The sequence below is a fragment of the Pseudomonas sp. IT-P2 genome, assembly GCF_949767575.1.
In the GTDB taxonomy this organism is placed as follows: domain Bacteria; phylum Pseudomonadota; class Gammaproteobacteria; order Pseudomonadales; family Pseudomonadaceae; genus Aquipseudomonas; species Aquipseudomonas pharyngis.
The window spans coordinates 286,620-400,019 of the sequence record NZ_CATKQA010000045.1; the positions used below are offsets into that span (position 1 = coordinate 286,620).

Below are 113,400 nucleotides of genomic sequence, written 5' to 3' on the forward strand. Positions count from 1 at the left end.
GCTGACTACGCCGCCACAACGATAGTTGGATGTGTTGGATCACTATTTATTCTTGTACTATTACAATTAATGGGAAGCCACATACCCTACATAATACCTCGAACTATATTTTTCATTATATGCACAAGCACTATTATCTTCTCAATCAGTTACTACAGCCTTACAAACCTCTATAGAAAATACTCCGCAGCATTCAAGATAGTCGCCACAATCACGGCGCTCGTTATAACGCTTATTGCCAATGCCATAGCTGACAACATAATTGTACAATACACGCATGTCGACCCTGCAAAATTCCCAACAACCCAAAAAATATTTATCCTAATTGTCGCTGTAGCACTTTGGATTTACTTGGCAATGTATGCCATATTTCCAGTGTTTATATTAGTACTTTTACACATCTTTAAGAACCAGCTGGCGGAGCGTTTTAAGCAACGAAAACGAAGCTATGCTGACTCATGCACCAACTTTAAAAAAAGTAGCGCAAGAGACTTCAACCTTGGACTTGCGTCCATAGTAGGCGTGGTTTATACAAGCCTAATCTTGCTCGGACTAATTAGCAATACAGATGCAAAGTTCGTTGATAAAACTCTCAAAAAAATATTAGTTTCGGCCTCATTCCACCTTTCTCCGGACGCATGTAAACTACAAACTTTCTATAGCGACTCTTACGCGGCTTTTATTAGCGAAGACAAAGTTCTTCTTGCAACCCCCGATCGAGAGTTCGGATACACATTTCAAGAAAAAAAATGCGACATCCAACCTATAAACAACATACGCAAACCAATACAGCCGATCCATCGACTAAAACACGACAATTATAATCTCAACTCATACAAGGCAATCCCTACCAAATTTTGTCCGATTCAATATTGTTCTGTACTGGACGGAAATTTTTGCATCTAGCGCCCGCTGTTAAATACCTCGAAGGCTTTCCACGATCAAGAATTCGAAACTACTCGAGAACCTCTGAGCCTTCTTCATAAATTTTTTGCTCCTAAGGAAAAACAAACTTGAACACTCCATCATGCACAGGCGACATCATATTATTCTCTCGCCCAAATAAAAGCATGAACATCATCGTTCAAACAGTACTAAGAAGAAAAAAAGCAAAACACCACCATGTAGCGATTGCTCTCTACAACCACAGTTTAATCCATGCAATGCCTAAATTAGGAATTCACCTACGTCCTTTGGTTGAATACCTAAACGAAAACAAAGAATTCGTTGTTTTTCGGCACATTGCCTCGTATGACGAGCAAAACTCTGAGCACCTTGAACGGTATCTAAGACATCATAACCTTCAAAACTATAGCTTGCTAAATACTATATACACCAGCCCACGCCACTCATTCTGTTCAGAACTTGCAGCCAAAGCTTATGAAAACTCAGAAATGAAACTAACCAATGGAGACAAGAAGCCAAAAAGCATACTTCCTTTCGATATTTACAACTACGTAAGCTCTAACCCTGAATGGATAGACATTACACATATTATAAGGACTTTTATTTCGACAACCCAGAACAAGACACTTTGAAATTCGGATCCGAAATCGAACAACGGCTTGTCGATCTTGCTCAACAGATGGGTTACAGCCAGCAGCTATTGGTAAACAGAATTAACTCAATCAATACAACACAGGGGCATAGCACTGCCCCATTGAAAGCACCTATGAGCTTTTGGACGAACCATCTGGCTGGACGCGTGACATTTCCACATCTTCTTTGGTACTGGAAGGGAATGCTAAGCAGCGTCATCCGGCACGTCGCTAAAAAAATAAAGATAAAATTGTTACCCAAAGATGCGCCACCTGATGAAAAGACCAACAAATCAGACGAGGTATAGCACGAAAAGGCTCGCGAAATAGAACATGCGTTATTTCCAACAATTAGCCTTCCCGGCACCACCACGATTGCGCATACGCGCAACCATCGATGTATTCAATTCCGCTAAGAACAAACCCCGTTACTGCCATGCCTGCAAGCGTCGCGTCGAGTAGTGGGGGTAACGGGTCAGGATCCAGCGGCATGCCTACTACCAAACGGGCGACGTTCGAAGCTCGCCCCAGCTCCTGACAGACCGAAGAGTTCACCATGACATTGCCCCTTATCGCTGGGTACTGACGCCGTGCTTTGGCGTCCAGGGGAATGCCGCGTGATCTCATTGGGGTTACCAATAAATGCATATGCGCACCTACTCATCACGATTGATGTCAAGCATCGACTCGACAGCGTAGGCCAGTGCCCCATCTGCCAACTCGAGCAAGTCGCCGAGTTCGCTGTTATCGATCCGATTGTCCTTATGTAAGGCAAAGGCCAAGGTCAGCAGTGCTTTGTGATGAGCACCTGGTTGGGCGAGCAGCGCGGTTTTGTCCGCAAGCATGACTTGCCAGTGGGAGAGATCCTTTCCCATGGTGGAGACAACTGTGATGGCGGGGGTGTTCATCGGGGTTATACCTCAACTCATATACTGTACATAAAACCAGTATATTCAGAGCTTTAGGATTACACCTACAGATGCCGACGAAATGCCCTACCCTCGCACAAGAACAGGCTGGTTGAATTATCATTTTTGACAGATTAATGAGGCAAAAAAAACCCGCATCAGCCGAAGCTGACGCGGGCTTTTCCCCACATCCACGACCGTTACTTCAGGTCGTCAAAGTGGTCTCGCAGGAACTCGTAAAAGCGAAACGCTTTCAACAATCTCCATACGAGGCTCAACGTACGTAACAAAAGCTTCATACGTTTTGGCCTCCAAGGTTGGGGGCCAAACCTCCAGCACACTTACCGGATCACGCATGCCTTCGGGAGTATACGCCAGCATACCCTCATGAGGTGGCCGGTTGGCGTCCCTCCGAGGCATCATCCGGCACGGGTGCAAAACCGTGTCAAAGGGGATGAAATCGGTATTCAACCGACCTAACCTCATTGCATCGCTGGCGTGTGAGCATCGGCATATTGACCTAGAATCACGACCTCGAAAGCAGGGAAAAGCCCTCCTACGAGTTTTCTATACGCAGGAGGCCACCGCTTTTGTAAATTGTTGTTTCTGTCAGACTTTAACAAGGAGCGCCGTGCACTGTAAGGCACTTATTTTGGGGCTCTCACGTCCTATAGATGAGAACAAAATGACGTTGCAAGCGGTGGCAAAGCTTTATAAGATGAGCCCACGCCAGTGTACTCTCGTGAGATGCACCGAGCGTTGGCCGCAAGCCGATGCTCAAAAAGAACCGCCCCGCAAAGGCGGTTTTTTTTCGTCTGTCGTTTGCTCCTTATGAACGTAGGCCGGCAATCTTCCGTGGTAACCCTGAATGGCGAGAAACCTAATCGAGGGTCGCTAATTACACGCCTAGCGCAGGGTCAATTTTTAGGCGTGCGCTTCACGATCAAGAACGTCGGCCACCCATTGGTTAATGCTTTTGCGGGCTAGCTGAGCCTTCACGGCGACCGTTGCATGGAGCGCCGGGGCCAACCGCAGGCTGAGATTCCCGGAGTACGGCTTCTGTGGTGTGCGCCCCAGCTTGGCGCAGGTTTCGAGGTAGTCAGTCACGGCTTCTTGAAATGCCCCACGCAGCTCCGCGACGGATTCGCCGTGGAAGCCAACGACATCCTTGATGCCTGCGATGTGGCCAACAAATAAGCCGTCCTCATCGCTGTATTCAATTCGAGCGGCATAACCGTTGTAGTTCATTACGTTCATGGAATTACTCCTGCTTGCTCCAGGAAAGCCCGAGCGTCACGCACTTGATAGGGCTTTGCTTCTTTATCCGGATGGGGTCGATGGAAGGTGGCGACCACACCATTTAATTCAAAACGTACTCGGGATCCGTTGCCTTCGATGGTCTGGGCGCCTGCTGCACCAAAAAGAGACTCGATTCGAACCCACTCCAGCGTGGTGGGCACAGGCCTTGAAAATACGGCTTTGAGCGTGCTGAGCTGTTTATTGTTCATGGTATTATATCATGATACCGCGCAAGGTTTGGATTCTGTGGCCAGAGTGCAAACGGCGGAGACAACCTCACTACGAAAAACGCTGCATTTCCGGTTAGGAATGCGGCGTTTTTTGCATCAAAGTGCACCGCTCGTTTGTCACGGTCTTCAGAATATCCGGGTGACTCTGGCCAAAGTTGTAGGCAAAATCTGCGTGTTGCGTAAGGAAGTGCGCTTATCGTGCTTTTCAGCAAGCTTCGGCTTGTTGGCGTTTCTTTCGGCGGGATATTCTCAAAACGTCACTGCATATCAGTGATCGGGCTTGGAAACCCGTCGAGTCACGCAACAGCGCCCCTTCACAAGCCCCAGCGTAATTTTGCCTGGACGTTTGTTTTATGGCGGCTGTGCGTGGGACGCCTTCGGGCGTGCCGGTCTCCTTGACTCCCGGTTTCCAACCTACGCATAGCTGCCACCCATTCGCTTGGAAACGAACGTGGCAGCTCCTAATGTCAAGGAGTTAGACCATGCATACCGTTAATCAGCTTGAAAACCGGCTTCACCCTTATAAATCCGCCTCTGTCTTCTGTCTGATCCCTTCCGTCAATGGAGGTGACCAATGATCGAAGAAGTCGAAGAAACAACCATCGGCTACACCCACTTCATCTACTGCGGTGAAAAACCGTTGTTCCAAGTCAGCGCTGGCGTCCCTGTCAAAGAGGCGCTGGAACAGGCTTCCGATCTGCTGAGTCTGGCTAAGGCCTTCGCCGAAGACGCTGCATTCATGAAAGAAACCGACCGATATGCTTGGGCCGCGCACTTTTTGACGGCGATGGGTAAAGCGGTGATCGATGATGTGGTGAAAGCCGTTTCTCCCCGACCCAAGAGAGTGATCCTGAAGGCTGCAACATAGCAGCTACGGCACTTTGCATTTTGGGAATTCATGGGCGGTTGGGCGTGCTGAGTGTGGGCGCCCTCCCCCATTGCCCAACAAAAAACCCGACACGGGGCCGGGTTCCTTCTTGTGTTTTCATTTCAATTAAATCGTTTACTTGATTGTCGGTATGTCTACGCCATCAGGCTGCACTCGTCAGCACGTTTGCAAAGTGCTGGATATATTCCCGATCCTGCTCAGACATCGCTCTATAACGTGTAAGAAGATTCCACTCTTCTTGTGTTAACTCGGACATTTCGCTGTGGGGCTTATCCATGCGCATGTTCTTTTTTTCATCTTGATCCAAATGCCCACTACTCCATTAAGTGCATTGCGGGGGCAACGTTACTCAGGAGCGCGAAAAATCAAAACTGAAATCCGTCGTAACGAATGTTCTAAATCTCGACGAGTTATTTCCTGACACTGGAAAGCTGAGTCACTTCAGCCATGGCACCGACGATGCGATGCACAGCTTTTTGGTCATAGTCGGACAGGCTGCGGAACTGCTGGAGCAGTTGGTTTTCGGCAGGATCCAGCGTGCTGGCAGGCTGTGGCAAACGCCCGCCCGTCAAGACGTAGAGCACGTCTACACCGGCCTTGGCCACGGCGGTGAGGTAGGCGGAATCGGGGTTTCGCTCGCCCTTTTCGTAGCTGCCCTGGGTGTTGCGGGTGATGCCGCCCCGCTGTGCAAAGGCATCCTGGTTGAGCCCTAAGCGCGTCCTTTCTTCGCGCAAACGCTCACCCACTCCAACGTCCAAGTCTTCATCAGATGCACAACTTTTCAAGCTTTCATCCTTTACAGGCCCAACTCTTTGGGCATAATGACGCCTAATCAACACGGATGCACACGAATGGACACTATGCCCGCCCCACTCACGCCCGAGCAAGCCCGAGCAGCGCTGGATCGACAGGGCATCAGCCTTGCCGAGTTCTGCCGCCGGCATGACCTCAATAGCAATCTGGTGAGCGACTTGCTCAACGGCCGCAAGAAAGGACGTCGCGGCAAGGCTCACCAAGCCGCCGTTTTGCTTGGCATCAAAGAAGGCACGATCAGCACCGGAAACTGAGATTCATCGTTCATTTAACGCAAGGATGCCGTCATTGAGCACTTACAAACTCGTTTGCCCTCACTGCCAGTCTCGGATGCGAATACGCACGAGCGAAGGCACTCACATATTTCTCCGCGTCGCTTATTTGCAATGCCTGAATGAAGCCTGCGGCTGGTCCGTTCGGGCGCAGTTCGAAATGACGCATGAGATGAGCCCCAGCGGCATGGCGAATCCTGCCGTGCGACTCCCTTTGGCGGATGCAGCACTACGTCGGTCCGCGATGAAACCGGCCGATGAGCAGTTGAAGCTGATCCCGATCCAGGGACTGGAGGCCAACCAATGAACACCACCCACTTTGCCCCGGACTACCGCACCTGCATGCAGGACGCCGCGTACGCCTATTTGTTGCGTCATCGAGCAGAGTACCTGGTGGACTCTGATCGACTGTTCATCAGTGCCGAACGTCATTTGATTGTGGCGCTGGAAGTGCCGGCCAGCCTCGCGGCGAAACTGGTGCATCTGGCCTGGACTGACATCCAGCAAGTCGAAGCGCTTTCCGCGTAACCCACCCTACCGCCCATCTCCATTTCTGGCATCCCCGTATTGCGGGGTGATGGGCATGCCATGCTTAAAAATCGAGGCTTTTATGGAAGATACTCTTTGCGTCACCCTCACACTGACCCGGATTGAAGCGTGCGGCTTGCTGGATAACGCACGTCTGCTGCAAGTCGCCCTATTTAAAAAGCATTGGGATGAGGAGCGTTTCAGCTCTATTCCTATTACCGAACGACGCTCAGCACTGCATGCGGCAATCCCTGCGATGGCGGCACAGCAGCAGCTGATCACCGCCCTCTCCACCTGCATTTGGGCGAAGACGCCTTGGTGAACAGCTTCACCAGCGCGCTGCATGCCGATGTATTGCAGCGCCTCGCGGATGATTACGGGCTCAAGCGTCGCTTGAGCACCGACTATCTGCGGGGCGGCAAATGCCCGGCTTGCGGCCAAAAGGAGTTATACGCCCGCTACTCTGAGCCGTGGCTGATCATCTGTGGTCGTGAGGGCAAGTGCGCTCAGCGCTGGCACCTCAAGGAGATCTACGAAGACCTGTTCGATGACTGGAGCAAGCGGGCGCCCTCCTCCGAGCAATTCCCCCAGGCGACAGCCCGGGCTTACCTCGAGTTTGCCCGGGGCTTTCGTCATGAACTGATTCAGGGTTGGTATACGCAGGACTCGTATTTTTCCGAGGAGCTGAATGCCGGCAGCGCGACGGTGCGTTTCGCGCTGGAAAAAGGCGGCTACTGGGAACGCCTGATCGATCGGCCGCACCGATTCGGCAAAATGAAAGCGCGGTTCAAACCCGGCGACAGCCCGCGTGGTGTTTGGTGGTGCCCACCGAGCATCGAGCTGCTTGAGGTCAAAGAGCTGTGGATTGTCGAGGGCATCTTCGACGCCATTGCTCTGGTGCATAACGGCATTGCGGCGGTGTCGGCGATGTCGTCCGGCGCCTATCCGGAGGAATCGTTGAAAGAGCTGTCGCGCCAGCGCGGCGGCAAGCTACCCAAACTGGTGTGGGCGCTGGACAACGAACCCGGCGCGCACAAGTACACCAAGCGTTGGGTTAGGCAGGCACGCACGCTGGGCTACGAATGCGGCGCCGCGCAGGTTCCGCAGCGAGATAGTCGCAAGATCGATTGGAACGATCTGCATCAACGCTGGGCGTTCATCGATGACAAAAACGAGCGCGCCGAGCAGGTCAAAAAGGACCTGGCCACCGCGCTTTACCATGGTTCACTGTTGATCGCCGAAAGCGCCTCAGAGAAAGGCGTACTGATGTACGACTGGCGCGAGCGCCATGAATTTCACTTCGGGTTCGACCACCGTTTGTACTGGTTCAAAATGGACCTGGAGAAGTTCAGCAAAGCGATGCACTCGCTGGAAACTTCCGATCGCCATGAAGACCAGCTTCTCACTGAAGAACAGCGCCGTCAGAAGGCTCTGCGCCAATGCGGTGGCATCGTCGAAATCGCCAACTGCTACCCGCAGGCGCTGTACTTCCAGCGCAACGAAGTCACCGACGAATCCTGGTACTACTTCCGCGTCGATTTTCCGCACGACAGCGGCAGCGTGAAAAACACTTTCACCGGTGGCCAGGTCGCCGCCGCCAGCGAGTTCAAGAAGCGTTTGCTCAGCATGGCCGCCGGCGCCGTGTTCACCGGCAGCGGGCAGCAGCTCGACAAGATCATGAAGGACCAGTTGTTCGGCCTGAAGACCGTCGAGACCATCGACTTCATCGGCTACAGCAAACTGCACAGTTGCTACGTGTTCGGCGACCTTGCCGTCCGTGGCGGCATCGTCAGCGTGGTGAACAAGGAGGACTTTTTCGAGTTCGGCAAGCTTCGGCTGAAGACGCTGCAGAAGTCGATCGCCATGCACATCCAGCGCGACGCCAAGCAGTACCGGACCGACTGGCTGCCGATGCTGTGGCTGTGCTTTGGCGCCAAGGGCATCGTCGCCCTGGCCTTCTGGTTTGGCTCGCTGTTCGCCGAGCAGATCCGCGCGCAGTACAAATCCTTCCCGTTCCTCGAGGTCACCGGTGAGGCCGGCGCCGGCAAGACCACGCTGCTGACTTTCCTGTGGAAATTGCTCGGCCGCGAGCATGAAGGTTTTGACCCGTCGAAATCGACCCGCGCCGGCCGTCAGCGCGCCATGGGCCAGGTCTCCAACATGCCCGTCGTGCTGATCGAGGGTGACCGCAACGAGCCGGACAAGGCGCACGCCAAGGGTTTCGACTGGGACGAGCTGAAGGACTTCTACGGCGGCGGCACGCTCGGCACCAAAGGCATGAAAACCAGTGGCAACGAGACTTACGAACCGCCGTTCCGGGGCGCAATTGCGATCAGCCAGAACGCCGATGTCAGCGCGTCTGAAGCGATCCTGACGCGGATTATCAAATCGCACTTTGCACGCCCGGAAGTCACCACCGAGAGCCGTGCAGCAGCGGACAACCTGAACCTGATCCCGGTCGAGCAACTGAGCCACTTCCTGCTGCTGGCCGTGCGTGCTGAAGCCCAGGTGATGGCGAAGTTTGCCGAGCGAGTACTCGTTCACGAACAGCATTTGCGCAAGCTCAAAGACATCCGCGTGGAACGGATCATCAAGAACCACAGCCAGCTGATGGCCCTGGTCGATTGCTTGCGTCTGGTTTGCCCGCTCGAGGATAACCACGTCGCCACGACGCAGCAGGCGCTGATGACCATGGCACTGGAACGGCAGGCCGCGATCAGCGCAGACCACCCACTGGTTGCCGAATTTTGGGAGGTTTTCGAATACCTCGAAAGCCTGGGCGAAGGCCCGCAGGTCAATCACAGCACCGACCCGAAACTCATCGCAATCAACCTCAACGAATTCGCCGAAAAGGCCAGTGAGCATCGGCAGAACCTCGCCGACCTGAAGACATTGCGCGGGCTGTTGGTGAATAGCCGTAGCCGTAAATGGGTGGAGACCAATAAGGCGGTTTACAGCGCGGTGCGTGCGTCGCGGGCCGTCATTAATGGCACGCCAAAAAGGAGCACCACGGTGCGCTGCTGGATTTTCCAGCAGGCGTAACGACGAGCAATGAAGGGATCACCCGGCGCCGTAGTGCCGGGATGTGTAAAGGAGAAACACGATGCAGATAGAGGTTCTAGAGCCCTTGGATGTGCCCTGCTCTGTTGGGCGAAATGTCAGCTTACACGTCGGGCGTTTCGGCTTTGGTCGGGGGGCGTTATGAAGAAAAGGAAAGCTTTCCCCTGGTGTCTGGATTTGAACGGGGTTTGCGATCAGTGCGGCAGGTCGCGGGCGCATGGGAATCATCGCAAATGCAGCAAGGCGCGGCAGGTGGCTGCGGATCGGCTCCGGGTTGAGGAGGTTCGGAATGGGGGGCCTCAGGCGCGGAAAAGAAGTGCTGGGTTGTTTTGGTTGTTGAGGCAGGAGTGAGCCGGACGCCACAACTGCACATTTGATGGAACACCGAGCGAAATTCGAACAGCACAGGAGGTGCATATGGCGCATGGGGTAGAAGCCCGAGGGAATTCGGTCCGGGTTTATTTCCGTTTCAACGGCAAGCGATATCGGGAGCTTATCCCCGGCGGCAACACTGCGGCCAATCGGGAGCAAGCAGAACGTTTGGTTAACATCATCGAATACGAGATTCAGGCCGGCACCTTCAACTACAGCCGGCACTTTCCAAACTCGGCCAATCTTGTCGAGAACACATTCGGCCACTATCTCGATCTATGGCTGAAGATCAAAAGTAACAGCGTGGCCGCTACGTCCTATCGAGGTTATGCCAACAAGGCCGAAGTGCATGTGCGGCCGCGCTGGGGCAAGGTTCAGATCGACCAAATTGACCATCTGGACCTACAGGAGTGGGTGCAGGACACATTGTCGACGCGGCTGAAGAACAAGACGATCCGAGACATTATCTGCAATGTCCGGCAGGTATTTCGGCTTTACCGGACTCGCAAGAAGGTTGCGCACGATCCGACTGAGGGGCTGTTTGTGCGATTGCCCGATCCAGAGGCACCGGATCCGTTTACCAGGGCGGAGATCAAGCAGATCCTTGAGACGCCGACGCATCGTGTGCAAGAGCTGCTGATGATTCAGTTCATGATTTGGGCGGGGCCACGGGTCTCGGAGACCATCGCGCTTGCTTGGGAGGATGTCGATCTGCAGCAAGGAACAGTGACGTTTCGCCGGTCAAAGGTGCGCGGAGCCTATCGCGTCACGAAAACCCGACGTTCGACGCGAAAGGTACGGCTGCTAGAGCCTGCATGGGATGCGCTACGTAAGATCGATGCGATGAATCAGGCCAAGAAGGCGCAGACAGTCGATATCGTTGAACGGGATAACAAGACCGTTCGGCAGCATAAGCTGCACTTTGTGTTTCTGAATACCAAGAGCGGTCTGCCGCATGTCAGTGACTTCGTTGTGCGGGATCGTTTTTTCAAAGCGCACTTGAACACGGCCGGGGTTCGTTATCGGGGGCCTGGGCAGTGTCGGCATACCTATGCCAGTCAGTTGCTGACTACGGGCGTGGCTTCGATTGATTGGATTGCCGAGCAGATGGGGCATACCAACGGGAACATGATTCGGCAGCACTATGGGACGTGGATTAATGAGGATGGGCCGGATGTCGTTGGGATTTTGCAAATTGCACTGAAGCTTTGAAGACAAGCCCCCAGACTCGCAAAAATCAAAGGGAGATCGAAAATCGCTATTGCGTGTAAGCATTATCCTACAAGAAGCATAAAGGCGTGATTTTTACGCAGATGCTTTGTAAGAGATTGACCATAGAGGCAAATCAATACACTGATCAAAAAACGTACAAACAGAATTATTTTTGCTTAACCAACCCCACAAGGCTGAATAAATTGGGGGATGCCGGCAATGGCGTGTATTTTATCCACAGGTTTATGCACAAAATATAAAGATATACACATGAAGAAAAAGCGAAAAAAACGCTTGATGTCTCCGATGGCCATCATTAGAGTGTCAACAAGCAGACAGAACCAGACGCAATGAGGCGATTAGTCAAATTTATGACTAACGCTTGTAAGAAATTGGCTTTTTTTGGCCTAAATGAAAAGTCCCGCGAAAGCGGGACTCAATCGGCCGTAAGGGGGAATGTTGTCGAGACGGTCCCCTTTACGGCTACCCAAGCGCAGAACCTGAGGAGCGAGATTCTATGCGTACGCGCATTGTTTGTACAGCGTACAACTTGTTGCGGCCGCAGCTTCGGGGTTCATGCGCATTTATCGCCTAAGGAGAATCCTCATGGCAAATGGCAAAACTCCCGGTTCCAATACCGGTAACAACGGCGGTATTTTTCAAGAACAAGGGCCACGCGGCGGTAAGCGTCCCAACTACGCCACCGTTCCTGACAATACCCGCCTACCACCAACCAGCCGTCCGGATTCTACCTGGGTACCTACCCACAGAACTCCAGATAGCACGCGTTAATCAGAAATAAAAAAGCCCCACCTGAGTATAGGTGGGGCTTTTTATCAGCTGCATTTTCTGTAACAGGCCCTACTCTTAGCCTAAAGCAGCCTCGCTCTCAGCCTTGGCGATCGCACGGTTCACCTCGTAGGCTAAATTCCCGCTAGCAATTCTGTAGTCAAGCAAAGCGTATTCAGCTTTTCTTTCAGCCACTTGAAAACCAGCCAGATCTTCGCTTTTGCGATCTTTACGTGCTCTCACCTCATCCAAAGCAGCTTCAAAAAACTGATACTTTGCCTGTGCAATCTCACTGAAGGGTTTGAGTAGATCGGTATCGATCATCGGCATATCGGAGACTCCTTTCCAATTAAAACTCGAATTACCAATCCTGCTTAACTCTGACTGCAACGCGATTATGCTTCCAACCTAGGATGTAAAGCGGCCAGGCGCTACCGTCCTCAGTAGTGCCAGGATTTGTGTCAATCAACACCCAACCAACCTTGATCATTTCGTTGACCATTCGGGGATCACGGACGTGCTGAATTTCTTTAACCTCTTCAAGTGACATCTTTACTGCTCCTTGCATGAATGATGGCCAATTGTAAGCAAAGTCCTTTCCGGGTGGGACTGTGTTTTTAACCACACCACCATCAAAACGCGGCAAAAAAAACCTTTAGTCCCATATCAGTCCCATATCGCCAATTTTCAGATGCCAAAAACCACAAACCCCCGACTTTCTCTAGGAAAATCAGGGGCTTGCGTTTACTGAATTTGGCGGTGAAGGAGAGATTCGAACTCTCGATACAGTTTCCTGTATACACACTTTCCAGGCGTGCTCCTTAAGCCACTCGGACACTTCACCGTATCTCTTCAAACATGTTCTGTCTGTCGAGGCGCGCTAATGTAGTCGAAAGCTTTTCTGATGGCAAACTTTTTTTCAGAATTTTCATGCGGTTAAGCGAAAAAGCCGCGACCGCCATCGAGAGTCCATGGCGATCCGGCCAATCTCGGGCAAACGCGGCCCTTCTAGATAGGCGCGCAGGCGTCAGGCACCGGGCGCGTTGCAGCGCATCGGCCAGTAAACAGTGACTGGCGGGTCAGTCACAGTGCTTTACCTGACCGACGACGGTGGGTAACGTCTGCCCATCTTTCTTATAAGGAATTGCGCCATGAGCGACCTGATTGCCTACCACCTCGAAGACGGTATCGCGACCCTGACCCTGAGCAACGGCAAGGTCAACGCCATTTCCCCGGACGTGATCGCGGCCTTCAACGCGGCGCTGGATCAGGCGGTGGCGGATCGTGCCGTTGTGATCATCACCGGCCAGCCGGGCATTCTCTCTGGCGGCTACGACCTGAAAGTAATGACCGCCGGCCCTAAAGAGGCGGTGTCGCTGGTGACTGCCGGTTCGACTCTGGCCCGTCGTCTGCTGTCGCATCCGTTCCCGGTGATCGTCGCTTGCCCGGGTCACGCCGTGGCCAAAGGTGCATTCATTCTGTTGTCCGCCGACTACCGCATAGGTGTCGACGGCCCGTTCAGCATCGGTCTGAATGAAGTGCAGATCGGCATGACCATGCACCATGCCGGTATCGAGCTGGCTCGTGATCGTCTGCGTCGCTCGGCCTTCCATCGCTCGGTGATCAACGGCGAGATGTTTGATCCGCAAAGCGCAGTGGATGCCGGCTTCCTCGACAAAGTGGTCGCGGCCGATGAACTGCAAGGCGCCGCCCTCGCCGCCGCACGTCAGTTGAAGAAAATCAACATGACCGCACACAAGAACACCAAGCTGAAAGTACGCAAGGCGCTACTGGAAGCCCTGGACAACGCGATCATCCAGGATCAAGAGCATCTGGGCTGATACCCGGCTCATTCCGATTCTGAAAAGCCCGACCGTCGTGTCGGGCTTTTTCTTACACGACCAGTTAAAAACTCTGCAGCAGCTCTAGGACGCCTCTGACCAACAAGTCGGAAACATGCGCTTAAACATCGCCCATCTCCGGACTCTATAGCGACAATTGCCGAAAACAGTGCACATCCGTACACTGCGCCACCTTTTGTCCCGATGGGCCTTAAAATGCTGTTCGTGTTTCGTATGTTGTTGATGGGCCTGCACTTTATTCTGGCGGGAATCCTCGGTGTGATCCTCGGGCTGTGCCGCCCATTCAATCCGGACAACAGTCGCCTGTGCGCCCGTCTCTATGCACTGCCGGCCATGTGCATTTTGCGTTTGCGAGTGAAAGCCGATGTCGGGCCGTTGATGAACAAGCCCGACAGCTGCGTGATCATCGCCAACCATCAGTCCAACTACGACCTGTTCGTGTTCGGCAATGTGGTACCGCGTCGTACCGTGTGCATCGGCAAAAAAAGCCTGAAGTGGGTGCCACTGTTCGGGCAGCTGTTCTGGCTGGCGGGCAACGTGTTGATCGATCGTGGGAACGCGCACAAGGCGCGCCAGTCGATGCTGACCACCACCGACACTTTGCAGCACAAAGACACCTCGATCTGGGTCTTCCCGGAAGGCACCCGCAACCTGGGTGAAGAACTGCTTCCATTCAAAAAAGGCGCGTTCCAGATGGCCATCGCCGCCGGGGTGCCGATCGTTCCGGTGTGTGTCAGCAGCTACATCAAGCACATGCGTCTGAACCGCTGGCACAGCGGGAAAGTTCTCATACGCTCGCTGCCGGCAATTCCTACCGCTGGCCTGACCATGGATGACATGCCCATGCTCATCAACCAATGCCGCGAGCAGATGCGCGAATGCATCGATGCGATGGACCGGCAGCTGCAAGCCGCATGAAAAAGAAGCCCGCCCCGTGCGGGTTTTCTTTTGCCCGGTGAACTGTGCAGATTTCACTGACTCTCAAGCAGCGACACGGCTAAGCTGAAGCCATGTCTCCCCTGCCATCTGCCAAGAAGAAGTGAATCAACACCATGGGTCGAGTTGTTGCTGCTGCGGTTTACAGCGCTGGTAAGAAAGTCACCAATATTTCCCTCGACGAAGGTGCGGCCTGGGCCGCCAAGACCGGCCACTTTGTCTGGATCGGACTCGAAGAGCCGAGTGCCCAGGAACTGTCCAACCTGCAACGCCAGTTCAACCTGCACGAACTGGCCATCGAAGACGCTCTGGAAAAACACAGCCGGCCAAAGCTGGAAACCTTTGGCGACGCGCTGTTCATCGTCACCTACTCGCCGGTGCGCGAGCACGGGATTCTGCAGTTCATCGAAACCCATATCTTCGCCGGCAAGGGCTACATCATCACTGCCCGCAATGGCCATTCGGCGTCCTACGCCCATGTCCGCCAGCGCTGTGAGGCGCGGCCGCTGTTGCTGGAACACGGGGAAGATTTCGTACTGTATGCGCTGCTGGATTTCGTGATCGAAAACTATCAGCCGGTGGGCGAAGCGATCCATGCAGAGATTGATGAGCTGGAACGCAACGTGCTGTGCAGTGCGCTCAATGAACACGACATCCAGAAACTCCATGGCCTGCGCCGAGACGTCTTGCGTTTGCGCCGTTACGCGGCGCCGATGGTGGAAATCGGCGAGGAGCTGCAGAAGCTGAGCTTCCCCTTCATCGACAAGAACATGCGCCCGTACTTCCGTGATGTGCAGATCCATGTGACGCGGCAGATGGAAGACCTGACCACCCTGGCCGACATTGCCAGCCAGACCATCGAAATCGGCGTGCTGCTGGAGGCGTCACGCCAGAGCGTGGTGCAGCGCAAATTCGCCGCGTGGGCGGCGATTCTGGCGTTCCCCACGGCAGTGGCGGGGATCTACGGGATGAACTTCCAGAACATGCCGGAGCTGAGCTGGCACTACGGCTATTTCGGCGTGCTGGGCTTTATTACGGTCGGCTGCTTGAGCCTGTGGGCAAGCTTCAAGAAATCGGGCTGGTTGTAAGTTAAAAAAACGCCCCCGTGCAAAGCACGAGGGCGTTCGAATTCAAGCGGCGGTCGGCTTGTGCGCCACGAAACGCATCATCCATTCCGCAACGGTGGTGCCGTGGTGCTGATGTTCCAGGCTGGCCACACCCTTGCTGTACACCTGCTCGCCCAGCGCATCCTGACGCAGATCCAGCAGCGCTCGCGAGTAGTCGTGGATAAATTCCGGATGCCCCTGGAAGCACAGCACCTGATCGTTGATGTGGTACGCGGCGAACGGGCAGAAATCGCTGGAAGCAATCACCGTGGCGTTCTCCGGCAACGCCGTGACCTGATCCTGGTGGCTGATCAACAGCGTCAGCTCTTCGCGCACCGGGCTCATCCACGGCGCCTTGGCCGCCAGTTTGTAGTTGTGAATGCCGACACCCCAGCCTTGAGTAGCACGCTCGCTCTTGCCGCCCAGCAACAGCGCCAGCAGCTGATGGCCGAAGCACACGCCGAGCAGTTTGTCGCCCCGCTCGTAGCGGGTCAGCAGGTATTGCTTTAGGGTCTGGATCCACGGGTCGGTGCCGAACGAGTCGGCCTTGCTGCCGGTGACCAGATACGCATCGAAAGTCAGGTCATCACTCGGATAGTCGCCCTGCATCACGTTGTACACCGTGAACTCGGCGGCGATCGGCTGTTGCGAGAACAGGCGCTGGAACATCTGCCCGTAACCCTGATATTGATCGACCAGTTCCGGACGCAGGATGTCGGTTTCCAGAATGCAGATGCGTAGCGACATAAAAAATACCTGACACGTGATGGGAATAATGCACACCCCAGAGCCTGCCTTGAAACCACCCGGCAAGGCAAGCCCCGAAATGCCTCCCCTCCCCGTTAGAACAACTCGCCTTTCGCGGCTTTTTCCAGCAGCAACGCAGGCGGTGCGAAACGCTCGCCGTACTGTTCCGCCAGGTACTGCGCCCGCGCGACGAAGTCCTTCACGCCATATTGATTGATGAACTGCAACGCGCCGCCCGTCCATGCCGCAAAACCGATGCCGAAGATCGAGCCGACATTGGCGTCCGCCGTCGACGTCAGCACGCCCTCCTCCACACAGCGCACGGTCTCGATGGCCTGCACGAACAGCAGTCGATCACGCACATCCTTGGGCGAAATCTGCCCGTCGGCTTTCTCGAAACGGGTTTTCAGCTCGGGCCACAAATGTTTCTGCCCACCCGCGGGGTACTCATAAAAACCGCCTCCCGCTGCCTTGCCCGGCCGCTTGTATTCGTTGAGCAGCAAGTCAATCACGGCGAACGCCGGGTGCTCAATCAGCGGTTTCCCTTCTGCCTGCAGGTCTTTGGCCGTTTGCTGACGGATATGGCTCATCAGGCTGAGGGAAACTTCGTCGGAGATCGCCAGCGGTCCGACAGGCATCCCGGCCTTGCGCGCTTCGGTCTCGATCATCGGCGCACTGACGCCCTCACCCAGCATGGCAATGCCTTCATTGGTAAAGGTGCCGAATACTCGAGAAGTAAAGAAACCGCGACTGTCGTTGACCACAATCGGGGTTTTCTTGATTTGCAGTACGAAATCGAACCCGCGTGCGAGGGTTTCGTCGCTGGTTTGCGCGCCTTTGATGATTTCCACCAGCGGCATCTTTTCCACCGGGCTGAAGAAGTGCAGGCCGATGAACTTGCTTTGATCCGGTACTGCGGTCGCCAACCCCGTGATGGGCAAGGTCGACGTGTTGGAAGCAATCACCGCGTCGGCGCCGACCACCTGCTGCGCTGCTGCCGAGACCTTGGCCTTGAGTTGACGATCCTCGAACACCGCCTCGATGATCAGATCGCAACCTGCCAGATCGGCGTCGCTTTCGGTCGGATGGATGCGCGCCAGCACCGCTTCACGCTGCTGCGCAGTCATCTGCCCGCGAGCGACTTTCTTGTCCAGCAATGCCGCCGAATGGGCTTTGCCCTTTTCCGCAGCCGCGAGGTTGATGTCTTTGAGCACCACGTCGATCCCGGCCGATGCGCTGACATAGGCGATCCCGGCGCCCATCATGCCCGCGCCGAGCACGCCCACGCGCTTCGTCACATAAGGCGCAAAACCCTGCGGCCGCGATCCGCCGGCGTTGATTTCATTGAGCTGGAACCAGAAGGTGCCAATCAGGTTTTTCGAGATCTGGCCGGTGGTCAGTTCGGTGAAATAACGGGTTTCGATCAGGTGCGCGGTGTCGAAATCCACCTGCGCGCCTTCCACCGCCGCACACAGAATCTTCTCCGGCGCCGGCAACGTGCCCTGGGTTTTGGTGCGCAGGATCGACGGCGCAATCGCCAGCATCTGCGCGACTTTCGGATTGGATGGCGTGCCGCCGGGAATCTGATAGCCCTTCACATCCCAACGCTGCACGGCCGCGGGATTGGCCAGAATCCAGGCCCGGGCCTTGGCCAGCAGCTCATCGCGATCCGCTGCCAGTTCATCAATCAGCCCCGCCTGCAACGCCTGCTGCGGACGGACTTTCTTGCCTTCAAGCAGATACGGCAAAGCCTTTTCGATGCCCAGCATGCGCACCATCCGCACCACGCCACCGCCGCCCGGCAACAGGCCGAGGGTCACTTCCGGCAAACCGAGCTGCACCGACGCATCGTCCAGTGCCACGCGGTGGTGGCAGGCCAGGCAGATTTCCCAGCCGCCGCCGAGCGCCGCGCCGTTGATCGCCGCGACCACCGGTTTGCCGAGGGTTTCCAGGGTGCGCAACTGGCCCTTGAGGGTCAGCACCATGTCATAGAAGGCCTTGGCTTCGGGCTTGCCGACCTTGATCAGTTCATTCAGGTCACCGCCGGCGAAGAAGGTTTTCTTGGCCGAGGTGATGATCACCCCGGCGATGTCATCTTTTTCCGCCTGCAAACGGGCGACGCTTTCGGCCATGGCTTCGCGGTACACCGCGTTCATGGTGTTGGCGCTCTGGCCCGGCATGTCGATGGTCAGGAGAACGATGCCGTCCTGGCCTTTTTCGTAACGAATGGCTTGGGTCATGACAGGATTCCTTGGGGTCAGAGGCGTTCGATGATGGTCGCGATGCCCATGCCGCCGCCGACGCACAGTGTCGCGAGGCCGTAGCGCAGGCGCCGGGCTTCCAGTTCATCGAGCAAGGTGCCGAGGATCGCGCAACCGGTGGCGCCCAGCGGGTGGCCCATGGCGATCGAGCCGCCATTGACGTTGACCTTGTCCGGGTCGACAGCCATGTCCTTGATGAACTTCAGCACCACCGAGGCGAACGCCTCGTTGACTTCAAACAAGTCGATGTCTTCCACCCGCAGCCCGGCCTTGGCCAACGCCTTGCGAGTGGCCGGCGCCGGGCCGGTGAGCATGATGGTCGGATCGGTGCTGGTGACCGCCGTGGCGACGATCCGCGCCCGGGGTTGCAGGCCCAACGCGCGGCCCTTGGCCTCGGAGCCGATCAACATCAGCGCCGCGCCGTCGACGATCCCCGAGCTGTTGCCCGGCGTGTGCACATGGTTAATCCGCTCGACATGGCTGTAGACCCGCAACGCCGTGGCGTCGAAGCCCATCTGGCCAATCATTTCGAAACTCGGCTTGAGCTTGCCCAGACCTTCAAGAGTCGACTCGGCGCGAATGAACTCATCGTGATCGAGCAGGATGATGCCGTTCTGGTCCTGCACCGGCACCAACGACTTGTTGAACGAACCGTCGGCCCGGGCACGGGCGGCTTTCTGTTGCGAATGCAGCGCGTAGGCATCGACGTCCTGGCGGCTGAAGCCTTCAAGGGTGGCGATCAGGTCGGCGCCAACGCCTTGTGGCGTGAAGTGGCTGTGCAGGTTGGTCTGCGGGTCCAGCGCCCAGGCGCCACCGTCGCTGCCCATCGGCACGCGGGACATGGACTCCACACCACCGACCACTACCAGATCCTCGAACCCGGAGCGCACTTTCATCGCCCCCAGGTTCACCGCTTCCAGCCCCGAGGCGCAGAAGCGGTTGATCTGCACACCCGCGACGCTGACGTCCCAATCGGCCACCTGCACGGCGGTCTTGGCGATGTCGGAGCCCTGATCGCCAATCGGCGTGACGCAACCGAGCACCACGTCATCGACCTGGCTGGTGTCCAGCGCGGTGCGCGCCTGCAAAGCGGTCAGCAGCCCGGCCACCAGGTTCACCGGTTTGACGCTGTGCAGCGAACCATCGGCCTTGCCCTTGCCACGGGGCGTGCGTAACGCGTCGAAAATCAAAGCTTGGGTCATGACGTCCTCGAACCTGTGCGGTGAGTGAAATTCGTGCTGTCACTGTTGTCTTCGCAGGCGACGGATTCAATGACCACAGCGCTCAATGACGTTGACGCGCACGCTCAGACGGACGGTCATCCATGGCTTGGTTAACCGGTTCAGGTGTGCGAGCTGTCTAGCAAACGGGCGGCAAAGAAGCTGGCAATGGGCCTCATGCCTTTTTAATCGCAACCGGTAGCAAGTACATACGAAATGGATCTAAGCGAAGCGTGACGCGGGCCCTAAGGTGAAGATGTACGTTGTTGTCGTCGGGTTTTGCCGAGGCAGACGTTCTTCAACAGGAAGTGCAGCGCTTGCCATCATGGATATGCAGGCAGGCATCAGGAAATAACAAAAAAGGCGGTCAAGCCATGTTCAAACAACCAAAAGTACGGCAAGCAGGGCTCATTCTTTTCGCCACGACGCTGTTGTTGATTCTGCCGAACCTGACCAAGGTCCTCGGCTGACTCAAGCGGCAGGTATTGTTTATCGCCACTGAAAATGTGACTGGCCCGCTATCCGGGCCAGCGTGGCTGTGCCAACCTTTGCGCACTTCCACGACACGGACGGCGATCATTTGAAAACGCTCATTCTGTTCGGGGCCATGCTGCTGAGCATGCCCCTGACTGCCGCGCAGCTGAACCTGGAGCTGGGCGCGAACAGCCGCACCTGGCAGACCGAGGAGTTGCTCAAGCATCCTCAGGTACAAACCCTCACGATCAAGAATGATGTGTCCTACAAGAAGGACATGACTTATCGGGCCGTGCCGATTGCCGCGCTGCTGACCGGCATCAAACCGGACGATCACCTGCAAGCCGTAGCGCTGGACGGTTTTGCCGCTGAGCTGTCTGCGGCTCCATTACTAAAAACCCAAGGCTCACGCGCCTGGCTGGCCATCGAAGATCCGGCGCAGCCCTGGCCGCCGCTGTCGGAAGGCAAGCACAGCGCCGGGCCGTTTTATCTGGTGTGGACCGATCCGCAGGCCGGCAATATCAGCCCGGAACAATGGCCATTCGAAGTGGCGAGCATCAAGCGCATGGCACCGGTGGCCGAACGCTTCCCTGCCCTGTTGCCGGCCCCTGCGTTGAAGGCCGATGACCCGGTGAATCAGGGTTTCGCGCTGTTCCAGAAGAATTGTCTGGCGTGCCATCGCCTGAATGGCGCGGGCGATGCGCAGTTTGGGCCGGATCTGAATATCCCGTACAACCCGACCGAGTACTTCGGCGCGGACTTCCTCAAGCGCTACATCCGCGATCCGCAGAGTCTGCGTCAGTGGCCGCAGGCGAAGATGCCGGGGTTTAACGCCGAGGTGTTGCCGGATGCGGATCTGCAGAAACTGATCGGGTATTTGCAGCACATGGCCGGGCGCAAGGTTGCGCCCGCCAAGTAAACCGACCACATCGTTTACTGCTGCTGCACCGAGATGATTGGCGCTGGTGTCGGCGACACCAGCACTTTCGCGTGCATCTGCTCTGACCCGCCGCCCCGGCGCATGCCGCGCACCGGACAGGCATCCAGATAATCCAGACCCACCGCCAGTTTCAGGTGCCGCTCCGGCCGCGCCAGTTCATTGGTCACGTCAAAGCTGTACCAGGCGTCATCGATCCAGGCTTCGGCCCAGGCGTGACTGGCCAGATGCTCGCAATCCTCGCTGTACAGATAACCCGACACATAACGTGACGGCACGCCAAGGCTGCGCGCGCAGGCCAGAAACGCATGGGCGTGATCCTGGCAAACACCCGCTCGCCCGGCAAACGCTTCGGCGGCGCTGGTGTCGACTTCGGTGGAACCCGGCTTGTAAGTCATGTGCTGGTTCAAACCGTGCATCAGATCGATCAATGCGTTGCGGTCACGTCGTTGCTTGCAGGACTTCTCGGCAAACGCCCGCAATGCCTCGTCAGCCTCGGTCAGCCGGGTGAACCGCAGGAACGGCAGCGCCGACTGACTCTCGTGCTCCGCCTCGCGCAATTCGTCGATATCAACCTGCCCCCGGGCGCCGATGATGATCGCTTCGTGGGGCTCGTCCATGGTCAGGACGTGCAGGATGTTGCCGAACGGATCGAGCTGGGCGCGCACCGGGCGCGGCAGGTCAAGCTGCCAGCTCAGCACGTGCTGACGCTCGCTGTCGTGGGGTGTCAGGCGCAGGTACTGGATGCTCGCGCGCACCTGATCTTCGTAGTGATAGGTGGTCTCGTGGCTGATGGAAAGTCTCATGCGGCCTCCAGGTAGGAACTGTGAATGGCGTTGCCCAACTGGCGCACCAGCGGGATGAATTCGGTGAGCCAGGCGTGCAACCCTTCCTCAAGGATTTCTTGAATACCGGTGTAGCGCAGACGCGCGTCCATTTCCGCCGCCAGTCGTTGCGCGGGACGACCGTTGGCCCCAGGCAACTGCGCCAGAATCTGGTCGATTTCTTCGGTGCAGGCCCGCAGCGAACGCGGCACATCCGCACGCAACAAAAGAAGCTCGGCCACATGCCGGGCGCCCGGCGCATCGCGATAGATCTCGGTATAGGCCTCGAACGATGACAAGGCCCGCAACAGCGCACTCCACTGGTAATAGGCGTGAGCGGTGCCGTCACTGACGGCTTCCGCCTGATCGCCTGCCATTTCGTAACGCGCATCGAGCAGACGCAACGTGTTGTCAGCGCGTTCGATAAACGTACCCAGGCGAATGAAACGAAACGCGTCGTTGCGCATGATGGTGCCGTAGGACGCGCCCCGAAACAGGTGCGAACGCTCCTTGATCCACTCGCAGAAACGGCTCATGCCGTAGCGACTGAGGCCCTGATTGGCGATCCCGCGGATCTCCAGCCAGGTGGCGTTGATGTTCTCCCACATGTCAGCGGTGATTCGTCCTCGCACCGCATGGGCGCTGGCCCGTGCCGCACCTAGGCAGCTGTAGATGCTTGCCGGGTTGGCCGCGTCGAGGGCGAAGAAGTGCAGCAGTCGCTCGGCATGCAACTCGCCGTGGCGTTCCAGGTAATCGTCCAGCGTGCCGGTGATCAACAGCGGCATCGCCAGTTCGTGCAGACCGTCGCCACGGCCGTCCTGCGGCATCAGCGACAGCGAATAGCTGACATCGAGCATCCGTGCGAGGTTTTCCGCCCGCTCCAGGTAACGCGACATCCAGTACAGATCCGAGGCAGTTCTACTTAACATGGCAGGCTTCCTTCAATCCTCGACCACCCAGGTGTCCTTGGTTCCGCCGCCCTGGGATGAATTCACCACCAGAGAGCCTTCACGCAGGGCGACACGGGTCAAACCGCCGGGCACGACCCGGGTTTCGCGGCCGGACAATACGAACGGGCGCAGGTCGATATGGCGCGGCGCAATGCCGTTTTCGACAAAGGTCGGACAGGTCGACAGTGACAGCGTCGGTTGCGCGATGTACGCGTGGGGCTTGGCCTTGATCCGCTCGCGGAACGCATCGATTTCCGCGTTCGTCGCCGCCGGCCCCACGAGCATTCCGTAACCGCCGGAGCCCTGGGTTTCCTTGACCACCAGATCCGCAAGATTGGCCAGTACATGGGAAAGCTCGGACGGGTTGCGGCATTGCCAGGTCGGCACGTTCTTCAGGATCGGTTCTTCGTCGAGGTAGAAACGGATCATCTCGGTAACGAACGGGTACACCGATTTGTCGTCCGCCACGCCGGTGCCGATGGCATTGGCAAGCACCACGTTGCCGGAGCGATACGACGACAGCAGTCCCGGCACGCCGAGCATCGAATCCGGGCGGAACGCCAGCGGGTCGAGGAACGCGTCGTCGAGCCGGCGGTAGATCACGTCCACCGCTTTCGGTCCGTCGGTGGTGCGCATGAAGACCTTGTCGTCGCGCACGAACAGGTCCGCGCCCTCCACCAGTTCCACGCCCATTTCCCGGGCGAGAAACGCATGCTCGAAAAACGCGCTGTTGAAGCGTCCCGGTGTCAGCACCACCACACTCGGGTCGTCGATGGGGCTTGAGCTTTTCAGGGTGTCGAGCAGCAGGTTCGGGTAATGATCGATGGGCGCGATGCGCTGGGCCGCGAACAGCTCGGGGAACAGGCGCATCATCATCTTGCGGTCTTCGAGCATGTAGCTCACGCCGCTCGGCGTGCGCAGGTTGTCCTCGAGCACGTAATACGTGCCGTCGCCGTCGCGCACCAGATCGACGCCGGAGATGTGCGAATAGATATCGCGGTGCAGATCCAGCCCCTGCATCGCCAACTGGTATTGCTCGTTGGCCAGCACCTGCTCGGCGGGAATGATCCCGGCCTTGATGATGCGTTGCTCGTGGTAAAGATCGGCGAGGAACATGTTCAACGCCTTGACCCGCTGGATGCAGCCGCGCTCGACGATCCGCCACTCGCTGGCAGGAATGCTGCGCGGAATGGTGTCGAAGGGAATCAGGCGTTCTGTCCCTTGCTCGTCCCCGTAGAGCGTGAAGGTGATCCCGGCGCGATGGAACAGCAGATCGGCCTCGCGTCGCCGCTGGGCCAGCAGCTCGTCAGGTGTCTCGGCCAGCCAGCGGGCAAACTCCCGGTAATGCGGGCGGATCTGGCCGCCGGCATCGTACATCTCATCAAAATAGGTGCGGATCATGCCGTACTCCTTGTCACTCCGGACATACAGGCCTTCGCAAGGCCCGTGCCATCGGCATAAACGCTTTGATTTCAATCGGTTGGATATTCACGCCACACGCGCCGCACCATTCCTGTGCGGCAAATGCTCCAACCTGATCGCCCCCGCTTCATTGCGACGCAATCCCGTCGCCTATCACCAGCATAGTCAGAGTTGATTTCACTGCCCGCAGGCCACTGCGGATAATCCGCGCATCCGCTGCAAAAACGTCGCTGACGAAGTACGCAGCCTCACTGATCCGGCTTGCCTCGGCAGCCCTCCCGGCCGTAACCCTGACCGGTTTCCTCTCCTTCCGGTCTTCCCTTTCAGCCACCTTTTCAGGTGGCTTTTTTTTTGCACCGGTTTCTTGTTTCAGGGTTTTGCCATGCGCTTTCGGGGCCGTAGAAACGACAACGGCCGACCCGAAGGTCAGCCGTAGCTCGACGTGTTGCGAGAGTGATCAGTTCAAACGATGCCGGTTGCGGATCTCCTGTTTCACGCCCCAGCCTTCGATGATGCCGCCCAAGGGCTCGACCACCGCCGAGAAGCCCTGCTCGAAATCGCCAATGTCGTCGTAGGTTGCGTACATCACCTTGCTCAATTCCAGAGACCAGGCGCCGTCGTCGCGCGCACTGACCTGGGCATTGATGGATTCACCGCGAAATTTGCCTGCCGCCCTGCGCGCCCGCTCCTCGTCCGGGAAAATGGCGTAGAACTCGATGGGATGGAATCGGGAAAAATCGAAACCGCCTTCTTTCATGCGGCGCAGCACGCTGCTGCTGATGTCTTCTTGATAGGCTGTGCTCATGAATCGTCCCCCTCGCATAGATGGATAGACTTTCCGTATTCCCTGCACTGGCCCACTGGGCCCGGGTGCTTACGGCAACCGCGTTGCCGGCGGGAAACAAGCATGTAGCTGACAAGACCAGACCTTAGCGATCCGTTCGCTGATCTCGCTTGCAGAGTAGCCCCAAGATAGAGCCGCTGCCAAGGCCTGGTACATGAAGAAAATGAAGATTCAGATTGGGGTGATGCTGCGGATTTCGATGCTGTTCTGGGTTTTCAGGCTTTTTACGCCGGCATCGGCGGTGCGTCCTTCCAGATCGTTCAGGTCAAGCTCGGCGGCGACTGGCAGGAATCGTTCCTTGATGAGGCGGGCTGCCCGTTCATGGCTGGGGCATTCCTCGCACTCGAAGACTTCGTCGATCGTTTCACCATGATCGTCCACGAAAGTGACTTTCCACTTTGACATCGGAGCCTCCTCGATCAAACCCGCAAATGGGCTTACACCTATCTCGACTTTTGTCAGGATTGATCGTTCAAAAGGTTTACACCGATGCAACATGAAAAAAGCCCAGGCCGGTGTGTTTTCGCACACCGGCCTCGGCTTTTTCTGACCCGCGAACGATCAGTCGTTGCTTGGCTTGTTCACCGCTTGCAGCACGTACTGCGGCAAGGCGAAAGCACCGATGTGGATTTCCGGGTTGTAGTAGCGGGTGACGATGCCGCTGCCGATGAAGCGCTGTTGCAGCACTTCGCGGGTCAGCTTGCGGTAGGCCGGGTTGGTCGAGCCCCAGGCGAAGGTCATCGAACCGCCGATGTAGGTCGGCACGGCCGCCTGATAGAAGTGCCAGTCCGGGAACAGGCTGCGCAGGCGCCCGGCAGTGGTTTTCACTTCTTCGATCTGCATGAACGGCGTGCCGTTCTGGGTCACGAGGATGCCGCCCTCGTTCAGGCAGCGGTGGCAGGCCTGGTAGAAGTTTTCCGAGAACAGTACTTCGCCCGGGCCGATCGGGTCGGTGGAGTCGGAAATGATCACGTCGAATTTTTCGGTGGTGGTGGCGACGAAGCGCATGCCGTCGTCGATCACCAGGTTCAGGCGTGGATCGTCGTAGGCGCCCTTGGAGTGGTTCGGTAGAAACTCTTTGCACATGTCGACCACGGTGCCGTCGATCTCGACCATGGTGATGTGCTCGACGCTGGCGTGTTTGGTCACTTCGCGCAGCATGCCGCCGTCGCCGCCGCCGATGATCAGCACACGCTTGGCGGTGCCGTGGGCGAGGATCGGCACGTGGGTGAGCATTTCGTGGTAGATGAACTCATCGGCTTCGGTGGTCTGGATCACGCCGTCCAGCGCCATCACCCGGCCCATGCGCGGGTTCTGGAAGATCACCAGGTGCTGGTGTTCGGTGCGCACTTCGTGCAGCAGTTTTTCCATGCGAAAACGCTGGCCGTAGCCTTCGTAGAGGGTTTCCAGGTATTCGCTGGTCTTGGTGACGGTCATGGTGAAGTGCTCCGATGAATGCGCGGGCGCCAATCGTCAGGTTCGATTGCCCGGGAAAGGCGCGCATTCTACGTTGCCGAAGATGACAGGTCGAACCTCAGTTCATCGGTCCGACCCGATCAGGGTGCGAACGGTCAGATCCGCACGTTGCCCCGCGGCCCGGCAATCGCCCAGATGATCAGGCCCAGCACCGGCAGGAGGATGATCAGCAGCACCCAGAGGATTTTCATCCCGGTCTCGGCGCCGCTTTTCAGCACATTGATGATCGCCCAGATGTCGAGCGCAAGAATGATCAGGCCGACCAGGCCGTTGAACGTGGAACCCATGGTGTCGCTCCAGAATAGTGGCATGCACTTTTAGGATAGACGGTCGCGCTCAGGGTTCCCTTTTATTGCGTTCAGACGTGAACGGCGACCTTCAAGGCTTCCAGCGACGGCGCGGCGGCGATGCCAACTTCGTCGCACAGTTCCAGCACACGCGACACATCGTTGCCGTAGACCAGCACCACTTGCAGCTCGTCGTCGAGCAACTGGCTGAAGTTCATCAACGTGTAACCGCCGTTTTCCTTGTTCAGGCTGCTCATCTGCACCTGGATGCGGTTGAGCGCGGTCAGGGCCTCGGTCTTGGCCAGTTGCTTGGGCTTGAGGTTGAACTCCACGCCCGGACCGAACGAGGCAACGATCTGCGCGAACAGGTCGGCGTAGGTGTCAGCCTGGAACAGCACGGTCTCCGGCAGGCTGCCGACCACGACCCACTCGCCCAGCGGAATCGGGAAAGTCTCGTCGTAGTTAATGTCCGGGTTGGCGGTCAGAAAAGCGTCGGCATCGGCGTAGGCCTGCGCCGCTTCGTCAGCGACCTTCAGGATCTCGTCTTCGCCCATGCAGCCGGAGCTGATTTTGCTGATGAGTTCGGCGAGTGCGGCTTTCATGGGGGCGGATCCTGTGGCGAAGGGAATTTTGAGGGCGCGAAGGATAGCGCATTCTCGCCTTCGCCACAGAGCGGGTTCCGGCCAGCGGCCTCAGCCCAGCAGTTTTTCCAGCTGCGCGGTGGTGTCCACGGCGCCCATGGTGCGGGCCGCGTCCAGCGCGGTGACACCATTGGCATCCTTGGCTTTCGGGTCGGCGCCCTGGTCGATCAAGTAGTCGACGATTTCAACCCGGTTGAACATCGCCGCCATCATCAGCGCCGTGCGGCCATCGAAGGAGGCGCCTTCAATCTGCGCCCCGCCCTCGACCAGGGCCTTGACCACGGCCAGATCACCCTTGAACGCCGCGCCGGCAATCGGGCTCTGGCCGTTGCCATTGCGTTGTTCCGGGTCGGCCTTGTGCTTTAGCAGCACTTGCACCGCGTCCACGTGACCGTAATAGCTGGCGAGCATCAGCAGGGTGTCGCCCTTGCTGTTGGTCAGGTTCACCGGCAGACCGGCAGTGATCAGGCGATCGAGCATCACCGCATCGCCCTCGCGCGCCTTGTTGAACACCTGTTCAGTGAATTCGGCTGCTTCCTCGGGGGTCATCTGGCGGCTTTGGTCAGACATGGTTCACTCCACTTTCGGTCAATCGGAAAGCCGACAGTTTCCCGAGCGCAGCGATAGCTGTCATCCCCTTTTTTCCAAGACCGCCGATAGCCAATATCAATAGCGGTACTTGCCTGCCCGGATGTCGGCAAGAATTTCATCCGTGACCTGCACGTAGGTTTCGCTCCCCGGCAGCCAGGCGTAAATCGGATCATCCGCCGTCAGGCCGGGGTCGAAGCCTTCGTTTTTCAGGCGGGTTTTCTGGTATTTGAAGGTGCCGGTGGTTTCCATCTTCACCTTGACCCGCAGGAACAGCGGCACCGCATAGGCCGGCATGCGCTGGCGGGCGAAGGCCAGCAATTCGGCAAAATCCAGGGTCGCCAGCGACTCGGCCGGGGTGATCGCCGCCATCCCGGCGCGACCGTTGGTATTGGGGATTTCCACACCATAGGCCACCGCTTCGGAAATATGCGGATGCTGGAGCAGCAGGTTTTCGACCTCGGTGGTCGAGACGTTCTCGCCCTTCCAGCGGTAGGTGTCGCCGAGACGGTCGACAAACTGTGCGTGGCCGAAACCGATGTTGCGCAGCAGATCGCCGGTGTTGAAGAAGCGATCGCCCTTGGTGAACACGTCCTGTAGCACGACTTTCGCGGTTTTCTGTGGATCGGTGTAGCCGTCCAGCGGCGCCTTGTCGTCGATCCGCGCCAGCAGCAGGCCCCGCTCGCCCCGACCGACCTTGCGCATGAATCCGTCATCGCCGCGAATCGGCTCGCCGCTGTCCTGGTCATAGGCGACCAGTTCCCAGGCCATCAGCGAGAAACCGATGGTGTTGTCGAAATTGAGGATGTTGGTGAAACCGATATTGCCGTCGCTGGCCGCGTACAGCTCGCAAATGTGATCCACGCCGAAACGGGTCTTGAACTCGGCCCACGCGCCGGGCCGCAGGCCGTTGCCGATCATCTTGCGCACATCATGACGACTGTCGTCGGCACTGAGCGGCTGATCCACCAGATACCGGCACAACTCACCGACGTAACCGATGGTGGTGGCGCGGTAGCGGCGCACATCGCTCCAGAACTGGCGGGCGCTGAACTTGCGGCGAATGGCGAAACCCGAGGCGCCATTGACCGCCGAACCCCAACACACGCAAAGCCCGGTGGCGTGGTACAGCGGCAAGGTGCAATAGACGATGTCGTCGGGGCGCATGTCGAGGGCGATCATGCCGAAGCTCGCCGAACTGCGCATCCAGCGTCCGTGCTTGAACACGCCGGCTTTCGGCAAACCGGTGGTGCCGGAGGTGTAGATATAGAAACAGGGGTCGTCGAAGAAAATCTGCCGGCTGCTGGCCGGGTTGTCGCCCGAGGCGTCGGCGCTGGCGCTGATCAGGTTGATGTAGCCCTCGGGCGCGATGCCCGGATGGCTGAAGGTATCCTGATCGGCGACGAACCAGGCGCGCACTGCCGGGATCGACACTTGCTCGCGTACCGCCGCAAACGCCGGCAACAACTCTTCACCGACGACAATCGCCGCCGGCATTACCAGATTGATGCTGTGGATCAGCGTATCGCGGGTCTGCGAGGTATTGAGCAGCGCACTGACGGCGCCCACTTTGGCCAGGGCCAGAATCGTCACCAGCAATTCCGGGCGGTTCTCGATGAACACCGCCACCACATCGCCTTTACCGATGCCCTGCCCGATCAGATAGTGGGCGATGCGGTTGGCCCACTGGTTGACCTGTGAATAACTCAGCACCACCTCACCCGACAGCAGCGCGGGGCCCTCGGGATTGCGCAGAGTCGCTTGCTCGAAAGTCCAGCCCAGGCCACAGGTTTGGGTCGGATCCTTGACGTTGGCCACCTTCATGCCTTTCACCACCCGAGGGATGGCTTTGGCAATCATCGGCAGCTTGCGGAGCATCATGCCCCAGGTAATCGTGTCGCTAGGCGCGTGGCGCATGGCAGCTCCCGTTCGACCTTGACGCGCAGGCCGGATTTTTATTGTCGGGCAATCGGGTGAGGCAACCGGCGCTTCTCGAGCGAGGGTCGAGGCCGAAAATACGTCAGGGCTTCTCAGGCTGTACACGCGGTTTTTGCAATGTTTTGTATCCGCCAGGGGCTGCAACGCACAGCGGGATTCCGGCCGGAGATATTGGTTCCATCGGATCGACAGTGATCCCGCAAAATGCAGGATGCACGATGGCCATTCATGCAGATTGCACGACAGACGAAACGACCTAATTTTATAACTTACTGATTTACAACGATTTTTATAAACAGAAATACTGGCACAATCGCTGCAACTCCCTATACATGCTTGCCATTCAAGTGCATACGGAGCTGAAAGACATGAACCTGATCCAAGAAAAATTTACCTCCCTGTTCTCCAACTTCGCCGTCACCACCCAGCCACGTCCCGATGGCGGGATTCTGCTGACGCTGAAGAGTGCCGACGGCAAAGTGTTCAAGCGTGCGCTCACCTATCAGCAATTGCATACCGGCGACCAACTGTCGTGGGCGATCAGCGCGATCCGTCGTGATCTGGCAGAACAAGCCAGCGAGCTGCCGCAGATCGGCATGCTGCAAAGCCAGCAGCGTTTCGCCCTGCCGACTTATCACTCGATGTAATTCGAACACCGTATAAACAGACAGGCCGTGGAGCTTTCGCTTCACGGCCTGTTTTTTTTGCGCGTCGATTGGGTGAACTCAGAACGCTTCCGGTTCGATCCCGGTAAAACTGTCGACGGTCACATGCCCTGCCAACTCCCCGCCTTCACGGGCCAGCCCGCAGGTTTGCAGGCCGGCGGCCTGGGCCGCATCGAGTTCCTGCACGATATCGGACAGGAACAGGATCTCCTGCGGTTCGACACCGATGGCCCGCTGGATATTGCTGTACGACTGCGCTTCGCGCTTCGGCCCAGAGGTCGTGTCGAAATAGCCGCTGAACAGCGGCGTCAGATCCCCTGCTTCCGAGCAGCCGAAAATCAGCTTCTGCGCCTGGATCGAACCGGATGAATACACAAACAGTTGATAACCGGCCTGATGCCAGCGCTGCAGCGCTTCAACGGCATCCGGATAAACATGGCCTTTCAACTGCCCGGCCTGATAGCCCTGTTCCCAGACCATGCCCTGCAACGCTTTCAGCGGCGTGGCCTTGCGGTCTTCGGCAATCCACGCCAGCAGAATTTCCACGACCCGCTCGACGTCAGCCTGCGGTTCGTTGCTGTCGCGGCGCACGGCGTCCAGTTGTTCGGCAACGTCGGCGCGCTGAGCGTTCTGGCGAACGAAGTCCGGCAGATGTTTCGCCGCATACGGGAACAGCACGTCGAACACAAAACTCACCGCGCTGGTGGTGCCTTCGATGTCGGTGAGAATGACCTTGATCGACATCGGCTCAGTCCTCCAGACGCGGGAAGCGGCCGGCGATGTCTTCGCCGGTGAAGTTGGCGACCCAGCCTTCAGGGTTGTTGAACAGGCGGATCGCCACGAAATGCGGGTTCTCGCCCATGTCAAACCAGTGTTTGGTGCCGGCCGGCACCGAAATCAGGTCGTTCTTCTCGCACAGCACGGCGTAGACGTAATCATCGATGTGCAGGGTAAACAGGCCACGGCCGGCGACGAAGAAGCGTACTTCGTCTTCGCCATGGCGATGTTCTTCGAGGAACTTGGCGCGCAATTCGGCTTTTTGCGGGTGGTCGCTGTTGAGGCTGATCACGTCGACCGTGATGTAACCGCGCTCGGTCATCAGTTTGTCGATCTGCTCTTTATAGGCACCGATCACTTCTTCCTGGCTGGCGCCGGGCTGGATCTTCGCGGCGGCTTGCCAGCGGTCGAAGCGCACGCCCTGCTCGGCCAGGGTCGAGGCGATGTCTTCGAAATGGGTCAGCACCTTGTTCGGAATCTCGGGGCTGGAAACGTGATAGACGGACAGGCTGCTCATGGGGCATTCCTCGGTTTCGGCCTTGCCGTCCGGTTCTTCGAGACCGGTCGGGCACTGCATTCATCAGGCAAATAGGCTGGTTCCGGTGAAGTCAGCCTTGGCGGTTCATGACGCTGCGGGTCTTCAACTCGCATTCAAACAGGAATTCAAAGGCCTCGATCTGGCGCAACGCGTCGCTCATCTGCGCGCCCCAGGTATAGAGGCCGTGACCGCGAATCAGATAACCCACGCAATCGGGATGGGCGTCGAGCCAAGGCTGCACCTTGGCGGCGAGGCGCGCAATGTCCTGATCGTTGTCGAAGATCGGCACGCGCACCCGGGACTCGTGGGTCGAAATGCCGCTGAAGGCTTTTTGCAGTTCGTAGTCTTCGAACTCGATGAAATCTTGCGGCGTCAGGCGCGACAGCACCGTGGCGTTCACCGAGTGGGTGTGCAGCACCGCGCCGATTTCCGGACGCCAGCTGTAGAGCTGGGTGTGCAGCAGGGTTTCGGCGGACGGTTTTTTGCCGGGCTCAAGACTGTTGCCGGACAGGTCGGTGGCGAGCACGTCGTCCAGGCCCAACTGGCCCTTGTGCTTGCCCGACACGGTCAGCAGCGCTTCGCTTGGCGACAGGCGCGTCGAGTAATTGCTGCTGGTGGCCGGCGACCAGCCGCGACCATAAAGAAAACGCCCGGCGTCGACAATTTGCTGGGCAAGCTGTTCACGGGTTAGGCTCATGGCCTGTCCTCTTGCATTCGAATGGCAATGATAACGGCAGCGGCGAGCGCTGCGAGACTGGCAATACTAAAGGTCAATGTCGCGCCGAGGGCATTCCAGCTGTAACCGGAATACAAAGCGCCGAGCGCACCGCCGGTGCCGGCCAGCGCGGCATACAACGCCTGGCCCTGCCCTTGCTGGCGCGCGCCGAAGCTACGTTGCACGAACGCGATGGCAGCCGCATGAAAGCTGCCGAACGTCGCCGCGTGCAGCACCTGGGCAAACAGCAAGACCCACAGGAACTCGGCGAACGAACCTAGCAGCAACCAGCGCAGCGCCGCCAGCAGAAAACTCGCCATCAGCACCCGCCGCAGGGAAAAACGCGCGAGGATCCGGCTCATGGCCATGAACATCAGCACTTCCGCCACCACGCCGACCGCCCAGAGCATGCCGATCACGCCACGGCTGTAGCCCAGTCGCTCGAGGTGCAGGGTCAAAAACGTGTAATACGGCCCGTGGCTCATCTGCATCAGCGCCACGCAACCGTAGAACGCCAACACCCCAGGATTGCGCAACTGCTTGAGAAAGCCCTCGCCTGTCGGCCGGTTGCCCTGAGGTGGCTGCGCATTCGGCACCCACAGGCTGCTGAGGACGATGCCGGCCATGATCAACACCAGCGCCGCCGGGTAGATATCGAGGCTGAGCCACTCGAACAGGCGACCGAGGGCGACCACGGTGATGATGAAACCGATCGAGCCCCACAGGCGAATCTGACTGTAGCGGGAGGTCTGGCCCTGCAAATGCGCGAGGGTGATGACTTCGAACTGCGGCAGCACCGCGTGCCAGAAGAACGCATGCAAGGCCATGACCATCGCCAGCCAGGCGTAGGTCTTGCTGACGAAAATCAATGAGAACGTCAGCAGCGTGCACACCGCGCCAAAGCGCACGATGGCCAGGCGCCTGCCGGTGTAATCGCCGAGCCAGCCCCAGATGTTCGGCGCCACGCAGCGCATCAGCATTGGGATCGCCACCAGCTCGCCGATCCGAGCGGCACTGAAACCGAGGTGATCGAAGTACAGCGCCAGAAACGGCGCCGTCGAACCGAGCAAGGCGAAATAGAACAGATAGAAACTGGACAGCCGCCAGTACGGGAGCGCCGCCACGCTCAGACCGCAGCGGCAGTGAGTTGACCCATCAGAGCTGGCCCAGCACCGGGGTGCTCACGCGCACATCGGCATTCTGGCCACGGTGACGCAGCAGGTGATCCATCAGCACGATGGCCATCATCGCCTCGGCAATCGGCGTGGCGCGGATGCCGACGCACGGATCGTGACGGCCCTTGGTGATCACGTCGACCGGATTGCCGTCGATGTCGATCGAACGGCCCGGGGTGGTGATGCTCGAAGTCGGCTTCAACGCCAGGTGCGCAACGATCGGCTGACCCGAGGAGATCCCGCCGAGAATGCCGCCGGCGTTGTTGCTGAGGAAGCCTTCCGGAGCCATTTCATCGCGGTGCTCGGTGCCACGCTGGGCGACGCAGGCGAAACCGGCGCCGATTTCCACACCTTTGACCGCGTTGATGCTCATCAGCGCATGGGCCAGTTCGGCGTCGAGACGGTCGAAGATCGGCTCGCCCAGGCCCGGCATCACGCCTTCGGCAACCACGGTGATCCTGGCGCCGACGGAGTCTTGATCGCGGCGCAACTGGTCCATGTAGGCTTCCAGCTCCGGCACTTTGTCGGGGTCCGGGCTGAAGAAGGCGTTCTGCTCGACCGATTCCCAGGTCTTGAACGGGATTTCGATCGGGCCGAGCTGGCTCATGTAGCCGCGAATGACGATGCCCTGGCTGGCCAGGTATTTCTTGGCGATGGCGCCGGCCGCCACGCGCATGGCGGTTTCCCGCGCGGAGCTGCGACCGCCGCCGCGGTAGTCGCGCTCGCCGTATTTGTGGTGGTAGGTGTAGTCGGCGTGGGCCGGGCGGAACAGGTCCTTGATCGCCGAGTAGTCCTTGGACTTCTGGTCGGTGTTGCGGATCAGCAGGCCGATGGAGCAACCGGTGGTGCGGCCCTCGAACACGCCGGAGAGGATTTCGACTTCGTCGGCTTCCTGGCGCTGGGTGGTGTGGCGGCTGGTGCCCGGCTTGCGACGGTCAAGGTCGCGTTGCAGGTCTTCAAGGGAAATCTCCAGGCCCGGCGGGCAGCCGTCGACAATGGCGACCAACGCCGGACCATGGCTTTCGCCCGCGGTGGTGACAGTGAACAGCTTGCCGTAGGTATTGCCGGACATGCAGGACGCTCCGTGAAATCGAACCCAGATTCGTGATGCGCGCCAGTATACGCAGGCTAACCGAGTAGTTCATCCTCGAACCTTAGCGGTGTGGGTGAGTCCAACCGGCACCTTGGCAAATGATGGCGTGATGATGCTGCGAGTTTTGATCTTGAGCCTTTCCCTGTTTACCGGCTTCGTCCAGGCGACTGTCCTGCAACGACCGGTCACGTTGACGACTGACAACGGCGAACTTTTCGGTTCGCTGTTGCTGCCGAAATCCGACAACCCCGTGCCGGTTGTCCTGATCCTTTCTGGCTCGGGTCCTACCGATCGTGACGGAAACAACCCCGACGGCGGACGCAATGACAGCCTCAAGCGACTGGCCTGGGTGCTGGCCAAGCACAATATCGCCAGTGTGCGCTTCGACAAGCGCGGTGTGGCCGCCAGCCTGGCGGCGACTCCGGACGAGCGAAACCTGTCGGTGGAAGCCTACGTGGCGGACGCCGTGGCCTGGGGTCAGAAGCTGAAAGCCGATCCGCGCTTCGGTCCATTGATTTTGCTGGGCCACAGCGAAGGTGCATTGATCGCCAGCCTGGCGGCGCCGAAGGTGGACGCCGCTGCGGTGATCTCTCTCTCTGGCACAGCCCGGCCCATTGATCAGGTGCTGCGCCGGCAACTGGCCCGCAGCCTCCCTCCTCCTTTGATGCTGCGCAGCAACGAATTGCTCGACAGCCTCAAGGCCGGGCGCACCGACGACAATGTGCCGGCGCCGTTGCAGGTGATTTTCCGTCCGAGTGTGCAGCCGTATCTGATTTCGCTGTTCCGTCAGGATCCGGCGGCGGCCTTCGCTCAACTGCAAATGCCGGCGCTGATCGTGCAAGGCAGCAACGATATTCAGGTCCAGGTCGATGATGCGAAATTGCTCAAGGCCGCCAAACCGGATGCGCAACTGGCGCTGATCGAAGGCATGAACCACGTGTTGCGCATCGTGCCCAATGACGTGAAGCGGCAACTGGCCTCCTACAAGGACCCGAATTTGCCCTTGGCGGCGGAACTGGGGACACGCGTGCTTGAGTTTATTGACGGACTTCGCACCCGTTGAGCTCTTTTACCCTCTAGTCCTGTAGAAAACGGCCGATAAGCCTTTGTCGCCAGCGTACTGGCTGGCGGCAAGCAGCTTGGACAGGATCTCGCCGTTATGACTGATACCCAGACTTCAACCGACACCACCGCTGAAAAAGACGCACCGCCAGCGGTCGAGCTGCCATGGGCGGATGTCCACGTCGAGCACCACAAGATGCTCCGCCTGGCGCCGTTGCAGACCGACCGCAATACCGGCGGGCGGCCACTGCGCTTCGTTGAATTCGGTTACGCCGAGCGCAACGGCAAAGAACACAGCCTGATGCGCATGGCGATCAAGTTGCCCGCTCAGCGCGTGCGTAAAGAACAGAATCACCTGGACGTGTGGGTCGATCACACGACCAAACGCGTGCACTTCGGCCCGGACAGCGGTTTGCAGATCGAACCTATGAACCGTGGCATCGGCCGTTTCATGGCTGCCCAGGGCATCAACTGGGCGAAAAAACGCTGGCCCACCTACACCGTCGACGGCATGGACTTGAACAACAAGGACGCGCTGAACGAAGACACTCGCCTGCGCCGCGATCACTTTCTGCGGGTGCACGGCTTTGATGTGGTTTACGCCGACGCCCAGCATTTGAAGGGCAGCGTCAAGGAAGTAAAGGTCGGTGACTTGCTGGGCGACTGGAACAGCGAAAAGCTGCAGATCGTCGAAATTCTCGAAGCTGCGCAAATGCTGCAGCAGGCCGAGCAGAATCTGGCCGAGCAGGAAGTGAAGCTGAAGAAGCAGGAAGACAAGGTCAGCAAGTTCAAACGTGAAGACGCCGGGTTGCGTTTCACCATTACCTGTCTGGTGGCGTTTGCGGTGTTTCAGGCCGGGTTGCTGATCTGGATTGCAACGCACCGCTAAGACCATGATCGTTCCCACCGAGGTGGGAACGATCGGTTCAGGTCAGACGCGGGAAGCGAACAGTGCCTGATGGGCGCGGCACTGTTCGGCGGTCAGCATGAACACGCCATGCCCGCCGCGCTCGAACTCCAGCCAGGCGAAATCGACTTCCGGGTACAGCGCCTCGACGTGGACCTGGCTGTTGCCCACCTCGACAATCAATAAACCCTTCTCGGTCAGGTGATCCGCCGCTTCGGCGAGCATCCGGCGCACCAGGTTCAAACCATCGTCGCCGCAAGCCAGACCGAGTTCCGGCTCGTGCTGATATTCGTCCGGCATGTCGGCGAAATCTTCCGCATCGACGTAGGGCGGGTTCGACACGATCAGGTCGAAACGTTGACCCGGCAGACCATCGAAACCATCGCCCTGCACCGTGAACACCCGCTCATCGACGCCATGACGCTCGATGTTCTGGTTCGCCACTTCCAGCGCTTCGAACGACAGATCCGCCAGCACCACTTCGGCGTTCTGGAACTCGTAGGCGCACGCGATGCCGATGCAACCGGAGCCGGTGCACAGGTCGAGAATGCGCGCAGGTTCGTCGCCGATCCATGGGGCAAAACGGTTTTCGATCAGTTCGCCAATCGGCGAGCGCGGGATCAGCACACGCTCATCGACGATGAACGACATGCCGCAGAACCAGGCTTCGCCCAGCAGGTAAGCGGTCGGAATGCGCTCTTCGATGCGGCGCTTGAGCAGGCGCTGAAGATTGACCAGCTCATCGTCCTCCAGCGCGCAATCCAGATAGCTGTCGGCGATTTCCCACGGCAGGTGCAAGGCACCGAGCACTAGCTGCCGGGCTTCGTCCCAGGCATTGTCGGTGCCATGGCCGAAAAACAGATCCTCCCCATGGAAGCGGCTGACGGCCCAACGAATGTGGTCGCGCAGGGTACGAAGTCGGGAAGTGATCACGGGGCAGAACTCCAGAAAAAACGACTGGCGATTCTAGCAGCCAAAACGCGCCGCGACGACGCAGGAAAGATTCCGGGGCGACGGTAGGACTCTTCCGATTTTCCCCTCGGCTATTGAACAGATCGTGTAACTTGACAAGGCTGCAGGCCAGCAACGACGGTGTCTACGATGGTAGCGATTCACAGAACCGCTCAGCCAGAGGACAATGTCGCAAAAGCCCCACCCGAAGGAGCCCCAGAATGTCCGTTCCAAAAACGATGTTTCAACTCAGCGGTCGCGGTTACGCAGCGGCCACGTTGAGCCATGCCACCGTGGTCATCATCGATGCCCAGAAAGAGTACCTCAGCGGCCCGCTGGCCCTGAGCGGCATGGACGCGGCTGTCGCGAACATCAAACAACTGGTTGCCGCCGCCCGCGCGGCCGGCCGGCCGATCGTGCACGTGCGCCACCTCGGCACCGTCGGCGGTCTGTTCGACCCGCAGGGCGAACGCGGCGAGTTCATCCCCGGCCTGGAACCCCAGGGCGATGAAACCATCATCGGCAAGTTGCTGCCGAGCGCCTTTCACGGCACCGAACTCTACGATCGTCTGCAAACCATCGGCTCGCTGGACTTGATCGTCTGCGGTTTCATGAGCCATTCCAGCGTCAGCACCACCGTGCGCGCGGCGAAGAACCTGGGTTTCCGCTGCACCCTCGTCGAAGATGCCTGTGCCACCCGCGATCTGCCATTCAAGGGCCGCGTGCTCAGCGCCGAACAGGTGCAGGAAGCGGAAATGGCGATCATGGCTGACAACTTCGCTACCCTCGCCCTGACCCAGGATCTGATCTGATCTTCCGTAAATGAGCGGCTCAGCCCGCCGCTCATCTGCAAAAACCTCGCATTTGCTTCAATTACCCTAGCCTCAGGAACAACCCGGTCAACTCCCGGTCGAAGGGCCGATACCCATTGAGGAAGGTCGGAATGAAGTTATCCGATGGATTTGACGCACGCCGCTTGCGGCCCAAAGGCCAAAGCAACTGGCGATTTCGATTCGGCGCGGCGATCGCGGCCATACTGGCGACGTTCGGCGTGCTGCTGGCGATGGCCGGGGCCGCCAGCCTGCTGGGGCGCCCACCGGCGCTCGGCGACCTGAACGCAACACCGCTCGGCTCGGCGATCATTCTCGCAGTCGGCCTGCTGTTCCTGTATTTCGGCGTGGCCCTGTGGCGTCGTTGCCGGCGTCGCGCACGGCAATCGCGGGAATTGAACATGTCCCCGCACCTGATGAAAAAACACGATTGATCGACGGCCTGGCTTTTTGCCGGGCCGTTTTGTGTCTGTTTGGGTAAACTGGCCGCCCTTCGCGGAGGCTGACATGCAAGACGACGATTTTTCCCTGTTCAAAAGTGCGATCCAAGGCGTCAAGCCGATCAAGCACGACCGCGCCGACACCGGCAAACCCAAGGCTGACCGAGACCGGATCGCCAAGCTGCGCCAGTCCGCCACCGTGCGCACCGACACCACCACCGTTGACGGCCTGTCCGATCAGTTCGTGATTGACGTAGGTCCCGAAGACGAGCTGATGTGGGCCCGCGACGGCGTGCAGGAAAGCCAGATGCGCAAGCTCAAGATCGGGCAGATCCCGTTCGAAGGCAGCCTCGACCTGCACGGCATGAGCGTAGAAAAAGCCCGCGAAACCCTCTGGGCGTTTCTCGCCGAAGCGACCAAATTCGAAATCCGCTGCGTGCGCGTTACTCACGGCAAGGCTGTGCGCCTGGACGGCAAGCGGCCGATGATCAAAAGCCACGTCAACACCTGGCTGCGCCAGCATGCGCAAGTGCTGGGTTTCTGCTCGTGCCAGGCTAAACATGGCGGCGCCGGCGCCGTGTATGTGATGCTCAAACGCACCATGATGGAAGGCCGCGACGAATAATCCCGTCACACCGAACTTGCAGGGTCGTGTCCGCCACCGTACCCTTGCCCTTTGCGAAAATCCCCACAGGTAGTTTCATGTCCCTGGAACAGAATTACACCGCGATTCTCGGCCAACTGGGCGAGGACGTCTCCCGCGAGGGCCTGCTCGACACGCCAAAGCGTGCCGCCAAAGCCATGCAGTACCTCTGCCGCGGTTATGAACAGACGCTCGAAGAGGTCACCAACGGTGCCCTGTTCAGCTCCGACAACAGCGAAATGGTGCTGGTCAAGGACATCGAGCTGTACTCGTTGTGCGAACACCACCTGCTGCCGTTCATCGGCAAGGCCCACGTCGCGTACATCCCGAGCGGCAAAGTGTTGGGCCTGTCGAAGGTCGCGCGGATCGTCGACATGTACGCCCGTCGCCTGCAGATTCAGGAAAACCTCAGCCGCCAGATCGCCGATGCGGTCCAGCAGGTCACCGGCGCGCTGGGCGTGGCCGTGGTGATCGAGGCCAAGCACATGTGCATGATGATGCGCGGTGTGGAGAAACAGAATTCGTCGATGATCACTTCGGTGATGCTCGGTGAGTTCCGTGAAAACGCGGCGACCCGCAGCGAGTTTCTCAGCCTGATCAAGTAATGCGTGACAGAAAAAACCGGCGTTGATCGCCGGTTTTTTTTCGTCCGTGAAAAATCGGGTAAGCTGCGCGCCTTCTTCAATGTCCCTGTGAGGCTTGTAACGTGTTCGTCAAAGCGCTTCGTGTCGGCCTCGGCCAACTGATCATCTTCGTGGACTTTCTGACCCGCCCGGGCAAGAAGCAGCGCCCCGCCGCTGCCCAGGCTCAGGTTGATGCCGCCGCCAGGAACCTGACCCTGTATCAGTTCCACGCCTGCCCGTTCTGCGTGAAGACCCGCCGCAGCCTGCGTCGCCTGAACGTTCCGGTGGCCCTGAAGGATGCGAAGAACAACGAGCAGGATCGCCAGACCCTGCTGGAACAGGGCGGCAAGATCAAAGTGCCGTGCCTGCGCATCGAAGAGAACGGCCAGACCACCTGGATGTATGAGTCCAACACGATCATCGAATATCTGAACCAGCGGTTCGCCGCGGTCTGAACCAAAAAAAAACCGGCCTGAGGCCGGTTTTTTTATGCCGCCTGCGCGGCCTGGGCCTGGCGCACCACCGCTGCCAGGCGTTTGAGCCCTTCGTCCAGGCGGGCCGGGTCGATGTGACTGAAGTTCAGGCGCAGATGCCCGGGATTGCGATCCGGCTCGGGGAAGAACGGCTCCCCGGGCATGAACGCCACATCGTTGGCCAGCGCGGTGTTCAGCAACGTGCGGGTGTCCAGCGGTTGCTTCAGAGTCAGCCAGAAAAACAGCCCGCCCTGCGGCGTGTTCCAGTCCGCCAGATCGGCGAAATGGGTTTCCAGCGCCGCTTGAAAGGCGTCGCGGCGCTGACGGTAGAAGCCGCGCAATTCACTCAAGTGCTGCTGATATTTCTCACTGCCGATCCACTGCAATGCCTGCCACTGTCCGATGCGGTTGGTGTGCAGATCCGCCGACTGCTTGAGTTTGAGCAGATGCGGGAACAGATCCGGGCTGGCGATCAGGTAGCCGACACGCAGGCCCGGCAACAGGGTTTTCGACACGGTGCCGGTGTAGATCCAGCTGGATTTCTTCAGGCGTCCGGCAATCGGCTGGGCGCTGCCGCCGTCGAAGGTCAGCTCGCGGTAGGGCTCGTCTTCGATCAGGGTCACGCCGAATTCGTCGAGCAATGCCGCAACGGCCGCGCGTTTGGCTTCGCTGTAGCGCACAGCGGACGGGTTCTGGAAGGTCGGAATCAAATAGATGAACGCCGGGCGGTGCTGCTCCACACGCTGACGCAATTGCGCAAGGTTCGGACCGTCAGCCTCCAGCGGCACGGTCAGGCAATCGGCGCCGAACAGCTGGAAAATCTGCAACGCCGCCAGATACGTTGGCGCTTCAAGCAGGATTTCGGTGCCCTTATCGATGTACAGCTTGGCCGCCAGGTCCAGAGTCTGCTGGGAACCACTGACCACCAGCACCTGGCTCGCCTCACACGGCAAACCCAGCGCCCTCGCCTCTGCTGCCAGCGCTTCGCGCAATGCCGGCTCGCCTTCGCTCATGCCGTACTGGCCGAGAGATAGCGGCATGTCGGCCCACTCTACCTTCGGCAGCATCGCTTCGGCAGGCAGCCCGCCGGCGAAAGACATGACCTCCGGGCGCTGGGCCGCGGCAAGGATTTCACGGATCAGAGAACTTTTGAGGCGCGAGACACGTTCGGAAAAAGCCATGGAAGTCACCGCTAGCGAGGCATGGGAAATATGAGTCAAACTTGTTGACTGAAATTACGACACCCTCCCTGGAAACGTCAATATGCTTGACCTTAAAAACTGCGCCAGCCAGCAACAAGCCATGGAAGCATTTTTCTTCGGTTACCAGGCGTTCACCGCCAAAGCCGATGAGATGCTCGAACGTCGGGGCTTGTCCCGAGTGCATCAACGCATTGTGTTTTTCATCGCCCGCTATCCGAACCTGAGCGTCAAGGAGTTGCTCGCGCTGCTCGGCGTCAGCAAGCAGGCGCTGAACATGCCGTTGCGGCAATTGCAGGAAATGCACCTGGTGAACAGCGTGGCGTCCGAGACCGATAAACGTAAACGCCTGCTGGAGCTGACCGTCGAAGGTGCGAAATTTGAACAGGCGCTGCGTCGTGAACAGGTGAAATTGCTCGAGCGCGTCTTTGCCGAAGCCGGCGAAACGGCGGTCAACGGCTGGCTGGCGGTCAATCTGGCGCTGGGAACCAATCGCCCAACCGAGTGATATAGCTCGATCACCAGTCTTTTCGTCTACAAAACCAAAAACAATATTTGCTTTATTTGTACACAAAAGCATAATCCACAGCGTGCGAGTTCCTGACCGCATGGTCAACAAATTCGCGTATGCCTCAAAGGGCCGCTGCCACCCCTCATGGGTCCGGTCCTGGAAATAACAATAAAACTCTTGAGGAGTACTCGCTGTGGAAAGCCGCAAATCCGAAGCATCGACGCTGGAACTCTCGCCGCCGTTACGCACTGGCCTGCTTGAGCGCATCTTCAAACTCAGCTTGCATGGCACCACGGTGAAGACCGAGCTGATTGCCGGTCTGACAACCTTCATCACCATGGCCTACATCATCTTCGTCAACCCGAACATCATGGCCGATGCCGGGATCGATCACGGTGCAGCCTTCGTCGCCACCTGTATCGCCGCCGCGCTGGGCTGCCTGCTGATGGGCCTCTACGCCAACTGGCCGGTGGGCCTGGCGCCAGGCATGGGCCTCAACGCGTTCTTCACCTACACCGTGGTCGGCACCATGGGCTACAACTGGGAAACCGCCCTCGGCGCGGTGTTCGTCTCGGGCGTGCTGTTCATGATCCTGACCTTTTCGCGGATCCGCGAATGGCTGCTCAACAGCATCCCGGTCAGCCTGCGCTATGCGATGGGCGCCGGTGTGGGTCTGTTCCTCGGGCTGATCGGCCTGAAAACCGCCGGCATCGTCGTCGATAGTCCGGCGACTCTGATCAAGCTCGGCTCGCTGCGTGAACCCGGCCCGCTGCTCGCCGCCATCTGCTTCCTGATGATCGCGATCCTCAGCTACCACAAAGTATTCGGCGCGATCCTCATCAGCATCATCACTGTGACCCTCGCGGGCTGGGGGATTGGTCTGGTGCACTACGAGGGCATCATGTCCGCCCCGCCAAGCCTGGCGCCAACCTTCATGGCCATGAACGTCGCCGGCGTCTTCAACGTCAGCATGATCAGCGTGGTACTGGCCTTCCTCTTCGTACACATGTTCGACACCGCCGGCACCCTGATGGGCGTCGCCCAGCGCGCCAATCTGGTGAACGCTGACGGGCGTATCGAAAACCTCTCCCGCGCGATGAAAGCCGACTCCGCCTCCAGCGTTTTCGGCGCGGTCGTCGGTGTTCCGCCGGTCACCAGCTACGTGGAAAGTGCCGCCGGTGTAGCGGCTGGTGGTCGGACTGGTCTTACCGCCGTCACCGTGGGTGTGCTATTTATAGCCGCGATGTTCTTTGCACCGCTGGCCGGCATGATTCCCGCCTATGCCACCGCCGGCGCACTGATTTACGTAGCGATGCTGATGATGGGCGGCATGGCGCACATCGAATGGGACGAAGCGACCGACAGCATTCCGGCCATCGTCACCGCGATCATGATGCCGCTGACCTTCTCGGTCGCCGACGGTATCGCGCTGGGCTTCATTACCTATGTCGCGCTGAAGGCCGGCACCGGTAAATACAAAGAGATCTCCGTCAGCCTGTGGGTGCTCTGCGCGATTTTCATCGCCAAGTTCATCTTCCTGTAAGCGCTACGCGGTTCACGCTTCAAAACAGCCTCACCCCACCGGGTGGGGCTTTTGCACATTCTTGATAACCATAAAAAGGAGCAAGTGATGAGTCTGGAAACCTGGCTGCTGTTCAGTGGCGCTGCGCTGGTGGTGATCCTGATTCCGGGGCCGCTGTCGTTGCTGATGATCAGCAACAGTCTGAATTACGGCCTGCGTCGTTCGTACCCGGCGTTCCTTGGCGGCGTGTTCGCCTCGATCTGCCTGCTCAGTGCCTCGGCGCTGGGGCTGGGCGCCCTGTTGCTGGCGTCCGAAAAACTGTTCAGCGCCCTGAAAATCATCGGCGCGATCTACCTGTTCTACCTCGCCTGGCAGAGCTGGCAGCAATCGCGCCAGCCGTCGGTGGGGGCCGAAGTGCCTCAGGCCGCACCGGTTCCGAAATTCCGCGCATTGTTCAGCCGGGCCTTCGTGCTGGGCGCGAGCAATCCGAAAGACATTTTGTTTTTCGCCGCATTTCTGCCGCAATTCCTCAGCGCTGAACAGCCGTTCCTGCCGCAACTGCTGGTGATGATCGCCACCTGGACGTTGCTCGACCTGCTGTGCAAATTGACCTACGGCCTCGGTGCCCATGGCGCCGCGCGTTATCTGCGCAGCGGCAAGGGGCAGAGCTGGTTCAATCGGGTCAGTGCCGGACTGTTCGGAGGCGCTGGAGCTGCTTCACTGTTGAGCGGGCACTGAATAACGTAGTGATCGATAATGCCATCCAGGACCATAAATTGAATTTCTGGATGGCAGCAAAGAACGACGGTTGATTCGAGTACAACAACTCAAGCCATCTGCAACACACCGCAATAGCCTGCGGATATACAAAATTGAATTTCTTTAACTACCATGGAGCAGCAAATACATAACCACGCAAGAACAAGGATGTTCTATGGCAACGCTAATACTCGACTCCACCATCAACCATAATTCAGTAGACATTTCGGACATTGAACTAACTTCCTACCCCAAACCCACCTCCACGATTGATTTTGAAGAACACCAAAGCAATACCGGGAAACCTTCTGAATCAAAACGCAAAACATCAGAGTTGAAAGTTGTCGACCAAGTATATGGTCCTCTTCGGATCGGCAACTTCTACATAACCCGAAGATCTCTCGACGCATTGGGTGCCACCCTTGACGGCCAAGTTCTGGATGGAAAAAACACTTTTTTCCGCACTCCAAGTAGAAAGTTCATCGATGGTTTGCAGTTTGATCCAGTTAAAATCAACGCTCGCATGAAAACGTCCGTCAGCGATGATGATTACTCGCTGACTGCGCTGCTGTTTGAAATTGCCAGCCGACGACCGCTGACGTCGCCCACCTTGCTGAATAACGATATCGATACCCACTCCGACACCGATGGTTATCTGACCAAGTTGAAGCAACTTCTAGTCTCGGCACAGAAACTGGACATTCGACATGCGCATATGTCCGAGCCCCTTCCTAAATGGGCAAACCGTACCGCAAGCCGCACCATGGCCGGCACCGGCATTGGCCTCCAGGCGTTTGGTATCTACAGTGGACTTTGCGGGCTCCAGGATGCAGTGAAAAACAAGGATTCCTACGGGATCATCTTCAACAGCGCTGCCTATACAGCAGATATCACTTCGATTGCAGTGGACCTGGCGGTCACTCACAAAGCCACCCAGATGCTCAAGGCCGGACAAAGCGCCTACAAGGGCTTCGCACACACCAGCTTTGCATTGAAACTGGGCCGGGGGGGCGGCTTGATCGGCGGAGCCTTGACCCTCCCTTTCGATATCATCAGCGCGGTGGATTCATTCAATGCAGCAGCCAAAGCCACGGGTAAAGAGGCTGTCAATCATTACGTAAACGCTGGCTTGAGTGTGACCAGCGCGGCGATGACCGTACTGCTGGGCACCGCGGCTCTGGCCGGTTTTTCCTCTGCCGGCCCTATAGGGCTGGTGGCTGGCCTGCTGCTGGTCGCCGGTTCGCGTATCTGGGCGGCCATCAACGTGGTCGATGACATCGACGATTACATCACCCTGACAACCGAAGAACGATTGCGCACAGGCTGGTTTGCATTCTGGGGAATCAGCCCGGATGAAAGCGTCGAAAATCGCCATATCATTGCCAGGGCCGCCGCTCAACATGCCCGGCAGCTGCAAGCCTCCGCCAGAAAATTGCTCGACGAAGATCTGAAAGACCATACCGAGGCTGTCATCAACGGCAGATTTCACGTCGAAGTCGAGTCGATTCAGATCCCCACCTACCACTCGACCCCGGAAAACCCGCAGTACAAAACCATCAAGCGCCCTAGAATCGTCGATGACAACGACACTATCGATGCACGTGCCGGCGTCACGGAAAAGACCAAAGGCTCCGTCCTCGGAGCGTCATCGGAACTCAAGAACATTCTTTGGTTTCTCGGTGGCGGTTTCGACACCGTGCAGGGAGTGACAAATAAACCCAACAACTTCTATTACAGGCTGGGTCCGAAGTTTCTGGACGGAGGCAAACAGGATGACGAATTCGTCTTTGAGGGGGCCGCCGATCTGCTGCAAACAAAAGACCATTCCGGCCTGATCGGCGAACTGGATGGAGGCGCGGGAAGCGACAGCCTGAAACTGACCGGAACGTTTCCTGCCGGACACGAAGAGCGCTTTGGCTACAAAATCGATCTGAAGCAAGGCGAGATGTTTGTAAAGGTCGAACCGGATAAAGCAGACGGACTGATTCTGCACAGCATGCTGCGCAATATCGAGAACATCGACACCCTTGCAGGATCGAACAACGAGGTGATCGGTACCGACGGGCCAAACATCATCAAGGCTCGTGGCAAGGATCATGTCGATGCCGGAGCCGGCGATGACCAGATCTACGTGCTCAGCCCCTTTGCATCAATTCGTGGCGGCCCCGGCAAAGACACTTATGCGCTTTCCCATTTACCCGGCAACGTAGTAATTCACGAGGAAGGTACAGACGAGAGTTTCATCGTGCTGGACTGGCGATCGGATCTGATTGAAAGCTGGGAAATCAAAAATGCAGACTTGATCGTCACTTCGGGGTTCGATCTCGATGACGACAAAAAAAGATACGTGCGCCTGACCAATCTTTACGACTGGACTGACAATCGAACACAAAAATTGAGGGGGGGAAAGCTGACGTTCATCACCAGGGATGGCTTCCGCTGGATACCTGAACTCCCGGAAATCATTATTGACTCGCAATACGCGCCTGCTTCACAGATTCAGGTTTCCATGTTGCAGCAAGGCACGCGCGAGCTCCCGGCCATCCTCCACTCCTCGGACATTACCGTCCCTCAGGATAAAAACACCCACTATTGGATTTCACGAAACAACCAGCACACCACTCTGACGGTCACAGAACAAAAGAACAGTTTTCTGACCACTGTGTACCTTGATTTCTCCAGCGTGGAACTTTCGAATGTCCTGGCGACTTACAACATCGAAGTCCTCGCGGAAGGTGAACTCAAAAACATCATGTACAGGAATTGCAACCTGAAGCTTTTTTTCGGTGAGAAAAGCCTGTCGATCAACAATCTTGCCAGCTCCTGGTGGCGCAGCCCTGGACGGATAAACAATGGCCTGACCCGCCCTCTCATGATGCTCAACCACTCATTCGTACTGATCCTGAACGATGGGGTTTCTTATCGCCTGCACGTGCCTCCCATCGCGGACGACCATCTATCGAATTACGGTATCGGTCATTCGCAAAGGGCGAAGGCGATAACCCTGACACCTCGCGAAGGAGAGCATCTCTATTTGCGTCCCCTCGACAATACCCCACACCCGCTGGGCGACCAGGCACGGTGTGTCAGGTTCTCGCTCCCGACCGCCCAGACCGCCATCGAAACGCTGAGCGGAAATGGATCGACCTATCTCGTTCACCTCAGCAATGACATGTCCTTGCGCCTGTCCACTCCCGGTGCCATGGCCTCGGCGACTGAACGGCTCGCCTTCTCCTCGACCTGGGAGCTGGACGCGACAGCTTTGGGTCACGTCGACATTGCGCTCTCCAACAATCAGTTACTGATCGGGAAATGCACCGTGCATCTGCCTGAATACGACAACAGCGAGGATCTGGTGGATCAGATACGTGTGATCACGGCTTCGGGGATTGTGCATGCAGTCGATCTGATCTTTGAGGCCATCTATATAGAATCGATCGATGCCAGGTTCTTCATCCCCCCCAACGATCCCGACACACCTCTGCCTGCCGAATGGTCCACCGCGACGAGCGCTCAACTCCCCGTGCGCAATATATCGATGAAAGACGGCACACCGGGAGCGCTCTCATATCACCTGAGTCAACGTCGCTGGGTATTGGATACCGATGTTTCCCGCCTTGTGGACGTCGACGACCTGAAGACGATCAACCACTGTACCCATCAGATGAATGTGTTCGAAGTGGTAGCAAAGATTGCCCTCGATTACTCCCCTCCGATCAGCGCCCAGGGTCTGCACACGCTTCGAGCGCAATGCGCGAAGCTGAGGGGAGATCTGTCCCTTGATGACGCGACAAGGCTGGAGCGAGCGAAGAACCTGGCCTGGCTTCTGGCCGGACAATCCAGCGTCAATTGAAGGCTTTGCCTCCATCAGTGTGCAGCGTTCATGACAGACCGGCCGGGGGGGCGCGACCTCCGGCCGTTTCGGGTCAGTCATTGGCGCTGACGTCACTGGAAAGATCCGGCATCACGAATGCGTGCGCATAGACATATGTATTACCCGGAACGGGTCTGGGCTGACGATCATTTCCCCTCAATGATCCGCACTGTCGGTCTTCCAATCGCCTCGTTCATTTCAAGAGCACATCCATCAATGAGCCCCAAACGCCCTATCCGCGCCAAAGACACAGCCTCCCACGACAGTCCTCCGACTTCACGCATTCCGGCACCGGATCTGCTTCCGGGACCCCGCATTCATGCGGACGGCCACAATGCACTGCCTTTGCCTGACCATCGCTCGGACCGCTCCGTGCACTTGCCGGAGCCTCAGCCACCTACGGTCGAGATCATTGACCTGCCCGGCGATACGCAGATAACGCGACTGAATGTAGAGCCCCCCATGTCCACCTATTTTCTGGCTCCCCGACTTGTCGACCGCCTGCCGCAGCCCGACGTACAAACCGGGCTGCGCTCATCCGGACGTTATCACTATGTTGACCTGATCGACGGTGCAACGGTTCTGGTCGGTACGGATACGCAGAACCGGATACGGGCACGCCTACCCAACGAACTCATCGCTTCCGGCCCGCTTCTGGAGCGTATCGAAGGCACTGTTCAGTGGCGCCAGGTCCAGGCGCAGAGCGGTACTGGTGCGGAACCCTCGCAACTGATCCTCACTCGCCATCTCCAGGATGAATCGCCTGCCATTCCGGAAAAACGGGCGCGCCGTGAAGAAGACATTGGACCAGAGAGCGAAGGAACGCCTGCCGTTGAAAAAGACGATGCAACGGCAACAGTTCCTCGTTCACCCGCGCCGCTACCCGATGCTCCAATCGACCACTGGGAGCAGTGGGCGATCGACGCACCGCCCGGAACAACCCACGATATACAGATCAATGGCAAACGATACATGGTGTTGCCTCAAGGGCCTGCAGAGGACACACCCATTGTTTACATCACCAACCCCACACACCTGATTCACAACTATTCATCACTGGAAAGGGTTCTCGCTTCGGACCTGTTGCAACAGCCTCGCGGTGCAATCCGCGTACCTCCCGCCGGTCACTGGGAGATCGATCCCACACTGCCCTTCCTGCAACCGCTTGCAGGTTATGTTGCCGTGCATTTTCCGGAGTTGTCGGCCACCTGCCTGCAGCAGGTGGCAAAGCGTCAGTTCGAACTTGCCAATGGCTCCGACAGGATAACCGGCACCGGACTGACTCTCTTGCGCCAAACCTTCAACGACTGGAAAGCCGGCAACACCTACCCGCGAGCCGAGCTTGCGGACCCGTTATTGATGCTGCCCTCGATGATCACCCTCGAGCCGGAAAACGCGCGCTTCATGGCGCTGCCGCTACCTGATGGAGAGGGGTCGCTGCAACGCCTCGATTTCGATCCCAATCGATTCAAACTGGAATGGAGTCACTTCATGCCCAGTCAATCGGGCCAGGACTTGAAACGTTTCACTGCGGCACTGCTGAAACGCAACGGCTACAACGTCTTCGACATCAGCCCTTCGACGTCATTTCCCGCCGTCGTATTCAATCGGCCAGGACATGATTTTCTGTTCTTTTTGAGCCTGCACCGCATCAGAGGTCAAAAGATCCATCTCCCCTTGAATCTCGACCCGAAGAGCTGGGGTGTCCCTCTGGGCGAACAGGTCGGCACATCGGCGGCACAGGCAGTCATTCAGGCAAATGCCGAAAAAAGGGTCGTCTGGCTCAGAGGAGGACCGCAAACGCTGGCGACTTATCCGCAAACTTTCGTGATTGTCAGGGACGAAAATTCCAGACTCTAAAATGAAACTTCGTCAGACCAAAGGCCAGCCTGCGGCGAATTTCAAGCAAAAAAAGCCCGCAGTGTGAGCGGGCGAAAGACCAAAGAAGCTATATGCGCAGTCGCTTCCCGGTGGGGGCAGCTGCTTGGGGGTCAGCTGCCCCGATAGGTGGAATAGCTGTAAGGCGAGATCAGCAACGGCACGTGGTAGTGATCCTGTTCGGCAGAGATGCCGAACCGCAGCACCACCACGTCCAGAAATGCCGGCTCCGGCAACTGGACGCCACGGGCGCGGTAGTAATCGCCGGCGTGGAACTGAACCTGATAGACACCGGTACGGTAGTCATCGCCTTGCAGCAGCGGCGCATCGACCCGGCCATCGCTGTTGGTAAGCGCACTGGCGACCAATTCCAGGTGCGAACCTTCAACGCGGTACAGCTCGACCTTGATCGAGCTGCCCGGGCAACCGTGTGCAGCGTCCAAAACGTGTGTTGTCAAACGTCCCATTGATTCTGCGCGCCTGCCTGCGTGGAGCAGTCAGACCTCGCGCCTCCCGAAGTCAGTTGAAAAGGAGACCGCACCGTTTCGGAGCACGAAAAGCTGCGGCGAGCGACTGATTAAGACACTTTTCAAAAAAATTGTACACAATAAAAACGACATTTTTCCTCCCGCCCCCAGCCTCCGCCGATTTTCCGCTGCTCAGCCCTCGAACCATGCATTCATTGAACCTCTGATCCATTAGCTGACTGATCAGGCAGATTTCTTGCAGGCTCTCACCGTTATCAGCAAAAGAGGACGGCCGGTGAAAAATGCGAAAATTCAGGCTTACAAATTGAGAATAAAGTTGTATACAATCAGCCCATCGCTGTGACGCCAGCTGCCATCCCATCTTCAAGGCGCCACACAATCTGTCAACGAATAAGAAGGAAGACTGCAGTGAGCGCTGACTACCCACGCGACCTGATCGGTTACGGCAGTAACCCTCCTCACCCACACTGGCCGGGCAATGCCCGGATCGCCCTGTCCTTCGTACTCAATTACGAAGAAGGTGGCGAGCGCAACATCCTGCATGGCGACAAAGAATCGGAAGCCTTCCTCTCGGAAATGGTCGCGGCCCAGCCTCTGCAAGGCGCGCGCAACATGAGCATGGAATCGCTTTACGAGTATGGCAGCCGTGCCGGCGTCTGGCGGATCCTGAAACTGTTCAAGGAATTCGACATTCCGCTGACCATCTTCGCCGTGGCCATGGCCGCCCAGCGTCACCCGGACGTGATCCGCGCGATGGTCGAGGCCGGTCACGAGATCTGCAGCCACGGCTACCGCTGGATCGACTACCAGTACATGGACGAGGCGCAGGAACGCGAGCACATGCTCGAAGCGATCCGCATCCTCACCGAACTCACCGGCGAGCGCCCGCTGGGCTGGTACACCGGTCGCACCGGCCCGAACACCCGCCGTCTGGTGATGGAAGAAGGCGGTTTCCTCTACGACTGCGACACCTACGACGACGACCTGCCCTATTGGGAACCGAACAACCCGACCGGCAAGCCGCACCTGGTGATCCCATACACCCTGGACACCAACGACATGCGCTTCACCCAGGTCCAGGGTTTCAACAAGGGCGACGATTTCTTCGAATACCTCAAAGATGCGTTCGACGTGCTTTATGCCGAAGGCGCCGAAGCGCCGAAGATGCTGTCGATCGGTCTGCACTGCCGTCTGATCGGCCGTCCGGCGCGTCTGGCTTCGCTCAAGCGCTTTATCGAATACGCTAAAAGTCATGAACAGGTGTGGTTCAGCCGCCGCGTCGACATCGCGCGTCACTGGCACGAAACCCACCCGTACCAAGGGGCTGCCAAATGAGCACCTTTCAAACCCTGAAACCGTCGACCCTGAGCCGCGACGCCTTCGTCAAAGCCTTCGCCGACATCTACGAACATTCGCCATGGGTGGCCGAGAAGGCCTTCGACCTGGGCCAGGACGCATCGATCGACCAGATCGAAACCCTGCACCAGCGCATGAGCGACATCCTGTTGAGCGCCGATCACGCCAGCCAGCTGGCACTGATCAACGCTCACCCGGACCTGGCCGGCAAAGCTGCCGTCCAGGGCGAGTTGACCGAAGCCAGCACCCATGAACAGGCTGGCGCCGGTATTCACCAATGCACGGCCGAAGAGTTCCAGCGCTTCACCGAGCTGAACGACGCCTACAAGGCCAAGTTCAAGTTTCCCTTCATCATGGCGGTAAAAGGCAGCAACCGGCATCAGATCCTCGCGGCGTTCGAAACGCGCATTCACAACCCGGTCGACACCGAGTTCAAATGCGCGCTGGCGGAGATCAACAAGATCGCCCTGTTCCGATTACTGACTCTCTAGCGAGCCTGGCCCGAGAAACCTCTAGAACGCTTGTGTTTCCCAGGGCCCTGCAAGCATCCCAAGCCACTTATTTAAAGGCAGACAAGAAGAATGAAAGCTTACGCCGTACCTTTCGAGAAGTTCGTCAACCTGGCCGATGCCCGCCTGGGCACCAAAATCATCTCGGTCACCGATGACTGGTTCGCAGACGCCAATCGTCTGTTTCAGCCGACCCCGGCCGTGTGGAAGGAGGGCGTGTTCGATGACAACGGCAAGTGGATGGACGGCTGGGAGTCGCGCCGCAAGCGCTTCGAAGGCTACGACAGCGCGGTGATCCGCCTGGGCGTACCGGGTTCGATCAAAGGCGTGGACATCGACACTTCATTCTTCACCGGAAACTTCCCGCCATCGGCCTCGCTGGAAGCCTGCTTCCTGGCGTCGGGCGAGCCTGACGAAAACACCCAGTGGACTGAAGTGCTGTCGGCCGTCGAACTGCAAGGCAACAGCCACCACTATCACGAAATCAGCAACGACAAGGCGTTCAGCCACCTGCGCTTCAACATCTACCCGGATGGCGGCGTGGCCCGTCTGCGCGTGTACGGCATTCCGTTCCGCGACTGGTCGGCTGTTGGCGACAACGAGCAAGTGGACCTGGCAGCAGCCCTCAACGGTGGCCGCGCCCTCGCCTGCTCCGACGAACACTTCGGCCGCATGAGCAACATCCTCAACCCGGGCCGTGGCATCAACATGGGCGACGGCTGGGAAACCGCACGTCGTCGTACCCCGGGCAATGACTGGGTGATCGTCGCGCTGGGCCACCCGGGCGAGATCGAAAAAATCATCGTCGACACCCTGCACTTCAAGGGCAACTACCCGGACACCTGCTCGATCCAGGGCGCGTTCGTCAAGGGCGGCACCGACAGCCAGATCGAAACCCAGTCGCTGTTCTGGCGCGAACTGCTGCCAAGCCAGAAGCTGGAGATGCACGCCGAACACACCTTCGTCGAGCAGATCAAGGCACTGGGCCCGATCACCCACATCCGTCTGAACGTGTTCCCGGATGGTGGTGTGAGCCGCCTGCGCGTTCTCGGCAAGGTCGCTAAATAACACCGCAATGATCGTTCCCACGCTCTGCGTGGGAATGCATCACTGGACGCTCTGCGTCCGCTTTGGATGTGACGCGGAGCGTCACGGGCTGCATTCCCACGCGGAGCGTGGGAACGATCACTCAACGAAAAGAAGAACAGCATGCGCATACTGACGATTGAACCGCTGACCAAAGAAGCCTTCGCCCCTTTCGGTGACGTGATCGAAACCGACGGCAGCGATCACTTCATGATCAACAACGGTTCGACCATGCGCTTCCACAAACTGGCGACGGTCGAAACCGCGACGCCTGAGGACAACGCGATCATCAGCATCTTCCGCGCCGACGCGCAGGACATGCCGCTGACCGTCAGCATGCTGGAACGCCATCCGCTGGGCAGCCAGGCTTTCATTCCGCTGCTCGGCAACCCCTTTCTGATCGTGGTCGCGCCACTTGGCGATGTACCTGTATCAGGCTTGGTCCGCGCCTTCGTCACCAACGGCAGGCAGGGCATCAATTACCATCGCGGCGTCTGGCACCACCCGGTGCTGACGATCGAAAAGCGGGATGACTTCCTGGTGGTTGATCGCAGTGGCACAGGCAACAACTGCGATGAGCATTTTTTCAAAGAGGATGAGCGTTTGATCCTCGCCCCCCACCAATAAGAGAAGGTCCGATCACTCGACAACAAGAGTGACGGGCGAGAGGTAAAGACTGTGGAAGCACATCTGTTGGAATGGCTGAACCTGAGCGTGCGCTGGGTTCACATGATCACTGGCGTGGCCTGGATCGGCGCGTCGTTCTACTTCGTCTGGCTGGAGAACAACCTCAACCGCGTCAACCCGAAAACCGGTCTTGCCGGTGATCTGTGGGCGATCCACGGCGGCGGTATCTATCACCTGGAAAAATACAAACTGGCCCCTCCGTCGATGCCGGAGAACCTGCACTGGTTCAAATGGGAAGCCTACTTCACCTGGATGTCGGGGATCGCGCTGCTGTGCGTGGTGTTCTACTCCAACCCCGTGCTCTACCTCGTGGCACCCGGCAGCGGCCTGACCGGCCCTGAAGGCGTGGCCATCGGCATCGGTTCGCTGATCGCCGGCTGGTTCATCTACGACTTCCTCTGCGACTCGCCTCTGGGCAAAAAACCTGCCCTGCTCGGCTTCATCCTGTTCGTGCTGATCATCGGCGCGGCGTATGGCTTCAGCAAGGTGTTCAGCGGTCGTGGTGCGTACCTGCACGTCGGCGCGATCATCGGCACCATCATGGTCGGCAACGTGTTCCGCATCATCATGCCGGCCCAGCGCGCCCTGGTCGCCGCGATCGCCGAGAACCGCACGCCGGATCCGGCCCTGCCGGCCAAAGGCCTGCTGCGTTCGCGTCACAACAACTACTTCACCCTGCCGGTGCTGTTCATCATGATCAGCAACCACTTCCCGAGCACCTACGGCAGCCAGTACAACTGGCTGATCCTGGCCGGGATTGCGGTGTTGGCGGTGTTGGTGCGTCACTACTTCAACACCCGTCACGACAGCCACAAGTTTGCCTGGACCCTGCCGGTTGCAGCGGTGGGCATGATCAGTCTGGCGTACGTCACCGGCCCGGCGCCGATGTCGACCGCTCCGGACGTGGCCAAGGCGCCTGCGAAAATCGAGTACCAGCCGCTGCCGGAAACGGCTTTGGGTGGTGGCGCGAAACCGGCTGAAGCTGCGCAACCGGCCGCCCCTGCTGCACCTGCCGCCGCTCCCGCTCAGGCGTCCAACGCCGGCCCTGCGTTCGACAAGGTGCACACGGTGATCCAGGAACGCTGCGCGGTCTGCCACTCGGCCAAACCGACCAGCCCGCTGTTCAGCGCTGCACCGGCCGGTGTGATGTTCGACACCCCCGAGCAGATCCGCCAGAACGCGGCGCGGATCCAGGCGCAAGCCATCACCACGCAGATCATGCCACTGGGCAACATCACGCAGATGACCCAGCAGGAACGTGACCTGATCGGTGCATGGATCGCCCAGGGAGCCCAGACCAACTAAGCAGTAAAAGCATCGCTGGCAAGCCAGCTCCCACAGGGTTTTGCACTGCCTGTGCGGGAGCTGGCTTGCCAGCGATTAGCCGCCACGCGGTTTACCTGATGCAAAGAAACAGCTGTGAGCAACCCGGCAGCTGTTCAATCACAAGAATAAAAAAGATCCGAGGTGTTGCATGTCCGAGCTGTCCAAAGCGCGCATCCCCGACGCACCCGCCATTCAGCGTTTGCCCCTTTTGCAACTGATCCTGGTCGGTTTGCAACATGTACTGCTGATGTACGGCGGCGCCATCGCGGTACCGCTGATCATCGGACAGGCCGCTGGCCTGAGTCGTGAAGAAATCGCCTTCCTGATCAACGCCGACCTGCTGGTCGCCGGCATCGCCACCATTGTGCAGTCCCTGGGGATCGGCCCGATGGGCATCCGCATGCCGGTGATGATGGGCGCCAGTTTCGCCGCCGTCGGTAGCATGGTCGCCATGGCCGGCATGCCCGGCATCGGTCTGCAGGGAATCTTCGGCGCGACCATCGCCGCCGGGTTCTTCGGCATGCTCATCGCGCCATTCATGTCCAGGGTCGTACGCTTCTTCCCTCCGCTGGTGACCGGCACGGTCATCACCTCGATCGGTCTGTCGCTGTTTCCCGTGGCCGTGAACTGGGCCGGTGGCGGCGCCGCCGCTGCGCAATTCGGTTCACCGATTTACCTGGCCATCGCCGCACTGGTGCTGGCCACCATTCTGTTGATCCACCGCTTCATGCGCGGTTTCTGGGTCAACATTTCCGTGCTGATCGGCATGTGCCTGGGCTACGTGCTCTGCGGCGCCATCGGCATGGTTGACCTGAGCGGCATGGCCAACGCGCCGTGGGTTCAGTTCGTCACCCCGCTGCATTTCGGCATGCCGAAGTTCGAACTGGCACCGATCCTGTCGATGTGTCTGGTGGTGGTGATCATCTTCGTCGAGTCCACCGGGATGTTCCTCGCGCTGGGCAAGATCACCGGTCAGGAAGTCTGCCCGCGCATGCTGCGTCGCGGCCTGCTGTGTGATGCCGGTGCGTCGTTCTTCGCCGGATTCTTCAACACCTTCACCCACTCCTCCTTCGCGCAGAACATCGGCCTGGTGCAGATGACCGGCGTGCGCTGCCGCTCGGTGACCATCGTCGCCGGCGGTCTGCTGATCGTCCTGAGCCTGCTGCCCAAAGCCGCGTTCCTGGTGGCGTCGATTCCACCAGCGGTACTGGGTGGCGCGGCGATTGCGATGTTCGGCATGGTCGCGGCCACCGGCATCAAGATTCTGCAAGAGGCCGACATCGGCGACCGGCGCAATCAATTGCTGGTGGCGGTGAGCATCGGCATGGGCCTGATCCCAGTGGTGCGTCCGGAATTCTTCGCCCACCTGCCATTGTGGATGAGCCCGATCACCCACAGCGGGATCGCCATGGCCACCCTCAGCGCGCTGACGCTGAACCTGTTGTTCAACATCCTCGGTGGCGCCGAACGCGCCGCGATCAACGACTGCCACGCACACCCGCACTGATCCGAAGAGTAAAAAAGGGGGCTCGCCCAAGCCTGCCCCCTCGCGACAGCTTTGCCTCAAACAATAAAAACAAGAGGGAGCAACAGATGATCCGGACTCAAACCAGCGTGTTGTTGGGCGGCGGCCTGCTGGCCGCCTCGCAAGCCATGGCCGGCGATTTACTGCTATGGCAGACCAACAGCCTGAGCTACCTGTACGGCAAGAATTTCGCGATCAACCCGTCAATCCAGCAGACGGTGACGTTCGAGCACGCTGACAAGTGGAAGTACGGCGACAACTTCCTGTTCATCGACAAGATTTTCTACAACGGCCAGGAAGACCGCAACAAAGGGCCCCATGCGTTCTACGGCGAATTCAGCCCGCGCCTGTCGTTCGGCAAGATCTTCGACAAAAAGCTGGAATTCGGCCCGATCAAGGACTTACTGCTGGCCATGACCTACGAGTACGGCGAAGGCGACAGCGAGGCCTACCTGATCGGCCCCGGCTTCGACCTCAAGGTGCCGGGCTTCAACTATTTCACCCTGAACTTCTACCGCCGCCAGACCGAAGGCCCGCGCCCCGGCGACGGCGTCTGGCAGATCACCCCCGGCTGGTCCTACAGCATTCCCGTGGGCAATTCCGACCTGTTGATCGACGGCTATCTGGACTGGGTGGTCGACAACGATCAGAACTCGCGCGGCACCTATCACGCCAACCTGCACATCAACCCGCAGATCAAATACGACCTGGGCAAAGCCCTCGGCTGGGGTGAAAAGCAGGTGTACGTCGGCACCGAATACAGCTACTGGAAAAACAAATACGGCGTCGAAAGCACCCACAGTTTCGACACCAACCAGAACACCGCCAGCCTGCTGGTCAAGGTGCACTTCTAAGATGGCCCGCAACCGTGCCCCCTACCTGTCGTCGGTGCTCTGTTGCGGGGCACTTGAGGCCTGGCCGTTGAGTCAGTATTCTCCGCGGCCTCCTGAATTCGGTCTAAAAAAAAGCCCGAATTTAATTCCTGACCGAAAAGCCAGCTTATCCAGGCTTCGGTCAGTACCGAGGCATCCCGAAAACACGCTCAATCGACTGTTTTTCAGCAGCCGACGGGCTTTTTTTTGCTTTTCGAAAAGCCTTGGCTCAGCTCTTGCTAACAGCATGAAAGCTGACCGGATGGATGACTTTTGCAGCAATGAAAAAAGGCGCCACACCAGAGCGCCGACTCAAAAAAATAAACGTGGAACACCTACTTTGGGAGCAACCGAATGAAACGTATGTGCACCAGCCTGATGCTTGCGGGATCGCTGCTGGCAGGGGGTCAGGCCATGGCCGACGGCCTGCTGCAATGGCAGAACAACAGTCTGACCTACCTCTATGGCAAGGACTTCCAGGTCAACCCGCGCATTCAGCAGACCGTCACCTTCGAGCACGCCGATGCCTGGAAGTACGGCGACAACTTCGTGTTCGTCGACAAGATCTTCTACAACGGCAAGGATGACGGCGGTGTGGGTTCGAACACCTACTACGGCGAAATCAGCCCGCGTCTGTCGTTCGGCAAGATCTTCGATCAGAAACTGGCTTTCGGTCCGGTCACCGACGTACTGCTGGCCATGACCTACGAATTCGGTGAAGGTGATACCGAGTCATACCTGATCGGTCCAGGCTTTGACCTGGCGATCCCGGGCTTCGACTACTTCCAGCTGAACTTCTACCAGCGCCACACCGAAGGCTCCCGCGCCGGTGACAACGTCTGGCAGATCACCCCGGTCTGGTCCTACACGATTCCGGTCGGCGACTCGAACATCCTGATTGACGGCTTCATGGACTGGGTGGTCGACAACGACTCCAACTCCAAAGGCGATTACCACGCCAACCTGCACTTCAACCCACAGGTCAAATACGACCTGGGCAAAGCGCTGAACATTGGCGAGAAGCAGTTGTATGTGGGTGTCGAGTACGACTACTGGTCGGACAAGTACGGGATCAAGGACAGCCAGTATTTCAAGACCGATCAGAGCACCACGAGCTTCCTGGTGAAGTTCCACTTCTGATCCGGCGGCGTCCTCACGGGCGCCTTCGCGAGCAGGCTCGCTCTCACATTGGCTCTGTGCACGACACAAATCCCTGTGGGAGCTGGCTTGCCAGCGATTGCTGCACAACAAAACTCAGGCCGGAACCAGCGACTCGCCAATCCCGAGAAACCGGCACAGTTCATCGCGCTTGGCCAAGGCATCGCGCCTGCCCAGATCGATCAATTCGCTGCAATACCCCGCCTCGAACAGCAAGTAACTCAACACCCCTGCCCCGCTCGTTTTGGTCGCCCCCGGCCCACGCAGAAACAGACGCAACGCCGCGGGCAATTCCTGGCGATGCCGCGCCGCAATTTCATCGATCGGCTGGCTGGGTGAAATCACCAGAACGTCCACCGGCGCCACACCCAACGCGCGGGTCGGCGTGCCTTCGGGCATCAGATGACTGAACTGGTTGAGACGCTGAAGCAGCTCGATATCGCTTTCCAGGCTATCAATGAAGGTGCTGTTGAGCATGTGCCCGCCGATCTGCGCCAGCGTCGGTTGCTGCCCGGTGTAAGCACGCTCCAGCGGTTGCGCCGGATCGAAACCGCGCGGGTTGCCGCTGACGCCCACCACCAGCACCCGGCTCGCGCCCAGGTGCAGCGCCGGGCTGATCGGTGCCGATTGCCGCACCGCGCCATCGCCGAAATATTCATCGCCGATCTTCACTGGCGCGAACAACAGCGGGATCGCCGAACTGGCCAGCAAGTGCTCCACCGATAACTGCGTCGGCACACCGATGCGCCGATGACGCAACCAGGAATCGATGGTCCCGCCGCCCTGATAGAAGGTCACGGCTTGCCCGGACTCGTAGCCGAACGCCGTCACTGCCACCGCGTGCAATTGCTTGCGCGCGATGGACTCGGCGATGCCGGGCAGGTGCAGTTTTTCGTTGAGAAGATGACGCAGCGGCGAGCTGTCGAGCAGCGCTACCGGCAGCTGCCGGCCCATGCCCAGCAGGCTGTGACTGACAAAACGACTGGCCTGACGGATCACCCCCGGCCAGTCGCTGCGCAACACGCGATGGCTGCGAAAGCCTTGCCAGAACAGCGTCAGGCGTTCGATGGCCGCGCGAAAATCCGTCGCACCGCTGGCCAGGCTGACCGCGTTGATCGCCCCGGCGGAGGTGCCGACGATCACCGGAAACGGATTGTCCGCCCCCAGCGGCAACAATTCAGCAATCGCCGCCAGCACCCCCACCTGATACGCCGCCCGAGCCCCGCCGCCGGAAAGAATCAAACCTGTGACCGGTTCAGCTGGGCTCATCGCAACGCTCCGTGGTGCTTGTGGGGATGGGTCGAATCAACCGCGTTTGGCGTACAGCTTCGGCTCGCCCGGTGGCCGGCTCTTGAAACGCCGGTGTGCCCACAGGTATTGCTCGGGGCACTCCCGCAACACGCCTTCGACCCACTGATTGATGCGGATGCAATCTTCTTCTTCGGTCTCGCCCGGGAAACCTTCCAGCGGCGGATGAATCACCAGACGATAACCGCTGCCGTCGACCAGACGCTCCTGAGTGAACGGCACCACCAGTGCCTTGCCCAGACGGGCGAACTTGCTGGTGGCAGTCACGGTGGCGGCCTGAATGCCGAACAACGGCACGAAGATGCTCTGCTTGGCGCCGTAGTCCTGATCCGGTGCGTACCAGATTGCCCGGCCTGCGCGCAGCAGCTTGAGCATGCCGCGCACGTCGTCACGCTCCACCGCCAGCGAATCAAGATTGTGCCGCTCGCGGCCCTGACGCTGGACGAAGTCGAACAGCGGGTTCTTGTGTTCGCGGTACATGCCGTCGATGGTGTGCTGCTGGCCGAGCAGCGCCGCGCCGATTTCCAGGGTGGTGAAATGCACCGCCATCAGAATCACGCCCTTGCCTTCGCGCTGGGCCTTTTGCAAATGCTCCAGGCCTTCGACGTGGGCCAGTTTCGCCAGACGCTGACGCGACCACCACCAGCTCATCGCCATCTCAAAAAAAGCGATGCCGGTGGAGGCGAAGTTTTCCTTGAGCAGACGCTTGCGCTCGGCGGCGGACTTTTCCGGGAAACAGAGTTCCAGATTGCGCTTGGCGATGCGCCGTCGGTCGCCGGCGAAGCGATACATCAGGGCACCGAGAAAACGACCGATGGCCAGCAATGCCGGATACGGCAGCTGCACGATCAGCCACAACAGCCCGAGGCCGCACCAGAGCGGCCAGAAGCGTGGGGCAAGAAATGCTTTTCGAAAACGCGGGCGATCCATTAAAGCTTCCGTAAATACAGTGGCCGCGCATTCTACATCGTTCGACCCGGCTTGCGGCCTGCGGGCGTTCTCGTTATAAGTCTCGGCACTTTTAGTGACAAGCCGTTGTATGCCGACATGAGCCAAACCGAACCGAAAGACCAAGATCCCGTGTTCCAGCTGAAGGGCAGCATGCTCGCCATTACAGTGCTGGAGCTGTCCCGCAACGACCTGGACAGCCTCGATCGGCAATTGGCCGCCAAAGTCGCCCAGGCACCGAATTTCTTCAGCAACGCGCCGCTGGTTCTGGCGCTGGACAAACTGCCGCCAAGCGAAGGCGCCGTCGATCTGCCGGGCCTGATGCGCGTGTGCCGTCAGCACGGCCTGCGCACCCTGGCGATCCGCGCCAGCCGCATCGAAGACATCGCTGCCGCCATCGCCATCGACATCCCGGTGCTGCCGCCGTCCGGCGCCCGCGAACGACCGCTGGAAGCAGCCGAACCCGTCGCCCCGAAGAAGCCGGAAAAGCCGTCGGAGCCGGCCGTCAAACCGACCCGCGTCATCACCACGCCAGTACGTGGTGGCCAACAGATATATGCGCAAGGTGGCGATCTGGTGGTGGTTTCCTCGGTCAGCCCGGGGGCGGAACTTCTCGCCGATGGCAACATCCATGTATACGGCCCGATGCGCGGTCGTGCGCTGGCCGGGGTCAAGGGCGACACCAAGGCGCGGATTTTCTGTCAGCAATTGAGCGCTGAACTGATCTCCATCGCAGGCCATTACAAGGTTTCCGAAGACCTGCGTCGCGATCCGATGTGGGGTTCGGGCGTACAGGTCAGCCTGTCGGGCGACGTGTTGAACATCATTCGGCTTTAACGGATACTGCCGCATTTTCCAAGCATCTCTAAAACGTAGCGAAAACGGCTCAAACGAAGTAGGAAAAAGGCCAAAAGCCGGATTCCAGCCAAGGCTGTCCGACTGCAGTAGTTTTCTAGAGATGTTTTTCAGGGGCTGAACAGTCCTTCTTCCTTAGGGGTGAAACACCTTGGCCAAGATTCTCGTGGTTACATCCGGCAAGGGTGGTGTGGGTAAGACCACCACCAGCGCCGCTATCGGTACCGGCCTCGCTCTGCGCGGCCACAAAACAGTGATCGTCGACTTCGACGTGGGCTTGCGTAACCTCGACCTGATCATGGGTTGCGAGCGCCGCGTGGTGTATGACTTCGTCAACGTCGTGAACGGCGAAGCCAACCTGCAACAGGCCCTGATCAAAGACAAACGCCTGGAAAACCTCTATGTACTGGCCGCCAGCCAGACCCGCGACAAAGACGCGCTGACCGTCGAAGGCGTGGAAAAAGTCCTGATGGAGCTCAAGGAACAATTCGACTTCGTCGTCTGCGACTCCCCGGCGGGTATTGAGAAAGGCGCGCACCTGGCCATGTACTTCGCTGACGAAGCGATCGTCGTGACCAACCCGGAAGTCTCCTCGGTACGTGACTCGGACCGCATGCTCGGCCTGCTGGCCAGCAAGTCCCGTCGCGCCGAACGCGGCGAAGAGCCGATCCAGGAACACCTGCTGATCACCCGCTATCACCCGGAGCGCGTCGAAAAAGGCGAAATGCTCGGCGTCGAAGACGTCAAGGAAATCCTCGCCGTACGCCTGCTGGGCGTCATCCCGGAATCCCAGGCCGTACTCAAGGCCTCCAACCAGGGCGTACCTGTGATCCTCGATGATCAAAGCGACGCCGGCCAGGCCTACAGCGATACCGTTGATCGCCTGCTGGGCAAGGAAAAAGAACACCGGTTCCTGAATGTCGAGAAGAAGGGATTCTTCGAGCGTCTGTTTGGAGGTAGGTAATGAACCTTTTTGACTTCTTTCGTGCCAACAAAAAGCCAAGTACCGCCTCGGTCGCGAAAGAGCGTCTACAGATCATCGTGGCGCATGAACGCGGCCAGCGCAGCACCCCGGACTACCTGCCCTCCTTGCAGAAGGAACTGGTGGAAGTGATCCGCAAGTACGTCAACATCGGCAACGACGACGTGCACGTGGCACTGGAGAGCCAGGGCAGCTGCTCGATTCTGGAACTCAACATCACCCTGCCAGACCGCTGAGTCGATCCGGCAGGAACGACGGCGGCTCAGGGCTCCTCCGACACCGGAGGGGCCCTGAGCCGCCGTTGGCATTTGTTACGAGGCTGTTTTAATGCCGTTGTCCAACGTCCAAATCATTCATCAGGACGCCGCCGTTCTGGTGGTGAACAAACCGACCCTGTTGCTCTCCGTCCCCGGCCGGGCCGATGACAACAAGGACTGCCTGATCACCCGTCTGCAGGAAAACGGCTACCCGGAAGCACGCATCGTCCATCGCCTGGACTGGGAAACCTCGGGGATCATTCTGCTGGCCCGCGACGCCGACACCCACCGCGAACTGTCGCGCCAGTTTCACGATCGTGAAACAGAGAAAGCCTACACTGCGCTCTGCTGGGGTCAGCCGGAACTGGACAGCGGCAGCATCGATCTGCCGTTGCGCTACGACCCGCCGACCAAACCGCGCCACGTGGTCGATCACGAACACGGCAAGCACGCCCTGACCTTCTGGCGTGTGCTGGAGCGCTGCGGCGACTGGTGCCGCGTCGAACTGACACCAATCACTGGTCGTTCGCACCAGTTGCGGGTGCACATGCTGTCGATCGGTCATCCGTTGCTCGGTGACGGCCTCTACGCCCACGAGCAAGCCCTGGCTGCCTGGCCACGCCTGTGCCTGCACGCGAGCATGCTCAGCTTCACCCATCCCCAGTCCGGCGAGCGCTTGCGCTTCGAATGCCCGGCACCGTTTTAAGCACTGTTGGACCGACAGCTGCCCGATTTATAGGATTTTGTTCCGGATGAGTTGTACTGATTCCCTTGCAACACCCGTCAAGAAGACCCGTCATCAACTGCTCTACCTGATTTACGGCAATCAGGATGTCTACCGGCGCGAAGCCAAGTTCAGCATCCTGACCGTCCTGTCCCAGGCCAAGAACGGCAAACGCCCGGCGATCAGGATTCTCACCGACCGGCCGCAAGACTACGAAGGCTGGCCAGTCGACACCGTACTGCTCGACGAAGCGACCCTGACCCGTTGGCAAGGACAGAACGGTTACCACCACCGGCGCAAGGCCTGCGCGATTGCCGCCGGTTTGCAACTGGCCGAGAAAACCCTGTTCGTCGACACCGACACACTGTTCACCAGCCACCCGAACAGCTTGTTCCAATACATCGATGCAAATCGGTCGGTGATGGATCGCTTCGAATACGACTGGAAAGACGTCTTCGAACGGCCGGACTACCTGAAGCTCGCTCGCGACCTCAGTGTCCACGGTGTTTCCCCACAGAACGGTTTCAAGCTCTACAACAGCGGCCTGTGCGGTATCACCGACCGCGACTCGGCATTGTTCGAAGAGTCGATCAGGCTGATCGACGAGTGGACGGCCGGCGGGTTCGAGATTCACACCATCGAGCAGATCGCGCTGTCCTACGCAATGCGCGAACGGTCGGTGGTGGAAGCGCGCAAACACATCTACCACTACTTCGCGGAAAAACGCTTCTTCCACGCGATGCAGGCGTTTTTCTTCGCCCAGCACGGCGAGAAATTCAGCCAGCGACTGGTGGACCTGTGTGCCGATGTGCCGCGCGTCAAACCCTTTCCGTCCGCCTGGCAGCGTCTGAAGATCAAGTGGAAGCTGCGCAACCAGAGCGGCGCCATGCGCAAGGTGGGTCGGGATCTGTTGTACGGCAGCGCCGCGCCGGATCACCCGTACTACAGCGCCTGTCGTCATGAGTGGTGGGAATGCGCCTCGCGGGAGATTCTGCGCTGGGACGAGAGCCGTCAGAAAAAGCTTCTGGAACAGAGTCGCTGGCCAAAGCAGCTGCCCCGTCCGGACAAGCCTGAAGACGAAAAAGTGATCATGAACTACCTGAAAAAACGCGTGGCCGCCGCTCGTTGACGCGAGCGGCACATGTCATGTCCCAAGCATCAGGCCGATGCGTTAAACTCCCGCCCATTGCTGTCTGGAGCTTCTTATGCGCGAAGAGTTGAACCAAGGCCTGATCGACTTCCTCAAGGCCTCCCCTACCCCGTTCCACGCCACCGCCAGCCTTGTTCAACGCCTTGAGGCCGCCGGTTATGTGCGCCTCGACGAGCGCGAAACCTGGCACACCGAAGCCAATGGTCGTTACTACGTCACCCGTAACGATTCCTCGATTGTCGCGATCAAGATGGGCCGCAACTCGCCGCTGCACGACGGCATCCGTCTGGTCGGCGCCCACACCGACAGCCCGTGCCTGCGGGTCAAGCCACAACCTGAATTGCAGCGCCAGGGCTTCTGGCAGCTCGGCGTCGAAGTCTACGGCGGCGCGCTGCTGGCGCCGTGGTTCGACCGCGACCTGTCACTGGCCGGCCGCGTCACCTTCCGCCGCGACGGCAAGGTTGAAAGCCAGCTGATCGACTTCAAGGCCCCGATCGCGATCATTCCCAACCTGGCCATTCACCTCAACCGTGAAGCCAATCAGGGCTGGGCCATCAACGCCCAGACCGAGCTGCCGCCGATTCTCGCGCAGTTCGCCGGTGACGAGCGCGTGGATTTCCGCGCGGTGCTCACCGATCAACTGGCTCGCGAACACGGCCTCAACGCCGACGTGGTACTGGATTACGAGCTGAGTTTCTACGACACCCAAAGCGCTGCGGTCATCGGCCTGCATGGCGACTTCATCGCCGGCGCGCGCCTGGACAACCTGCTGTCGTGTTACGCCGGCCTGCAAGCCCTGCTGACCGCCGACACCGAAGAAACCTGCGTGCTGGTGTGCAACGACCACGAAGAAGTCGGTTCCTGCTCGGCCTGCGGCGCCGACGGCCCGATGCTGGAACAGACCCTGCGCCGCCTGCTGCCGGAAGGTGACGAATTCGTACGCACCATCCAGAAATCCCTGCTGGTCTCGGCCGACAACGCCCACGGCGTACACCCGAACTACGCCGACAAGCACGACGCCAACCACGGCCCGAAACTCAACGCCGGCCCGGTGATCAAGGTCAACAGCAACCAGCGCTACGCCACCAACAGCGAAACCGCCGGGTTCTTCCGCCATCTGTGCATGGCCGAAGAAGTGCCGGTGCAAAGCTTCGTGGTGCGCAGCGACATGGGCTGCGGCTCGACCATCGGCCCGATCACCGCCAGCCACCTGGGCGTGCGCACCGTGGACATCGGCCTGCCGACGTTCGCCATGCACTCGATCCGCGAACTGTGCGGCAGCCACGACCTGGCACACCTGGTCAAAGTGCTGAGCGCGTTCTACGCCAGTCGCGAACTGCCATAGGAAACAGCCGGGATCGCAGCGTCGCGCTGCGATCCCCGGCCTTTAGAACCGGCTCATTTCTGATACACATCAGCACCGTCCATCGAAAACCCACCTAGACTTGAATCATCCCCTTCGACAAGGCTGTCGCCATGATCTCGATGTCTGCGTTTCACTCCATGCTCATTCCCATCCTCGGCGGAATGATTCTGCTGGCCATCGGTTTCAACTTCCGTGACAAGAACGCCGGTGTGTTCGCCATGTGGATCGGCATGCTGATGATCCTGGCCACCGTGGTCTACAAGATTCTCGCCAAACTCAACGAATAAATCCGCGCCCGGCTCGCATTGAATCTGGCGGGCTCGTACACTCGCCCGATCCGCCCCTTGCGAGGTTGACCGCCTAGTGTTTGCTCGTCTTTTTGCCCTGCCCTGCCTGTTTCTCGTTTGCCTGATGATCCTGGTGTCGCCGGCGCCTGCCGACGCCGCCGGTCTGCCGGGATTGCTCACGGGCGCCGGCAAGGCTCAGCCCGAAGCTCAGGAACCGCTCGGCCAGTCCCTGGACGAAGTCATCAAGTCGCTGGAAAACGACAAGCAACGTGCCCAGTTGCTGACCGACCTGAAAAAACTGCGCGACGCCACGAAAAAAGCCCAGGCCACCCCGGAAGAAGGGGTGCTGGGACTGATCGGCGGCACCCTCGCCACTTTCGAAAAACAGTTCTCCGGTGCCGACAGCCCACTCAATCGCTGGTCCGCCGAATTCGACATGGCCAAGGACGAGCTCAAAGGCCTGATGCTGCCGGCCAGCGAATGGCTGCCGATCATCTTCGCCTTCGCCGTGATCCTCGCGGTCTGGAGCCTGCTCGCCGCCGCGCTGATCTGGCTTGGTCATCGGGTACGCATGCGCTTCGGTCTGACCGAAGAACTGCCGCAACATCCCCGAGCCCTCGACATGCTGCGCTTCGCCCTGCGCAAGCTCGGGCCGTGGATGATCGCCCTGGTCATCACCGTGTACATGAGTTACGCGCTGCCATCGTCGCTGGGCAAAAGCCTGGCGATGGTGTTGGCCTATGCGCTGGTGGTCGGCACCTGCTTCTCGGCCATCTGCGTGATTGCCTTTTCCGTACTCGACGGCCCGCACCGCCACCGCGCGCTGTACATCCTGCGCCACCAGGCCTTCCGCCCGCTGTGGCTGATCGGCAGCTTCGCCGCGTTCGGGGAAGCCCTGAGCGATCCGCGACTGATAGCCGGCCTCGGCGTACACCTGGCCCACACCGCCGCCACCGTCGCCAACGTCCTCGCGGCGCTGTCGACCGGTCTGTTCATCCTGCGTTTCCGCCGGCCGATCGCCCACCTGATCCGCAACCAGCCACTGTCGCGCCGTCTGACCCGCCGCGCCCTCAGCGACACCATCGAAATCCTCGGCACCTTCTGGTACGTCCCGGCGCTGGTGCTGGTGGGCATTTCGCTGTTCGCCACCTTCGTCTCCGCCGGCGACACCAGCACCGCCCTGCGCCAGTCGCTCATCTGCACCGTGCTGCTGGTGTTGTGCATGGTCATCAACGGCCTCGTCCGCCGCCACGCCCTCAAACCCCAACGCGGGCCGAAGCGCCACGCGCTGTATTCCGAACGCCTGAAAAGCTTCTTCTACACCCTCGCCCATTTGCTGGTGTGGCTGGCCTTCATCGAACTGGGCCTGCGGGTCTGGGGCATGTCGCTGATCGGCTTCACCGAAGGCGAAGGCCACGACGTCAGCGTCAAACTGTTCAGCCTGATCGGCACGCTGATCTTCGCCTGGCTGATCTGGATCCTCAGCGACACCGCCGTGCACCACGCCCTCACCCGCTCACGCAAAGGCCTGGCCAACGCCCGCGCACAAACCATGATGCCGCTGATCCGCAACGTACTGTTCGTGGCGATCTTCATCATCGCCCTGATCGTCGCCCTGGCAAACATGGGCATGAACGTCACGCCCCTGCTGGCCGGTGCCGGCGTGATCGGCCTGGCCATCGGCTTCGGCGCCCAGTCGCTCGTGGCCGACCTCATCACCGGCCTGTTCATCATCATCGAAGACTCCCTGGCCATCGACGACTACGTCGACGTCGGCGGGCACCTGGGCACCGTCGAAGGCCTGACCATCCGCACCGTACGCCTGCGGGACATCGACGGCATCGTCCACACCATCCCGTTCAGCGAAATCAAAAGCATCAAAAACTACTCCCGCGAATTCGGCTACGCGATCTTCCGCGTGGCCGTGCCGTTCAACATGAGCATCGACGAAGCGATCAAACTGATGCGCGACGTCGGCCAGAAAATGCGCACCGACCCGCTGCAGCGGCGCAACATCTGGTCACCCCTGGAATTTCAGGGCGTGGAAAGCTTTGAATCCGGCAACGCAATACTACGTGCAAGGTTCAAGACCGCACCGATCAAACAGTGGGAAGTTTCACGGGCGTTCAATTTGTCGCTCAAACGACATCTGGATGAAGCCGGCCTGGACCTGGCGACGCCAAGGATGAATGTGCAAGTGATCACCGCAGGCGGTTGCGGCCAAACTCAAGAATAGACCCGAAGAATCGGGCCGACTTCAAAGCCCTCATCGCTGGCAAGCCAGCTCCCACAGAGAGCAAAAGCAACACATATGCCCTTCCACCACTCAACACAATGAGCGTTAGCTCGAGTACCGCTTTTGACGTGCCGGCCCCATCGGAAGGCTGAGTGGAGGGATTTATCCGGGGGTGGGAGCGCAGCGACCGTGCGGCGCAGCCGCATGCATCGAGAGGAGGTGCAGCGAAGCAAACCGTAGGCGATGCCCCCGGATGAATCCCGGAACGAAGGAACACCGAGCCTCAGCGAGGTGCCGAACGCAGGGGCCCAGCGTTTTGGTTACTTTGGGGCGTTTGCCAAAGTGACTCGCCGTAAGGGCGAAACCGTCAGCGGCAGCACCCGAAGCAACGGATATTCACCCAAAACAACCCAAAACCTGGTCGGCCCAGCGGCCGCCAAGGTCAAACAACATCAACCCCAACGTGAATCGCATCATGCCGCCAAAACTCCAGATCACAATCAATCAACCGCCCAAACTGATCATAATTAACCCGAGCAATCCTCAACCCCGGACTCCCCACCGACACCCGTAAAGCTGCCGCCGCATCGACCGATAAAGACGTAGGCACAATCTCGAACCGCACCCGCCCATAGTGCAAATCGTAATGCCGCGCATACAGCTCGGTAATCGACTGATTCAGATCAAACTCCAGAATCCCCGGAAAAAACTGCGGATTCAGATAATGCTCCACATACAACACCAGCCGCCCATCGATCCGCCGCGACCGGCAAATCTGGATCACGCTCGACAACGCCGGCAACTGCAACCACGCACAGACCGCCGCTGAAGCCGGCTGCAACCGCGCCGAAATCACCTCGGTCGACGGCACCCGCCCCTGCGCACTGACCATCGCGTGAAAGTGACTGCGCTGCATCAGGTTGTAAGCCAGACGCGGTGGCGACACGAACCAGCCACGCCGCTCCTCGCGATAAATCTGCCCTTGCGCCTCCAGCTGCAACAAGGCTTCGCGTACCGTAATTCGCGTCGTGCCGAACAGCTCACTGAGCTTGCGCTCGGCCGGCAACTTGCTCCCCGCCGCCAGCAACCCATGGTCGAGTTGCTCCTGAAGGATCTGGCCAATCGCTGTCACCGCTTTTGTTGCCTCATCGCGCATCAACGTTACCTATCTGGACTAGACCAGCACTGTTTCGGGGCAAAACCGCACAGCAATCGTGCCGTCCGGTCGTTTTGCAAGCCTAGGCAGTGCAGATGACCGAGAGATGACAAAACTACCGAACGGTCGCCCTGACAACTTGCAATACATCGGCCAAGTCCCTTGCCCACCGGGACTTGGCGGGTGGTCTACGCTTACCGGGCACTCGCCGATACCGGAGATAGAAAAGGCTGGGTGAGCCATCGCCGACATCAAAGTGTCATCGAGTCCCCTTAAATTGGCTCAGGTATTGCTGACCTAGACCAACACAAACCGCAATCGCAGCGTTGAACACGACCCAAGGAGCTTTGGAATGAAACAGTTTTTCCTGGCATCACTGTTAGGCTCGACCATTGCCATGTGCACCGCCGCCATGGCGGCTGACGATCTGAAAACCCTCGAAGCCGCTGCGAAAGCGGAAGGCGCCGTCAACAGTGTCGGCATGCCCGATGACTGGGCCAACTGGAAAGGCACCTGGGAAGACCTGGCCAGGAAATACGGCCTGAAACACATCGACACCGACATGAGCTCGGCCCAGGAAATCGCCAAGTTCGCTGCCGAGAAAGACAACGCCACCGCCGACATCGGCGACGTCGGCGCGGCCTTCGGCCCGATCGCGGTCAAGCAAGGCGTGGTGCAACCGTACAAGCCGAGCACCTGGGATCAAGTGCCGGACTGGGCCAAGGACAAGGACGGCAACTGGGCACTGGCCTACACCGGCACCATCGCCTTCATCGTCAACAAGAAGCTGCTGCACGGCTCCGAAGTGCCGACCAAATGGGCTGACCTCAAGGGCGGCAAATACAAGGTTTCCATCGGTGACGTGAGCACTGCCGCGCAAGCTGCCAACGGCGTACTCGCCGCTGCACTGGCCAACGGCGGCGACGAGAAGAACATCCAGCCGGCCCTGCTGCTGTTCGCGGACATCGCCAAGCAGGGGCGCCTGTCGATGGCCAACCCGACCATCGCCACCATGGAAAAAGGCGAGATTGAAGTCGGCGTGGTCTGGGACTTCAACGGTCTGAGCTACAAGGCCAAGATGGCCAACCCGGATGACTACGTGGTGCTGATCCCGTCCGATGGCTCGGTGATTTCCGGCTACACCACAATCATCAACAAATACGCGAAGAACCCGAACGCCGCCAAGCTGACCCGCGAATACATCTTCAGCGACGCCGGCCAGACCAACCTCGCCCGCGGCAACGCTCGCCCGATCCGCGCCGAGCACCTGCAACTGCCGGAAGACGTGAAGGCCAAGCTGCTGCCGAACGAGCAGTACAAAAAGGTCACGCCGATCAAGGACGCCGATGCCTGGGAAAAAACCTCCAAGGCCCTGCCGCAGAAGTGGAACGAAGAAGTCATCGTCGAGATGAAGTAAGCCAGCAGCTCACCTCTGTGTGATTTGTTGGAGATCCAATTGTGGGAGCGAGCCTGCTCGCGAATGCGCCGTCTCAGTCAACATCATCGTTGAGTGAACAACCGCCTTCGCGAGCAGGCTCGCTCCCACAGGGGATTGAGTTGATTTCGAGATATTTGAATTTCGCGGAGTTTTTGCCCCTATGAAGCACACCGTCATCCTTGTCGTGCTCGACGGCCTCAACTACGAGGTCGCGCGTCACGCCATGGGGCATCTGCAGGCTTACGTTGGCGCAGGACGCGCCGCGCTCTACCAGTTGGAGTGCGAGCTGCCGGCCCTGTCCCGACCACTTTACGAATGCATCCTCACCGGCGTGCCGCCGATCGACAGCGGCATCGTCCACAACAACGTCTCGCGCCTGTCCAACCAGCGCAGCATCTATCACTACGCCCGCGATGCCGGTCTGAAAACCGCCGCTGCGGCGTACCACTGGGTCAGTGAGCTGTACAACCGCTCGCCGTTCGTGGCGGCACGGGATCGGCATACCGATGACCCGACGCTACCGATCCAGCACGGCCACTTCTACTGGAACGATCACTACCCGGACTCGCACCTGTTCGCCGACGCGGAAAACCTGCGTCTGCGCCATGCACCGGACTTTCTGCTGATCCATCCGATGAACATCGACGACGCCGGGCACAAGCACGGCCTCGACACCCCGCAATACCGCAACAGCGCGCGCAGCGCCGACATCATCCTCGCCGACTACCTGCAAGGCTGGCTCGACGCCGGCTGCCAGGTGCTGGTGACCGCCGACCACGGCATGAACAACGACCGCTCGCACAACGGCCTGCTGCCGGAAGAGCGCCAGGTGCCGCTGTTCGTACTCGGTGATGCCTTCAGCCTGAACAGCGAAGCTGCACCCAAGCAGACCGACATCTGCGGCACCGTCTGCGAGCTGCTCGGCGTGCCCCACGACAAACCTGTGTGCCGGGAGTTGCTCAAGTGAACTCAATGACTCGCGGCAAATGGCTGGCCGCCCTGTGCCTGGTGCCTTTCGCACTGTTCTTTATCGTGTTCGAAATCGCCCCGCTGATCTGGGTGATGATCAACAGCCTGCAATCGGAAGAATTCGGTTGGGGCTTTGCCAACTTCAGCAAGATCTTCAATTCGAAGTTCTATCTGCAGGCGATCCAGTACAGCCTCGAAATCAGTTTCTGGTCGAGTGTGTTCGGCATCATCATCGCGGTGCTGGGCGCCTACTCCCTGCGCCGGGTCGACTCGAAACTGCGCAACTTCGTCAACGCCTTCGCCAACATGACCAGCAACTTTGCCGGCGTGCCCCTAGCCTTCGCGTTCATCATCCTGCTCGGCTTCAACGGCAGCATCACCATCATGCTGAAGCAGGCCGGGATCATCGAGGACTTCAACCTGTATTCGAAAACCGGGCTGATCATCCTCTACACCTACTTCCAGATTCCCCTCGGCGTCTTGCTGCTGTACCCGGCATTCGATGCCCTGCGTGAAGACTGGCGCGAATCCGCCGCACTGCTCGGCGCCGACAGCTGGCAGTTCTGGCGCCACATCGGCCTGCCGGTACTGACCCCGGCCCTGCTCGGCACCTTCGTGATCCTGCTGGCCAACGCCCTCGGCGCCTACGCCACGGTCTACGCGCTGACCACCGGCAACTTCAACGTATTGCCGATCCGGATTGCGGCGATGGTCTCCGGCGACATTTCCCTCGATCCGAACCTGGCCAGTGCCCTGGCCGTGGTGCTGGTGGCGCTGATGACCCTGGTGACCGTCGTGCATCAACTGCTGCTGAAGAGGAGCTACCATGTCTCGCGCTGAATCCGGACCGGCCGGCGTCTACCACCGCGTCGTGGTCTATCTGTTGTTCGCCATCCTGCTGCTGCCGCTGGTGGGCACGCTGATCTATTCGATCGCCAGCAGTTGGTCGGCCACCATCCTGCCCAGCGGTTTCACCTTCAAGTGGTACCTCCAGCTGTGGAGCGATCCGCGTTTTCTGCACGCCTTCGGCCAGTCGTTGCTGGTGTGCGTCGGCGCGCTGTTCCTGTCGGTGGTGCTGATCCTGCCGCTGCTGTTCGTGGTGCATTACCACTTCCCGAAACTCGATGCGCTGATGAACATCCTGATCCTGCTGCCCTTTGCGGTGCCGCCGGTGGTGTCGTCGGTGGGGCTGTTGCAGCTCTACGGTTCCGGGCCGTTCGCGATGGTCGGCACGCCGTGGATCCTGATCGGTTGCTACTTCACCGTGGCGCTGCCGTTCATGTACCGGGCGATCACCAACAACCTGCAAGCGATCAATCTGCGCGACCTGATGGACGCTGCCCAACTGCTCGGGGCCAGCACCTTTCAGGCAGCCTTCCTGGTGGTGCTGCCGAACCTGCGCAAAGGCCTGATGGTCGCGTTGCTGCTGTCGTTCTCGTTCCTGTTCGGTGAGTTCGTGTTCGCCAACATCCTGGTCGGCACCCGCTACGAGACCCTGCAGGTCTACCTCAACAACATGCGCAACAGCAGCGGCCACTTCACCAGCGCGCTGGTGATCTCCTACTTCTTTTTCGTGCTGGTCCTGACCTGGGTCGCCAACATCTTGAACAAGGACAAAAGCGAATGAGCTATGTCAGCGTCCAACACCTGCAAAAAAACTACGCCGGCACCACGGTGTTCAGCGACATCAACTGCGAAATCCAGAAGGGTGAATTCGTCACCCTGCTCGGCCCGTCCGGTTGCGGCAAATCCACCCTGCTGCGTTGCATCGCCGGCCTGACGCCGGTGGATGGCGGCAAGATTCTGCTCGATGGTGTCGACATCGTGCCGCTTACCCCGCAGAAACGCGGGATCGGCATGGTGTTCCAGAGCTACGCGCTGTTCCCCAACATGACCGTCGAACAAAACGTCGCCTTCGGCTTGCGCATGCAAAAGGTCAACACCGACGACAGCCACAAGCGAGTTGCCGAGGTGTTGAAACTGGTTGAACTCAACGATTTCGCCAGCCGCTATCCGCATCAGCTGTCCGGCGGTCAATGCCAACGTGTCGCCCTCGCCCGCTCGCTGGTGACCCGTCCGCGCCTTTTGCTGCTGGATGAACCGCTGTCGGCCCTTGATGCGCGGATTCGCAAACACCTGCGCGAACAGATCCGTCAGATCCAGCGCGAACTCGGCCTGACCACGATTTTCGTCACTCACGATCAGGAAGAAGCCCTGACCATGTCTGACCGGATTTTCCTGATGAATCAGGGAAAGATCGTACAAAGCGGCGATGCCGAAACCCTCTACACCGCGCCCGTCGACGTATTCGCCGCCGGCTTCATCGGCAACTACAACCTGCTGGATGCCGAGAGTGCGTCGAAGCTGTTGCAACGGCCGATCAACCACCGCATCGCGATTCGCCCGGAGGCCATCGAACTCAGCCTCAACGGGGAGCCCGACGCGCAAATCCGCAGCCACAGCCTGCTGGGCAACGTGATTCGCTACCGCGTCGAAGCCCGGGGCGTGGAACTGGTAGTGGATGTGCTCAACCGCTCGGCGGCGGATCTGCATCCCGACGGTCAGCGCCTGTCACTTTCCATCGATCCCACCGCCCTGTGTGAGGTAGCTTGAAAACAGCTGCAAGCTGCGAGCTACAAGCTTCAAGCTGTAGACTGCGGCATACCTGATTCCAATTCTTGCTGCTCGAAGCTTGTAGCTTGCAGCTGTTCTCGGAGAGAACCGATGGCTCTGGCAATTTTTGATCTGGACGACACCCTGATCCACGGCGACTGCGCCACCCTCTGGTGCGAGCAGATGGGGCGCCTGGGCTGGGTCGATCCTGAGTCGTTCATGCGCAGGAACAACGAGCTGATGGACGCCTACAGCCATGGCAAGTTGCGCATGGAAGACTATATGGACTTCAGCCTCGAACCGATGATCGGGCGTACCCCGGAGGAGGTCGAGCATCTGGTCGGGCCGTGGGTGGAAGACTTCATCGAGCCGATCATCTTCAGCGACGCCACCAAGACCATCGCCGCTCACCGTAAGGCCGGCGACCGGATCCTGGTGATCTCGGCCTCGGGCACGCACCTGGTCAAACCCATCGCCGAGCGACTGGGCATCGACGAGGTCCTGGCAATCGAGCTGGAAGTGGCGCACGGCGTATTCAGCGGCCACACCGTGGGCACCCTGACCTACCGCGAAGGCAAGATCACCCGTCTGCTGGAATGGCTGGATGCCGAAGAGGAAAACCTTGAGGGCGCGAGTTTCTATTCCGACTCACGCAATGATCTGCCGCTGCTGTTGAAAGTGGATTACCCACATGTGGTCAACCCGGATCCGGTACTGCTTGCAGAGGCCGAGAAGTCCGGCTGGCCGATCCACCTCTGGAAGTAAGCGATGGTCTTGTGGGAGCAGCCCTGCTCCCACAAGCATCGACGATCAGTTCAGGCTTTCGTCGATCACCAGCACCAACTTCCCTGCCACCGTGTTGCTCGCCAGCTCGGCGAAGGCAGCCTCGGCATCCTTGATCGGGAACGTCCTGGCCAGTTGCGGCTTCAGGCGACCTTCGGAAAACAGCGGCCACACGTGCTGGCTCAGATCGCTGAACAGATCCGCCTTGAACTGATCTTCACGGCTGCGCAGGGTCGAACCCAGCAGTTGCACGCGCTTGGCCAGCACCTGGGCCAGATCCAGTTTTGCCTCGCGGCCGCCCATCAGGCCGATCAGCACCCAGCGTCCGTCCTGCGCCATCAGCTTGAGATTCAATGCCGAATAGTTGCCGCCCACCGGATCCAGAATCACATCGAACGGCCCGAAATCCCGCAGGCTTTCCAGGTCGTCGGTGCGAACCACCCCGCCCTGGGCACCCAACGACTCGCAATAGACCAGCCGCTCAGCCGAACCGACGCTGACCCAGCACGGATTGCCGAAAGCCTTGCACAGTTGAATCGCGGCTGAGCCGATGCCACTGGCTCCGGCGTGCAGAAGAATTTTCTCACCCGGTTTGAGCGCCGCAAGTTGAAACACATTCAGCCAGACGGTCGCGTACACCTCGGGCAAGCCAGCGGCCTCGATCAGCGATACACCTTCCGGAACCGGCAGCACATGCCGTCCGTCGACGACCACTTCTTCGGCCATCCCGCCCCCGGCCAGCAAGGCGCAGACCCGGTCACCGACCTGCCAGGGCGATCCTGCACCGACCTCGCTTATCACCCCGGAACACTCAAGACCCAGCACCTGGCTGGCACCCGGAGGGGGTGGATAAAGTCCTGCTTTCTGTAATAAATCCGCGCGATTGAGGCCCGCTGCCGCCACCCGAATGCGAACTTGTCCTACATCGCATGTAGGACTCGGTTCATCAACCCATGCCACTTGACCTTCAACGCCTTGCAATGCCTTCACAGTGCCTCCATAGTGAGTCTGGACTGAGCCCGAAGCTGTAGCGCCGGGCTTTTTGCATTATGCGACCGGCCCTGGGGTCTGAACGAACGCTGAACAGCAGTTATCGTACAGAGCGTAGCGGTACCGGCGACTTCAAAGACGGCCTAATATGCGTTATCAATTGTCCCCGCGTCGAATCAGCATGAAGCATCTGCTCCCCAGCACCGCCCTCGCTCTTTTCATCGGTATCGGTCTGTTGCCGGTGTCGGGCACCACATTCGCAGCCAACAGCTGGGACAAGTTACAGCCTGATCGCGACGAAGTGATCGCCAGTCTGAACGTCGTCGAGTTGCTCAAGCGTCATCACTACAGCAAGCCGCCGCTCGACGATGCGCGCTCGGTGATCATCTACGACAGCTACATCAAGCTGCTCGACCCGTCGCGCAGCTATTTCATGGCCAGCGACATCGCCGAATTCGACAAGTGGAAGACCCAGTTCGACGACTTCCTCAAGAGCGGCGACCTCAACGCCGGGTTCACCATCTACAAGCGCTACCTGGACCGCGTGAAGGCGCGTCTGGACTTCGCCCTTGCCGAGCTGAACAAAGGCGTCGACAAGATGGACTTCACCACCAGGGAAACCTTGCTGATCGATCGCAAGGACGCTCCGTGGCTCAAGTCCACCGCCGAACTCGATGACCTGTGGCGCAAACGCGTCAAGGACGAAGTGCTGCGGCAGAAGATCGCCGGCAAAGAGCCGAAGCAGATCCAGGAAACCCTGACCAAGCGCTACAAGAATCAACTGGCGCGTCTGGACCAGACCCGCGCCGAAGACATCTTCCAGGCGTACATCAACACCTTCGCCATGTCTTACGATCCGCACACCAACTATCTGTCGCCGGATAACGCGGAGAACTTCGACATCAACATGAGCCTGTCCCTCGAGGGCATCGGCGCCGTGTTGCAGAGCGACAACGACCAGGTGAAAGTCGTGCGTCTGGTACCGGCAGGCCCGGCCGACAAGACCAAGCAGGTTGCTCCGGCCGACAAGATCATCGGCGTTGCCCAGGGCAACAAAGAGATGGTCGACGTGGTTGGCTGGCGTCTGGACGAAGTGGTCAAACTGATCCGTGGCCCGAAAGGCACCGTGGTGCGTCTGGAAGTCATCCCGGCCAGCAATGCGCCGAACGACCAGACCAGCAAGATCGTGCCGATCACCCGTGAAGCGGTGAAGCTAGAAGACCAGGCCGTGAAGAAGTCCGTGCTGAACCTGAAACAGGACGGCAAGGACTACAAGCTCGGCGTGATCGAGATTCCGGCGTTCTACCTCGACTTCAAGGCCTTCCGTGCCGGCGATCCGGACTACAAGAGCACCACGCGCGACGTCAAGAAGCTGCTGACCGAACTGCAGAAAGAGAAAGTCGACGGCGTGGTGATCGACCTGCGCAACAACGGCGGCGGCTCCCTGCAGGAAGCGACCGAGCTGACCAGCCTGTTCATCGACAAAGGCCCTACCGTGCTCGTGCGTAACGCCGATGGTCGGGTCGACGTACTTGAAGATGAAAACCCGGGCGCCTTCTACAAAGGCCCGATGGCGCTGCTGGTCAACCGCCTGTCCGCCTCGGCTTCGGAGATCTTCGCCGGCGCCATGCAGGACTATCACCGTGCGCTGATCATCGGTGGCCAGACCTTCGGCAAAGGCACCGTGCAGACCATTCAGCCGCTGAACCACGGCGAACTGAAACTGACCCTGGCCAAGTTCTACCGGGTTTCCGGCCAGAGCACCCAGCATCAAGGCGTACTGCCGGACATCGATTACCCGTCGATCATCGACACCAAGGAAATCGGCGAAAGCGCCCTGCCGGAAGCCATGCCGTGGGACACCATCCGCGCGGCGATCAAGCCGGCGAGCGATCCGTTCAAGCCGTACCTGGCCCAGCTGAAATCCGAGCATGACACCCGTTCCGCCAAGGACGCGGAGTTTGTGTTCATCCGTGACAAGCTGGCCCTGGCGCAGAAGCTGCTGGAAGAAAAAACCGTCAGCCTCAATGAAGCCGAACGCCGTGCCCAGCACGCCGACATCGACGCCAAGCAACTGGCGATGGAAAACATCCGTCGCAAGGCCAAAGGCGAAGAACCGCTCAAAGAGCTGAAGAAAGAAGACGAGGACGCCCTGGCGGCCGCCGAGCCGGACAAGGTCAAACCGGAAGACGACGCCTACCTGAGCGAGACCGGGCGCGTGTTGCTGGATTACCTGAAGCTGAGCAACCAGGTCGCAAAGAAGTAAGGTGATGGCAATTTAATGCTGACGATCCCCGGATCGTCATCAAACAGTCATCATTCTGTCGTGCAATAAAGGACTGGGAGCGGTTCTCTTCATCGAGAACGCTCCCAGTCCTTTTTTTATCGCCAGAGATTGCCATGACCACGACCGAACAGCTGAGTGCCTTGAGCTCGATCCTGACTCAAAGCGGATTACACAGCCTGTTCCAGCCGATCATTTGCCTCTCCGAACGGCGCATTCTCGGCTACGAAGCCCTGACCCGCGGCCCGTCCAACAGCCCGCTGCACTCCCCCATAGCCCTGTTCGCCGTGGCCCGCCAGGCCGGACGCTTGAGTGAACTGGAAATCGCCTGCCGCCAAAGTGCCTGTCGTCGTTTCAACGAACAGCAGTTGCCGGGCAAGCTGTTTCTCAACGTATCTCCGGAATCCCTACTCGAAGCGGCGCACCAACCGGGGCGTACGCTGCAATTGCTGCAGGACTTTGGCATCCCGCCGAGCCAGGTGGTCATCGAACTTACCGAACAGACGCCGATCGATGATTTCCAGTTGCTGCAGACCGCACTGCATCACTATCGGGCGATGGGGTTTTCGATTGCCCTCGATGATCTTGGCGCCGGTTATTCGAGCCTGCGTCTGTGGTCGGAGTTGCGGCCGGATTACGTGAAGATCGACCGGCACTTCATCGACGGCATTCATCAGGATGCATTGAAACGCGAGTTTGTCGGATCGATCCTGCAAATCGCCAAGGCCTCGCGGGCTCAGGTGATTGCAGAAGGCATTGAACTGCCAGAAGAACTGGCGGTGCTGACCGAAATGGGTGTGGATCTGGTACAGGGCTACCTGCTCGGGCGCCCTCAGGAACACCCGCCGCGCGATGCCCGCGCCTTGATGCCCAAGCACGACAGCAGCGCCGTGGCGTTGAATGACGAAGGCAGCGACCTCAGCGCCCTGCTCAACGATCAACCGGCCGTGAATCGTGACACACCGACCGCCACCGTACTGGAAGCCTTCCGCCGCCAGGCCAACCTGAACTCACTGGCGGTGCTCGACGAACAGGGTCAGCCGTGTGGCATTGTCCACCGTCACTCGTTGTCCGATGCGCTGCTCAAACCCTTTGCCACCGACCTGTTCGCCCGCAAACCGATCAGCCGCCTGATGAACGACGACTTCCTCGCCGTGGAAATGAGCCAGTCGCTGCAACAGGTCAGCCGCCTGATCACCAGCCGCGCCCGGCAACGCATCGAAGAAGACTTCATCATCACCCTCAACGGCAGCTACCTGGGCCTGGGCCGGGTGATTGACGTGCTCAAACTGATTACCGAACTGAAAATCCAGCAGGCCCGCTATGCCAACCCGCTGACCTTGCTGCCGGGGAATGTGCCGATTCAGCAATGTTTGACGAGGTTGCTGCAACAGGGGCGCGAGTCGGTCATTTGTTATGTCGACATCGACAGCTTCAAACCCTTTAACGATATCTATGGGTATGGGCGTGGGGATGAGGTATTGCTGTGTCTGGCGCAATGCCTCAACGAACGCGTCGACCCGTCCCGCGACTTTGTCGGGCATATTGGAGGGGACGATTTTCTGTTGGTGCTCGGCCCGGAGGATTGGCGCAAACGGCTCAACCAGTTGCTGGATGATTTCCAGAGCCAATGCCGACGTTTCTACCGCCCCGAACACCTGGAAGCTGGGTGTTTTGTTGCGCCGAATCGCCAAGGGATTCGTCAGGAGTTTCCGTTGCTGTCATTGTCCATAGGCGTGGTGCATTTGCATCCTGAAGCGTGTGCGCAGCTGGATGCGAGTCAGTTGGCGGAAATGGCTTCGCAGGCGAAGCATCATGCGAAGAATGTTCCGGGGTATAGCGTGCATTTGATTGATAGCCTTACGGTTCCTGAACTTCATTCACCGCAGGTCGTTGGCCAACGCTGACGCGCCAAACAACACAAATCCCAGTGGGAGAAAGCTTGGTCGCGAAGGGGGCTGCCCAATCAGCCTGAGCGTTATTATCTCCATCCTTCTCCCATCAAAGCCGAGGACCACCAAACAAACTCAGATCGAATCGTGCTCTGCAACTAAGATAGAACTCACCCTCAAGGCTAGTCTTATCATGACGAAAATCCATTATCTGCTTATAAAACGACTTTATGGCTGAATCATTCGAACTACTCATAGCATTAATCACCTCACACTTTTTATAAACCTGCTCCGCCACACTCATCACGTTCTCGAAATATTCCTCACGTTTTTCAATTCCGAGAAATCTCGAAAACTGAAAGGGCAAATCCTGCCCTGACCGAAAAACATCGCAAAGACTAAGCACCAAAAGCTCTGCAAAGTACAAGCGTTCTCTACAGCTTGGATTTGAGATCAACTCCAGCAACCCTGCGTCTCCACACTCGCCTAGAATATTTCGATCCACAGCATCGGGATCTTCACTGTACTGATCACCAAATAGTTCTGCGTTCGATTCGCCGCGACTCCACCGCTTAAAGTCGTTGAATGACCATCTCCCCTCAATGACCTCAATCATTCAGTATTTCACCCCTTGATATTTTCAAGCTGATATCTGACCAAACACTTCAGCAGAACCTGCATAAATCGGCGCTGATCCAAAATATCGTCGTCAAAATACGTCGTCATTCGCCCAAACACACGATCAAAACTGTCACCCTCTTTTAAAAAATGAGCGATGGTGTCTGTTAGAGAAGCCTGTTCGCGAGGGGTATAGTCCAAAAATTCAGGTTTCAAAAGAACATCAAACAACTCAGTTAGCTCTTCATCATTATTTACATCTCTGGAAACTATAACCCTCTCCCTCTCGTCACTTCTTAAATTCTCTATATCAAAAACAAAAAGCAGATTTTTTATATCGACAATCTCATATGAAACTTTCATCAATCAAAATCCGTATATGCTGTCTTTACACGCCCATTTGCATCAAGAATAACTACCGCCTTCGTTTGCCTTCCATACTCAAGGCTTCCTTTCTTGTATCCCTCACCAATCACCTTCCCCATATCAATCGGCCTCTTCGATATTTGTAGGTTTGTGTATCGAAGAATCAGCTGTGCTCTATAAATAGCATTTAACTGATCTCTATGACTCAAAAAATGCGTGGCCGCCGATGGGATCATAGGCTGCCCTTTCTTCTTCCCACTGCTATAAACCTCCACGATTCCTGTTGTCGGATTTTTAGCTGAGGTCACTCGTTCAAATTGAGAGTTCAAGGTAGTTTGGGCACCGTGTTTTTCCAGAAAATGCTCTCCATTCGTTGGATCCTCCATGTCATGTAAACGCCTATAAGCATTTTCCTCAGCTAACTCATCAATCCTCGCCCGCCGCTCCTGCGCCGTCATCTTCGGTAGCGCTGGCTCGCCCTCATCAACAACCGAACCACCCACCCCATCCGGCACCGGACAGCCCGGCTTGTTCGGCGGCGGACAATTGGACGTCAACCCCAACGGATCCACCCACCCCGTCGGATTCGGCACGTACCGGTACTGGTTCAGTCCACCCGCCAGCTTCACCGGATCCGGCGTCAGGTACCGACCCACGTCCGGGTCGTAATACCGGTGCCGGTTGTAATGCAGCCCGCTTTCGTCATCGAAGTACTGCCCCTGAAAGCGCAGCGGCTGGTTCAGGTAATCCTCGGTTGCCAGCTCCAGCGAGGTGACCTTGCCGTAGGCGCTGTATTTGGCCGACCAGACGATCTCGCCGCTGTAATCGGTCAGTTCCTGCGGGGTGCCGAGGTGGTCGAGTTGGTAGTAGAACGGGCAGGCGCGTTTCGGGCCTTTGCCGTCGAGCATCGCCAGCGGGCGGAAGGTGCCGGGTTCGTAGATGAAACTTCGGTGTTGTTCCTGGCTGCTTTCGGCGATCAGGTGGTCGCCTTGCCAGAAGAATTCGGTGGTCTGGCCGTCGACGGTCTTGCGGATGCGCCGGCCGAAGGCGTCGTACTGGTAGGTGGCGCTGGTGCCGTCGGGGCGGGTCAGGCCGATCAGGCGGTGTTGGCTGTCGTAGCGGTATTCGGTGACGAGGGTTTGCGCGCGGCCGCGGCGTTCGCGGATCAGGTTGCCGAAGGCGTCGTAGTCGTAGTGCCGGTCGCCCTGCATTTGCAGGCGATTGCCTTTGATCTGCGTCGGGCCGGGGCGGTCCTGCATCAGCAGGTTGCCGGCCGGGTCGTGGGCAAAGTTTTCCGGCGCATCGTCGCGGGTATGGCGCACGCGGATCAGCCGGTCGAGGGCGTCGTAGGTGTAGCTGCGCTGGCCGTGGCGGGTGTCGGCGATGTGTTCGAGGTTGCCGTTGGCGCTGTAGACAAAGTCGCGGCGGTACAGTGCACTGCGCTGATGGCCTACGGCGTGGGCGCGTAAGCGGCCCTGTTCGTCGTAGGCATATTCGCTGAGCAGCAAGCCTTGTTGACGTTGCTGTTCACGACCGTTCTGGTAGACGTGACGGGTGAGCAAAGCGCCGTTGAGGTCGATCGCGGTCAGCGCGCCGCCCTTGGCGTAGTGGTAGTCGAGCTTGCTGTTGTCCGGCAGACGCATGCGAGTCAGTTGGCCGCAGGCGTCGTAGGTGTAACGCAAGGTGCCCCAGCCCTGATGCTCGCGCACCAGCCGGTCCTGCAGGTCGTATTCGAAAGCCAGCGGGTGATCCTGGCCGTCATCCACGCCGACCAAACGGCCTAAACGGTCATAGCGGTAGCTGACCTCGACCCCGTCCGGCAGGGTCTTGAGCAGCAATCGCCCGGCGCTGTCGCGCTGGTAAGTGGTGACCAGCGTCGAGCCGTCGTCGCCGAACTCGGTCTTCTCCAGCAGATGACCGTTGCGGTCGTAGGCGTAGGCGGTGCGCCGGCCATCGAAGCCGGTTTCCTGTCGGATCAGTCCGGTGGGCGTGTAGTCCAGCCGATACTTTTCGCCGGACTCGTTCTCGATTTCCGTGAGCAGCAGCTGCGCATGGTCGTAGCGGTATTGCAGACGCGTGCCGTCGGGGTTGATCCGCCGGCTGACCAAATGCAGGTCGTCGTCATATTCGTAGCGGGTGATCCGCCCCAGTTCATCGCGTTCGGCGGTGATCTGGCCGTAGGCGCTGTAGCTGAAAGCCCGTGTCGCTCCGGTAGGCAGCGTTGTTTGGATCAGCCGGCCAACGGCATCCCACGCGTGGTGGGTGACCGCACCATGCTCATCCTGCGCAGTAATCCGTCGTCCCTGCAGGTCGTAGGAAAACTTCCGAACCCCGCCATCAGGCAAACTTTCCTCGACCAACTGACCCAGGTCGTTCCACACGAACACATGCCGACCCGAATCCGGATAACGGACCGACAGCAACCGCCCCTGCGGGTCGTAGTGGTAATGGGTGACATGGCCGTCCGGATCGACCGCCTCGGTGATATCCCCTTGGGCATTACGCCGGTAGGTCCACACCGCATCGCCACGTGAGCGGCTGTGCAGGAAACCGTTGCGGTACTCGTAGGACGTCGGCGCATCGTCCGGCGGAATCAGCGCGATCAGCCGTCCGGCATCGTCGTAGCGGTATTCGGTGACCGCCCCCAGCGCATCCTGCTCGGCGACCAATCGGCCCTGCGCGTCGTAGGCCTTGAGCTGTTCGCCACCATCGGCGGCGACCTGACGCACCAGCCGCGCCGTAACGTCGTGGACGTAGGTTTCTTCAGTGCCGTCGACGTACTGCACCGTGACACGGCCGGCGTCATCCCAGACGTAACGCGTATCCATCTGCGAAAACGACGCCCAGTGCCGCACGCAGCGCGCCGCTTTGCCGGCACGCTCCCATTCCCAGAAGAAACTCGCACCGCCGGCCAGCTGCCGTTGCAGGATGACGTGCTGGTCGTCGTAGTCGTAACGCTCAGTCTCGCCGACGGCGTTGGACGCCTCGATCAATCGATGGCGGGCATCAAAGCGGTAGCTGACCAGCGTCTGCTCGGTACGCCAGGCAGACTCCCGAAAAACCTGATAATCGACCGCGACCAGATGCGCCCGCTCATAGCGCAGCAACAGGGAACGACCGGCCCCGTTATCGAGGCGCTCAACGCGATCCAGACGATCCCGCGTAATACGCAACCGGTTACCGTACGCATCGCTGACCGCCGTCAGACGCCCAACCCGAAAGTGATAAAACCGCGCCGCGTCCCCCGCCAGCGCAACAATCAACTCCTCCGGCTCATCCCCGAGAAAGATCGCCGCCCGCGACAAGCTGTTGTGAATGGCCGGCCGCTCGACATTCGGCAGCGGAAACCGCGTCCGCCGGTTCTCATGGTCGACCCAGACCACCGAAGCGCCATCAATCTCCAGCCGATGCGCCAGCGAGTGACTCCAGCCAAACCCCAGCCCAACATCAATCTCGGCCGCGCTGCTGCGGTACAACCGGTTGAACTCGAATGGAAGCAGCCCATCGAGCACACCATCGGTCAGCGTCAACAGCTCTTCGCCGGTGACCATCGACACCGGACAGCCATTGGTGCAGGTCCTCGGCGCACAATCGGCGCTGTCACCGTTGGGGTTCTTCGCCTGATCTGGCGTGTCGTCGTGGTGCTCGTCTTTTTTCAGGGAAGCGTTGCGTCGTGCATCCCAGCGCAGTTGAATGCGGCCCTTTTTCACCCCGGCGGCGATGCCCCGAGCGGCGACGGACTTGTATTGGTTCACGTAGCCGATGAAGGTGCTGACAATGCCGAACATCGCCTTCACCAGGCGCGTCACCGCCGACAGCAACTGAGCGCCACGCTCCGCCAGACGCAAGGTCAGATACGCAATCCCCGCCCCGGCGCCAACAAAGGTCAGCACAACGCCGATCAACACATCGATCAGCAGTTGCACCACTACCATCGAAACGGCCTCGGCGGTTTTTCCGGCGACTTCACTGGGTGGCAGCATCTCCAGCCAGAGGCTGGCGGTACGCAGCAACAGACACAGCGCCGCCTCGTCACTGACGAGCAGTTGGAGCTGCTCCATCTTTTCGGGCATCGATACCGCGAACTCGGCCAACGCTGTCGCGCTGTCTCCCAGACGACCACCAAACTCGAGCGGATTCTTGAGAATCTCCGACAGCAACCCGATGCTGTCCCACACCCCCTCGATCGCCGCCCAGCTCCCGGCCAGCATGCCATTCCCGGCTGCTGTGGCCACCGACTGCGACCATTGCGGCTTGAAGCCCTGCCACTCGCTGCGCAGCCAGCCATCCAGCTGCCGGGTCAGGCCATCGTAGGATTCGAAAAGCGCATCAATCTGCTGCTCGCTGGCCTCGCTGTGTACCACCACCCGGTAGAACTTGCCCGCCTCACCGGTGAACACCCCCTTGCCCTGAGCATCAAGGGTGACGGACTTGACTGCGCCGTCCTCCACCGCCACCACATCGACAACAATGTCGCCCAATGGAATGTCGTACGCCGACTCGAACTTGCTCTCGATCTCCATCGGCCCGGATTCCGGGCATTGCACGATCGCAGAGGAGAAACGGTTGTCGTCAGTCGCAACCACCGTGCTGTGCTCGCCGAAACGGATGATCCGCTCCATCCCCATCAGCGAAGGCAGATCGGCCGCATGACTGACGCCGTCTGCCGAGCGACTGAGCCAGCGCTTGAGCTGTTCGCGATAGAGATCAAGGGTGCGGGGAAAGCTGTCGAGTTCTTGCTCGATGCGGGTGACGGCATCCATCAGCGCATTCCCATGCGCATGGCGAAACGAAAAACCGGGTCAAACATGTGCGTTCCCTCGCGCGAAAATCAGGCGAGGGACTTTGCGGGGGATCAATCAGAAAAGAAGTCAGGCGAGTAGGCAGAGGATGTAGGAGAAGTCTGTAACTGATTTTTATCGAATTGCAGACGCAAAAACGGGGCGGGAGGTTTCCCTCACGCCCCGTTCACGGAACAGATGATTTGCTTATTGAGAGGCGTCTCGACCGGCCAGCTCTTTCAACTTGAGCTCCGCCAACGGATGCCCGGCCCTGGCGGCCATGGTCCACCAGCGAGCGGCTTCCGAAGGATCCGGCGCTTTGCTCGGCGTACCTGCAAGACTGATGACACCGACTTGATACGCCGCCTTGCCATCCCCGGCCAGCGCCGCCAGTCGCAGCAACCGAACACCTTCCTCACGTGCGCCCAGGCCAACCCCGCGAAACGTCAGGATGTGCCCGTAAAAGCTTTGCGCGCCGACATCGCCCAGATTGGCCATGCGCGCAAACTGCCCTTCAAGCCAGCGCCAGCCCCGGGGCTGACGGACAAACCACGACCAGTGAAACAGCCTACGGGCCAGCCAGTAACTGGCCCGCGCCTTGAGTCGTAAAAACACTCAGGCCTCCGCCGATTCCGGGTACTCGTACTCAAAGACCCGCACCACTTCCGAGGCATGCCAGGAGGCAGCGGCAACACCATCGGACGGCCCGGAAAAACGTCCCAGACGCTCGACACACTCAAAGAAACCGGTGCGTGGCAGGCGACTTGCACCCTGGCTGATCACCAGCGAGCTGCGCAACGGTTGTTCGGCTTTCGCGTCCAGTGCGGCGAGATGCTCCAGTGCTGCAGTCAATGTCTGCATGGCCGGCGTGGGCAGTTGCAGACGTTCAAGCAAGGCTCGATAAGTCAAAAGATGGCGCTGCCTGCGCGCTTGATCCAGCTCCCCCAGCAATCCGTCCCAATGTTGACGACTGATGCGTACGCTCACGATTGTTCCCTCCACCCTGGCACCGTCAACTCCCAGGCCAGGCTGCGGCGAATCGCGGCGTCGGGCAGACGCTCGCCACTTTCAATCATGGCCAGGTAAGACGGGCTGATGCCTACCGTGCGGGCCAGCGCCTCGATGGCGATGCCCTTCCCTTCGCGCAAACTGCGTAACTGATCCAGACCTGGAAGAATCGGGTCCGGGGTTGCCGCAAGCGGCGCTGGAGCCGGTTGCGACGGTGCTTCATTGATGCCTGCTGCTTTCAGTAGAGCCTGATACTGAGCCCATGGCAGAACCGCATATTCGGGCTCGCCATCGCGTGCAATTATCTGAATATCCATGACTACCCCGTAGGACAACAACACTTAGCGAGTCGGCACTTTTCCCTAGAAGTGTAATCCTAACAGCGGCCAAGGTCGTGGGGGGTATCTATCTCTGTACGAGGCTGTCGCGATTCAGGACTTTTTCGGCCCCTGAAGCTGAAGTTGCTCGGGCGTATCGGGCAGACGCTCGACCACTCTGAGCTTTTCCGGCGCCTGGCGCTGACGCCACAGGCGGAAGGCGTTCAGTTCTTCGTCGAGGGTTTTCATTAGCCAGGCGAGAACGGCAATGTCATCGAGCATGCCGAACATGGGAATGAAATCCGGGATCGCATCCACTGGGCTGAGGAAGTACATCAGACCGGCCACCACCGAAACGATCGCCTTGGCGCTGATCGCGCGGTATTCGCCGCGCCAGTACGCCAGGCACAGCGCCTGCAACAGACGCAAATCGTCCTTGAGCTTGCCGAGGCGATTGCCTTGGGCGGCGCCTTTGCTGGCCACTGCGAACAACAAGGTCGGCAAGCGGCCTCGAGCCAGCAGTCGTCCGGCCAAAGGCAGGAATCGGGCGAAATTCCACGGCGCTTTCATTTATTTCTCCCGTTGAAATGTTATCCACACAAATTGTGGATAACCTTGTGAACAGAGCTGCATTTCAGCGCTGAGAGCCCCGTTTCATAAGGGCTGCGCTTAAATCGGGCGTTTTTTACTCACATAAAAAATCCCAATATTTCATTGACTTGGCGGCTCCGGGCGTCTAGCGCGAACAACCTTAAAGTCTAGGACTGCCATGACCGGCATCGGTTCGGTCTGTTTACGCCGACCATCGTCCAGATGCAACAACGCCCCGCATAAGCGAGGCGTTGTTGTTGAAACCGGTGCCGATGCTTATTGCTTGGCGGCAGCGGCGTCTTCTTTGGCTGGATCCTTGATACCCAGCAGTTCCAGGTCGAAGACCAGAACCGAGTTGGCCGGGATTGCCGGGCTTGGCGATTGTGCGCCGTAAGCCAGGTCGCTAGGGATGTACAGCTTGTACTTCTCGCCAACGTGCATCAGTTGCAGGCCTTCGACCCAACCCGGAATCACACCGCTGACCGGCAGATCGATCGGGCTGCCGCGCTCTACGGAGCTGTCGAAAACGGTGCCATTGGTCAGCTTGCCGGTGTAGTGAACGGTCACGACATCGGTAGGCTTGGGCTGTGGACCGTCGGCTTTCTTGACCACTTCGTACTGCAAGCCGGAAGCGGTGGTGGTCACGCCAGCCTTCTTGCCGTTTTCTTCGAGGAATTTCTTGCCGGCGGCTGCCGACTCTTCGCTCATCTTGGCCATACGCTCTTCGGCACGCTTTTGCAGCGCGGCGAAAGCTTCGACCAGTTCTTCATCTTTCAGCTTCTGTTCTTTCTTGCCGACGGCATCTTCGATGCCCTGGGCTACCGCTTTGGAGTCCAGATCATCCATGCCTTCCTGAGCAAGGCTCTTGCCCATGTTCAGGCCGATACCGTAGGAAGCTTTTTGCGCCGGGGTTTTCAGCTCTACGCTGGTCTGCGAATCACAACCCGCGAGTACCAGGCTAACCAGGGCAACCGCCGCCGCCAACCGATGCTGTTTCATGCTATTTCCTTGTTCATGCGCCGAAAGGGCAATCGAGTAAAGCCGCGAGCTTATCAGGCCGCCACGACCAATGGCTACCGGCATGAGAGCAGGAATCTTCCGATAAGTTCAGGGATTAAAACGCATTTGGCCAACGCCGTGATGAAGCTTCTGTCATCTGGCTCTGACGACAATTGATGTCACCTCCCACAACACTTGGCGTAATGGCCACTTGCCGCACACCACCCGCCTCAGGCATAACAGCGCAACAAATCGACAAGGATGTTCATCTTGCGCCTCTTATACCGTGTGCTGACGCTGATCGTGGTGCTGCTGGGACTGGTCCTGGCAGTGGTTCTTTACTATGTCGCCAATCCGAAATTGCCCTTCCCGACGCCCGCGAAACAGGTGCATTACCTGGATCAGTGGACTGAGCAAGAGCGCCAGACCTACTACTTCACCCCGCAGGGGACGCAGGTCAAGGGCCTGCGCTATGAGTGGTTCCAGGCGCTGGAGCTGCCGTTCTCGCAGCAACGCTTCGCTTCCCCGGAATACCTCGCGCGTTTCGGTTTTCTGATCGATCCGCAGCAGAAAGCCACGCCGGACAACCCGGGCAATCTGCCGGTGGGTTTCGCCCGTCACCGGAATCCCGGGAGCTCCGAGCAATATCTCGACATCACTTGCGCGGCCTGCCATACCGGCGAACTGCACTTCAATGGCCAGGCAGTGCGCATCGATGGCGGCTCGGCCCAGCACGTGTTGCCTTCCAGCGTTCCTACGTTGCGCGGCGGAAGTTTCGGACAGGCATTGGTCGCCAGTCTCACCTCGACTTACTACAACCCGTGGAAATTCGAACGTTTCGCCCGCCATGTGCTGGGTGACGACTACGACGCGCGCCACGAACAACTGCGCAAAGACTTCAAACGCTCACTGAACACCTTCATCAAAGTGGCCTGGAATGACACCCATCGCGGCCTCTACCCCACCGAAGAAGGCCCCGGCCGCACCGATGCCTTCGGGCGTATCGCCAACGCGACCTTCGGCGATGCGATCTCCCCGAGCAACTATCGCGTGGCCAACGCCCCGGTGGATTACCCGCAGCTATGGGACATGTGGACCTTCGACTGGGTGCAATGGAACGGCTCGGCACAGCAACCGATGGCACGCAATATCGGCGAGGCGCTGGGTGTCGGCGCCACCCTGAATTTCTTCGACGCCAACGGTCAGCCACTGCAGGGCGATGAGCGCTATGCCTCCAGCGTACGCGTGCGTGATCTGCACAAGATCGAAGAAACCCTGCAAAAACTGCGACCGCCGGCCTGGCCTGAAGAGGTGCTCGGCGTCGTCGACAAACCCTTGGCAGCCAAGGGCCGAGCCCTGTTCGCCGAGAACTGCGCCGGGTGCCATGTGCCGCGCCAGACCCAGGAAGGCGAACGCTGGGTGCAGCACCTGCACATGCTACCGGTGGACGTCATCGGCACCGACCCGAATGCGGCCAACAACATTGCCAATCACCGCTTCGACCTGACCGCTCTGCAATGGAACCCGGCGGAGTTGGAACAAATGGACGTGAAGTTGCACCCCAAACCCAAGGAACCGCTGGACCTCAGCCAGCTGTCGGTGGCCAAGGGACTGGCTTACGTCACCGCCTTCGTGGAGAACCGCGCGTACCGCGAAGCCGGCGTCACTGCTGCCGAGAAACCACAGCTCGACGGCTTCGGTCTGCCGATCGGCGTTCGCGAAAAAGTCGCCTACAAGGCCCGACCGCTGGCCGGCGTATGGGCCACGGCCCCATTTCTGCACAACGGCTCGGTGCCGAGCCTTTATCAGTTGCTGTCACCTCAGGACGAGCGCGCCACCACGTTCTATAAAGGCAACTTCGAATACGACCCGCGCCATCTGGGCTACCGCACCGAAGCCTTCACCAACGGCTTCCTGTTCGACACCCGCATCACCGGCAACCACAACAGCGGGCACGAATTTCGCGCTGGCGAGCGCGGCAACGGCGTCATCGGCCGACTGCTGCAGCCTGAAGAACGCTGGGCGTTGCTGGAATACCTGAAAGTGCTGGGCGGCCCGCTGGAGGCGCAACTGCCATGATCTTCAATTCCTTCAAAAGACCTTCGCTGCTCGCGCGTTTCTGGCTCTGGCTGGGACGGATACTGGGCAAAACCTTGGTGATCTTGCTGGTGATCGGCCTGATCGGCTGGGCCCTGGCGACCACCTGGTTCGCCTGGCAGCACCGTGGCCCGGTGTCGGCACTGGAACAGATTCCAGATGGCGAAGCCGCCATGACCCAGGACGTGATTCAGACCGCGGTGCGCATCGTCGATCAGCACCGCGAAAGCACCCGCTACCTGCGCGACGCCCATGCCAAAGCCCATGGCTGCGTGAAGGCCGATGTGCAGGTGTTGCCGGATCTGGCTCAGGAATTGCGCCAGGGCGTCTTCAGCGAACCGGGCAAGCTGTGGAAAGCGACGATGCGCCTGTCCAACGGCAACGCCTATCCGCAATTCGACAGCATCCGCGATGCCCGGGGCATGGCGCTCAAGCTGCTCGATGTGCCGGGCAAGCAGTTGCTGGGTGACCGTCAGGGGCTGCACGAGCAGGATTTCGTGATGTTCAGTCATCCGAACTTCTTTGTCAGCGATGTCGCCGAGTACCGTCAGAATGTGGCGGCGCAGGCTGACGGCAAGAAGGTCATGGCGTTTTTTCCGGGGTGGGATCCGCGCCAGTGGCAAATTCGGCACCTGTTCATTGCGCTGGCGACCCTTTCGCCACCACCAGAGAGCCCGACACGTACGACCTACTTTTCGGTATCGCCCTACAAGTTCGGCGAGGCCAATGCCAAGTTCCGGGTGATGCCGGATCCGGAGCGCTGCCCCGCATATACCTTGCCGAAACAGAACCGGGATCTGCCGAACTTCCTGCGCACCGCGTTGAATCAGCAGCTGTCGACCGACCGGATACCGGCGTGTTTCGTATTGCAGATCCAGCGCCAGGACGCGAACAAGTACATGCCGATCGAAGACACCAGCATCGAATGGCGCGAGCAGGACAGCCCATTCCAGACAGTGGCGAGGATCACCCTGCCCCCGCAGGACTTCGACACCCCGGCGCTGAACCTGCAATGCGACAACCTGTCGTTCAATCCCTGGTTCGGCATCGACGCTCATCGCCCGATTGGCGGGATCAACCGCCTGCGCAAAGCGGTGTATGAAGCGGTGAGTGATTACCGCCACAGCCGCAACTCGGCGCAATAGCAGCGCCAGAAACGAAAAAAGCGACCGTCAAAGGTCGCTTTCTCATGTTCAAGCCCTGCAAAAGCCAAATCCCGGACAGCAAAAAGCCCGCACCAGGCGGGCTTTCTGTGGTGATCTGGCGTTCAGTGTTCCAGATGACCGAATATGGCGCAGCGGACGGGACTCGAACCCGCGACCCCCGGCGTGACAGGCCGGTATTCTAACCGACTGAACTACCGCTGCGCGAAACGCTTGAAACGAAATGGTGGGTGATGACGGGATCGAACCGCCGACATTCTGCTTGTAAGGCAGACGCTCTCCCAGCTGAGCTAATCACCCTTCGCTTCGTTACGGGGCGCATTATGCCACAAGTTTTCGTAAAGTGTTGATTTAATTGAAGTTTTTTTCAAAAAAATCCGAAAACCGGTGAAACGATACATCCCGCACATACAACTCGAGGCAGAAAAAAACCCGCCTTGGCGGGTTTTTCCGTGGTGACCTGGCGTTCAGTGTTCCAGGTTACCGAATATGGCGCAGCGGACGGGACTCGAACCCGCGACCCCCGGCGTGACAGGCCGGTATTCTAACCGACTGAACTACCGCTGCGCTAAACACTTGAAACGAATGGTGGGTGATGACGGGATCGAACCGCCGACATTCTGCTTGTAAGGCAGACGCTCTCCCAGCTGAGCTAATCACCCTTCGCTTCGGTGTGGCGCGCATTCTACGGAGCGACCCAACCTCTGGCAAGCACTTTTTTAAATAATTTTCTCAGGCCTTCCAAAGGCTTAGAGAAGGGTTGGCCTATGACCCGGCGAAGACAATAATGCCCCCCTTTGTATAAAGGAGAGACTCACCCCATGTGGTTCAAGAACCTGCTTATCTATCGCCTGACCCAAGACCTGCCTGTCGATGCCGAGGCGCTGGAAACTGCACTGGCCACCAAACTGGCGCGTCCATGTGCAAGCCAGGAGTTGACCACCTACGGTTTCGTCGCGCCGTTCGGCAAGGGCGAAGATGCTCCACTGGTGCACGTCAGCGGTGACTTTCTGCTGATCTCCGCCCGTAAAGAAGAACGCATTCTGCCGGGCAGCGTCGTGCGCGATGCGGTCAAGGAAAAGGTCGAAGAGATCGAAGCCGAGCAGATGCGCAAGGTCTATAAGAAGGAACGCGATCAGATCAAGGATGAAATCATCCAGGCGTTCCTGCCGCGCGCGTTTATCCGCCGCTCGTCGACCTTCGCCGCCATCGCGCCGAAACAGGGCCTGATCCTGGTCAACTCGGCCAGCCCGAAACGCGCCGAAGACCTGCTCTCCACCCTGCGTGAAGTGATCGGCACCCTGCCGGTTCGTCCGCTGACAGTGAAAACCGCGCCGACCGCCGTGATGACCGAATGGGTCACCACCCAGCAAGCCGCCCCGGACTTCTTCGTCCTGGACGAGTGCGAACTGCGTGACACCCACGAAGACGGCGGCATCGTGCGTTGCAAGCGTCAGGACCTGACCAGCGAAGAAATCCAGCTGCACCTGAGCACCGGCAAGGTGGTGACGCAACTGTCGCTGGCCTGGCAGGACAAACTGTCGTTCATGCTCGACGACAAGATGACCGTCAAGCGCCTGAAATTCGAAGACCTGTTGCAGGATCAGGCGGAACAGGATGGCGGCGACGAAGCCCTCGGCCAACTCGACGCCAGCTTCACCCTGATGATGCTGACGTTCGGCGACTTCCTGCCGGCGCTGGTTGAAGCACTCGGTGGCGAAGAGACTCCGCAGGGCATCTAAGCCTCTGCGCAGTCTTTGGGTTATCTTCAAACGCCACCGCTTCGGTGGCGTTTTCACATAATAAGGAACAGGCCATGCGCGCACTGGCTGCACTGAGTCGTTTTGTTGGCAACACCTTCGCTTACTGGGTTCTGATTTTCGCGGTGATCGCGTTCTTGCAACCAGCCTGGTTCCTCGGCCTCAAAGGCGCGATCGTGCCGTTGCTCGGGCTGGTGATGTTCGGCATGGGCCTGACCCTAAAACTCGACGACTTCGCCGCCGTCGCCCGCCATCCGTGGCGTGTGGCACTGGGCGTGGTCGCGCATTTCGTGATCATGCCGGGGATGGCCTGGTTGCTGTGCCAGATCTTTCATCTGCCGCCGGAAATCGCCGTCGGCGTGATTCTGGTGGGGTGCTGCCCGAGCGGCACGTCCTCGAACGTCATGACCTGGCTGGCCCGTGGCGATCTGGCGCTGTCGGTGGCCATCGCCGCCGTCACCACCCTCCTCGCCCCGCTGCTGACGCCAGCGCTGATCTGGCTGCTGGCCTCGGCCTGGTTGCCGGTTTCGTTCATGGAATTGTTCTGGTCGATCCTGCAAGTGGTCCTGCTGCCGATCATCCTCGGCGTGGTCGCGCAACGTGTGCTTGGTGACAAGGTGCGCCACGCGGTGGAAGTGCTGCCGCTGGTGTCGGTGGTCAGCATCGTGATCATCGTTGCCGCCGTGGTTGCCGCCAGCCAGGCGAAAATCGCCGAATCCGGCCTGCTGATCATGGCCGTGGTGATGTTGCACAACAGCTTCGGCTATTTGCTGGGGTATTTCACCGGACGCCTGTTCGGCCTGCCGCTGCCGCAGCGCAAGTCCTTGGCGCTGGAAGTCGGCATGCAGAACTCGGGGCTGGGTGCCGCGCTGGCCAGTGCGCACTTTTCGCCACTGGCGGCGGTGCCAAGTGCATTGTTCAGTGTGTGGCACAACATTTCCGGGGCGCTGCTGTCGACCTGGTTCCGGCGGATGAGCGAAAAAGAAGACCGTGAGACGTTGGCACAACAGACGGCCGACTGATTCCGGATCGCGGTGCGGCGCACATTTTTAGGTAGTATGTGCGCCACGTGGGGACGACCCTGCGGCTCAATCGAGTTTTCAATCAGGGGACGGCCCCGTCAATCGATGGAGGTCTTCCATGTCCTGGATCATTCTGTTTTTCGCCGGCCTGTTCGAAGTCGGCTGGGCCGTCGGCCTGAAATACACCGACGGCTTCAGCCGTCCGCTGCCCACCGCTCTCACCGTCGCCGCCATGGCGATCAGCCTTGGCCTGCTGGGTCTGGCGATGAAGGAATTGCCGCTGGGCACGGCCTATGCAATCTGGACTGGCGTCGGTGCCGTGGGCACGGTGATTGCCGGGATCATCCTGTTTGGCGAATCGATGGCGTTGATTCGCCTGGCCAGTGTCGCGTTGATCGTCACCGGACTGATCGGGCTCAAGGTCAGCGCTTAAGCCACTGGCCTCATCACGGGCTTGCCCGCGATGAGGCCGGCACAGCCAATGATTATCTGACAGTCCCGCGCAATTCCCCGACCAACGCCTGCAGTTCCGCCGGTTGCGCTGATTCAACGGCTACCGGCGAACCCGCCACCAGCGTCACCCGCGACCACAAGCGCCGGAATACCCCCTTGTTCGGATCGCGACTGAAGAAACTTCCCCACAATCCCTGCAACGCCAGCGGAATCACCGGCACCGGCGTCTCTTCGAGAATCCGCGTCAGCCCGCCCTTGAACTCGTTGATCTCGCCATCGGCGGTCAATTTGCCTTCCGGAAAGATGCAGACCAGCTCACCTTCCTTCAGGTATTGGGCAATCCGGGTGAAGGCCTTTTCGTAGATCTGGATGTCTTCCTGGCGTCCGGCGATAGGAATGGTCCCCGCCGTGCGGAAGATAAAGTTCAGCACCGGCAGGTTGTAGATCTTGTAGTACATGACAAAGCGAATCGGCCGACGCACCGCGCCGCCAATCAGCAAGGCATCGACGAACGACACGTGGTTGCACACCAGCAACGCCGCGCCTTCATCCGGAATCGCGTCAAGGTTGCGATGCTCGACGCGGTACATGGAATGGCTGAGCAGCCAGATCATGAAACGCATGCTGAACTCGGGGACGATCTTGAAGATGTAGGCGTTGACGCCGATGTTCAGCAGCGACACCACCAGGAACAGCTGCGGAATCGACAGCTTGACCACGCTCAGCAACACGATGGTGACAATTGCCGAAATCACCATGAACAGCGCGTTGAGAATGTTGTTGGCGGCAATCACTCGCGCCCGCTCGTTCTCGGCGGTGCGCGACTGGATCAACGCGTACAGCGGCACGATGTAGAAACCGCCAAAGATCCCGAGGCCCAGCACATCGACCAACACCGCCCAGGCATGGCCGAAGCCCAGTACTTCAGTCCAACTGTGGCCGGCGGCGCTTTCTGGAATTCCACCGGAATGCCACCACAGCAACAACCCGAAAACCGTCAGGCCGAACGAGCCAAACGGCACCAGGCCAATCTCGACTTTGCGTCCGGACAGCTTCTCGCACAGCATCGAACCGAGGGCAATACCGACCGAAAACACCGTCAGAATCAGGGTGACCACGGTTTCGTCGCCGTGCATCCACTCCTTGGCGTAAGCCGGGATCTGCGTCAGATAAATCGCCCCGACGAACCAGAACCACGAGTTGCCGACAATCGAGCGCGACACCGCTGGCGTCTGCCCCAGGCCCAGTTTCAAGGTCGCCCAGGACTGACTGAAGATGTTCCAGTTCAGGCGCATCTCCGGGGTGGCCGCCGCGGCGCGGGGAATGCTGCGACTGGCCAGATAGCCCAGCACGGCGATACCGACAATCGCGGCGGAGACCACCGGCGCGTAATTGGCCGACGACATCATCACCCCGGCGCCGATGGTGCCGGCCAGGATCGCCAGGAACGTGCCCATTTCCACCAGCCCGTTGCCGCCGACCAGTTCGTCGTCCCGCAATGCCTGCGGCAGGATCGAATATTTCACCGGCCCGAACAGCGCCGAGTGCGTGCCCATGGCGAACAGCGCCACCAGCATCAGCGACAGGTGATCGAACAGGAAGCCGACGGATCCCACGGCCATAATGGCGATTTCTGCCAGTTTGATCAGACGGATCAACGCGTCCTTGGCGAATTTTTCCCCGAACTGCCCGGCCAGCGCCGAGAACAGAAAGAACGGCAGAATAAACAGCAGCGCACACAGGTTGACCCAGATGGAGCGGTCACCTTCGATGGTCAGCCGATAGAGGATGGCGAGGATCAGCGACTGCTTGAACACGTTGTCGTTGAACGCGCCCAGCGACTGGGTGATGAAGAACGGCAGGAAGCGCCGGGTGCGCAGCAGGTTGAACTGTGAGGGGTGACTCATCTTCCGTGTGACCCTGTTGTTTTTGGAAAGAGAAGGTAGCGAGTGGCCTGGCTACGCTTATAAGAATCTCGAACCGCGATCCAGGCCACACATTACCTAATCTTTGCAGGTTATTTCTTCAAACCTGCAATGCACGGTGAAACAAACAGCTCACCGCGCCACGCGCCTTGCAGCGTGCGTTTACCGACGATCAGCCACATCACCGCCAGCAACGTCACCAGTACACAACCGGCCACGCTGAAGAAAGTCAGGTGCAAGGTGCTGCCCAGTTTCAGGGTTGCCAGCGAATAAACGCCCAACGGGAAGGTGAAACCCCACCAGCCAAGGTTGAACGGGATGCCATCACGCAGGTAACGCACGGTGATCAGCAGCGCCATCAGCATCCACCACAGACCGAAGCCCCACAGCGTGATCCCGGCGATCAGGCCCAGGCCCGAAGCGATTTCACCGATGCCCGGCAGACCGTTGGCCGCGAAGATCGCCGGGGCATCGCCGCCCAGCAGCAACATGCCCAAGGCGCCGGTGCCGATCGGGCCGAGAGCCAGCCAGCTCGACGCCGCCATGTTTTCGTGGGGCAGTTTGTGCAAGGCCATGCGCAGCAACAGGATGGTCAGGATGCTGAACGCCACCGGCAGAGAAAAGGCCCAGAGCACGTAACTGGTCACCAGCACCACCAGTTGCGAGTGCGCATCGGCGAGATGCGGCGCCAGCAGTCCACCGCTGGCCGCCGCCACTTCCGCGGCCACCACCGGCAGCAGCCAGACGGCGGTCATCTGATCGATGCTGTGTTCCTGACGGGTAAACATCATGTAGGGAATCAGCACGCCGCAGGCCAGCGACATCGCCACGTCCAGCCACCACAACACTTCGGCCAGTTGAATGACCCCATCGCCCCAGCGCGGCAGACCGAACAGCAGAAAGCCGTTGATGATGGTCGCCAGGCCCATGGGAATGGTGCCGAAGAACATCGATACCGTGGAGTGCCCGAAGATCCGCCGAGCTTCGTCGAAGAACAGAATCCAGCGGGCGGCGTAGGCAGCGGTAAACAGCACGAACAACAGAATGTTGAACAGCCACAGCCCTTCGGCCACGGCGTGCAGGCCGGGAATGGAAACGGGCAATTGCGCCAGCGCCAAGGCCAGCACGCCGGTGCCCATGGTGGCGGCGAACCAGTTCGGGGTGAATTGGCGGATCACTTCACGCGGGTGCTGAAGCTGGCTGAATGGCTTGATGCCGGGTTTGGCGCTGTTGGGGCAAATCATCATGAACTCCTGTCCTCAGGTGAGGTTGAGCTCATGGTAGAACCGAATCGAATATCTATATAACGGGTAATATCTCTAACTGTTATCTGTTTTGTAGATATGAAGTCATACACTGCCTTCGGTTTCGATCACCAGAATCCGCGCCGCGCCCTGAGGATGAGCGACGTGTTCAGTGCCGATGGACGCGTAGAAGATGTCGCCAACATCAAGCAAGACCTGCTTCTCCTCACCTTCTTTGCGGTAGTGCATGAGCACTTTGCCGTCGAGCACCACAAACACTTCTTCACCGTCATTGACGTGCCATTTGTACGGCTGATCGGTCCAGTGCAGGCGCGTGGTGATGCCGTTCATGTTGGCGATGTCGAGCGCGCCCCAGGCGCGCTCGGCGGTGAAGGTCTTGCTGCGGATAATCTTCATGCGTCGATCCGTGAGAAGAAGGGCCTGGCCAAGGCTAACCGAATCCAGAGTTGTTATGGAGTGCTGCAGGTCTTCGCCGCTTGCGCCCGGAAACTCATCAGCAGCGCACCAACCGCCAGCACGATCAGCACCGCACCATATACATCGGTGGTGGCCAGCAGGCCCACGCTGTGGGTGAAGTGCCCGGCCAGCAACGCCGGCAGGCAGAACGCCAGGTAACTCAGCACATAAAACGCCGACATCAAACCAGCCCGCTCATGAGGCAATGCCAGCGGCACCAGGCTGCGCACCGCACCGAGAAAACCCGAGCCAAAGCCACAACCGGCCACTAGCGTGCCAAAGAAGAACAGCGACAGACTGGCGCTGTGCACGCCCAACAGAATCAGCACAATGCCGGCCGGCAACAGACTCGCCCCGAGTTGCAGCGCCCGGGAGGCAGGACGATTGCGCAACGTGAAGATCATCAATGCACCGGTCACGGTCAACGCCGCCACGGTCGCGCCGCCGATCAGGTTGGAGGTGGAGCCGGTGGCCGTGCGCACCAGCGACGGCGCCAGCGAGGCATAAAAACCGCCGAGCGCCCAGGTCGCGGTGTTCAGCGGCAACACTCGCCACAGTGTCGAACGCGCCTGAACCGGCACATGCAGGGTCGGCCGCAACGAGGCCCACGCCCCGGCCTGCGGCGAGACGCTCTCCGGCAGGCGCCACACATAGATGCCCTGCAACACAAACAGCGCGAGCAGCAGCCAATAGGTCAATTGCAACGGCGCCGGGGCGAATTCCGCCAGCAAACCGCAGCCCATGCCGCCCAACGCCATGCCCAGCAACGGCGCAACGCTGTTGATCAGCGGCCCCTGCTGGCGATCAATGTCCAGCAGCGTCGCACTCAACACAGCGGTGGCCATGCCGGTGGCAAAACCTTGCAGCACCCGCGCGCCGATCAGCCAGCCCACGCTGTCGGCGTAGATAAACAGCAGCATCGCCAGCGCATTGAGCGTCACGGCGGTGAAGATTACCGGTTTGCGTCCCAGGTGGTCCGACAGCGAACCGACCGTCAGCAACGCGGCCAGCAGACTAAGGGCGTAGACGCCGAAAATCAGGGTCAGCACCACTGCCGAAAAATGCAGCTGATCCTGATACAGGTGATACAACGGCGTCGGCGCAGTGGAAGCGGCGAGAAAACTCAGTAAGGTGATCGCCAGAAACCACAGGCTGGAACGGTTGGAAGCAAGGCTGGTCATGTGCACACTCCGCAAAAGCTAATTTTTTGCTTTTGCGGAGTGTGCTCTTGGCTTGCGCTTAAAGCAAATTCTTTGTGTTAAGGTCTGCCGCATGGCTATTAAAGAAGGTTTACGCCCGGGTGGCCGCAGTGCCCGGGTGCAGGAGTCGATTCACTCGGCAGTCCGCGCGCTTCTGCAAGAACAGGAGCGCTCAACGGTGACCGTCCCGCAAATCGCGGCGCGCGCCGGGGTAACGCCATCAACCATTTATCGGCGCTGGGGCGATCTGGCGACCTTGCTGGCCGACGTCGCCCTCGCCCGCATGCGCCCCGACAGCGAGCCGGCTGAAACCGGCAGTCTGCGCAGCGATCTCCGCGCGTGGGCCGAACAATACCTCGACGAAATGAGTTCGGAACCCGGGCGCAACATGATGCGCGACGTGCAGGCAAGTGCGACGCCGGGCTATTGCGTGGCGATCATCGGCGCGCAGTTGCAGACCATCATCGAGCGCCACCCCAAGGAACCGGCGCCGAGCGTGGATCGGCTGATCAATCTGGTGGTGTCCCCGGTGGTGTTCCGCATTCTGTTTTCGGCAGCGCCGCTGGAAGTCGGAGAACTGCACCGCTTGATCGACATCGCGCTGAAACCGGACTGACCGCAGAACCGGCCGGTTCTGTTCCTGCGACACCCCGCCGCGCCACGACCTTGGTCGACACTGACTAACCGCCGCGCCCGTGCGAGACTGTCTGACCGGGCGCGAGTCCGGTCGTTTTCTGTCGGGAGTGTTCCATGTCGTTGTCCACCGGGCTGATCGCCGCCGTCGCCCTGGCCTATATGGCCATCATGTTCGCCATCGCCTTCTACGGCGACCGTCGCAGCACGCCGCTGCCGCCACGGGTGCGTGCCTGGGTGTACAGCCTGTCGCTGGCGGTCTATTGCACCAGCTGGACGTTTTTCGGCGCGGTCGGCCAGGCCGCCGAACAACTCTGGTCATTTCTGCCGATTTACCTCGGGCCGATCCTGCTGCTGCTCGGTGCGCCATGGGTGCTGCAGAAAATGGTGATGATCAGCAAACAGGAGAACATCACCTCCATCGCCGACTTCATTGCCGCCCGTTACGGCAAGTCCCAGTCGTTGGCGGTGGTGGTTGCGCTGATCTGTCTGGTCGGCGTTCTGCCTTATATCGCCTTGCAGCTCAAAGGCATCGTCCTCGGCGTGAACCTGCTGATCGGTGCCGGCGCCGACGCCATGGGCACCCGCGCCCAGGACACCGCGCTGATCGTGTCGCTGGTGCTGGCGCTGTTCACCATCGTCTTCGGTACGCGCAACCTCGATGCCACCGAGCACCACCGGGGCATGGTGCTGGCGATTGCCTTTGAATCGCTGGTCAAGCTGTTCGCCTTCCTCGCCGTCGGCGCCTTCGTCACTTATGGCCTGTATGACGGCTTCGACGACCTGTTCAACCAGGCGATGCTCGCCCCGCGCCTGGAGGAATACTGGAAAGAAACCATCAACTGGCCGTCGATGGTGGTACAGACCGGCGTGGCGATGATGGCGATCATCTGCCTGCCCCGCCAGTTCCACGTGACGGTGGTCGAGAACATCGACCCACAGGATCTGCGCCTGGCCAAATGGGTGTTCCCCGCCTACCTCGCACTGGCCGCGCTGTTTGTAGTCCCGATCGCCCTGGCCGGTCAGATGATGCTGCCCAGCTCGGTCATCCCCGACTCTTTCGTCATCAGCCTGCCATTGGCCCAGGCCCATCCGGCGCTGGCGATGCTGGCGTTTATCGGCGGTGCGTCGGCAGCCACCGGCATGGTGATCGTGGCGAGTGTGGCGCTGTCGACCATGGTTTCCAACGACATGCTGTTGCCGTGGCTGCTACGCCGCAACAATGCCGAGCGCCCGTTCGAAGTGTTCCGCCAGTGGATGCTCTCGGTGCGTCGCGTCAGCATCGTGCTGATTCTGTTGCTGGCCTACGTCAGCTACCGTTTGCTCGGCTCGACCGCGAGCCTGGCGACCATCGGCCAGATCGCCTTCGCCGCCGTGACCCAACTGGCCCCGGCGATGCTCGGCGCGCTGTACTGGAAACAGGCCAACCGGCGTGGTGTATTCGCCGGTCTCGCCGCCGGTACGTTCCTGTGGTTCTACACCTTGATCCTGCCGATCGCTGCGCGCAGCCTCGGTTGGTCGCTGGACAGTTTCCCCGGACTCGCCTGGCTGCACAGCAACCCGTTGAACCTGCCGATCACCCCGCTGACCCAAGGCGTGGTGCTGTCGCTGGCGGGCAACTTCACGCTGTTCGCCTGGGTCTCGGTGCTGTCGCGCACCCGCGTGTCGGAGCACTGGCAGGCCGGGCGTTTTATCGGCCAGGAAATCAGCGCCCGGCCGAATGCACGCTCGATGCTGGCAGTGCAGATCGACGATTTGCTGCAACTGGCGGCACGCTTTGTCGGCGAAGAACGCGCGCGGCAGAGCTTCATCCGCTTCGCCTACCGTCAGGGCAAAGGCTTCAACCCGAACCAGAACGCCGACGGCGAATGGATCGCCCACACCGAGCGTTTGCTGGCCGGTGTCCTTGGCGCTTCTTCGACGCGAGCGGTCGTGAAAGCCGCCATCGAAGGTCGGGAAATGCAGCTGGAGGACGTCGTGCGGATCGCCGACGAAGCCTCGGAAGTGCTGCAGTTCAACCGCGCGCTGCTGCAAGGCGCGATCGAGAACATTACCCAGGGCATCAGCGTGGTCGACCAGTCGCTGAGACTGGTGGCCTGGAACCGCCGCTATCTCGAGCTGTTCAACTATCCGGACGGTTTGATCAGCGTTGGCCGACCGATTGCCGACATCATTCGCCATAACGCCGAGCGTGGTTTGTGCGGCCCCGGTGAAGCGGAAGTTCACGTTGCCCGGCGCCTGCACTGGATGCGTCAGGGCCGCGCCCATACCTCCGAGCGACTGTTCCCCAATGGCCGGGTGATCGAACTGATTGGCAACCCGATGCCTGGCGGCGGCTTCGTCATGAGTTTCACCGACATCACCGCGTTCCGCGAAGCCGAGCAGGCGCTGACTGAGGCCAACGAAGGGCTGGAGCAACGGGTCAGCGAACGGACCCAGGAACTGTCGCAACTCAACGTCGCGCTGACCGAAGCCAAGGGCAATGCCGAGGCGGCCAACCAGTCCAAGACCCGCTTCCTCGCCGCCGTCAGTCACGACCTGATGCAGCCCTTGAACGCCGCACGGCTATTCTCCGCCGCCCTCTCCCATCAGGAAGACGGCCTGAGCGCCGAGGCGCAGAAACTGGTGCAGCATCTCGACAGTTCGCTGCGTTCGGCCGAAGACCTGATCAGCGACCTGCTGGACATTTCCCGCCTGGAAAACGGCAAGATCAACCCGGATCGCAAGCCGTTCGCGGTCAATGAGCTGTTCGATATTCTCGGCGCGGAATTCAAGGCACTGGCTCAGGAACAGGGCTTGAGTTTCCGGGTACGGGGCAGTCAGTTGCGCATCGACAGCGACATCAAGTTGCTGCGGCGGATTCTGCAGAACTTCCTCACCAACGCTTTCCGCTACGCAAAAGGCCCGGTGCTGCTGGGCGTGCGTCGGCGCAAAGGCGAAATCTGTCTGGAAGTGTGGGATCGCGGGCCGGGGATTCCGGAGGACAAACAGCAAGTGATCTTCGAGGAATTCAAACGCCTCGACAGCCACCAGACCCGCGCCGAAAAAGGTCTGGGCCTGGGTCTGGCGATAGCCGACGGTCTGTGCCGCGTGCTCGGCCATACCTTGCGCGTGCGCTCATGGCCGGGGCGTGGCAGCGTGTTCAGTGTCCGTGTGCCATTGGCCAAAGCACAGACCGTGCAACCGCCAGCGGCGGTGGAAATCAATGGCAAATTGCACAGCGGCGCGCAGGTGCTGTGCATCGACAATGAAGACAGCATTCTGATCGGCATGAACAGCCTGCTCACGCGCTGGGGCTGTCAGGTCTGGACCGCGCGCAACCGCGAAGAATGTGCGGCGCTGCTCGATGACGGCGTGCGGCCACAATTGGCGCTGGTGGACTATCACCTCGATCACGGCGAAACCGGCACCGAGTTGATGGCCTGGTTGCGCACAAGGCTGGGCGAGCCGGTGCCCGGCGTGGTGATCAGCGCCGACGGGCATCCAGAAACCGTGGCGCAGGTGCATGCAGCGGGGCTGGATTATCTGGCCAAACCGGTGAAACCGGCGGCGTTGCGGGCGTTGTTGAGTCGCTATTTGCCGCTCTAGCAGAGCGGCTTATTCAGGTAGCTCGACCAGGCCATCGGCATCGGTCATCGCTCGCTCCAGCAGATCCGCCGGCAGGCTTTTGCTGGCCCGCGCGCCGAGCAACTTGAGCTGTTCACTACGGCTGACCAGGTTGCCGCGCCCTTCTGTCAGCTTGTTGCGCGCCGCGCTGTAGGCTTTGTCCAGTTGCTGCAAGCGATTGCCGACTTCGTCCAGATCCTGAATGAACAACACGAACTTGTCATACAGCCAACCGGCGCGCTCGGCGATTTCCCGGGCGTTCTGACTTTGGCGCTCCTGCTTCCACAGGCTGTCGATGACCCGCAAAGTGGCCAGCAGCGTGGTCGGGCTGACGATCACGATATTGCGGTCGAAGGCTTCCTGGAACAGCGTTGGCTCGGCTTGCAATGCAGCGGAAAACGCCGCTTCGATGGGCACGAACAGCAAGACGAAATCGAGGCTGTGCAAGCCTTCCAGACGCTTGTAATCCTTGCCGGCCAGACCTTTGACGTGGCTGCGCAGGGACAGCACGTGCTGCTTCATGGCGATCTGGCCGATGGCGTCGTCGTCGGCCGCCACGTATTGCTGATACGCGGTGAGGCTGACCTTGGAATCCACCACTACCTGCTTGTCGCCCGGCAGGTAAATGATCACGTCCGGCTGGAAACGCTCGCCATCCGGGCCCTTGAGATTGACCTGGGTCTGGTACTCGCGGCCCTTCTCCAGCCCGGCATGCTCAAGCACGCGTTCGAGAATCAGCTCGCCCCAGTTGCCTTGGGTTTTCTGGCCCTTCAGGGCGCGAGTCAGGTTGGTCGCTTCGTCGCTGAGGCGCAGGTTCAGTTGTTGCAGACGCTCCAGTTCCTTGGCCAGCGAAAAACGCTCGCGGGCTTCGGCCTGGTAGCTTTCCTCGACGCGCTTTTCGAACGACTGGATACGCTCCTTTAACGGGTCGAGCAACTGGCCGAGGCGCTGCTGGCTGGTTTCGGCAAAGCGTTGTTCGCGCTCATCGAAGATCTTACCGGCCAGTTCGGCGAACTGTGCGCGCAGCTCGTCACGGGAACCTTGCAGGTCATCCAGGCGTTGTTGATGGCTTTCCTGTTGCTCGCGCAATTCGGCATTCAGCGAAGCCGCCTGGGCGTCCAGGCGCCGTAATTCGGCTTCCTTGTTCGCGCGTTCGAGGTTCCAGGCGTGGGCGGCGTCACGGGCGTCGTCGCGCTCGATCTGCAACAGCTCGACTTCCCGGCGTACGGCGGCGAGCTCCGCTTGTTTCGAGGCATTGGCCTGGCCGAGGTCGGCGACTTCATCGCGGCAGGCTTCAAGTTGTGCAGTAAGGCCGTCCTGGGCCATTTGCGCCATGGCCAGCCGCTCCTCGAGCAAGGCGACTTCAGACTGGTTATGACTGGCCCGACGTTGCAGTTGCCAGGCCAATGCCAGCAACGGCACCGCCGCACCTGCCAGCCCCAGCAGGATGCTGGTCAAGTCCATCGCCATAGTGACTCCCGCCGATCCGATAAAGCCTGAAGGTTAACCAAGGCGTCTGGTCTTGGACAGCTCAGTCTTCGATCAGGCCGAGTTCCTGTTGCGCGCGTCGGTCACCGGCGCGGGCGGCCTGGCGCAGCAGGTCCTGGCCGATCCGGCGATCCCGGGCATTGCCGCACTCGCGACACATCAACTGGCCGAGGCGACTCTGCGCCGCGACCACCCCTTCCCGGGCCGGTTGCTTGAGCAGGCGGCCGGCGAGGTGCTTGGCATTTCGGCTGTCGCCCAAGCGCGGGCTGTCGAGCAGCCATTCGGCTACGCGCACGGAAAATCGCTTGGGAGCGGTAACATGAGGGGGTTGGGAGGTAACAGATTCTGGAGCTGAACGAAACTTCATAAAACACTGTGGGACAGATCGGAAGGCGCGCCACTCTACTCTTTTTTTCGCACAGGTAAAGTCGAAAAAAACCCGGCACGCCCGTGCTAGAGCAAGCGCTCGGGACAATCCACAGAAGCTGTGGATAACTCAGTGGACAACCGCCCTCCAGTCGCCGCAAAGCCTTGTGGAACGGGGCTCGCAGTCAAACTGACGATTTTTTCACCAGTTAAAAAAAGCGATGTTTTTCATTGACTTAAACTTTCGATGCAGGCAGCCATCTGGGTCAGGATTGTTGTGACAGCGCCGTTACAGTCTGCGCAACTAATGTGCACAAGTACCTGTTACGCGGTTATATCGATGCGCCTTTTCGGGTCGTTTTGGCATTCGTGCTGGGGATAAGCCGCTGCGCAGAGCGTCAGCATCTTTCGGGTCGTGGCGACCGACGGAGGTAAAGTGAGCCAGATCGGGGCAGGCGGGGAGCCCGGGCAGCGGATTCTGATTTTTTTGATCATCGGGTTTGCCTTCTGCGGTTCGTTCCGTTAGTATCCGCGGCGTTAGTACCAAGCTGAAAGTCAATTCCGGTCGAACACACCCCCACGGTCAAGTTTCTCTTACAGAGACCTTCACTGAAAAAAGCGGGATCGACCCCTCGATGGTTTCCAGGTAAATCTTGCGACGACACAGTCTTTGAATCGAATGCAAAGAGTGTTGCGAAGACCACTTACTCTGACCGAACCAACCTGCAAATTGATCAGGATCTTCACCAAGGGCCCAGAACCTCTGCCCTTGATATGTTGCCTGTCCTCCTAAGTACCTACCTGCCAGCCCAAGCGCGCCAACTTTTATAGCGCTCGAACTGGCTGCCTTGTTCCAGTCGGGTTCTTCGTTCGACCAATGGTGGTTGACGTTACTGGAACGTTTTAACGTTGCACGGTTCTTATCCGTGTCATTTGTAGGAACACCTAATAACTATGTCGACTCAACTCCAGACTCAGGATGCCATTCGCACCCTAACCAACGCTTTTGCTCCAATGAACTGCCTGATCATGGCCGCTCGCAAAGGCTGCTTCAGCTTCACCGTGGTCAATGAACACGGGATCGCCCGCCACAGCGAGCGTCTGTACCCCGATCAATACTCCAGCGCCGAACCGCTGCAGGCCGTGATTGATCGCACCCGTCAGGCATTGATCGCCTGAGAGGCCGAAATGGCTGCAAAAGCAAAAGCCCCGCTGAAAATGCGGGGCTTTTTATTGCCCGATGTTTCACTTTTACCTCTTTCCGCTTAAGCACCAACCGGTATAACGGTTATAACGGCGCGCCGGAAATATTTTAAAAACAGTCCTTTACGTCGCGAATATGACACTACACTTCAACTCAAGCGGCGTGATCCGCTTCCGGCGAGCCTGAGTCGATCCACAGCTGCCAAGCTCCCCCTTCAGGCCTCGCCGCCCAATAACAAGATCCGAGGGTTTTATGGGTATCGCTGCCAGCGAACTGTGCCGCTATGTGATCCGTCCTACGCTGATCTACCTGGGACGTCACTGCGCAACCGCCGAATCCCTGTTGCTGGGCATCGCCGCCAGCCAGTCCGCCCTCGGTTCCGCCCTGCATGACCGCCGTGGCCACGGCCTGTACCGGATTGCCGAACACCGCCACCAAGCCCTTTGGGACCATTATCTTGCGCTGGATCCGGAACGCGCCAGCCTGGTTCGCGGCCTCGCCAGCCAGCATGCCTTCCTCAGCGGCCCGCACCTCGAACTGACCGTCAATTTGCGTTATGCCACAGCCATCGCCTGGCTGCTGGTCGAAGAACAAAACACTCCCCTCCCCGAGCCGGACGATCTGCTGGGCATGGCGCGTATCTGGCGTCAGACCTTTCAGCCCCAAGGTCGTCTGCGCGACTTCACCTGCGCTTGGCAAACCTGTGTTTCACCGCTGAATCAGGTCGCTTGCTGACGCGCTGTTTTCACAACATCGCCCAACAGGCAGTGATTTTGGTCGGATTGTCCTACAAAACCGCTCTAACTCAAGGCATACGGACTATAGCGCCGGGACGAAAATGTTGGTAATTTTCGCCCCGGTGATCACCAGGAGTTCTAATAATGAAAAAAGTCATGCTCAAAACCACCCTTAGCCTTGCCGTAACCGTGGCATCCACCCAGATCTTCGCAGCTGGCTTTGCCATCAACGAACACAGCATCAGCGGGATGGGGACTGGGTACGCCGGGCGATCTTCTTCTGCCGACGACGCAAGCACCGTTTATGGCAACCCTGCCGGCATGTCGCGCATCACGCGCGAACAAGTCACCGGTGGCGTTGCATTCCTCGACGCAAAAACCGATATCAGCGACGCCAGCTCCAGCCCGAACGGCGGCAGCAACAAAGGCGACATGGTGCCCTTCACCTCCGTACCTATGGGCTACTACGTCAAGCCGATCGACGAGCATTGGGCATTCGGTCTGGGTGTGTACGTACCCTTCGGCCTGATCACCGACTATGAAAACGGCTTCGCCGGCCGTTACTTCGGCAGCAAGTCAGAAGTCAAGATCATCACCTTCCAGCCAACGGTCAGCTACAAGTTCAACGATGTCGTGTCGATCGGTTTCGGCCCGACCATCAACCGCATCGACGGCTCGCTGGAATCCAACCTGTCGATTACTCAGGCAGCGCCGGACGGCAAGGTCAAGATCAAGGGCGACGACACCGCACTGGGCTACAACATCGGCGTGCTGGTACAGGCTACCGACAGCACTCGCCTGGGTCTGACCTACCACTCGAAAGTCGACTACAAGCTCGATGGCAACACCAAGGTCAACTACGGTGTGCTGGGCGCGATCGGCCTGGGTGCGAACCAGAAGTACGACGCTTCGCTGAAGATCACCACGCCTGAATCCGTGGACCTCTCTGTCACCCAGGCGATCAACGATCGCTGGAACGTCTACGCCGGTACCACCTGGACCCGCTGGAGCCAGCTGGAAAAGATCACCGTCAAGAACTCCGGCGTTCAGCCGCTGCTGGCTGGCCAGTTCGGCGAAATCACCGAAGAACAGAACTGGCATGACACCTGGGCTTACGCCATCGGTACGTCCTACCAGTTGAACAAGGAATGGGTACTGCGTACCGGCCTGACGTTCGACCAGTCGCCGACCAACAACGTCGACCGTTCGCCACGCATCCCGACCGGCGACCGGACCATCTTCAGCATCGGTGCCGGCTGGAGCCCGACCGAAGACCTGACCATCGACGTCGCCTACTCGTACCTGAAGGAAGAGAAGGTCAACATCCGCAACGAAAACGATCGTGGCCAGAGCTACAACTCGCAGTATGAAAACTCTGCAAACGGCTTCGGTGTCGGCGCAACCTACCGCTTCTGATGCTGTACGGCGAGGCTAATGCCTCGCCCACTAAAAAGCCCCGCTCTCTTCACAGAGGCGGGGCTTTTTAATGGGCGTCGATCAGGGTTTCAGCGGCTGGGAGGCAATGGCTTTCTCGATGGCCGCCAGAAATTCAGGATCATCCGGTTTGGTCAGGCTGGAGAAATTGGCGATCACCTTGCCCTGGCGGTCGATGACGTACTTGTAGAAATTCCACTTCGGCGCGCTGCTCTGTTTGGCCAGCACCTGGAACAAGTGAGTCGCATCGTCACCCCGGACCTTCTGCGGTTCGGTCATGGTGAACGTCACGCCGTAGTTGGCGTAGCAGACCTTGGCGGTCTCGGCGCTGTCCTTGGACTCCTGCTTGAAGTCATTGGAAGGCACGCCGAGCATTTCCAGGCCCTGGGCCTTGTAGCGCTGATTCAGCGCTTCGAGCCCCTCGAACTGCGGCGCAAAACCACAGAAGCTGGCCGTGTTGATCACCACCAGCGGTTTGTCGGCGTAGCGCTGACACAGGTCGATGGATTCCTTGGCCCGCAACTTGGGCAACGAACCTTGCAACAGATCCGGACAGTCCGCGGCCTGGGCCAGTCCGGTCAACGCCATCAGCAACGCGGGAACAGCACACCAGCGCTTGAGCATGTCGGGCATCCTTGAGCAATCGTCAGGCCTCGACGTTACTCGCCCTCCCGCCGGTCTAGCAAGCACCCATGCCCAACTGCATCAGCGCCAACCCGCCCTGATGCCAGCCCCACCACACCAGCGCCAGCAACGCGGCGCCGAGTGCGGTGACGACGATCTGCGGCCAGAAACGGTTCATGCAGCGCTCGCACGCGGTTGCAGGCGCTCGACCGGGCGCTCGCGCACCGGCCAGTTCAGCGCCGCCGCCAGCAGACTCAGGAGAATCGCCACTTGCCAGATCAAGTCATAACTCCCGGTTCGGTCATACACCACCCCGCCCAGCCAGCCGCCGAGGAACGAACCCAACTGATGAAACAGAAACACGATGCCGCCGAGCATGGACAGGTTTCGCACGCCAAACAAGGTCGCCACCGTACCGTTGGTCAACGGCACCGTCGACAGCCAGAGGAAGCCCATGGCCATGCCGAACAGATAGGCCGAGGTCGTCGTCACCGGCAGCCACAGGAACAACACGATCACGACTGCGCGCAACAGGTACAACCCGGTCAGCAGACGCGGCTTGGACATGCGCCCACCGAGCCAACCGGCGGTGTACGTGCCGAAGATATTGAACAGACCGATCAACGCCAGCACCGTGGTGCCGACACTCGCCGGCAGATGCTGATCGACCAGATACGCCGGCAGGTGTACGCCAATAAACACCACCTGAAATCCGCAAACGAAGAAGCCGAACGCCAGCAGCCAGAACCCGGAGTGCGAGCACGCCTCGCGCAAGGCTTCGGACAGGGTTTGTTCATGGCCGAGTACCGGCAGCGGCTTGTCCTTGAGCATGCTCACCAGCGGCACGATCAGCGCCACCAGCAGCCCCAGCACCAACAATGCCGCTGACCAGCCGAGCCAGCCAATCAGCCCGAGAGTACCCGGCAGCATGGCGAACTGGCCGAAAGACCCGGCGGCGCTGGCAATGCCCATGCCCATGCTGCGT

General features: G+C 59.2%; 109 protein-coding genes and 5 tRNA genes (1 of these 114 cut by a window edge). 59 read left to right on the forward strand and 55 right to left on the reverse strand.

The genetic code is table 11. The features are described 5' to 3' along the window. The first annotated feature begins 1,013 nt into the window (after window positions 1–1,013). Complete coding sequence (locus tag ACM6JM_RS23005) at window positions 1,014–1,538, forward strand: YiiX/YebB-like N1pC/P60 family cysteine hydrolase (RefSeq protein WP_414882557.1); 525 nt, start codon at window positions 1,014–1,016, stop codon at window positions 1,536–1,538. A 351-nt stretch (window positions 1,539–1,889) separates the two neighbouring features. On the opposite strand, the gene ACM6JM_RS23010 is transcribed toward ACM6JM_RS23005, so the two are convergent. From ACM6JM_RS23010 to ACM6JM_RS23025, 4 genes are all read right to left on the reverse strand, one after another. Continuing rightward, a complete protein-coding gene (locus ACM6JM_RS23010; RefSeq protein WP_414882558.1) occupies window positions 1,890–2,186 on the reverse strand; it encodes a hypothetical protein in 297 nt (98 codons plus the stop codon). Window positions 2,187–2,194: 8 nt separating this feature from the next. After that, window positions 2,195–2,446 carry a hypothetical protein gene (locus tag ACM6JM_RS23015; RefSeq protein ID WP_414882559.1) on the reverse strand — a complete coding sequence of 84 codons (252 nt, stop codon included), beginning with the start codon at window positions 2,444–2,446 and terminating at the stop codon, window positions 2,195–2,197. Between the two features lie 924 nt (window positions 2,447–3,370). Beyond that, on the reverse strand, window positions 3,371–3,703 hold the full coding sequence (locus ACM6JM_RS23020; RefSeq protein ID WP_414882560.1) for a type II toxin-antitoxin system HicB family antitoxin: 333 nt from the start codon (window positions 3,701–3,703) through the stop codon (window positions 3,371–3,373). Beyond that, entirely contained in the window at window positions 3,700–3,954 is a 255-nt protein-coding gene (locus ACM6JM_RS23025; RefSeq protein WP_414882561.1) for a type II toxin-antitoxin system HicA family toxin, read from the reverse strand. The genes ACM6JM_RS23020 and ACM6JM_RS23025 overlap by 4 nt, the downstream gene beginning before the upstream one ends. A gap of 595 nt (window positions 3,955–4,549) precedes the next feature. On the opposite strand from ACM6JM_RS23025, the gene ACM6JM_RS23030 reads away from it, so the two are divergent. Beyond that, window positions 4,550–4,843: a DUF3077 domain-containing protein gene (locus ACM6JM_RS23030; RefSeq protein WP_414882562.1), complete on the forward strand. Its 294-nt coding sequence runs from the start codon at window positions 4,550–4,552 to the stop codon at window positions 4,841–4,843. A gap of 163 nt (window positions 4,844–5,006) precedes the next feature. Here ACM6JM_RS23030 and ACM6JM_RS23035 read toward each other — a convergent pair whose 3' ends face one another. Both ACM6JM_RS23035 and ACM6JM_RS23040 read right to left on the reverse strand, forming a co-directional pair. Then, complete coding sequence (locus tag ACM6JM_RS23035) at window positions 5,007–5,171, reverse strand: hypothetical protein (RefSeq protein ID WP_414882563.1); 165 nt, start codon at window positions 5,169–5,171, stop codon at window positions 5,007–5,009. Between the two features lie 103 nt (window positions 5,172–5,274). Continuing rightward, on the reverse strand, window positions 5,275–5,649 hold the full coding sequence (locus tag ACM6JM_RS23040) for a helix-turn-helix domain-containing protein (protein WP_414882564.1): 375 nt from the start codon (window positions 5,647–5,649) through the stop codon (window positions 5,275–5,277). 75 nt (window positions 5,650–5,724) lie between these two features. Between ACM6JM_RS23040 and ACM6JM_RS23045 the strand changes: the two genes are divergently transcribed. From ACM6JM_RS23045 to ACM6JM_RS23070, 6 genes are all read left to right on the forward strand, one after another. Continuing rightward, a complete protein-coding gene (locus ACM6JM_RS23045) occupies window positions 5,725–5,931 on the forward strand; it encodes a DNA-binding protein (RefSeq protein WP_074690388.1) in 207 nt (68 codons plus the stop codon). 34 nt (window positions 5,932–5,965) lie between these two features. Beyond that, window positions 5,966–6,256, forward strand: a complete 291-nt coding sequence (locus ACM6JM_RS23050; RefSeq protein WP_414882565.1) for an ogr/Delta-like zinc finger family protein — start codon at window positions 5,966–5,968, stop codon at window positions 6,254–6,256. Next, window positions 6,253–6,477, forward strand: a complete 225-nt coding sequence (locus tag ACM6JM_RS23055; RefSeq protein WP_414882566.1) for a hypothetical protein — start codon at window positions 6,253–6,255, stop codon at window positions 6,475–6,477. The genes ACM6JM_RS23050 and ACM6JM_RS23055 overlap by 4 nt, the downstream gene beginning before the upstream one ends. Before the next feature lie 82 nt (window positions 6,478–6,559). Then, on the forward strand, window positions 6,560–6,799 hold the full coding sequence (locus tag ACM6JM_RS23060; protein ID WP_414882567.1) for a hypothetical protein: 240 nt from the start codon (window positions 6,560–6,562) through the stop codon (window positions 6,797–6,799). After that, window positions 6,796–9,519 (forward strand): bifunctional DNA primase/helicase, encoded by a 2,724-nt coding sequence (locus ACM6JM_RS23065; RefSeq protein ID WP_414882568.1) that lies wholly within the window; start codon window positions 6,796–6,798, stop codon window positions 9,517–9,519. The genes ACM6JM_RS23060 and ACM6JM_RS23065 overlap by 4 nt, the downstream gene beginning before the upstream one ends. Before the next feature lie 435 nt (window positions 9,520–9,954). Beyond that, window positions 9,955–11,121: an Arm DNA-binding domain-containing protein gene (locus ACM6JM_RS23070; RefSeq protein WP_414882569.1), complete on the forward strand. Its 1,167-nt coding sequence runs from the start codon at window positions 9,955–9,957 to the stop codon at window positions 11,119–11,121. Between the two features lie 867 nt (window positions 11,122–11,988). On the opposite strand, the gene ACM6JM_RS23075 is transcribed toward ACM6JM_RS23070, so the two are convergent. The 3 genes from ACM6JM_RS23075 to ACM6JM_RS23085 all read right to left on the reverse strand — a co-directional run bounded on the left by ACM6JM_RS23075 (window position 11,989) and on the right by ACM6JM_RS23085 (window position 12,754). Continuing rightward, on the reverse strand, window positions 11,989–12,240 hold the full coding sequence (locus ACM6JM_RS23075) for a hypothetical protein (RefSeq protein ID WP_414882570.1): 252 nt from the start codon (window positions 12,238–12,240) through the stop codon (window positions 11,989–11,991). 31 nt (window positions 12,241–12,271) lie between these two features. Further along, a complete protein-coding gene (locus ACM6JM_RS23080; protein ID WP_414882571.1) occupies window positions 12,272–12,460 on the reverse strand; it encodes a hypothetical protein in 189 nt (62 codons plus the stop codon). A gap of 204 nt (window positions 12,461–12,664) precedes the next feature. Next, window positions 12,665–12,754: transfer RNA gene (locus ACM6JM_RS23085), tRNA-Ser, on the reverse strand. Window positions 12,755–13,061: 307 nt separating this feature from the next. Between ACM6JM_RS23085 and ACM6JM_RS23090 the strand changes: the two genes are divergently transcribed. The 3 genes from ACM6JM_RS23090 to ACM6JM_RS23100 all read left to right on the forward strand — a co-directional run bounded on the left by ACM6JM_RS23090 (window position 13,062) and on the right by ACM6JM_RS23100 (window position 15,796). Beyond that, the gene (locus ACM6JM_RS23090) at window positions 13,062–13,751 is read left to right on the forward strand and encodes a crotonase/enoyl-CoA hydratase family protein (protein ID WP_414882572.1); all 690 of its coding nucleotides are present in this window, start codon (window positions 13,062–13,064) and stop codon (window positions 13,749–13,751) included. Window positions 13,752–13,967: 216 nt separating this feature from the next. Continuing rightward, complete coding sequence (locus ACM6JM_RS23095) at window positions 13,968–14,690, forward strand: 1-acylglycerol-3-phosphate O-acyltransferase (protein WP_085613517.1); 723 nt, start codon at window positions 13,968–13,970, stop codon at window positions 14,688–14,690. A gap of 134 nt (window positions 14,691–14,824) precedes the next feature. Beyond that, window positions 14,825–15,796: a magnesium and cobalt transport protein CorA gene (locus ACM6JM_RS23100; protein WP_414882573.1), complete on the forward strand. Its 972-nt coding sequence runs from the start codon at window positions 14,825–14,827 to the stop codon at window positions 15,794–15,796. 42 nt (window positions 15,797–15,838) lie between these two features. Here ACM6JM_RS23100 and ACM6JM_RS23105 read toward each other — a convergent pair whose 3' ends face one another. From ACM6JM_RS23105 to ACM6JM_RS23115, 3 genes are all read right to left on the reverse strand, one after another. Then, on the reverse strand, window positions 15,839–16,561 hold the full coding sequence (locus ACM6JM_RS23105) for an amidotransferase (protein WP_103387045.1): 723 nt from the start codon (window positions 16,559–16,561) through the stop codon (window positions 15,839–15,841). Window positions 16,562–16,656: 95 nt separating this feature from the next. Beyond that, the gene (locus ACM6JM_RS23110) at window positions 16,657–18,801 is read right to left on the reverse strand and encodes a 3-hydroxyacyl-CoA dehydrogenase NAD-binding domain-containing protein (protein ID WP_134334373.1); all 2,145 of its coding nucleotides are present in this window, start codon (window positions 18,799–18,801) and stop codon (window positions 16,657–16,659) included. Between the two features lie 17 nt (window positions 18,802–18,818). Then, window positions 18,819–20,024 (reverse strand): acetyl-CoA C-acetyltransferase, encoded by a 1,206-nt coding sequence (locus tag ACM6JM_RS23115; protein ID WP_039769940.1) that lies wholly within the window; start codon window positions 20,022–20,024, stop codon window positions 18,819–18,821. Between the two features lie 625 nt (window positions 20,025–20,649). Between ACM6JM_RS23115 and ACM6JM_RS23120 the strand changes: the two genes are divergently transcribed. Then, window positions 20,650–21,435, forward strand: coding sequence for a c-type cytochrome (locus ACM6JM_RS23120; protein WP_414882621.1), 786 nt, complete (start codon window positions 20,650–20,652; stop codon window positions 21,433–21,435). Between the two features lie 14 nt (window positions 21,436–21,449). On the opposite strand, the gene ACM6JM_RS23125 is transcribed toward ACM6JM_RS23120, so the two are convergent. From ACM6JM_RS23125 to ACM6JM_RS23170, 10 genes are all read right to left on the reverse strand, one after another. Next, window positions 21,450–22,259, reverse strand: a complete 810-nt coding sequence (locus ACM6JM_RS23125) for a transglutaminase family protein (protein ID WP_085710657.1) — start codon at window positions 22,257–22,259, stop codon at window positions 21,450–21,452. Then, window positions 22,256–23,206 (reverse strand): alpha-E domain-containing protein, encoded by a 951-nt coding sequence (locus ACM6JM_RS23130; RefSeq protein ID WP_007959974.1) that lies wholly within the window; start codon window positions 23,204–23,206, stop codon window positions 22,256–22,258. Before ACM6JM_RS23130 ends, ACM6JM_RS23125 begins: the two co-directional genes overlap by 4 nt. A 12-nt stretch (window positions 23,207–23,218) precedes the next feature. Then, window positions 23,219–24,628, reverse strand: a complete 1,410-nt coding sequence (locus ACM6JM_RS23135) for a circularly permuted type 2 ATP-grasp protein (RefSeq protein ID WP_414882574.1) — start codon at window positions 24,626–24,628, stop codon at window positions 23,219–23,221. Window positions 24,629–25,106: 478 nt separating this feature from the next. Then, window positions 25,107–25,454, reverse strand: coding sequence for a ribonuclease E inhibitor RraB (locus ACM6JM_RS23140; RefSeq protein ID WP_007959978.1), 348 nt, complete (start codon window positions 25,452–25,454; stop codon window positions 25,107–25,109). Between the two features lie 210 nt (window positions 25,455–25,664). After that, window positions 25,665–25,898, reverse strand: coding sequence for a hypothetical protein (locus ACM6JM_RS23145; protein WP_074687606.1), 234 nt, complete (start codon window positions 25,896–25,898; stop codon window positions 25,665–25,667). Between the two features lie 156 nt (window positions 25,899–26,054). Further along, entirely contained in the window at window positions 26,055–26,930 is an 876-nt protein-coding gene (gene speE, locus ACM6JM_RS23150) for a polyamine aminopropyltransferase (protein ID WP_085666674.1), read from the reverse strand. 134 nt (window positions 26,931–27,064) lie between these two features. Next, on the reverse strand, window positions 27,065–27,256 hold the full coding sequence (locus ACM6JM_RS23155) for a PLDc N-terminal domain-containing protein (RefSeq protein WP_007959984.1): 192 nt from the start codon (window positions 27,254–27,256) through the stop codon (window positions 27,065–27,067). Between the two features lie 71 nt (window positions 27,257–27,327). Further along, window positions 27,328–27,858 (reverse strand): hypothetical protein, encoded by a 531-nt coding sequence (locus tag ACM6JM_RS23160; protein WP_134334369.1) that lies wholly within the window; start codon window positions 27,856–27,858, stop codon window positions 27,328–27,330. 90 nt (window positions 27,859–27,948) lie between these two features. After that, the gene (locus tag ACM6JM_RS23165; protein WP_039769928.1) at window positions 27,949–28,467 is read right to left on the reverse strand and encodes an ankyrin repeat domain-containing protein; all 519 of its coding nucleotides are present in this window, start codon (window positions 28,465–28,467) and stop codon (window positions 27,949–27,951) included. A gap of 96 nt (window positions 28,468–28,563) precedes the next feature. Next, complete coding sequence (locus ACM6JM_RS23170) at window positions 28,564–30,402, reverse strand: long-chain-acyl-CoA synthetase (RefSeq protein ID WP_414882575.1); 1,839 nt, start codon at window positions 30,400–30,402, stop codon at window positions 28,564–28,566. Between the two features lie 389 nt (window positions 30,403–30,791). Between ACM6JM_RS23170 and ACM6JM_RS23175 the strand changes: the two genes are divergently transcribed. Then, a complete protein-coding gene (locus tag ACM6JM_RS23175) occupies window positions 30,792–31,070 on the forward strand; it encodes a DUF3509 domain-containing protein (protein ID WP_039769924.1) in 279 nt (92 codons plus the stop codon). A gap of 78 nt (window positions 31,071–31,148) precedes the next feature. On the opposite strand, the gene mtnC is transcribed toward ACM6JM_RS23175, so the two are convergent. The 5 genes from mtnC to aroC form a co-directional block, all read right to left on the reverse strand. Continuing rightward, window positions 31,149–31,832, reverse strand: a complete 684-nt coding sequence (gene mtnC, locus ACM6JM_RS23180; protein ID WP_074687603.1) for an acireductone synthase — start codon at window positions 31,830–31,832, stop codon at window positions 31,149–31,151. 4 nt (window positions 31,833–31,836) lie between these two features. Then, window positions 31,837–32,382 carry a 1,2-dihydroxy-3-keto-5-methylthiopentene dioxygenase gene (locus ACM6JM_RS23185; RefSeq protein ID WP_039770173.1) on the reverse strand — a complete coding sequence of 182 codons (546 nt, stop codon included), beginning with the start codon at window positions 32,380–32,382 and terminating at the stop codon, window positions 31,837–31,839. A 91-nt stretch (window positions 32,383–32,473) separates the two neighbouring features. Then, window positions 32,474–33,100, reverse strand: a complete 627-nt coding sequence (locus tag ACM6JM_RS23190; protein WP_007959997.1) for a methylthioribulose 1-phosphate dehydratase — start codon at window positions 33,098–33,100, stop codon at window positions 32,474–32,476. After that, window positions 33,097–34,242 (reverse strand): MFS transporter, encoded by a 1,146-nt coding sequence (locus ACM6JM_RS23195; RefSeq protein ID WP_011333208.1) that lies wholly within the window; start codon window positions 34,240–34,242, stop codon window positions 33,097–33,099. Before ACM6JM_RS23195 ends, ACM6JM_RS23190 begins: the two co-directional genes overlap by 4 nt. A gap of 31 nt (window positions 34,243–34,273) precedes the next feature. Beyond that, complete coding sequence (gene aroC, locus ACM6JM_RS23200) at window positions 34,274–35,365, reverse strand: chorismate synthase (RefSeq protein ID WP_103387050.1); 1,092 nt, start codon at window positions 35,363–35,365, stop codon at window positions 34,274–34,276. A gap of 130 nt (window positions 35,366–35,495) precedes the next feature. Between aroC and ACM6JM_RS23205 the strand changes: the two genes are divergently transcribed. After that, complete coding sequence (locus tag ACM6JM_RS23205; RefSeq protein ID WP_039769918.1) at window positions 35,496–36,449, forward strand: alpha/beta hydrolase; 954 nt, start codon at window positions 35,496–35,498, stop codon at window positions 36,447–36,449. Between the two features lie 96 nt (window positions 36,450–36,545). Then, window positions 36,546–37,337, forward strand: coding sequence for a hypothetical protein (locus ACM6JM_RS23210; protein ID WP_039769917.1), 792 nt, complete (start codon window positions 36,546–36,548; stop codon window positions 37,335–37,337). Window positions 37,338–37,379: 42 nt separating this feature from the next. Here the strand turns inward: ACM6JM_RS23210 and prmB are convergent, their stop codons facing one another. Continuing rightward, window positions 37,380–38,288 carry a 50S ribosomal protein L3 N(5)-glutamine methyltransferase gene (gene prmB, locus ACM6JM_RS23215; RefSeq protein WP_007960007.1) on the reverse strand — a complete coding sequence of 303 codons (909 nt, stop codon included), beginning with the start codon at window positions 38,286–38,288 and terminating at the stop codon, window positions 37,380–37,382. 239 nt (window positions 38,289–38,527) lie between these two features. Here prmB and ACM6JM_RS23220 point away from each other — a divergent pair, with 239 nt between their 5' ends. From ACM6JM_RS23220 to ACM6JM_RS23240, 5 genes are all read left to right on the forward strand, one after another. Next, on the forward strand, window positions 38,528–39,118 hold the full coding sequence (locus tag ACM6JM_RS23220; protein WP_011333204.1) for a cysteine hydrolase family protein: 591 nt from the start codon (window positions 38,528–38,530) through the stop codon (window positions 39,116–39,118). Window positions 39,119–39,249: 131 nt separating this feature from the next. Then, a complete protein-coding gene (locus ACM6JM_RS23225; protein ID WP_007960009.1) occupies window positions 39,250–39,570 on the forward strand; it encodes a hypothetical protein in 321 nt (106 codons plus the stop codon). A gap of 73 nt (window positions 39,571–39,643) precedes the next feature. Next, window positions 39,644–40,201 (forward strand): Smr/MutS family protein, encoded by a 558-nt coding sequence (locus tag ACM6JM_RS23230; protein ID WP_039769915.1) that lies wholly within the window; start codon window positions 39,644–39,646, stop codon window positions 40,199–40,201. A 77-nt stretch (window positions 40,202–40,278) separates the two neighbouring features. Then, the gene (folE, locus tag ACM6JM_RS23235) at window positions 40,279–40,824 is read left to right on the forward strand and encodes a GTP cyclohydrolase I FolE (RefSeq protein WP_003204506.1); all 546 of its coding nucleotides are present in this window, start codon (window positions 40,279–40,281) and stop codon (window positions 40,822–40,824) included. A gap of 101 nt (window positions 40,825–40,925) precedes the next feature. Continuing rightward, the gene (locus tag ACM6JM_RS23240) at window positions 40,926–41,297 is read left to right on the forward strand and encodes a glutaredoxin family protein (protein WP_064594616.1); all 372 of its coding nucleotides are present in this window, start codon (window positions 40,926–40,928) and stop codon (window positions 41,295–41,297) included. 32 nt (window positions 41,298–41,329) lie between these two features. Here ACM6JM_RS23240 and ACM6JM_RS23245 read toward each other — a convergent pair whose 3' ends face one another. Then, on the reverse strand, window positions 41,330–42,496 hold the full coding sequence (locus ACM6JM_RS23245; protein WP_414882576.1) for a PLP-dependent aminotransferase family protein: 1,167 nt from the start codon (window positions 42,494–42,496) through the stop codon (window positions 41,330–41,332). Between the two features lie 82 nt (window positions 42,497–42,578). Between ACM6JM_RS23245 and ACM6JM_RS23250 the strand changes: the two genes are divergently transcribed. The 5 genes from ACM6JM_RS23250 to ACM6JM_RS23270 all read left to right on the forward strand — a co-directional run bounded on the left by ACM6JM_RS23250 (window position 42,579) and on the right by ACM6JM_RS23270 (window position 51,040). Beyond that, window positions 42,579–43,022: a MarR family winged helix-turn-helix transcriptional regulator gene (locus ACM6JM_RS23250; protein ID WP_039769905.1), complete on the forward strand. Its 444-nt coding sequence runs from the start codon at window positions 42,579–42,581 to the stop codon at window positions 43,020–43,022. A gap of 196 nt (window positions 43,023–43,218) precedes the next feature. Beyond that, the gene (locus ACM6JM_RS23255; RefSeq protein ID WP_039769903.1) at window positions 43,219–44,568 is read left to right on the forward strand and encodes an NCS2 family permease; all 1,350 of its coding nucleotides are present in this window, start codon (window positions 43,219–43,221) and stop codon (window positions 44,566–44,568) included. Window positions 44,569–44,655: 87 nt separating this feature from the next. Then, window positions 44,656–45,285 carry a LysE family translocator gene (locus ACM6JM_RS23260; RefSeq protein ID WP_039769902.1) on the forward strand — a complete coding sequence of 210 codons (630 nt, stop codon included), beginning with the start codon at window positions 44,656–44,658 and terminating at the stop codon, window positions 45,283–45,285. Window positions 45,286–45,481: 196 nt separating this feature from the next. Beyond that, on the forward strand, window positions 45,482–49,159 hold the full coding sequence (locus ACM6JM_RS23265; RefSeq protein WP_414882577.1) for a calcium-binding protein: 3,678 nt from the start codon (window positions 45,482–45,484) through the stop codon (window positions 49,157–49,159). A 483-nt stretch (window positions 49,160–49,642) separates the two neighbouring features. Then, window positions 49,643–51,040 carry a hypothetical protein gene (locus tag ACM6JM_RS23270; protein ID WP_414882578.1) on the forward strand — a complete coding sequence of 466 codons (1,398 nt, stop codon included), beginning with the start codon at window positions 49,643–49,645 and terminating at the stop codon, window positions 51,038–51,040. 131 nt (window positions 51,041–51,171) lie between these two features. On the opposite strand, the gene uraH is transcribed toward ACM6JM_RS23270, so the two are convergent. Continuing rightward, a complete protein-coding gene (gene uraH, locus ACM6JM_RS23275; RefSeq protein ID WP_011333195.1) occupies window positions 51,172–51,525 on the reverse strand; it encodes a hydroxyisourate hydrolase in 354 nt (117 codons plus the stop codon). Between the two features lie 429 nt (window positions 51,526–51,954). On the opposite strand from uraH, the gene puuE reads away from it, so the two are divergent. The 8 genes from puuE (at window position 51,955) to ACM6JM_RS23315 (ending at window position 60,047) form a co-directional block, all read left to right on the forward strand. Beyond that, window positions 51,955–52,881 (forward strand): allantoinase PuuE, encoded by a 927-nt coding sequence (puuE, locus tag ACM6JM_RS23280; protein WP_039769896.1) that lies wholly within the window; start codon window positions 51,955–51,957, stop codon window positions 52,879–52,881. Beyond that, window positions 52,878–53,393, forward strand: coding sequence for a 2-oxo-4-hydroxy-4-carboxy-5-ureidoimidazoline decarboxylase (gene uraD / locus ACM6JM_RS23285; protein ID WP_039769895.1), 516 nt, complete (start codon window positions 52,878–52,880; stop codon window positions 53,391–53,393). The genes puuE and uraD overlap by 4 nt, the downstream gene beginning before the upstream one ends. A 90-nt stretch (window positions 53,394–53,483) precedes the next feature. Then, window positions 53,484–54,479 carry an allantoicase gene (alc, locus tag ACM6JM_RS23290; RefSeq protein WP_007960036.1) on the forward strand — a complete coding sequence of 332 codons (996 nt, stop codon included), beginning with the start codon at window positions 53,484–53,486 and terminating at the stop codon, window positions 54,477–54,479. Between the two features lie 141 nt (window positions 54,480–54,620). Next, entirely contained in the window at window positions 54,621–55,124 is a 504-nt protein-coding gene (locus ACM6JM_RS23295) for an ureidoglycolate lyase (RefSeq protein ID WP_414882579.1), read from the forward strand. Window positions 55,125–55,175: 51 nt separating this feature from the next. Beyond that, window positions 55,176–56,489 (forward strand): urate hydroxylase PuuD, encoded by a 1,314-nt coding sequence (locus ACM6JM_RS23300; RefSeq protein WP_074687595.1) that lies wholly within the window; start codon window positions 55,176–55,178, stop codon window positions 56,487–56,489. Between the two features lie 169 nt (window positions 56,490–56,658). Beyond that, a complete protein-coding gene (locus tag ACM6JM_RS23305; RefSeq protein WP_039769891.1) occupies window positions 56,659–58,017 on the forward strand; it encodes a nucleobase:cation symporter-2 family protein in 1,359 nt (452 codons plus the stop codon). Between the two features lie 86 nt (window positions 58,018–58,103). Continuing rightward, complete coding sequence (locus ACM6JM_RS23310; RefSeq protein WP_039769889.1) at window positions 58,104–58,889, forward strand: outer membrane protein OmpK; 786 nt, start codon at window positions 58,104–58,106, stop codon at window positions 58,887–58,889. 372 nt (window positions 58,890–59,261) lie between these two features. After that, window positions 59,262–60,047, forward strand: a complete 786-nt coding sequence (locus ACM6JM_RS23315; protein WP_103387058.1) for an outer membrane protein OmpK — start codon at window positions 59,262–59,264, stop codon at window positions 60,045–60,047. A gap of 114 nt (window positions 60,048–60,161) precedes the next feature. On the opposite strand, the gene ACM6JM_RS23320 is transcribed toward ACM6JM_RS23315, so the two are convergent. Together ACM6JM_RS23320 and ACM6JM_RS23325 are read right to left on the reverse strand one after the other, a co-directional pair. Continuing rightward, the gene (locus ACM6JM_RS23320; protein ID WP_039769886.1) at window positions 60,162–61,334 is read right to left on the reverse strand and encodes a patatin-like phospholipase family protein; all 1,173 of its coding nucleotides are present in this window, start codon (window positions 61,332–61,334) and stop codon (window positions 60,162–60,164) included. A 36-nt stretch (window positions 61,335–61,370) separates the two neighbouring features. After that, entirely contained in the window at window positions 61,371–62,303 is a 933-nt protein-coding gene (locus ACM6JM_RS23325; protein ID WP_414882580.1) for a lipid A biosynthesis lauroyl acyltransferase, read from the reverse strand. Window positions 62,304–62,420: 117 nt separating this feature from the next. Between ACM6JM_RS23325 and minC the strand changes: the two genes are divergently transcribed. From minC to ACM6JM_RS23365, 8 genes are all read left to right on the forward strand, one after another. Beyond that, a complete protein-coding gene (minC, locus tag ACM6JM_RS23330) occupies window positions 62,421–63,158 on the forward strand; it encodes a septum site-determining protein MinC (protein WP_039769884.1) in 738 nt (245 codons plus the stop codon). Between the two features lie 169 nt (window positions 63,159–63,327). Continuing rightward, window positions 63,328–64,140, forward strand: coding sequence for a septum site-determining protein MinD (gene minD / locus ACM6JM_RS23335; RefSeq protein WP_039769880.1), 813 nt, complete (start codon window positions 63,328–63,330; stop codon window positions 64,138–64,140). Then, window positions 64,140–64,394, forward strand: a complete 255-nt coding sequence (gene minE, locus ACM6JM_RS23340) for a cell division topological specificity factor MinE (protein WP_007960071.1) — start codon at window positions 64,140–64,142, stop codon at window positions 64,392–64,394. Before minD ends, minE begins: the two co-directional genes overlap by 1 nt. Window positions 64,395–64,485: 91 nt before the next feature. After that, entirely contained in the window at window positions 64,486–65,121 is a 636-nt protein-coding gene (locus ACM6JM_RS23345) for an RluA family pseudouridine synthase (RefSeq protein ID WP_039769876.1), read from the forward strand. A 46-nt stretch (window positions 65,122–65,167) separates the two neighbouring features. After that, window positions 65,168–66,268, forward strand: a complete 1,101-nt coding sequence (locus tag ACM6JM_RS23350; protein WP_414882581.1) for a hypothetical protein — start codon at window positions 65,168–65,170, stop codon at window positions 66,266–66,268. 76 nt (window positions 66,269–66,344) lie between these two features. Further along, complete coding sequence (locus ACM6JM_RS23355; RefSeq protein WP_414882582.1) at window positions 66,345–67,634, forward strand: M18 family aminopeptidase; 1,290 nt, start codon at window positions 66,345–66,347, stop codon at window positions 67,632–67,634. A 131-nt stretch (window positions 67,635–67,765) separates the two neighbouring features. After that, entirely contained in the window at window positions 67,766–67,942 is a 177-nt protein-coding gene (locus ACM6JM_RS23360; RefSeq protein WP_165369545.1) for a hypothetical protein, read from the forward strand. Window positions 67,943–68,018: 76 nt separating this feature from the next. Beyond that, the gene (locus ACM6JM_RS23365) at window positions 68,019–70,178 is read left to right on the forward strand and encodes a mechanosensitive ion channel family protein (RefSeq protein WP_414882583.1); all 2,160 of its coding nucleotides are present in this window, start codon (window positions 68,019–68,021) and stop codon (window positions 70,176–70,178) included. A gap of 442 nt (window positions 70,179–70,620) precedes the next feature. Here ACM6JM_RS23365 and ACM6JM_RS23370 read toward each other — a convergent pair whose 3' ends face one another. Continuing rightward, complete coding sequence (locus tag ACM6JM_RS23370; RefSeq protein ID WP_011333178.1) at window positions 70,621–71,334, reverse strand: UTRA domain-containing protein; 714 nt, start codon at window positions 71,332–71,334, stop codon at window positions 70,621–70,623. 352 nt (window positions 71,335–71,686) lie between these two features. Here ACM6JM_RS23370 and ACM6JM_RS23375 point away from each other — a divergent pair, with 352 nt between their 5' ends. From ACM6JM_RS23375 to ACM6JM_RS23400, 6 genes are all read left to right on the forward strand, one after another. Next, on the forward strand, window positions 71,687–72,751 hold the full coding sequence (locus tag ACM6JM_RS23375; RefSeq protein WP_039769868.1) for an ABC transporter substrate-binding protein: 1,065 nt from the start codon (window positions 71,687–71,689) through the stop codon (window positions 72,749–72,751). A gap of 181 nt (window positions 72,752–72,932) precedes the next feature. Then, the gene (locus tag ACM6JM_RS23380) at window positions 72,933–73,739 is read left to right on the forward strand and encodes an alkaline phosphatase family protein (RefSeq protein ID WP_039769866.1); all 807 of its coding nucleotides are present in this window, start codon (window positions 72,933–72,935) and stop codon (window positions 73,737–73,739) included. 5 nt (window positions 73,740–73,744) lie between these two features. Then, on the forward strand, window positions 73,745–74,581 hold the full coding sequence (locus tag ACM6JM_RS23385; RefSeq protein WP_011333175.1) for an ABC transporter permease: 837 nt from the start codon (window positions 73,745–73,747) through the stop codon (window positions 74,579–74,581). Further along, complete coding sequence (locus tag ACM6JM_RS23390; RefSeq protein WP_039769862.1) at window positions 74,568–75,368, forward strand: ABC transporter permease; 801 nt, start codon at window positions 74,568–74,570, stop codon at window positions 75,366–75,368. Before ACM6JM_RS23385 ends, ACM6JM_RS23390 begins: the two co-directional genes overlap by 14 nt. After that, window positions 75,365–76,354: an ABC transporter ATP-binding protein gene (locus tag ACM6JM_RS23395; protein WP_074687590.1), complete on the forward strand. Its 990-nt coding sequence runs from the start codon at window positions 75,365–75,367 to the stop codon at window positions 76,352–76,354. The genes ACM6JM_RS23390 and ACM6JM_RS23395 overlap by 4 nt, the downstream gene beginning before the upstream one ends. A 111-nt stretch (window positions 76,355–76,465) precedes the next feature. After that, entirely contained in the window at window positions 76,466–77,119 is a 654-nt protein-coding gene (locus tag ACM6JM_RS23400; RefSeq protein WP_039769860.1) for an HAD family hydrolase, read from the forward strand. 45 nt (window positions 77,120–77,164) lie between these two features. Here ACM6JM_RS23400 and ACM6JM_RS23405 read toward each other — a convergent pair whose 3' ends face one another. Beyond that, window positions 77,165–78,127: a zinc-binding dehydrogenase gene (locus ACM6JM_RS23405; protein ID WP_414882584.1), complete on the reverse strand. Its 963-nt coding sequence runs from the start codon at window positions 78,125–78,127 to the stop codon at window positions 77,165–77,167. A 181-nt stretch (window positions 78,128–78,308) separates the two neighbouring features. On the opposite strand from ACM6JM_RS23405, the gene ACM6JM_RS23410 reads away from it, so the two are divergent. Together ACM6JM_RS23410 and ACM6JM_RS23415 are read left to right on the forward strand one after the other, a co-directional pair. After that, window positions 78,309–80,393 (forward strand): carboxy terminal-processing peptidase, encoded by a 2,085-nt coding sequence (locus ACM6JM_RS23410; protein WP_414882585.1) that lies wholly within the window; start codon window positions 78,309–78,311, stop codon window positions 80,391–80,393. A 134-nt stretch (window positions 80,394–80,527) separates the two neighbouring features. Next, on the forward strand, window positions 80,528–82,318 hold the full coding sequence (locus tag ACM6JM_RS23415; RefSeq protein ID WP_414882586.1) for a bifunctional diguanylate cyclase/phosphodiesterase: 1,791 nt from the start codon (window positions 80,528–80,530) through the stop codon (window positions 82,316–82,318). Window positions 82,319–82,412: 94 nt separating this feature from the next. Here ACM6JM_RS23415 and ACM6JM_RS23420 read toward each other — a convergent pair whose 3' ends face one another. The 8 genes from ACM6JM_RS23420 to ACM6JM_RS23455 form a co-directional block, all read right to left on the reverse strand. Further along, on the reverse strand, window positions 82,413–82,919 hold the full coding sequence (locus ACM6JM_RS23420; RefSeq protein WP_414882587.1) for a hypothetical protein: 507 nt from the start codon (window positions 82,917–82,919) through the stop codon (window positions 82,413–82,415). An 8-nt stretch (window positions 82,920–82,927) separates the two neighbouring features. After that, complete coding sequence (locus ACM6JM_RS23425) at window positions 82,928–83,284, reverse strand: hypothetical protein (protein ID WP_414882588.1); 357 nt, start codon at window positions 83,282–83,284, stop codon at window positions 82,928–82,930. Then, entirely contained in the window at window positions 83,284–88,050 is a 4,767-nt protein-coding gene (locus ACM6JM_RS23430; RefSeq protein WP_414882589.1) for an RHS repeat-associated core domain-containing protein, read from the reverse strand. The genes ACM6JM_RS23425 and ACM6JM_RS23430 overlap by 1 nt, the downstream gene beginning before the upstream one ends. A gap of 225 nt (window positions 88,051–88,275) precedes the next feature. Next, the gene (locus tag ACM6JM_RS23435; RefSeq protein WP_039769853.1) at window positions 88,276–88,683 is read right to left on the reverse strand and encodes an SEL1-like repeat protein; all 408 of its coding nucleotides are present in this window, start codon (window positions 88,681–88,683) and stop codon (window positions 88,276–88,278) included. Continuing rightward, on the reverse strand, window positions 88,684–89,055 hold the full coding sequence (locus ACM6JM_RS23440) for a hypothetical protein (RefSeq protein ID WP_003223109.1): 372 nt from the start codon (window positions 89,053–89,055) through the stop codon (window positions 88,684–88,686). Further along, a complete protein-coding gene (locus tag ACM6JM_RS23445; RefSeq protein WP_007950435.1) occupies window positions 89,052–89,393 on the reverse strand; it encodes a helix-turn-helix domain-containing protein in 342 nt (113 codons plus the stop codon). Before ACM6JM_RS23445 ends, ACM6JM_RS23440 begins: the two co-directional genes overlap by 4 nt. Window positions 89,394–89,507: 114 nt before the next feature. Next, window positions 89,508–89,963 carry a YkvA family protein gene (locus ACM6JM_RS23450; protein ID WP_210709439.1) on the reverse strand — a complete coding sequence of 152 codons (456 nt, stop codon included), beginning with the start codon at window positions 89,961–89,963 and terminating at the stop codon, window positions 89,508–89,510. Window positions 89,964–90,260: 297 nt separating this feature from the next. Beyond that, the gene (locus ACM6JM_RS23455) at window positions 90,261–90,983 is read right to left on the reverse strand and encodes an FKBP-type peptidyl-prolyl cis-trans isomerase (protein WP_039769851.1); all 723 of its coding nucleotides are present in this window, start codon (window positions 90,981–90,983) and stop codon (window positions 90,261–90,263) included. A gap of 270 nt (window positions 90,984–91,253) precedes the next feature. Between ACM6JM_RS23455 and ACM6JM_RS23460 the strand changes: the two genes are divergently transcribed. Continuing rightward, window positions 91,254–93,062 (forward strand): di-heme-cytochrome C peroxidase, encoded by a 1,809-nt coding sequence (locus tag ACM6JM_RS23460; protein WP_414882590.1) that lies wholly within the window; start codon window positions 91,254–91,256, stop codon window positions 93,060–93,062. Continuing rightward, the gene (locus ACM6JM_RS23465) at window positions 93,059–94,225 is read left to right on the forward strand and encodes a catalase family protein (RefSeq protein WP_414882591.1); all 1,167 of its coding nucleotides are present in this window, start codon (window positions 93,059–93,061) and stop codon (window positions 94,223–94,225) included. The genes ACM6JM_RS23460 and ACM6JM_RS23465 overlap by 4 nt, the downstream gene beginning before the upstream one ends. 145 nt (window positions 94,226–94,370) lie before the next feature. Here ACM6JM_RS23465 and ACM6JM_RS23470 read toward each other — a convergent pair. The 4 genes from ACM6JM_RS23470 to ACM6JM_RS23485 form a co-directional block, all read right to left on the reverse strand. Further along, window positions 94,371–94,447 (reverse strand) — tRNA-Asp (locus ACM6JM_RS23470). Window positions 94,448–94,467: 20 nt separating this feature from the next. Then, window positions 94,468–94,543, reverse strand: a tRNA-Val gene (locus ACM6JM_RS23475). Between the two features lie 190 nt (window positions 94,544–94,733). Beyond that, a tRNA-Asp gene (locus ACM6JM_RS23480) sits at window positions 94,734–94,810 on the reverse strand. Between the two features lie 19 nt (window positions 94,811–94,829). Continuing rightward, window positions 94,830–94,905, reverse strand: a tRNA-Val gene (locus ACM6JM_RS23485). 159 nt (window positions 94,906–95,064) lie between these two features. On the opposite strand from ACM6JM_RS23485, the gene rdgC reads away from it, so the two are divergent. From rdgC to sugE, 3 genes are all read left to right on the forward strand, one after another. After that, complete coding sequence (rdgC, locus tag ACM6JM_RS23490) at window positions 95,065–95,985, forward strand: recombination-associated protein RdgC (protein WP_007950430.1); 921 nt, start codon at window positions 95,065–95,067, stop codon at window positions 95,983–95,985. A gap of 74 nt (window positions 95,986–96,059) precedes the next feature. Continuing rightward, window positions 96,060–97,025, forward strand: a complete 966-nt coding sequence (locus ACM6JM_RS23495; protein ID WP_039769848.1) for a bile acid:sodium symporter family protein — start codon at window positions 96,060–96,062, stop codon at window positions 97,023–97,025. Between the two features lie 118 nt (window positions 97,026–97,143). Beyond that, on the forward strand, window positions 97,144–97,458 hold the full coding sequence (gene sugE / locus ACM6JM_RS23500) for a quaternary ammonium compound efflux SMR transporter SugE (RefSeq protein WP_064594550.1): 315 nt from the start codon (window positions 97,144–97,146) through the stop codon (window positions 97,456–97,458). A 52-nt stretch (window positions 97,459–97,510) separates the two neighbouring features. Here the strand turns inward: sugE and ACM6JM_RS23505 are convergent, their stop codons facing one another. The 4 genes from ACM6JM_RS23505 to ACM6JM_RS23520 form a co-directional block, all read right to left on the reverse strand. Next, on the reverse strand, window positions 97,511–99,385 hold the full coding sequence (locus ACM6JM_RS23505; protein ID WP_414882592.1) for an MFS transporter: 1,875 nt from the start codon (window positions 99,383–99,385) through the stop codon (window positions 97,511–97,513). Between the two features lie 110 nt (window positions 99,386–99,495). After that, window positions 99,496–100,647: a TDT family transporter gene (locus tag ACM6JM_RS23510; RefSeq protein WP_074687582.1), complete on the reverse strand. Its 1,152-nt coding sequence runs from the start codon at window positions 100,645–100,647 to the stop codon at window positions 99,496–99,498. Window positions 100,648–100,752: 105 nt separating this feature from the next. Beyond that, a complete protein-coding gene (locus tag ACM6JM_RS23515; RefSeq protein WP_414882593.1) occupies window positions 100,753–101,064 on the reverse strand; it encodes a cupin domain-containing protein in 312 nt (103 codons plus the stop codon). A gap of 53 nt (window positions 101,065–101,117) precedes the next feature. Further along, window positions 101,118–102,305 carry an MFS transporter gene (locus ACM6JM_RS23520; protein ID WP_414882594.1) on the reverse strand — a complete coding sequence of 396 codons (1,188 nt, stop codon included), beginning with the start codon at window positions 102,303–102,305 and terminating at the stop codon, window positions 101,118–101,120. Between the two features lie 91 nt (window positions 102,306–102,396). Here ACM6JM_RS23520 and ACM6JM_RS23525 point away from each other — a divergent pair, with 91 nt between their 5' ends. Together ACM6JM_RS23525 and ACM6JM_RS23530 are read left to right on the forward strand one after the other, a co-directional pair. Next, complete coding sequence (locus ACM6JM_RS23525; protein WP_074687579.1) at window positions 102,397–102,939, forward strand: TetR/AcrR family transcriptional regulator; 543 nt, start codon at window positions 102,397–102,399, stop codon at window positions 102,937–102,939. A gap of 134 nt (window positions 102,940–103,073) precedes the next feature. Further along, a complete protein-coding gene (locus tag ACM6JM_RS23530; protein WP_103387076.1) occupies window positions 103,074–106,544 on the forward strand; it encodes a hybrid sensor histidine kinase/response regulator in 3,471 nt (1,156 codons plus the stop codon). Window positions 106,545–106,553: 9 nt separating this feature from the next. Here ACM6JM_RS23530 and rmuC read toward each other — a convergent pair whose 3' ends face one another. Beyond that, complete coding sequence (rmuC, locus tag ACM6JM_RS23535) at window positions 106,554–107,918, reverse strand: DNA recombination protein RmuC (protein ID WP_414882622.1); 1,365 nt, start codon at window positions 107,916–107,918, stop codon at window positions 106,554–106,556. Between the two features lie 175 nt (window positions 107,919–108,093). Then, the gene (locus ACM6JM_RS23540; RefSeq protein WP_414882595.1) at window positions 108,094–108,417 is read right to left on the reverse strand and encodes a sel1 repeat family protein; all 324 of its coding nucleotides are present in this window, start codon (window positions 108,415–108,417) and stop codon (window positions 108,094–108,096) included. A gap of 953 nt (window positions 108,418–109,370) precedes the next feature. Here ACM6JM_RS23540 and ACM6JM_RS23545 point away from each other — a divergent pair. From ACM6JM_RS23545 to ACM6JM_RS23555, 3 genes are all read left to right on the forward strand, one after another. Further along, window positions 109,371–109,595, forward strand: coding sequence for a hypothetical protein (locus ACM6JM_RS23545; RefSeq protein WP_414882596.1), 225 nt, complete (start codon window positions 109,371–109,373; stop codon window positions 109,593–109,595). Between the two features lie 277 nt (window positions 109,596–109,872). Continuing rightward, complete coding sequence (locus ACM6JM_RS23550; RefSeq protein ID WP_039769836.1) at window positions 109,873–110,355, forward strand: hypothetical protein; 483 nt, start codon at window positions 109,873–109,875, stop codon at window positions 110,353–110,355. A gap of 146 nt (window positions 110,356–110,501) precedes the next feature. Next, a complete protein-coding gene (locus tag ACM6JM_RS23555; RefSeq protein ID WP_085648477.1) occupies window positions 110,502–111,773 on the forward strand; it encodes an OmpP1/FadL family transporter in 1,272 nt (423 codons plus the stop codon). Between the two features lie 81 nt (window positions 111,774–111,854). Here the strand turns inward: ACM6JM_RS23555 and ACM6JM_RS23560 are convergent, their stop codons facing one another. The 3 genes in view from ACM6JM_RS23560 to ACM6JM_RS23570 are tightly spaced (at most 55 nt apart) and all read right to left on the reverse strand, a layout consistent with a single transcriptional unit that may run on beyond the window. Then, window positions 111,855–112,415 (reverse strand): glutathione peroxidase, encoded by a 561-nt coding sequence (locus ACM6JM_RS23560; protein WP_039769833.1) that lies wholly within the window; start codon window positions 112,413–112,415, stop codon window positions 111,855–111,857. A gap of 55 nt (window positions 112,416–112,470) precedes the next feature. Then, window positions 112,471–112,593, reverse strand: coding sequence for a hypothetical protein (locus ACM6JM_RS23565; protein WP_007950415.1), 123 nt, complete (start codon window positions 112,591–112,593; stop codon window positions 112,471–112,473). Then, window positions 112,590–113,400 carry the 3' portion of an MFS transporter gene (locus tag ACM6JM_RS23570; protein ID WP_039769832.1) on the reverse strand. It continues 398 nt past the right edge of the window, so only the last 811 of its 1,209 coding nucleotides appear in the window; its start codon lies off the right edge, out of view; its stop codon occupies window positions 112,590–112,592. The genes ACM6JM_RS23565 and ACM6JM_RS23570 overlap by 4 nt, the downstream gene beginning before the upstream one ends.

Coding starts and splice junctions, on each gene's coding strand:
- ACM6JM_RS23010 (WP_414882558.1), bottom strand. CDS start 2,186: ATGCATTTATTGGTAACCCCAATGAGATCACGCGGCATTCCCCTGGAC.
- ACM6JM_RS23015 (WP_414882559.1), bottom strand. CDS start 2,446: ATGAACACCCCCGCCATCACAGTTGTCTCCACCATGGGAAAGGATCTC.
- ACM6JM_RS23020 (WP_414882560.1), bottom strand. CDS start 3,703: ATGAACGTAATGAACTACAACGGTTATGCCGCTCGAATTGAATACAGC.
- ACM6JM_RS23025 (WP_414882561.1), bottom strand. CDS start 3,954: ATGAACAATAAACAGCTCAGCACGCTCAAAGCCGTATTTTCAAGGCCT.
- ACM6JM_RS23030 (WP_414882562.1), top strand. CDS start 4,550: ATGATCGAAGAAGTCGAAGAAACAACCATCGGCTACACCCACTTCATC.
- ACM6JM_RS23045 (WP_074690388.1), top strand. CDS start 5,725: ATGCCCGCCCCACTCACGCCCGAGCAAGCCCGAGCAGCGCTGGATCGA.
- ACM6JM_RS23055 (WP_414882566.1), top strand. CDS start 6,253: ATGAACACCACCCACTTTGCCCCGGACTACCGCACCTGCATGCAGGAC.
- ACM6JM_RS23060 (WP_414882567.1), top strand. CDS start 6,560: ATGGAAGATACTCTTTGCGTCACCCTCACACTGACCCGGATTGAAGCG.
- ACM6JM_RS23070 (WP_414882569.1), top strand. CDS start 9,955: ATGGCGCATGGGGTAGAAGCCCGAGGGAATTCGGTCCGGGTTTATTTC.
- ACM6JM_RS23075 (WP_414882570.1), bottom strand. CDS start 12,240: ATGCCGATGATCGATACCGATCTACTCAAACCCTTCAGTGAGATTGCA.
- ACM6JM_RS23080 (WP_414882571.1), bottom strand. CDS start 12,460: ATGTCACTTGAAGAGGTTAAAGAAATTCAGCACGTCCGTGATCCCCGA.
- ACM6JM_RS23090 (WP_414882572.1), top strand. CDS start 13,062: ATGAGCGACCTGATTGCCTACCACCTCGAAGACGGTATCGCGACCCTG.
- ACM6JM_RS23095 (WP_085613517.1), top strand. CDS start 13,968: ATGCTGTTCGTGTTTCGTATGTTGTTGATGGGCCTGCACTTTATTCTG.
- ACM6JM_RS23100 (WP_414882573.1), top strand. CDS start 14,825: ATGGGTCGAGTTGTTGCTGCTGCGGTTTACAGCGCTGGTAAGAAAGTC.
- ACM6JM_RS23105 (WP_103387045.1), bottom strand. CDS start 16,561: ATGTCGCTACGCATCTGCATTCTGGAAACCGACATCCTGCGTCCGGAA.
- ACM6JM_RS23110 (WP_134334373.1), bottom strand. CDS start 18,801: ATGACCCAAGCCATTCGTTACGAAAAAGGCCAGGACGGCATCGTTCTC.
- ACM6JM_RS23115 (WP_039769940.1), bottom strand. CDS start 20,024: ATGACCCAAGCTTTGATTTTCGACGCGTTACGCACGCCCCGTGGCAAG.
- ACM6JM_RS23120 (WP_414882621.1), top strand. CDS start 20,650: ATGCTGCTGAGCATGCCCCTGACTGCCGCGCAGCTGAACCTGGAGCTG.
- ACM6JM_RS23125 (WP_085710657.1), bottom strand. CDS start 22,259: ATGAGACTTTCCATCAGCCACGAGACCACCTATCACTACGAAGATCAG.
- ACM6JM_RS23130 (WP_007959974.1), bottom strand. CDS start 23,206: ATGTTAAGTAGAACTGCCTCGGATCTGTACTGGATGTCGCGTTACCTG.
- ACM6JM_RS23135 (WP_414882574.1), bottom strand. CDS start 24,628: ATGATCCGCACCTATTTTGATGAGATGTACGATGCCGGCGGCCAGATC.
- ACM6JM_RS23140 (WP_007959978.1), bottom strand. CDS start 25,454: ATGAGCACAGCCTATCAAGAAGACATCAGCAGCAGCGTGCTGCGCCGC.
- ACM6JM_RS23145 (WP_074687606.1), bottom strand. CDS start 25,898: ATGTCAAAGTGGAAAGTCACTTTCGTGGACGATCATGGTGAAACGATC.
- speE (WP_085666674.1), bottom strand. CDS start 26,930: ATGACCGTCACCAAGACCAGCGAATACCTGGAAACCCTCTACGAAGGC.
- ACM6JM_RS23155 (WP_007959984.1), bottom strand. CDS start 27,256: ATGGGTTCCACGTTCAACGGCCTGGTCGGCCTGATCATTCTTGCGCTC.
- ACM6JM_RS23160 (WP_134334369.1), bottom strand. CDS start 27,858: ATGAAAGCCGCACTCGCCGAACTCATCAGCAAAATCAGCTCCGGCTGC.
- ACM6JM_RS23165 (WP_039769928.1), bottom strand. CDS start 28,467: ATGTCTGACCAAAGCCGCCAGATGACCCCCGAGGAAGCAGCCGAATTC.
- ACM6JM_RS23170 (WP_414882575.1), bottom strand. CDS start 30,402: ATGCGCCACGCGCCTAGCGACACGATTACCTGGGGCATGATGCTCCGC.
- ACM6JM_RS23175 (WP_039769924.1), top strand. CDS start 30,792: ATGAACCTGATCCAAGAAAAATTTACCTCCCTGTTCTCCAACTTCGCC.
- mtnC (WP_074687603.1), bottom strand. CDS start 31,832: ATGTCGATCAAGGTCATTCTCACCGACATCGAAGGCACCACCAGCGCG.
- ACM6JM_RS23185 (WP_039770173.1), bottom strand. CDS start 32,382: ATGAGCAGCCTGTCCGTCTATCACGTTTCCAGCCCCGAGATTCCGAAC.
- ACM6JM_RS23190 (WP_007959997.1), bottom strand. CDS start 33,100: ATGAGCCTAACCCGTGAACAGCTTGCCCAGCAAATTGTCGACGCCGGG.
- aroC (WP_103387050.1), bottom strand. CDS start 35,365: ATGTCCGGCAATACCTACGGCAAGCTGTTCACTGTCACCACCGCGGGC.
- ACM6JM_RS23205 (WP_039769918.1), top strand. CDS start 35,496: ATGATGCTGCGAGTTTTGATCTTGAGCCTTTCCCTGTTTACCGGCTTC.
- ACM6JM_RS23210 (WP_039769917.1), top strand. CDS start 36,546: ATGACTGATACCCAGACTTCAACCGACACCACCGCTGAAAAAGACGCA.
- ACM6JM_RS23220 (WP_011333204.1), top strand. CDS start 38,528: ATGTCCGTTCCAAAAACGATGTTTCAACTCAGCGGTCGCGGTTACGCA.
- ACM6JM_RS23225 (WP_007960009.1), top strand. CDS start 39,250: ATGAAGTTATCCGATGGATTTGACGCACGCCGCTTGCGGCCCAAAGGC.
- ACM6JM_RS23230 (WP_039769915.1), top strand. CDS start 39,644: ATGCAAGACGACGATTTTTCCCTGTTCAAAAGTGCGATCCAAGGCGTC.
- folE (WP_003204506.1), top strand. CDS start 40,279: ATGTCCCTGGAACAGAATTACACCGCGATTCTCGGCCAACTGGGCGAG.
- ACM6JM_RS23245 (WP_414882576.1), bottom strand. CDS start 42,496: ATGGCTTTTTCCGAACGTGTCTCGCGCCTCAAAAGTTCTCTGATCCGT.
- ACM6JM_RS23250 (WP_039769905.1), top strand. CDS start 42,579: ATGCTTGACCTTAAAAACTGCGCCAGCCAGCAACAAGCCATGGAAGCA.
- ACM6JM_RS23260 (WP_039769902.1), top strand. CDS start 44,656: ATGAGTCTGGAAACCTGGCTGCTGTTCAGTGGCGCTGCGCTGGTGGTG.
- ACM6JM_RS23265 (WP_414882577.1), top strand. CDS start 45,482: ATGGCAACGCTAATACTCGACTCCACCATCAACCATAATTCAGTAGAC.
- ACM6JM_RS23270 (WP_414882578.1), top strand. CDS start 49,643: ATGTCCACCTATTTTCTGGCTCCCCGACTTGTCGACCGCCTGCCGCAG.
- uraH (WP_011333195.1), bottom strand. CDS start 51,525: ATGGGACGTTTGACAACACACGTTTTGGACGCTGCACACGGTTGCCCG.
- uraD (WP_039769895.1), top strand. CDS start 52,878: ATGAGCACCTTTCAAACCCTGAAACCGTCGACCCTGAGCCGCGACGCC.
- alc (WP_007960036.1), top strand. CDS start 53,484: ATGAAAGCTTACGCCGTACCTTTCGAGAAGTTCGTCAACCTGGCCGAT.
- ACM6JM_RS23295 (WP_414882579.1), top strand. CDS start 54,621: ATGCGCATACTGACGATTGAACCGCTGACCAAAGAAGCCTTCGCCCCT.
- ACM6JM_RS23305 (WP_039769891.1), top strand. CDS start 56,659: ATGTCCGAGCTGTCCAAAGCGCGCATCCCCGACGCACCCGCCATTCAG.
- ACM6JM_RS23310 (WP_039769889.1), top strand. CDS start 58,104: ATGATCCGGACTCAAACCAGCGTGTTGTTGGGCGGCGGCCTGCTGGCC.
- ACM6JM_RS23315 (WP_103387058.1), top strand. CDS start 59,262: ATGAAACGTATGTGCACCAGCCTGATGCTTGCGGGATCGCTGCTGGCA.
- ACM6JM_RS23320 (WP_039769886.1), bottom strand. CDS start 61,334: ATGAGCCCAGCTGAACCGGTCACAGGTTTGATTCTTTCCGGCGGCGGG.
- ACM6JM_RS23325 (WP_414882580.1), bottom strand. CDS start 62,303: ATGGATCGCCCGCGTTTTCGAAAAGCATTTCTTGCCCCACGCTTCTGG.
- minC (WP_039769884.1), top strand. CDS start 62,421: ATGAGCCAAACCGAACCGAAAGACCAAGATCCCGTGTTCCAGCTGAAG.
- minE (WP_007960071.1), top strand. CDS start 64,140: ATGAACCTTTTTGACTTCTTTCGTGCCAACAAAAAGCCAAGTACCGCC.
- ACM6JM_RS23345 (WP_039769876.1), top strand. CDS start 64,486: ATGCCGTTGTCCAACGTCCAAATCATTCATCAGGACGCCGCCGTTCTG.
- ACM6JM_RS23350 (WP_414882581.1), top strand. CDS start 65,168: ATGAGTTGTACTGATTCCCTTGCAACACCCGTCAAGAAGACCCGTCAT.
- ACM6JM_RS23355 (WP_414882582.1), top strand. CDS start 66,345: ATGCGCGAAGAGTTGAACCAAGGCCTGATCGACTTCCTCAAGGCCTCC.
- ACM6JM_RS23360 (WP_165369545.1), top strand. CDS start 67,766: ATGATCTCGATGTCTGCGTTTCACTCCATGCTCATTCCCATCCTCGGC.
- ACM6JM_RS23370 (WP_011333178.1), bottom strand. CDS start 71,334: ATGCGCGATGAGGCAACAAAAGCGGTGACAGCGATTGGCCAGATCCTT.
- ACM6JM_RS23375 (WP_039769868.1), top strand. CDS start 71,687: ATGAAACAGTTTTTCCTGGCATCACTGTTAGGCTCGACCATTGCCATG.
- ACM6JM_RS23380 (WP_039769866.1), top strand. CDS start 72,933: ATGAAGCACACCGTCATCCTTGTCGTGCTCGACGGCCTCAACTACGAG.
- ACM6JM_RS23385 (WP_011333175.1), top strand. CDS start 73,745: ATGACTCGCGGCAAATGGCTGGCCGCCCTGTGCCTGGTGCCTTTCGCA.
- ACM6JM_RS23390 (WP_039769862.1), top strand. CDS start 74,568: ATGTCTCGCGCTGAATCCGGACCGGCCGGCGTCTACCACCGCGTCGTG.
- ACM6JM_RS23395 (WP_074687590.1), top strand. CDS start 75,365: ATGAGCTATGTCAGCGTCCAACACCTGCAAAAAAACTACGCCGGCACC.
- ACM6JM_RS23400 (WP_039769860.1), top strand. CDS start 76,466: ATGGCTCTGGCAATTTTTGATCTGGACGACACCCTGATCCACGGCGAC.
- ACM6JM_RS23410 (WP_414882585.1), top strand. CDS start 78,309: ATGAAGCATCTGCTCCCCAGCACCGCCCTCGCTCTTTTCATCGGTATC.
- ACM6JM_RS23415 (WP_414882586.1), top strand. CDS start 80,528: ATGACCACGACCGAACAGCTGAGTGCCTTGAGCTCGATCCTGACTCAA.
- ACM6JM_RS23420 (WP_414882587.1), bottom strand. CDS start 82,919: ATGATTGAGGTCATTGAGGGGAGATGGTCATTCAACGACTTTAAGCGG.
- ACM6JM_RS23425 (WP_414882588.1), bottom strand. CDS start 83,284: ATGAAAGTTTCATATGAGATTGTCGATATAAAAAATCTGCTTTTTGTT.
- ACM6JM_RS23430 (WP_414882589.1), bottom strand. CDS start 88,050: ATGGATGCCGTCACCCGCATCGAGCAAGAACTCGACAGCTTTCCCCGC.
- ACM6JM_RS23445 (WP_007950435.1), bottom strand. CDS start 89,393: ATGGATATTCAGATAATTGCACGCGATGGCGAGCCCGAATATGCGGTT.
- ACM6JM_RS23450 (WP_210709439.1), bottom strand. CDS start 89,963: ATGAAAGCGCCGTGGAATTTCGCCCGATTCCTGCCTTTGGCCGGACGA.
- ACM6JM_RS23455 (WP_039769851.1), bottom strand. CDS start 90,983: ATGAAACAGCATCGGTTGGCGGCGGCGGTTGCCCTGGTTAGCCTGGTA.
- ACM6JM_RS23465 (WP_414882591.1), top strand. CDS start 93,059: ATGATCTTCAATTCCTTCAAAAGACCTTCGCTGCTCGCGCGTTTCTGG.
- rdgC (WP_007950430.1), top strand. CDS start 95,065: ATGTGGTTCAAGAACCTGCTTATCTATCGCCTGACCCAAGACCTGCCT.
- ACM6JM_RS23495 (WP_039769848.1), top strand. CDS start 96,060: ATGCGCGCACTGGCTGCACTGAGTCGTTTTGTTGGCAACACCTTCGCT.
- sugE (WP_064594550.1), top strand. CDS start 97,144: ATGTCCTGGATCATTCTGTTTTTCGCCGGCCTGTTCGAAGTCGGCTGG.
- ACM6JM_RS23505 (WP_414882592.1), bottom strand. CDS start 99,385: ATGAGTCACCCCTCACAGTTCAACCTGCTGCGCACCCGGCGCTTCCTG.
- ACM6JM_RS23510 (WP_074687582.1), bottom strand. CDS start 100,647: ATGATTTGCCCCAACAGCGCCAAACCCGGCATCAAGCCATTCAGCCAG.
- ACM6JM_RS23515 (WP_414882593.1), bottom strand. CDS start 101,064: ATGAAGATTATCCGCAGCAAGACCTTCACCGCCGAGCGCGCCTGGGGC.
- ACM6JM_RS23520 (WP_414882594.1), bottom strand. CDS start 102,305: ATGACCAGCCTTGCTTCCAACCGTTCCAGCCTGTGGTTTCTGGCGATC.
- ACM6JM_RS23525 (WP_074687579.1), top strand. CDS start 102,397: ATGGCTATTAAAGAAGGTTTACGCCCGGGTGGCCGCAGTGCCCGGGTG.
- ACM6JM_RS23530 (WP_103387076.1), top strand. CDS start 103,074: ATGTCGTTGTCCACCGGGCTGATCGCCGCCGTCGCCCTGGCCTATATG.
- ACM6JM_RS23540 (WP_414882595.1), bottom strand. CDS start 108,417: ATGAAGTTTCGTTCAGCTCCAGAATCTGTTACCTCCCAACCCCCTCAT.
- ACM6JM_RS23545 (WP_414882596.1), top strand. CDS start 109,371: ATGTCGACTCAACTCCAGACTCAGGATGCCATTCGCACCCTAACCAAC.
- ACM6JM_RS23550 (WP_039769836.1), top strand. CDS start 109,873: ATGGGTATCGCTGCCAGCGAACTGTGCCGCTATGTGATCCGTCCTACG.
- ACM6JM_RS23555 (WP_085648477.1), top strand. CDS start 110,502: ATGAAAAAAGTCATGCTCAAAACCACCCTTAGCCTTGCCGTAACCGTG.
- ACM6JM_RS23560 (WP_039769833.1), bottom strand. CDS start 112,415: ATGCTCAAGCGCTGGTGTGCTGTTCCCGCGTTGCTGATGGCGTTGACC.
- ACM6JM_RS23565 (WP_007950415.1), bottom strand. CDS start 112,593: ATGAACCGTTTCTGGCCGCAGATCGTCGTCACCGCACTCGGCGCCGCG.